Here is a 115,343-nt window from a genome sequence, read left to right on the forward strand (position 1 = left end):
GCCAACCGGAGCCTTTAACTAAAGCCACATCGGTACGATTTAACTGTGAAATAACAGGTTGTGAGGAGTGCGAAAAATTTTGCTCGTTATCTGATAACCACTGTGTTCCCTGCCCTTGGAAGGTGGTAATCAGCCGACATGGGATCCTATCAACATGAAAACGCGGGCACATTCGAGTATCCATACGCGTTAATCTAACCCCCGCTTCTTTTAAATCAAATAAACAGCAGAACATATCAACAAGCTGCTCGATATGTTGATAAAAAGCCACTAGTTGGCGCGATTCACCATAGGCTTTAGCAAGTTTTGCCACTGTGTTATCCGCACTGGCAATCTGCGTGAACGCAATCATTGGCTCACTTGCAACCCAATCACTGATACTTTGCAAAACATCTGTGCTAATGTCTCGTTGCCAAACCGCTAAATTACATTCTTCGTTGTAGATATTACCTAATACCGTTGGCTCATGCGCAAACATTGCTCTGCGCGGGGCTCTATTTTCAAACAGGGCAAGTTCTTTGCTATCTAACACCTGCATGTTTAACTCCAACTCGGGAACGGATCAGGCAGCGACAACCAGTAGGTCTGATCTTGGGTGAGCTCTTCGTCGCTAAGCAGGCAGGTATCAAGAGCTGCAATCATCTTCTCTTGCGCTAAGTTCTGACCAATAAACACTAACTCTTGGCGCATATCACCATAAGGCTCTACCCAATCATTTTTCATCATTTCTCGAAAATCCGGATCATCAGGCCAACGCTCTTTAGGGATAGCTCGCCAGAAAAAGCCCGCTAGTTCAGCGCGCGCAACTCCGCCTGCTTGGCTCCACAAACCAGCCTGTCCGGGGCGAGTCGCCAGCCAAAAATATCCTTTGGAACGGATTAAATTACCAAACTGTTGAATATCATCGATAAAATCACTAAATTTTTGCGGGTGAAAGGGACGTCTAGCAACGTAATTAAAGCTCTCAATGCCATATTCTTCTGATTCAGGAATATGCTCACCGCGAACTTCTTTTAACCAACCAGGTGCCATTTGAGCTTGTTCAAAGCTAAATCGGCCAGTTCCTAACACCTCTTTCACATCGACCTGACCATGACGAATCGGAATAAATTTCGCTTGCGTATTTAAAGCGCGCAACATGCCATAGACTTTGTTTAAGGTCTGCTCATCGACTAGATCGGTTTTACTGATTAAAATAACATCGGCGAACTCAATTTGATCCACCAGCAAATCAGCAACACTGCGATCATCTTCATCACCTAAGCTTTCGCCAGCTTCTTGAATGGGAATATCTTGCTGATAATTATCTAAAAAGTTTGCCGCATCGACCACAGTCACCATGGTATCTAGAGTGGCAACATCTGAAAGTGACAACCCATCATCATCGGTAAAGGTAAATGTTTCAGCCACCGGTAATGGCTCGGAGATCCCGGTTGACTCAATCACCAGATAGTCAAATTTCCCCGCTTTGGCTAACTGGCTTACTTCAATCAGCAAATCTTCACGCAATGTACAACAGATACAGCCATTGCTCATCTCCACCAGCTTCTCTTGCTTGTGGTTTAAAGAAACTTCCTCACGAACAATCGCAGAATCAATATTAATTTCACTCATGTCATTAACAATCACCGCCACCTTTTTACCTTGACGATTGTTAAGGATATGAGTCAAAACAGTGGTTTTACCTGCCCCTAAAAATCCAGATAAAACCGTGACAGGAAGTTTGTTTGCCACTTGAGACATACAACAGTTACCTCTAACATTCATTAAATAATTTGTAATGTTATAACATAACAATTTTGAAAAGTGATTTCCTTGGCATAAACCAAGAAGCGTTAGCCAATAGAATTTAGAATCAATAGAATTGTGATGGTTATAAAAGCTCTGTGGCACAACCGGCACCACAGTTATCTGATGGCGAAAATGCTGACTTTCCAAGTGGCAAAAGCAGTAGAATCAGAGCATTCAGTACGATGAGAAATCGTAAATATTCATGCATCGCACTGCTGCGTTTAATTTTGATAAAAGGCTAAGGCTGCGATTTAACGATTAGATAGCCGTTAACATGTGAGTATTTTCAAGCAAAATCCAAACACCAACCGCCACTAACGTAACACCGCCAATAATCTCAGCTCGATTGCCAAAGAACTTACCAACCATACGACCGACCATCACACCTAATGTCACCATAACCGTTGTCGATAGGCCAATCATCAATGCGGCCACACAGATATTCATCTTAACGAAGGCCAAACTAACGCCGACAGCCGCTGAGTCAATGCTGGTACCAATTGCGGTAAATATCAGTGCAACAATAGATGGTTTAACTACTTTTTCAACCACGTCATCACTTGGAACTTCTTCATCAGTAGACCAGCCATTGCGGATCATATTGATCCCCAAAAAGGCCAATAGGAAAAAAGCGATCCAATGGTCCCAAGCATCGATGTACCCGGCAGCAAAGTGACCGGCAAACCAACCAATAATCGGAGAAATGGCTTCGATAATGCCAAATAAGATCCCCATTTTCAGGGCATCAACAAAACGTGGCTTTTTGATAGCGGCACCTTTACCGATAGCAGCGGCAAAAGCATCTGTAGACATAGCGAGGGCAAGGACAGTAAAAGCAACTGGATTCATAATATTCTCTCTCTCGGGTACAACAACCACGAAACCTCCACGCACCCGAACAAAAAACGTGGATATTTCGATGGTCTCGCCAACCGAGAGGCATCCGTACCATGGCATGTGGCCAATTATGTTGATACGGACTCTTTCAAAAATGAAAGCAGGCTACTCCCCAACGCCGCGAAATATACCATTGAGATGAGAATTCATCAATGTTACAAATCAAAAAAAGCGTTACTTATCATGTATTTATATGATAATGAGTATTATTATCATTTATAAACAAGTGATCAAAATCGATTTCTTTTCGCTAAACCAATAAGTTAAGAAAACTTAACCACGGTTAACTTTCAAATCAAGGTGGCCGCGGGTCGCGCAGTTATTTTTTAAAAAAATCGGGCTTTCAGCTATTTTTTTGACTTTAGATGCTCATATTCAATAAATTCAGCTTTAAGAAATGACTTACTTTGATGATATCGGCGGTGACAATATGCGCCGTATTCACACAAACTAATCCCAATCACCACACATATTAGTGCCACGATATGAACCGAACCAAATACAGCTCGTTCATCAGAAAAGACACACAAAGCCATCAACGTGCTAAATAAAGGCAATAGATTCATCACCACCGAGGCTCGAACGCCACCAATGGCTATCGCTCCTTGCTGATAAAACATTTTGGAAATAATCGCGATAAACAAACCAACATAAAGAATCAATACGATAGCCTGCAGTAGTTGTGAGCTATTCGGATGAGCGCTCTCAATTAAGCGCCAGTGAGAATCATGAAAGCTATGCACCACCCAAGCGAGGGCCGCAACGAAACAAGCAGCCAAACTCATTGCCCACATCTGTGAGCTCCAGTGCACATCAGGAGCCCATCGCAAGGCAAAAGAATAAAGCGCATAGATAATGGCAGAGGCTAGAACGAGCCCATCCGCTAATGATGGATGCCAATTTAAAAGCTGTGATAAGTGCCCTGATGTTAGCAGCCATAAAACTCCGAACAAAGAACAACCAATGCCGACCCACTGCAAATAATGGCCAAATTTACGCGTGTACAAAAAGCTAAAAATAATCGTTAAGGTTGGGATCAGTGAGTGAATAATTGCAACGTTAACCGCTTTGGCATGCAGCGCATAGGCACCATAAAGCAATAGATTAAACACACAAAAAGCACTCGCCCCCCAAGTTAATAACCACCATTTATGTGCCATAAGCTTTGCCCAATCATGGCTAATCTGGCGATAGAACATAGCACTGAGGACAACAACCGCCACAAGCCAGCGATAAAATGTCAGCTGGTAAGGACTGAGTAATCCAACCGATAATTTCCCGATAATATTACTACTTGACCAGATAACAGGCGCAATCAGCAACATAATATACGGATGAGGTAAAGAGTGATGAATAATACGATGGGCAGATGATGTGTGTGGCATATCTCTTCCTTTAAATACAAAGTATGCAAAGAAGTCATCTGTCACACAGACATTTGTGGCGATTGACCACACAAACAAACTGACTTCCCTACGATGGCATGATCCATATCAGGTGATGCGGGTATTCTCTCAGCCTTACGGCACCCCGAGTCGATTGTTATTCTAATACGATGTACTCAATCACTGCCACTAAAAAATAGTGGAATTATAAAAATATCAATTATAAACAAAGAGTTAATTATTTTTTGCATCCAATCAGCGACAGCATGAAATGGCTTTGATTCACATGACCAACTAAATAGGAGTGGGAAAGAGAGGATTAATTAATATTTAATTGAGCAATTAAATATTAATTTTGATAACTAATTGAACTATAAAAAATTTCAAAAACAACACATTTTCACGCACAAAAAATAAGCTTAATTGTGCATTTTTTACTTGACCACGCTCACTATTTTCGGGTTAAATTTAATCAAAATCAGGAGCGATAGCTCATTAAAAAACCATTTTAATCTTAATTAACTATTTGATTTTTTAATATTTATGACTAATAACCTCGATGCTTATGCTGTGCGCGACTTTATTAAACGCTATCGCCGTCTGGATAAAACAGAACCACTGCGATTTAAAGATTCGGCACTTGGAATTCAGACAATTTTCCGTGATATTGACAGTTGGCATACAACCTACTGTCTACCTCACTGTGAAAAGCTAATTCGCTGGTACAAAAATGTGCCTTTTACGATTGTCACCACCGGAATGCCCTATTACATCGTACTGCATGATTTGAAAACCAATCAGATAGTACGCTGCGGGGGCGAAATTAAACAAGATTGGACCTGCATTCCAATGCTTTTTCATGATCTTGATGCCATGATTCGCCTTATTCCAGCAGGAGTCATGGCTAAATTGACCAACGCAGATAAAGCTGTTTTAGGAATGACTCGAGATTTTTCTTGCCCCCGAGCAATCGAAAATCGTTACCGAATTATTCAGGCTCAATAAGTGCTTAGTCATCGCTAAATAATGCTCGTTACACTGAGCTAACGGCTTACATTCTTCATCACCTGAAGAAAGCTTAAGCACATCCAAACGACACACTATTTGGCGAGGATAGTTTTGGCGGTTGTGTAATCAACAATCAACACGTCGATATATTTTCCTTGCAGCGCCCCTTTTATTGCCTGCGCTTTATCCTTACCTCCGGCCAAGGCAACCACTCGCGGACAACGCTTCACTAAGGCTAAATCCATGCCGATAACAGGGTCCTCTTCATCGGCTAACACCGGTAGCCCACGTTCATCAAAGTAATGCAGACAAATATCACCAACCGCACCTTTATTTGCCAACACCTGAAGCATATCGGCTTCGTAATAGTTTCCAGAGGTCTTTAAAAGATGAGATGGCTCAAGCATCCCAATACCCACTAAGGCTAAATCGACCTGCTCAAACATATCCACCACGACACCAACATCCTGAGTATTCAAAAGGCGCTGTTTGTACTCAACAGTCCGTTCAATGCTTTGTGACGGTAAAAGATAAGAATCGCAATTAAGCAGGCTAGCAAGAGAGTGCGTCAGCATCGTCGCTTGAATATTGCCATTGATGCCAACCCCACCGAGCAGTTGTACAACGCCTTTTGCTTTAATCGTCATCGGGTGTAAATGCTCGACCATAGCCCGGATGGTGCTACTCCAAGACGAGATACCGACCAGTTCATCGGCGTGCAAAGAAATCTGTAAATAATGCGCAGCAGCTGAACCAATAGATTTTTTGATTTGCTCTTCATCATCAGGATCATCGACATCCACCACAATCGCCTGGCTTAAGCCAAATTGACTCTGCAGCTGGGCCTCAAGATTCAAATAGATATTAGCTGGTTGAATCACACTAATTTTGACTAAATTTTCTTTCAAACAGCGCGATAAGGCTCGAGATACAAACGACTGCGACAGATCCAGCTGTTTTGCGATATCAGACTGTTTCTTGCCTTGTTCGTAATAAAGAGTCGCTATTTTCACTAATAGGCGCTGCTCATCTCTTTTCAGCATCCAGACCCCTTGAGCATTTATCATTAGTTAGCTGGGAAAATTTAGCATTTTTATACACATTTGCATACATACGCAACAGCTGAATATAAGTCATTGTGCGTTATTATTTATTAAATAAAACAATAACTCAGGTGCACTCACAGCGACTCGTGCACCTTTATTCCAAGCTAGAGAAACAGCTTACTGATGGAAATAACAATCGACATTCAAATATTTGTTAAACACTTCATATAGCACGTTGGCTGTGCTGGAATGGTTAAATGCAACGTGATGCTCAAAGCCATTATTACAGATATACGCCAGCAAACCTTCCAGATGAGGCACCTGAACCACGGCTCGACACCCCACCGTCTCAAGTTCATCATCAACGAGTTTGCCCTCGCCCAGATAGGCTTTTACTTTTGAGCTGAACTCATCAGTGGATAATCGAAAATAAGTCAGTGGCCCTTTTTTCATGCGCCCGTTAATCGCACCGCAAGTATTTTCACAGCCAACAGTTGTCCCGATAATATCAGCCGTGCTCATAAACGGTTCGTGCAGCTGTTCGGTTGCAAAATTTCCGCAGTGAAACAAAACACATTTATCGCGTTCATCACCAAAATTATTGTTCCAGTCAGCAATAGAGGATGGATTGCCCGAGGCAATGGATAACGCGTACATCGATATTGCCCCCATGACATCGACTTCACAGGCACTTGGCAGCAATTGCCCTGACATCACACTCATAATCGAGCAGACATTAATCCCCAACGTTTGCTGCAATGACGTCCAACATTGAATCGCACTGGCATCAATGTCGTTGTCATCTATCCACTGAGCAATCACCACAAATAGTTTGCCCATCATGACAAGCTTATCTTCAGCAATAAACTGAGTATCTGCGTTATTTTTTAGCAACTCAATTTTATCGAGGATCCGCAAGTCATCATCTTTTAATGCCTCAACCCGGGCAAAAATTTCAGAAAGATCAATCGGCTCAACCGTAATTCCCATCCGCTCTAACATTTTTTCGCTATAGCGAACGGTATTAAAACTGGCCGGTCTTGCCCCGATGGCGCCCACGCGACATCCTTTTAGCGCAGAGACCGTACGGCAGACTCGTTCAAAGTTTGCCAGATCAGCTCGAAAGACCTCACTGGTAATTTCACATACGTGTTGCGTCGTTAACGAAAACGCAATGCCATACTGACGTAAGTTATTACACAATGAAATTTTGCCGCAAAAACTATCTCGGCGAGTGGCAAGTCCCATTTTATCCAGAGAATCGGCTTCGGCTTGAATTAAAACAGGCACAGACAATCCTGAGAATCGAATCGAGTCGGCAACTGCTTTTTCATCGCCGAAGTTCGGCAATAAAACAACAATCCCATCAATTTTATCGCGGTTAGCTTTGAGCAGTTCGCTTGCCACTTTGGCATCTTGGTATGTTTGTACCCCACCATGATCGGTTTGCTCTTCGCTGAGCATGACCGTCTCAACCGACATATCAGCTAAGATAGCCTGAATATTATTTCTAGCTTCATCGACAAGATAGCTTGGGAAGAAGTTTCGATTTCCAATCAGAACACCAAGGCACGTATGGTTATGTTTATCTTTCATCATCTGCTCCTTTATTTATAGGCAAACTCGTTGTACGAGTTGTTTCCACTCGCTGTATTTTTCTTGGATTAATTGCGAGTCTTGATTAGGGGTAATCAGTTCGACACTTTTTGGTAATTTGCTAAGCGCAGCATAATCAGGCCACCAGCCCAATGAAAAACCGGCTAAATAGGCAGCCCCTAGCGCTGAGACCTCGGACACATTATTTTTAATCAACGGGACCTGAAGTAAGTCCGCCTGAAATTGCATCAGTGCTTTATTTTTCGTAGCACCGCCATCGACGGAGAGCTTTTCAAAGGGAATATTGGCGACTTCACGCATTGCAAAAAACAGATCCGCAACCTGATACGCCACCGATTCAAAAGCTGCACACGCTAAAACTTCAGGGGTTGAAGAATCGGTTAAGCCATAGATCACCCCTTTTGCTTTAGGCCGCCAATGAGGGGCGCCAAGCCCCGCTAGCGCTGGAATAAAAAACACACCCGAGTGTTTATCAAGGCAGCTTTGGCGCATTTGCTCGAGTTTATCGATGCTATTGACGCCAAGCAGCGTAGACATATATTCAATCGCAGCCCCGCTATGAGTAATATTGCCCTCTAAGGCCATATGAACTTGGCCATCATGCCAGCCAACAGTCATTGAGATACGCGAATCGCTTTGGGTTTGCGGCTCAACTAACGTCATCAAAGAACTACCGGTTCCATAGGTTGCTTTCACAACCCCTCGTTGGTAGCCACCTTGACCAAAAAAGGCCGCGTGAGAATCACCAATTTGCGAATGAATCGGCACCGCATCAGGTATTCCCGGGCAATTTTTTGTGTAACCGCGAATGCCTGTTGATGCGATAACTTCGGGCAAACAGTTCAATGGCACATGAAATAGATCCAATAAACTAAGATCCCAACGCAAGGTGTGAATATTAAAGAGCTGATAACGCGATGCATTGGAGTAGTCGGTTACAAATGACTTGCCAGCCGTTAACTTCCAGACCAGCCAAGAATCAACGGTACCGACACAAATTTCACCGCCCAGAGCTCTTTCATAGCCATTGGGCAGATGACTTAATAGCCAGACAATTTTGGTGGCAGGAAAAAGAGGATCAAATAAGGAACCCGTCGCTTGCTTAATTTTATTAGATTGCGCTTTAGCCGCAATTTGCTCACAAATCTCTACCGAGCGCCGACACTGCCAGCTCACTAAAGGCGTCAAAGCTTGCCCTGTTACTCTATCCCATGCCAACACCGACTCACGCTGGTTACTAATGGCGATGGCACGCAATTGCTCTTTGGGTAAATCTTTTAACGCCTCAGCCATCACCTTAACAACAGCTGAAAAAATCTCTTCCGGGTCTTGCTCGGCCCATCCCGGCTGCGGGTGACTCAGGCTCACATGCGCACTTGCTTTGGTTAGGAGCTGAGCATTATCATCGATAACAACCGCTTTGGCGTTAGTCGTACCTTCATCAATCGCCAATATATAGGGGTTAGACACAAGCGCCTCCTGTGAGCAACGCTTTGGCTTTTAGAGCGATATGTTCAGCATCAAAACCATGGTGGGCACGAAGTGATTTTCGATCGGCGGCCCAAGCGTATTGCCCATCAGCAATTCCCAGCCGAGTTAGCTGGCAATGGATCCCATATTCAGAGATAACTTCGGCTACTAATGAACCTATCCCACCATTCACATTGTGCTCTTCAGCACTTATCACAAAAGGTACGTCTTTGAGCAATTGTGCTAAACGATCTCGATCACAGGGTCGAATCGAAGCGATGTTAATCACCAATGGATGAATGCCCTGATTTTCTAATTGGTGAGCTGCCTCAACAATTTCATACCCAGTAGAGCCCATCGCGATCAACGCAATATCGTCGCCTTGGTGCAACACATCAATTTGTCCTGGCACGAACTGGTAGTCATCGGGATAGATTTCTGGCAGTGCTTTGCCATCTAAGCGAATGTACACCGGTCCGATTTTTTCAATGGCATAATCAATAATCTGCCGACATTGATTAGGTGAGCTAGGCGCATAGATTTCAATATTGCCAAAACCTCTGACAATGCTGATGTCATCGATACTATGATGCGTACTTGCCAGCGGCCCATAACTGGCCCCTGAATTTAAGCCAAATAGTTTGACGTTGGTGTTGTTATAGCAAACGTCTACTTTGACCTGTTCATTAGAGCGCGAAATCAGAAAAGGGGCCGCATTGCAGGTCACCGCAACTTTACCGCCAAGAGCAAGGCCTGCCGCAGTTCCAACCATGGCTTGTTCTGCAATCCCAACATTCACGAGTCTATCGGGAAACTCTTTAATAAACGGTGCGATTTTGGCCGTTGATGTTGAATCAGCCACCACTGGAACTAAATCAATACCCCGGTTCACTGCTGCAATAAATCGCTCGACCATGACATTGGCTAAATGCTCAGAGTTATCCATGATTTAACTCCTCCAAAGCTTGTGTCACTTCATCACCTTTCGGGACTCGGTGGTGCCACTCTGGGCGCCCTTGAATAAATGAGATCCCAGCGCCTTTGGTTGTATTCGCTATCACCACATTGGGTTTGCCGCACGGTTGTATCTGCTCTAAAGTTTCAACCACAGAGCGCATATCATTTCCTGAACACTGCGTAACTTGCATCCCAAACGCTCGCCATTTCTCATCGAGTGGGTCGGTATTCATAATGTCTTTAGTAAACCCAGCTAACTGCAATTTGTTTTTGTCGTTGATGATGATGAGGTTATCGAGCTTATAATGAGCAGCAACTAATGCCGCTTCCCAATTACTGCCTTCAGCAAGTTCACCATCACCAGTGACCACATAAATTTTGCGTGGCGAGCCACTTTTTTTTGCCGCAAGTGCCAATCCAACAGCAACCGGCAAACCATGACCCAGAGCGCCGGTATTAAGCTCAACCCCCGGGGTTTTATGGCGCACCGGATGGCCAGGAAGTTTAGAATTTGGATACTGATAGCTACTAAGCCATTCTTTTGGGAAATACCCCGCTTCAGCAAGACAGCAATAATAACCACCAGCGGCATGTCCTTTAGATTGAATGTAAATATCCCGCTGCGGGTCATCGAGCCTTTGGGCTGAGCAATTGAGTAATCTAAAGTACAGTGCCGTGACAATTTCGACCTGTGACAAATCAGCTCCGGTATGCCCGCCGGCCGGACTTTGTGAGTTTAAAACCACGATGTCCTTGCGAATATCTCTGGCCTTTTGTATTAGCTGTTCAATCGAAAATCGATATGGATTCATCTTTACCTCCAGACATATTCATATTTGAATATATATTCACACTAGCGACAAAAGAACACGGTTCTTTTGTCTTTCATAGGTTATTTCTGCGAAGAAATGGCTGCTTTGTATTGCAGTTTGCTCTGCATCTGATCGATGATCACAGCAACGATAATAACGATGCCTTTAATCACCATTTGCCAAAATTCGCTAATTCCCATCATGACCAAACCATCTGCTAGAATGCCGATAACAAAAGCCCCAACTAATGTGCCGGTGATGGTTCCTCGACCACCAGCGAGCGATGTCCCACCCAACACAACAGCGGCGATAGCATTCATTTCAAATGACGTCCCTGTCGCCGGGTTACTTGCAACAAGCTGAGAGGTCACGACTAATCCGGATATCGCAGCACACAATCCAGAAATGGTGTACACCCAGACTTTGACGCGATTAACTTTAACGCCGGAAAGTTCAGCGGCCCGTTCATTGTCGCCAATGGCATAGACATGCCGACCAAAGGGCAGCTTTTTAGCGATATAAGCGACAATGGCTGCGACAATAAACATCAGCCAAATTGCATAAGGGATCCCAAACAGATACCCGGCACCAATGAGCTCAAACCCGGTATTTGCTAACTGAGGATTGCCTTGGAGTCCTGGAAATGTTTCACCGTTGGACAACAGCATTGCGGCGCCGCGAATGACATACATACTGCCCAAAGTGCAGATAAACGGAGCCACGTTATAGCGCACGATAATAAATCCGTTCAGCGCACCAATCAGGCCACCAATGACTAACACAATCGGCACAATCACCCAGACACTTGGAAAAATAGCGATACCAAACATCGGCAAGACAATGCCATGATCAATCAAGTAACCAGCCACCATGCCACAAAAGCCAAGAATGGCACCAACCGATAAGTCAATCCCGGCAGTAATAATGACAAAGGTCATTCCCAAAGCTAAAAATGCATTAATCGAGATATGTTTAACCATGATGATTAAACTTTCGGTCTGTAAAAAACCATCCACTGTAATCGTAAAAAAAGCGAGGATAATAAACAGAGCAATAAAGGTCCGCATTTTTAATAACATTAAGCCGATATGACTGGCGTTAACATTAAAACTGGGATGTCCAACGTTATTATTTATCGTATTTGTTTTCATAATCAGAATCCTTGCGCGCTCGCTAAAACTAAATCAGCTTCAGTTGTTTCTTTTCTAGAAATATCTGCAGTAATCTTACCGTTTGACATCACTAACACTCGATCGGAGACTGCCATAATCTCTTTTAAATCGGATGTTGAGAAAAGAATTCCAATTCCTTGATTAGATAATCTAACCATCATTTCAAACACATCACCTTTTGCCCCTACATCAATTCCTCGAGTAGGTTCATCAAGCAATAATAATTTAGGCTCAGTTAACAATGATCGGCCAATAACAACTTTTTGCTGGTTTCCACCACTTAATGCTTGTATTTCAACATCAGCAGATGAAACTTTTATAGATAAGTCACAAATAATATGATTAACGGCTTCTTTTTCATTGTTTTCAGAGATAGTTAGGCCACTCAGTCGTTTCCAGAGGCTAGAAATAGTGAGATTATTAGCAACCGAACTTACCGGGAATATTCCAGATTGTTTGCGATCTTCTGGAACGAGCCCTATTCCCATTTTTATGCGATCAGACGTCGGTATTTTGTTATTAATTATTTTACCATTGAGATAAAATTTTCCGCTGTAGTGTTGTTCACCTAAAATGCATTCAAACAACTCCGTGCGACCGGCTCCCATTAACCCATAAATACCAACAATTTCACCTTCTCTCACATAGAAACTCGCGTCATCAACAAGCTTATGCTCAGACTCATTAATTAACGTAATATTTGCAGCTTCAAATATTTTTATACCAAATTCACGGTTTTCTGGTAGAAAATTAGTAACCGGATCGTTACCCAACATTTCTCTGACAATCCAAGGGACACTAATATCCTTAACACTTGCTTCACATTGGAATTTTCCATCACGTAAGATGGTGATGTATGTGCCAATTTCCATTAACTCTTCAAGGCGATGAGAGATGTAAATAATGGACACACCTTGCGCGGTAAGATCACGAATCACATCAAATAAAATCTCAATTTCTTTTGAGCTAAGCGCAGATGTTGGCTCATCCAGAATAAGAATATCCACTTCATAAACCAGCGACTTGGCAATTTCGACCAGTTGCTTTTGCCCAACTTTAAGGTTTGCCACCAGTTCATTGGGGTCAATATCCTGTTTCAGCCGTTTCATCACGCTAGCTGCTACTTCGTATTGAGTTTTGCGGTCAATTGGATGAATACCGCGCTGTTTTTCGCGGCCTAAAAAGATATTGTCAGCAACCGATAGATTTTCTGATAGCGCCAGCTCCTGATGAACCATGCCGATACCACATTCTGCCGCTTCCGTGATGCTATTAATCGTAATGGGCTTTTCATGTAGAAATAGTTTTCCTTGCGTTGGAGAATAAACGCCGGAAAGAATTTTCATCAATGTTGATTTGCCTGCGCCGTTTTCGCCAATAATGACATTAACCGCACCTTTATAAACATTATATGAAACATTATCTAATGCTCGAGTCCCTGGAAATACCATTGAGATATTTTCAGCTCTCATAATAACTTCGCGATTAGTCTCTAACATCATTACCCCCTATCCAGAAAAATAGGAACAGCAGCAAGGACTTTATGATTATTAATCGACATAGCTGCGATAATATGAATAGGTTGATTTACCCATGTTTGGTCCGGGTGTTTAAAGTTATGAATCGCTTTTTTATTAAGTTCTTTAGAAAATCGCGCAAACTGAACCTGATTTTTAAACTCATCAAAATTAATAATTTTAGATGCATCTCTAATAGCATTATTTAAAATGACCGGGCCCAAGTTAAGAGCAACATCACCATCAGTTGTTTTAATGACTAAAATATTTTTCAAACCATCTTTTTTTAAATCGAGAACTTGACCATCTAACACGACAAAAAAATTAACCGTCTCTTGTTTATCGCTTTGAATAGCCTGATTTAGATGAATTGATTTGGTTTTAACTTCAACTAAAATTTGTGGCCATACTTTCTGTGCAATATCTTGTGGCGACATATTTTTAAATGCGTGTTGTTCTTTTGGATCAACAGGAATTATCGGATTTCCTTTTGCATCTAATTTCACGACATCACACGCGGTTAAAGCCAGCATGGCTAGGCAGACAATTGCAATCCTATGCTTGATACTCAACATCAGCACACCTCGTTAGATAATTAACAAGAGGTAGCGAGAAATTAATATTCCCCGCTACTTTTTTAACTATTATTTCAGCGCAAACTGATCAAGTTTGCTGGCATTAGATTGATCAATCAAAACACAATCAATGAGCTGTTTTTCAGAAACACCTGTACTACCCGTTTTAATATATTTATCTGCTTCAACCACAGCGAGCTGTGCTTCATGCCACCCTGGTTGCAAAACGGTGGCTTTGATATTGCCGCCATTTAAAATCGAATCTCGGGTATAATTGCTGCCATCAAATCCAACCACGACCACATCCGGCCGACCAGCGGCTTTTAGCGCAGCTTCTGCGCCCAAAGCCATCGTGTCATTACCGACAATAATCCCTTTGATTTCAGGATGAGCCTGTAACATTGACTCGGTTCGGTTAAATGCTTCAGTCTGGCTCCAGTTTGCGGTCTGCTGGGCAACCATTTTTAACCCTTCATAATCATCCAGCACATCGTGATAGCCTTGCGAGCGAACATGGGCGTTGGTATCTGATTCACGGCCAAGCAATTCCGCATAAGCGCCTTGTCCATCCATTAACTCAACAAATTTTTGTCCGCCAAGCTGAGCGCCTTGGTAGTTGTTCGAGACAATCTGAGCAATGGCAACCCCACTTTTGTTAATTTCTCGGTCAATCAGAAAAGATGGAATACCCGCTTTTTTGGCTTTTTCCACCGCACCAATCGTTACATTGGCTCCCGCATTATCGATAATGATCGCTTTTGCTTTACGAGCAATTGCAATATTTACCAGCTGATTTTGCTTGTTGGCATCATCATCATGCGAGGAAACCAGAGTTTTATAGCCTAGTTCCTCAGCTTTTTGCTGTGCTGCTACTGCTTCTGCTTTAAAAAATGGATTGTCGTGGGAAGGAGTAATAATCGCAATCAGCCCGTTATCTGCCAGCGCCCATCCAGAAAACACCATGCTAAGAGCCAATACTCCTAACGATAGAAGTTTGTTGTTCATATCTTCACCTTTGAATATATATTCAGTTATTATTATTTATTCAATAGGAATCTAGTTTATGGTTTGAATGATGTCTATGTGAGAATGTATAAAATTCGAACAACATCACAGAAGCTTGACAAGTCTGTTACACAATCATCATATTTTTTGAGCGATCTGACATTGTTAAATCTTTAGTAAAAGCATTGGCTAGCCTCTATCTTCCATTGCTATAGGGCCTTGTTGACGAGCACGCTATAATGTCGCTTTAACGATAAGACTTTTTAAAAAGGCATCATGAAGCAAATTCCTATTACTATACTCAATGGCTTTTTAGGTGCGGGCAAAACAACGCTGATGCGTCATTTATTGGTTCAAGCCCACCAGCAAAATATTGCGATCAGCGTGATTGTGAACGATATGAGCCGCCTTGATATTGATGGCGTATTAATCGCCAATACCGAAGTGGTGGGCGAAGAACAGGATAATTTTATCTCTATCAGTGGTGAGAATATTAGCTCTGATAAAGGGTTAGCACTTTTAGATAATGCCATTGATACATTAACTCACGCAGCCAAACGACCCGATTGGATTTTGCTTGAGACCTCTGGCAGTAGCCACCCGTTGCCACTGATTAAATATCTCAAGCAACACTCGCAAGTTGAACTGCATGGCATGTTAGCCGTGGTCGATGCGCTGATGCTTAAAAATGACTATGACGGTGGCCAAGCGCTTATTCCAGCGTTAGAGCATAATTTGGCGCACAATGAACGGCATATCGAAAACCTATTATGTGAACAAATAATGTTCGCAAGTGAACTGTTGTTGAGTAAAAATGACAAATTAAGCACCGCTCAAATCCAGCAAATCGCTCAAGCGATTCATCCGCTTAACCCTTATGTAAACATCTCGGCGCTGTCATGGGGGAATCTTGACCTGGCAACTTTGCTAGATGCGCCTATTTATAACTTTCATCGCGTCGAAAAGTTGATTGAAGAACTTGAGCAAAGTGTCGCTCAAAGTTTTCATTCAGCAAGCACCGAGCAGATCGTTGCGAAAGTCATTGAGGATGATCGGCCTTTTCATCCACAACGCCTTTATGATGCCTGCCAACAACATTTAGGACGTCAAGTTTATCGCAGTAAAGGATTTTTCTGGCTACCCACTCGCGATGAGATGGCATTGCTGTGGAATCAAGCGGCTGGAAGTATCAGTTTAGAGCTGATCAGTTACTGGCGCTCAGGCGTGCTTAATGAGTTAGACCAGCGCTTAAGCAAAGAGGAAAAAGCAACGCTCAGTGCGCAAATTGCCGCCAAAGCAGGACGATTTGGCGATCGCCGCTGCCATTTAACCGTCATCGGTGTCGCCGAACAAGTGGATGCATTTACCCGCTCATTACAGCAGTGCTTTCTAAGCGAAGATGAAATTATCGATTGGCAAAATGGCGTTGAATTTGATGACCCGTGGCCGAAACGATTGGTTCGTTTAAGTTAAATCTTATCCATAAAAAAAGGCCACCGGGTTAGGGTGGCAAATAGGGATGGACCGTAATGGACCGAGGACTAAAGGAAACTAAATTGCTGCAAAATGGCCATTGCCGTAATCAGCGAACTGTTGCTCACTATTAGGCGTGCCCATTGGTTTAATTGGATCGGGGGCTTTTAGCTCCCGGTGTAAAAGTGCACTAAAATCGCGCCGATTGTTCACATCAGGCATCGGCACAGCATCAAGTAGCCGTTTGGTATAAGGGTGTTGCGGGTGATGTAACACCTGTTCTCTTGGACCAATTTCAACGATTTGGCCAAAATACATGACGGCCACCCGATGACAGATCCGCTCAATTACCGCCATATCATGCGAGATAAACAGATAGCTTAAATCGTATTGCTCGCGCAACTGCTCGAGTAACTCCAGTACCTGCGCCTGAACCGAAACATCCAACGCAGAAACTGACTCATCCGCAATAATCACTTTCGGATTAAGTGCCAAAGCTCTGGCGATACAGATCCGTTGTCGCTGGCCACCAGAGAATTGATGTGGGTAACGCTCCATTGCATCGGCGGGCAGATTCACTTTAGCCAGTAGCTCTTTGACCAATTCACGGCGAAGCTCTTCTGGCATTTTTTTATGAATCAACAGCGGCTCACCCACCAGCTCAAAAATCGTCTTTCGCGGATTTAATGCAGCATATGGGTCTTGAAAGATCATCTGAATATCTTGACGAACATTCACCAATTGTTGGCCATGCAAGTTATGTAGCGCTAAACCATCAAGATGCACGTCACCTGAATAATCGAGCATATTCATCAGCGCTTTACCGGTGGTCGATTTACCACAGCCACTTTCGCCAACAATCCCTAATGTTTCGCCGCAATAGAGCTCAAAGTTCACGCCATTAACCGCATGCACCTCTTTTTTAGCTTTAAAAAAGCCATCGCGACGCACCGGAAAACGCACCGTTAAATCACGTACGGTTAAAATCGGTTTAGGACTTTGAATCGCAGTAATTTGGGGCGCTTTACCTAACACCGGAACCGCTTCAAGAAGCTTTTGCGTATAAGGCGCTTGAGGTGACAAAAACACTGAACGGACATTATTTTGCTCCTCAACTCGCCCTTGATTCATTACCACCACGTCATCAGCGACTTCAGCAACAACCCCCATATCATGCGTAATCATGATAATGCTGGTATCGAACTCTCTTTTTAGCTCATCAAGCAGCGCCAAAATTTGCGCCTGAATCGTCACATCCAGCGCCGTTGTTGGCTCATCAGCAATTAACAACTTGGGCTGACACAGCATTGCCATCGCTATCATCACTCGCTGGCGCATACCGCCAGAGAGCTCATGAGGATACTGTTGCAGACGTTTATCAGCCTGAGACATCTTCACCGCATCTAACATCTGGCGAATTTTACCAAGTCGCTCAGACGAAGATAATTGCGTATGCTGGCGTAGATTCTCATCTAACTGCTGGCGAATCGTCATCAGCGGATTGAGCGAGGTCATCGGCTCTTGAAAAATCATCCCGATGTCATGTCCGCGAAGCCGCCGTAAAGCACTTTCGGGTTGAGTGAGCAAATCGGTATTTTCAAAAATAATGGCGCCCTGCGGAATTTGGGCAAGCTCTGGCAAAAGCCCCATAATAGCTAATGATGAAAGCGACTTACCACTACCAGATTCTCCGGCGATACATAGTGTTTTGGCTTTACCGACAGCAAAGCTGACATCATCGACGACTCGCTTCGTTCCAAACTGAATCGTCAGCTTTTCAACCGATAAAATCGTATTTTCATCATTAGAGTGACGCATAACCAAACCCTACGCTAAAACAACTTTAGGAAAGTAAAACGATACAACCCAATTGGGTGCATCTACGATTTCACTAATTCGCAGATCGCCACATACAGAACACAACATATAAGCCTTTTCAGCACTCATTTGCGTGGTTCTACAGAGCCAGTCGATCGTATGACTAAGCGCGTCTTGAGCACAGGTCATTAGATCGCTGCCAACACCGGTAAAGACTTCATAACCCAGGCGATCAAGATGAGCTGTAACAGGGCCTGGCGTTGAAAAGGCAGGAGATTTAAGACTTTGACCTTTAATGACATCAAAGGTTAAAACCGCATCCATCTGGCTTTCAATCGCGGTACCACAGACTTCACCATCACCTTGAGCGGCATGGGTGTCGCCAACCGAGAACAAAGCACCCGCAACTTCCACTGGAAGATAAAGCGTGCTCCCTGCACTTAGGTCACGAATATCTAAGTTACCACCGACTTGCCGAGGGGGAATGACCGAATGCTGGCCACTTTGCGCCGGTGCAACGCCAATGGTTCCAGCAAACGGTTTCAGTGGAACATGCGCAAAATCACCATAAGCACAGGCGCCCATTTGATGACGGTCATAGTGCCAAAGATGAAGAGCTGGATCTTTAAACTGATCTTGTAACAATCCAAAACCAGGAATAATCGCTGACCACCCAAATCCGCTCGGAATAAATTGCTCGATAGAAACTTTAAGAATATCGCCTGGCTGCGCCCCATCGACATAAACGGGCCCAGTGACAGGGTTGAGCAAATCCATTGATAGTGTTGATAAAACCGATACATCAGAATCTTTGGTGATCTGCCCGCCAGATGAATCTAAGCATTCAAAATGCACCGTTTCGCCCGGTTTAATGGTCATTACCGGTTCAATCGAATTATCCCAAACACCATGATGATTCACATCATGGATAGTTTTGCCCAAACAATGCTGGCACATAAAAACTCCTTACAGAGGCCGATAATTTATCGGCCCATTTTTTCTATTTCACTTGGATGTAGTCGTAATCAACTGGAATATGCATCGGGTCAACGTAAGCCGAATCAGGCCCGGCCATCCGTTTTGAGCGAATAACAAACCGTTTTTCGTTAAAGATTGGCACCCATGGCGCATCGGCCATGACTTGGTTGAAGATCTCTTTCCACATTTTGCCGCGAGCATCTTGCTGCGAAGGTAGGATCATCGCGTTAGCTTTATTAGCTTGTGCATCCAAGGCTTTATTACAGTAACGAGCCCAGTTCCAGCCACCATCAACCGCGCTTGAACAGCTTAAGATAGGGAAATAAAAATCGGCAGGATCTGGGAAGTCGGCCAACCAAGCCATACCGCCCGACCAAACCATCGGTGCCTGATCTTTAGAACCTGCTGCGGCAATCACGTTGGCCTGAGCAAGTGATTTAATCTGCGCTTTAATTCCAACTTGTGCCAAATCTTGTTGAATGGACTGGGCAATACGTGGTTGAGGGTCGGTATTCATTACATACAACTGAGTAGTAAAGCCATTTGGGTAACCGGCGTCCGCTAGCAATTTTTTCGCTTTAATAACATCGTGTGGATAGCCTTTGTAATCCGCATCATAGCCCAACATTCCGGGTGGCAATGGCTGGTTGGCAATCGCGGCACGACCATTAATAATGCGCTGAATACGAACTTTATTAATTGCCATATTCACCGCTTGGCGCACTTTTAACAGATTAAATGGCTTAATGGTTGTTTTCATGGTGAGATAACCAGTTTGTAGCTGGTTAGAAGATAACAACAACCCTTTATATTTTGGCGTATGGCGAACCTGCAAGAAGCGCGCAGGCGGCACACCATCACCGGCGATATCAACGCTGCCTTGATCAAGGCGCATCAGCGAAACAGATGGATCTTGACCAATCTCAAAGGTGATTTGATCAAGCGACGGGACACCCGCGCGATAGTAATTAGGGTTTTTCGCAAACACTAAATCACGGCCTAAATCCCATTTTTTAAGCGTGTAAGCACCGGTACCAACTGGGTGTTTACCAAAATCGTTGCCCCATTTTGCAACCGCTTCTTTAGGTACCACGAAGGCAAAATTAAGCGCTAAAACATTTAAGAAAGTCGCATCAGGATGGCTTAAGCTAATCTGGATTTTTGTCGGGCTTAGGACTTTAACGCCGCTTAACTCTTTGGCCTTGCCATTGGCAACTTGTTCATAACCTTCAATGCTGGCAAAAAAGCTTGAACCAGGGCTTTTAGTTTTAGGATCAACCGCTCGATTCAGTGAATATTTCACGTCTTCAGCTGTCATTTTCCGGCCATTACTAAAGGCCACATCGGAGCGCAACTCAAAGGTATAAGTCTTACCATCTTTGGAGATTTGATAAGATTTAGCCAGATCTGGCGTTAACTCTGTCGTACCGTGTTTATAATCCATCAGACCATCAAACAAACTGCGGATCATGCTCCAGTTTTGCCAGTCATAACCGATGGCAGGATCTAAGGTACTGACATCGTTTTGATAGGTAACAACTATATCTCCACCACTTTTAGCCTGCGCCGTCGCGATGCTGGTGCATAACGCAGCCGCGGCAGCCAAGGCAACCATCGTCTTTCTCATGTTTTCTTTCCTTGTTTACTTTGTGAAGTTAATTCGCGGATCAACCCACGGCAGGACTAAATCAGCGACTAAATTTCCTAATACAATGGCGACGGCAGATAAGGTTGTAACCCCAACAATGACAGGAACATCAACCTGTTGAATGGCCTGCCACGCAAGCTGGCCCACGCCAGGCCAGCCAAAGACTGACTCAACCACCACTAAGCCACCCATAAACATTCCAATATCGATACCGATCATCGGAATCAGCGGTAAGATTGCGTTGGGTAACACATGCCGAAAGATCACCCGGGCACGACTTAATCCTTTGGCCCGAGCGGTACGAATAAAGTCTTCATGTAAAACATCAATCATTGATGAGCGCAGCATCCGTGAATACCAGCCGCTACCCAAAACACCTAAAGTCAACGCAGGAAGCGCAACATGGCTGAAACCGCCATACCCACCCAGTGGGAACCAGCCAAGAATGACGGCAAAGAAGTAGAGAAATAACATCGCGGCGATAAATTGCGGCGCTGACACAGTCATAAAAGACAGCGCCATCAAAATGCGATCGCCAATGCCATTACGATTGAGCGCCGCCAGCATACCAAGGGCAATCCCAATAACGAGCTCACATAAGATGCCAGTGATCATCAATTGAATTGATGGCCATAAACGGGCCGCGATTAGTGTGCTCACCGATGTTCGCTGCACAAATGAACGACCTAAATCACCATGCAACAGTCGCACAAGATAATGGAAGTACTGTTGGTAAAATGGCAAATCGAGCCCTAGCTGATGGCGGATATTTTCAACCATCTCGGGGGAGGCACTGCGACCGGCAATTTGCCGAGCAGGGTCTGCAGGTAACATAAATAGCAATAGATAACTAATTAACGTGACCCCAAGCAAAATTAAGATAGCCTGAAAAATTCGGCGAGCCAGAAAGTACGACATCACGAACGTCCTTTTAATGTTGGGTCAAGTTTTTGCCGAAGTGCATCACCGACTAAGTTAAACGATAACGAGAGCAGGACAATCGCCGCGCCAGGGAAGAACACCAACCAAGGTGCTGCAGTAAAATAGGTTTGGCTTTCAAAAATGATATTGCCCCAACTGGCCATAGGCGGCTGGACCCCTACCCCTAAAAACGACAGCGTTGCCTCAAGCAGTACCGTGGTTGAAATGCCAAGCGTGGCCCAAACCAAAATGGTCGGTAACAAATGCGGCAGAATGTGCACCACTAACAAACGTCTGGCACTGACTCCAAGCGTGCGCTCCACTGCAACAAAATCACGAGCACTCAGAGCTGTCGTTTCGGTATAAATGACGCGAGCTATCTGTACCCAATTCACCATGGCAATCACCAGTGCCACAATCCATAAACTGGGATGGAAAATAGCAGCCAGAGCAATCGCTAAAAGCAGTGCAGGAAAGGCCATCATCAAATCGGTCAGGCGCATCAAAATACTGCCAACCCAACCTTTTAAATATCCGGCTGTTAACCCCACCACGGTGCCAATAAACACGGCAATCCCATTGGCCACAACCCCGACAATCAGTGAGGTGCGGGCACCAAAAATCAGCCGCGAGAGTAAATCTCGCCCCAACAAATCTGTTCCCAACCAAAACGAGCCATTAGGTGAAAGTGGCGCACCTTCCATCGTGAGCCCTTCGGCAAACTGTTTATCAGGGTTATAAGGGGCAAGCCAAGGAGCAAAGAGCGCAGCAACAACCATCACGATGATGTAGAAAAAGGCAAATGCTAATAGTGGTTGCTTACACACCCAAGCTAACTTCTTCATTTTTTTAAACCTTGTTGCGGTTGGCTTTTAAGCTTCAAGCAGACTGACTCAATAGATTGATTGGTTCGCATCGCTTCGGTTCTCAGCCAACGATAGGCTTCATCTTGGTCAATGTTCCAATTGACCATCATCCAAGACAAAGTGGTACACAACAGCGGAACGAGTTGGTACTTGCGGTTAAGTCGATTAATGAGCTCTAAGTTCTCATCAAATTTTTTATTCAGGCCTATCGCCATCATCAACGTGCTGTATATGGCGCGCTGAGTAATCGGCTTATGTAATAGAGCCGTCGCACCGAAACTGATAATGCGCTGAATTTCAGTGAGCCCTTCGTGAGCCGTAATCGCAATAATTGGCGTACCAAGTTGCTGATGTTTATGAATTAATGATTCGCTTTTAAAATTTTGACTATCAATAAATAAAGCGCTGAAAGTCTGCTCCGATTCACTGATTTGACTCTCGGTTTTCCAGCGCAGTCCCATCCGGGAGAGGCTTTTTTCCAGTGATGTGAGCAAATTTGGCTCACAATCAACCATCAAAAGTGGATGAACGGTGAAATCCGACGTCGTTAATTGATTCATTTGATAACCCTCAGATGATGCGTCCCTGTATGTACTCCACTGGCTAAATTAGTCGCCAATGGAGTCTGAGTTAGATATGGATCGGGCTGAATCAGGCGCGGTTCCTGATAAAATTTATCAAACCGCCCTTGAATAAATTCAGCTAAATAACACGGTAAAACAGCATGGTTGTTGGTCGATGAGATTGAAATCTTACCCAGTGATGATTCATGCAGGCAGTCAAATAGCTGCTCTTTAATAAGCTGAGTATCTTCTGATTGCGCTCTGATATAGCTTTGGACAAATAGCTGAACAGATAGCCATGCACTCGTATAAATATGTGATAGCTGGTTAAGCTTTTTATGCTTTTTCTTTTGCTGGTCACAAAACTCAGGATTGGTCGATTCGAAAAACGGCCCGGATGAGATAAATCGCAATTGATTTAGATTTTTTATTTGTGAGGCTTCGGATTCGCTCAAGTTGCTACTTAAGACAAACATCCGCTTGTTTAAGCGAGTGAGCGCTTCATTTAACTGCGCTAAAAAGACCCAAGAGCTATCACCGACCAAATTATTTAATATAAAATCAGGGGCTTGCCCCAGCACTTTTTCTACCAGATGATCCGTTTGGGTTACGCCCAACGGCAGATAATGATCGCAGCAAAGTTGCGCACCGGAGGCTTCAATCACCTCTTTTGCAATGCGATTACTTTCCCATCCCCAAACGTAGTTAGAGCCCACTAACGCACAGCGGTTTCCCAGATGCGTCAGCGCATAATGCAACATTGGAATAAGCGTCTGATTAGGACATCCGCCCAGATAAATAACCTGTTCGCAGCTTTCATACCCTTCATACGGACAGCCATACCAAAGCAGAGCCTGTTCGCGCTCGATAATAGGAATAATTTCCTTACGGCTTGATGAGGTTGAAGTGCCAAATAGGTGTTGAATACCTTGAGCGAGCAGCGTTTCAGCGCCATCCCGATAACCGGACAATTTTCCTTCTGGATTAATATGATGCGCTCTGATTCTGATTGGATAATCAGGATTGGCGTTCACTTCATCGATCGCATCACAAAGCCCTTGGTAAGAGCTCTCAGCAATGTAGCGATAAGTTCCGCTAGTTGATAACAAAATCCCGACATCAATTGACTTGCGCATCAATAAACTCCAAAAACAAAAAAGGCCTGATGCTCTTTGTAGAGCGTCAGGCCTTTTTGCCGTAATTCGATTGGTATAAGTCTTATAAGAGAGTCTTTTCTCTCTAGGCTTATTTAGACTCTATCATAAGAAAAAAATATGCCAAATATTTTTTAAGTCTTTTCAGCTAATTATATTTTTTTAACAAATAGTTTGCACCAAAAGTAATGCACCAATTTAGCCTTTTTGCACCAAAAACAATCAATCGATTCATACTAAAAGACTATTTACATTGGTAAGGCCACTTTATTAATTAAAATTTTTAGTTGATTTGTTAAAGAATTGTATAAATAACAGCTGCTAATTTGGGGCTTCATCACTTAAATTCAAAACAAGATCAAATATTTTCACTTCCACAAAGCAACTTAATTCGATTGGTTTATTCTTAATAAAGAAAGCTGTTTCAACTTACGAAAAGGAGCTTTTATGAACTGTCGATGCGCTGAAACCAACAATCACCACTTAAGTTTTTGTCTGCCGTATCATCCCAGTCCACCCTTGTAAGCTGTATATCGTGCACATCCAAATGTTGTTGTCGTAGATAAATAGTGCCGGATTGATACCCGTAATGAAGGCGACGGATACGATTAAATCAACACAGCTCAAACCACCGTTCGCCCATAAGAGTATCTATCTGAATTTTAATTTGATTCACTAAACGATTCAGGTCTGATTATGAACGAAGAGTTATTATCAGAAGGCCTTACATTGATGATGCTGGGAATGGGCTTTGTTTTTATATTTTTGCTCTTTCTGGTCTTCATGACACAACTAATGTCAAAAATAGTGGCTCGTTTGGAAAAACCACAACTTGCAACGCAGCCATCACCACCGACATCCATACCAACCGATACACCAACACATGATGAACTAATTGCTGTATTAACAGCAGCCGTTCACCACCATCGGGCAATTCATTTAAAACAAAATGCCAGAGGTTAATTGTTATGAGTTCACAAAAAAAAGCCGTCGGAATTACCGATGTTGTATTAAGAGATGCTCACCAATCCCTATTAGCCACACGCATGCGTTTGGAAGATATGCTTCCGATTGCGTCGCAGTTGGATGATGTGGGTTATTGGTCTTTGGAATGCTGGGGAGGCGCCACATTTGACAGTTGTATCCGTTTTCTAGGTGAAGATCCGTGGCAGCGATTGCGTGAGCTAAAAAAAGTCATGCCTAAAACGCCTTTGCAAATGTTGCTACGAGGACAAAATCTATTGGGCTATCGCCATTATGCTGATGATGTCGTTGATGCGTTTGTCGAGAGAGCCGTTGCCAATGGTATGGATATCTTCCGCGTGTTTGATGCGCTCAACGATGTACGCAATATGCGCCGCGCGATTGAAGCGGTGAAAAAACAAGGTGCGCATGCTCAAGGCACACTCTCTTACACTACTAGCCCCGCGCATACACTCCAAACATGGGTGGATACCGCTCAGCAACTCTCTGAAACAGGTGTTGATTCCATTGCGATTAAAGATATGTCTGGGATTTTAAGCCCGTCGGTTGCCAGTGAACTCATTAGTGTGTTGAAAAAACAAGTTGATGTGCCACTACACTTGCATTGTCATTCAACCGCGGGCCTTGCTGATATGACCATGCTTAAAGCAATCGAAGCAGGGGTAGATAGAATTGACACGGCGATTTCATCGCTAAGCGGAACCTATGGTCATCCAGCAACCGAGGCGATGGTCGCGGCCCTTAAAGACACGCCTTATGATACCGGTTTAGATATTGCTAAATTAGAAAAAATCGCCGCCTATTTTCGTGCTGTTCGTAAAAAATACGCACAATTTGAAGGCCAACTTCGTGGCGCAGACTCGCGAATTTTGGTCGCGCAAGTTCCAGGTGGCATGCTCACCAATATGGAAAATCAGCTCAAACAGCAGCATGCATTGGATAAACTCGATGCTGTTTTAGAAGAAATTCCTCGAGTGCGCAAAGATTTAGGATATCCACCACTGGTCACGCCATCTTCACAGATTGTTGGCACTCAGGCGGTGTTTAACGTCATTACCGCTGAGCGCTATAAAACGATTACCAAAGAAACAGCCGCAGTGTTGCGCGGTGAATATGGTAAAACCCCATTGCCTGTTGATGCCAAACTCCAAGCGCAAGTGACTAGCGAAAAACCAGCAATTACCGAACGTCCGGCTGACTTTATTGAACCGGAAATGGAGCATTTAAGTAAAGAGGTGAAAGAACAAGCCGTTCAAAAAGGAATAAAACTGGCCACGAATACAATTGAAGATGTGCTGATTATTGCTCTATTTAACCAAGTTGGCTGGAAATACCTAGCTAATCGCAATAATCCAGAAGCCTTCGAGCCCAAACCTCAAGTCGCTGAACTGCCAGTTGCGAAACCAGAGCCCAAAGCACCAGCCAAAACCCCAGCAAGTGATGTGTATACCATTACCGTTAATGGTCAGCAGTATGTGGTTCAAGTGGATGAAGGCGGCGAAATTCAAAATGTGAATAATCCAACGCCGAGTGCGCCCCCTGTCGCTGCGCCTAAAAAAGTTGAGCCGACACCGATTCACGCCAGCTCCGCCAATAACGCTAGCACCGGCAATATCATGCAAGCGCCTTTGTCTGGCAATATCTGGAAAATTGAGGCTAAAGTTGGCCAACATGTCAAAACGGGTGATGTTCTGCTGGTACTAGAAGCGATGAAGATGGAAACAGAGATCAAAGCGGCCTGCAGTGGCACGGTGGCGCGAATTGATATTCATGAAGGAGATGCAGTTGAAGCTGGTGAGCCATTGCTAATGATAGCTTGAATGGGAGAGAAATGATGGACAACATAATGGGTCTTATCAATAACTTTGGGATCTTCCATCTTAGTTGGGGACAAGTTGTGATGATTATCGTAGGTCTGATTCTTTTGTATCTGGCCATCGTTAAACATTTTGAGCCACTACTACTGGTTCCCATCGGATTTGGCGGCATTTTGGCAAACCTGCCCGATATCGGTTTGGCTTTATCAGCGGTGGATAATGCGCTGCACGCAGCTCAACCTGATGTGCTCAATCAATTTGCTGGCATTTTACAAATTGACCAGAGCACCGTTGGCGCAATTAAAGCCGCAATGCTAAATGCATCACCTAAACAACTAACAGAACTGCAATGGATAGCTGAAAAATTTCAATATAACAACGGAATGCTTTATCAGTTCTATGAGTTGGCTATTGCTTCGGGTTCTGGCCCACTGATTATCTTTATGGGAGTGGGAGCACTGACTGACTTTGGCCCGTTATTAGCCAATCCAAAGACCTTATTGTTAGGTGCAGCAGCCCAGTTTGGGATCTTCTCAACGGTACTTGGCGCAATTGCTTTAGACAGCCTCGGGGTGATTCACTTTAGCTTAGCTCAAGCTGCTTCCATTGGGATTATCGGTGGCGCGGATGGGCCAACAGCAATCTATGTCTCGAGCCTCTTATCGCCAGAGCTGCTCGGTGCCATCGCCGTGGCGGCTTATTCATACATGGCTCTGGTTCCACTGATTCAACCGCCAATTATGCGGGCGATGACCACTAAAGCTGAACGACAGATAAAAATGCGCCAGCTGCGTAAGGTCAGTAAAACTGAGAAGATTGTTTTCCCAATTATGCTGCTGATTTTAATTGCGCTGTTACTGCCTTCTGCGACACCACTGTTGGGGATGTTTGCCTTCGGGAATCTGATGCGAGAATGCGGTGTTGTTGAACGGTTATCCAAAACCACCCAAAATGCGCTCATTAATATTGTCACTATTTTCTTAGGGCTTGCTGTCGGTTCTAAATTAATCGCTGAGCGCTTTTTACAGCCGCAAACCATTGGCATTCTAATTTTAGGTGTACTGGCTTTTTGTGTCGGGACTGCAGCGGGAGTGCTCATGGCTAAAATTTTAAATCACTTCTTTAAAGAGAAAATGAACCCGCTTATTGGCAGTGCTGGCGTCTCTGCAGTTCCAATGGCAGCTAGGGTTTCCAATAAAATTGGGCTGGATGCAGATCCGCAAAACTTCCTGTTGATGCATGCGATGGGGCCAAACGTTGCTGGCGTTATTGGCTCGGCAGTTGCAGCCGGTGTGATGATTAAATATGTATTAGGCTAACTTACCCAAAACGGCGCACGGGCGCCGTTTTATTTTCCTTTTTTATTCACTCTTTCTTATTGTTTGCCCCATCATTAATCCCACCTAATTCACAAACTTGGGTATTTGAATCAATTATATTAATCGGTACAGTGTTTCAAATTAGAGTATGATGATGAATTATCGATGGCTTATCATTGGCTTAAGCGCACTTTTAGCCGTGGGCTGTGCCAACCAAGGAACTCACATGAAAACGGCAAACCAACCTATTCTGCTCTGGCCCGATGGGCAAATTCCTGGCGCGCTAAATGTTCAAGTTAAAGCTGAAATGATCGAACGAAGCAATATCAAGGGAGTTCATGACCGGGCTTGGATACATATTTCACAGCCTTCTTTAAGCGCATTTTTAGCCAATAAACCGAATGGTTGTGGCGTCATCATTGCCCCAGGTGGTGGCTATGAGCGCGTTGTCATCGATAAAGAAGGCGTCGATATGGTTAAGCCTCTTAACGAACGGGGCATTAGCGTTTTTATTCTTAACTATCGGCTCCCCGGCGATGGCTTTGCTAACCAAGAATGGGTGCCATTACAGGATGCGCAGCGCGCCATTCGCCTATTAAGAGCAAATGCTAAACTGTGGCAGCTAAAGCCACAATGCATCGGTGTCATGGGATTTTCAGCAGGTGGGCACGTAGCTGCAAGTCTGGCAACTCAATTTAACCTAGCAAGCTATAAACCTATTGATGTGATTGATGAGCAATCGGCTCGGCCCAATTTTGCCGCACTGCTTTATCCGGTCATCACCATGAACCATCAATATACGCATATGGGTAGCCGTGAGCATCTGTTAGGGACCAATCCATCGGCCCAACAGATCAAACAGAGCTCACTTGAAAACGCGGTCACCATCAACACCCCGCCGACTTTCATCGCTTTGGCAAATGATGACCACTCCGTACCACCGATGAACAGCATTAAGTTTTATGAGCAGCTCCACAGCCACCATGTGCTCGCAGAGATGCATATATTTGAGCGCAGTGGACACGGGTTTGGCATCCGCAAAGCGCAAGGCAACGCCAAACTGTGGCCCGAGCTATTTCTAAATTGGTTTAGCGCGCTCGATTTGCCTAAGAATCAATAGAAATCCACGCAAGTTCTTTTACGAATGAGAAGGAACTTGCTTGGCTAATTGGTCCATTTGGCTATGAATGGCCTGAATTCGTTTATTCAGTTGCTCTAACTGCTGGCGAGCTTGGTGAATATGAGAACTTTCTATAAGCTTCTCAATGTAAGCCATCTGCCCGTATACCGGTGATAGGCTTTGCGAATAACCGCTTAATGTTTTAGCCAACCGTTGGGCCTGCCAATAATTGCGTTTAGCAAACGCTTGCTCAAGATTAGCGAAATCAGTTCGAGCTTGGCGAAACTTATCCAACTGTTGACGATAAAGTGCAAGGTTATGCTGATTGAGATGCGTATATTGTTGCTTTAATTTTTCCACTTGGGAATCGTTTGGATATAACCTGGCTAATGTATCAACTAGAGCGTTTACCTGATGGCTTGCCCAATAAACTGGGCGCTGATTAAGCTGCTTAATCCGTTGATAATAAAGTGCTTTAAATTCGCTTTGATGAGCACTCAACTCTTTTCGATTAAAATGCTCGCTAATATCTTGGCCCTGTTGAAGCGTTAACGATTTTGGCTCAATATTCTGGGTACTTAACGCCGTCCATAATGGCGAAAGTTGATTGGAGTGATTATAAAGTGCAGCTGGGGCAAACAAGACCACTGCAAAAACGAGCCCAACCAATGCCCAACGCATGCGCATTGGCCAAGTGGCTTTAATGACCTCTTTCACGTTTTCGCTGGGCGTATTAAATCCGCGTTCAAGCTTATCAATCTGTTCAAAGATTTGTAGTCCTAATCCATCCCATCCTTGAATCTGCTCTTTTTGCAGCTGCTGAATCTTTTCATCCAATGCTTGGCAGGCTCGCTCACAACGGTAAAGATCACGCAATTGTTCCAAATTTGGACTCAACCGTTTAAGCTCGGGAATAACGCGGCTCGTCTGCCAGTTAAACAGTTCAATACGTCGCTGAGTAGGAAATACCGATTGTTCACCAAATTTATTGAGTACTTCAAACTCAAGCTCTAGCGCATCCGCTAAGCCACTAATTCCCTCGATTTTAAGGCTTGCCACACAATAATAGCTAGCAAGCAATAAGTCGCTACCACTTGAGCGAATCAGACTCTGGCAGTCGGTATAAACCTTTTGCCAATCACATCCTCCGCTTAATGGATTAAAGCGGCGATTCACCTCATTGCGGATCTGCTGGTATAAATCATTGTCGCGCAATTGCAGCTCATCATCGACAATTTTAAAGCGGCTCATTTGTATCATTAAAACAACTCACAAAGACCACCAGCCTTAGCTAAAAGGCTGGTTATAAATAGTTACTAATAGAGATTTTTCGAGACTTTAAAGCTTTTGAATAAAGCTTCAGTAAATGGGTTACCATCAACTTCAGAGGTTAATTTATAGGTCACATGGCCGCCATCGATATTAAACTGATAATCCACGCTGGTATTGCTCGAACTAACAATGCGTCCGTGATCTAATAATCTGAAAAATGCCCATGGCCCTTGAATAGTAATACTTCGCGGAGAAACATTGTTTAATGTCGGTACTAATGTCAGCTTAGATGATGCTGATGAACGCAAGCTGTTTGGCCACATCAGATTCACACTCTGTTTCGCCCCATGTGCATATTCAACATACTGACCATCGACATTGATAATCGAGCGCATTTTATTACCCGTTAAATCAACAGGTTCAAGAGCAAATTCCACATCCAAGGCACCTTTACGGTTAAAGAACGCATGTTGAATATCTTGAGCATGCGTAATTTCATCCATTACTTTGGCACTAATTAAACCGTTCTGCGCATCATCTGCATTGCTTAAAGAAACCCCTTCATCTTCAAACATCTTCAGCTGATTACTATAGAATTGGTCAATCACACCGCCGGGGGCAAAGAAGTCACTAAAGTCTTTAAGTGACACATCGACATCCGAGTGAGGATTAAATGGATAGCGAGATGCTAATTTCTGTTGAAATGGCAGATACACATCTTTTTGCCAACGCGTTTGCAAATAACCAATGGCCTGCTGTTTCACTGTCAACCAACTCTCATCGGCCAGTTTTTTAACCAGTTTATTCATCGGTGATGGCAAGCCAGATGCAATTCGCTCAACGGTATAAATCGGGTCAGAATCTTTAAGGCTAAGTCGCGCTTTTGTTGCCTCTAAAGCCGCTTTGCCCATGCTTGGCGCACTTTGAATCGATTTTAGATATTCATTCAGTGAACTAATGGCATCGACTACTTCGCTCATATACGCAGGTTTGCCATCAGTGCTGGCGATTAACCCATTGAGCTTGCTAAATGGGTCGGCAATTCGCGCCGCGGTGGCGTATTTACTGGTTTTCATCAGCTCCATACGCGCAGCATCATCTTTAGGCATATTCGGGAAGAGCTGCGTATTTTGCGATACGGTTGTTAGCAATCGATTATACGGTTGCATCCCGCCAACGACGTTACTAAGCACTTGAATAGCATCATTAATGTTAGTGAAGTATTTCACATCAACATGATTCACAGCTTCGCGCCAATAATGGGTGTAATCGGCCACATACAGATCGCGAATGCGCGCACGCAATACGTCTTTATCGGCCTTGCTATATTTGGCATTTTTACGCTCACCTAGCACCCAGCTGTCAATCATCGCCAGATTAGACACGGACGCTAACTGAGGTAAGAAATACTCTTTAAATCCATGGGCTGTGTATAGCTGTGGAATTTCAAGCGTCTGTTTTGGTGTATTTGATGAGTCAAATACTACGTTATAAATCGGACCAACCTGCTTAGGCAGTTCTAACGGCGCACCTAAAACCAAAGCGGCACTTTGCTGAAGGTTACGATAAACTCGCTGAGCCACCGGGATCTGACTTAATCGCAGTTGTACATCGCCAATGAGGTTATCGTATGGTTTAAGAGCCGCGATTGCTTGCGGATCGCCTTCTTTACGAAGCGATTCAAGATCGGTGTGATCCATCGCATAATCCAAATGCCCCATCAGCATCTGTTGGGTCTGAGGTTGACCCGGATATTCTTTTTGCCAATATTTACTAAAGTAATCTTCAACATAATTTTTACGCCGACCACTTTGGTCAGTCATCATTCGATAGACGCGAAGCAATGTAAGTCGCTGCTCATCTGTTTTGGCTTCGCTCATCTGCACAACAACCTGACGCAATAACACTGGCAAATATTGCAAACGCAGCGCTTCTAAGTAACTGGTCTCAACCTTCGGCCCAATGGATTTCCCCTGATAGAGTCCCATATCTGCAACCACAGGTGTGCGTTGGCGATAAAAGCCAAATTCTAGCGTAGCATCACGCAACATGTTTAATGGTGGCAGTAACGCTTTTTCTCCTTTACCACTCCAAGACACATCGGCATATTGTTTTTTATAAAGCTCAACACGCGTCAACACCTCTTTGGCTTGAGCGCTATTGATCATGTAATAACGCTGCCAACCGCCAATCAGCATCACAGACGCAATCAAACAAGCAACCGTTGAGAGCAGTAATACTCGGCGTTTGCGCTGAGCGGCGCGAAAGTTATCAGAAGCCAAGCCGGCCTCAGGATAAATGATCCGATGAAATAGATTTTTAGTGAAATAAGTTGTGGAACTGGCCGCTTCCTGAGCACTGTTAATAACCTGGCTCAAACCATAACGACGAGCCGATGCATCCACATAAGCATCCGATGGCACACCTTGCTGGTAAACCGAGGTAAAATAAACCCCACGAACCAATGCTGAGGTTGAAAACTGATCGCTTGCCAATGCATCTTTAAAGAACTGTTTGAGCACATCCAGTAATCCGGCAATCTGGCGTGCAAAGCTATAAATCGCAGTTCGGTCTTCTTCATCAGCGGCCTGTTGCAGGGCTTTGGGCAAGCACTGGTTCACCCGCTCGATAAATGCTCGATATTCTTGTTCAAATTCAGTGAGCCATTTATCTAAGTCATTCACAGAGTCGAGCGTAAAAGTGAACCCCATCACTTCATCACGCTGCTCTTTGCTGTATTCACGAAAGAACGGTTCAAAGCCATACAATAAATCCAGCTTAGTCAACGTAATATAAACAGGCATGCGAGTGGTGAGTATTTCCATCAGCTCACGTAATCTTGCTCGCAATAGTGTTGCATAAGCGCGCCGCTCAGAAACCGAGGTCGTTGCCAAGTGGGCAATATCCAGTGCAATGACTACACCATTAAGCGGACGACGACTACGAGTACTTTCGAGCCACTTAACAAAATGTAGCCATAAACGCCGTTCTAATTCACCATCATTATCAGGGTCATTATTGCGCTGGGTTAACAACTCGCCATCAGGGTCAATTAATACCGCATCATCCCCAATCCACCAATCAAATGAATAAGGATTTTCACTTTTTTTACCGGATGCGCGAAGTACATTTGAAAATACAAAATCCTGACCAGAGCGGTTAATTAAGCTCGTCTTACCAGCATTTTCCAGCCCCAACACCAGATACCAAGGCAAAGCATAGAGATAATTATGCTTATTTAAGCTTTGGCGCATCCCAGTCATCACTTTATCCAGCTCGACTTGCTGACGTTCTTCGTAGCGCTGAATTGGATCTTCTTGCAACTGCAACTGGTGGCTTTGCGATGCCTGCATTTTGTGCAGCTTATGCCACTGTGCCAGCCCCCACCAAATGATAAAGACTAAGGTACATACGGTACTTGCCAAACCTCGCGCCATTATTGAGGCTAAAGGATGGGTATCTTTGATGGTTAACCAAGGACCGGCCCACCAGATCGCTACCTGAGCCAGGATGAATACCAAGATAATCAATAATGGCAAGGATGATTGCAGTGCTCCTAACAAAGGTTTACACAGCTTTTTTAAAAATTTGCTAACTAACTGAAACATGATAAATCGATTCCTGACTTACTCTGTCCGATAAGATTCTAAATGCTGAATAAGTGATGGTTCCCACTGGCCAACACTCATCTGACTAATTTGACCGTATAACGCTTGATAGCTTTGTCCTGCCATAGCACCTAACTTGTACTCACGCATTAAATCGGCGCTTAACAGCCGCCAATAGGCTTTTTCTCGAGGTTCATTAGCGCTTTGCAGCCCATCATTTAACATGGCCAAAGCCACTGATAACCCACCTTCTTTGGCAAGTTGCATCGCTTCTGTACGACGGGCGTTCCAATCTGAACCACCCTGCTCTTGCGCCTCTTGATTGGCACTATTAATCCACTGTAATGTGGCATCGCTGGCAAACGGGAGCTTGCCTTTAAAACTCAATTTACTTAAACCCGGCAGCCGCGCTATAAATAACGCCAACTCATGGCGAATAGCCTCACTCCAATTGGGTTCAGATAACTTTTCGGCGATCTGAGCACTTAAATAGTGACCATCAAACCAGTACGGGCTGAGCGCCAAACTCTGCTCAACTTTGCGCCACAGAGCTAAACTTGCACCGCGCTGGAGTTGCTCTTGGTAATCTTGAATGCGATCAGCTGAAACGGGCATTAACTGAGTTTCACCTTGTGAATTGGCCTCAGGAAGCGATGTAATCGAAAACCACACTGCAAAACGTCGCAACCGCAAGCCAAGAACAGGGCCTTCATCCATATCCGTTAAAAAATCGGCGACTTTTAATAGCGTCTGTTTAATGGCTCGCTCACTGGAGATATCAATACTCAATGGCGTGGATTTGGTTGTCGCAGTGACTGACGCAGCTTCTTCTGATGTCGCGGCTGCGTTGTCGCTTTGCTTGCTCTCTTGAGCGGGTTCACTCACGCTTGCCATCTGCCGTTTCATTAAAACAGCTAACTCTTCAACTGCATCTGTTGGCAATTGCTGAGCTTTAGCGGCTTCTTCAAGCTGGCCAATAACCTGTTCTAGCTGGCCTTTTTGTTCAAAATCAAACCGGGCAACCTCAATTTTTTCCCCTGCCTGATAGCTGCGCTGCAAGATCTGCGAAAAGAACTTCCGCCGGGGCAATACGCCTCGTTTTCCTGGGGCGGGAAAACAACTCAGCCAGTATTTTTCAATAAAATCGACAAACAATTGCAACGATAAAATATAGCGTTCTGGCGTACTCTGATGTTGTAGACACTGCAATAAGATTGCTAATATTTTCAGATCCTTGCTTCGCTCAGCTAATAGTTTTAAAGCGCTTTGTTCAACTTCTTGCCATTTCACTTCACTGTGTGAGAGCGAACCTACTTTCATCATTTGTGATTCAACAAAATCAAGCAGCGGATCATCACGCAATCTCTGCCCAACAGCTGATTCTGCGCTGATTGGTGCTGCTAATTTAGTTCGAAACTCTTTTACATTCATACGCAATCACTAATTCCAGTCACAGGCTTTTTGTAGGGGTTTAATAGAATCTCTTAGTCCGTCAGAGGAAAACTTAAGGCCATTCACGCTAGCTACATTTGAGCGCAGCGAAATCGGCTGATTAGCCACCAGAGCTCGCATTAAATGAATCGCCGGCAAACCGCGCCCTGACTCGAGAATTAACCCTGATTCATCCACCAGCCAAGACTGGGTATTTGCAAGGTGACCACTGACAGTTATATCCACTCGCCCAATATTGAGCGGTTTTGGCAAGAGCAATCGCACCCGGCTAATTTTGTTATCGCAGCTGAGCATCAAAATTGGCTTTTTAATCGCACCCGTTACAGATGTTTGCGGATGTGGCCATTGGCTTGCGGTTGCACTCAACCAGATCCCATCAGACGGTTTTGCTGAATTGCTCATGGCTAAATGAAAACCACTCTTATCATGTTGCTGTTCATATTCGACCGCACGTTGCCAAGCGATGGGCACCTGAGTGAGGCTTTTGCCCGGCGATTTTTTACCAACAATAGGCGTTGCAAATACTTCATCAAAACATTGCAAGCGCTGTAATCGTTCCTGAACTTGTGTGCACTGCTGAGCCTTCGTCAATTTTGAGACAGGTTTAGCCACCACAGCCACAGAGCTTGTCGCTAACAGTGTTACAATCCACAACATCTTCCCTGTCATTAGCTTTCAATCTCCAGTTTTTGGCATTTATGTGCCAGTGTTCTTTTGGGCAACCCTAAACTTTGAGCCGCTTTAGCTCGATCGCCTCGATATTCCTCTAAACGAGTACGAATAATCGATGCTTCAAACTGACGCATCGCCTGTTTTAAATCGTGTACCTGCGCATAAGAGTCATCTGAGCCCTCATCAATTGGCTCATCATCGATATACGGCTGCATCCATTGATTAAGCTCACTTAACCGATCGCCAAAGCAACCCAGTGTCAGCTCGTTGCTGTCATCAACTTGGGTACAACCAAACTCCACTAAATGGCGCAATTCTCGAACATTTCCGGGGAATGGATAGCTGGCGAGTTTGTCAAAAAACTGAAAATGGACGCTTCGAACATTGAGCTGATGAGCCTGATTAAATTGCTGAACGAAATAGTAAGTCAGCGCTTGTAAATCATCCCCTCGCTCACGCAGTGCGGGCAGATGCAGTGGATACTGGCAAAGCCGGTAGTAAAGATCTTGGCGAAATTCACCCGCTTTGACCTTATCCAACAAATTCACATGGGTTGCGGCAACGAGACGAAAATCAGAGTGTTGCGATTGCGTTGCGCCTAACGCGCGAAACTGATGAGTTTCCAAAACGCGCAATAATTTGGCCTGCAATGGCAGTGGCATGTCACCAATTTCATCTAAAAACAATGTCCCTTGATGCGCTTCGGCAATGATGCCGCTTTTGGCCTTAAGCGCACCGGAAAAAGCACCTTTTTCATGGCCAAATAGTTCACTTTCAAGAAGCTGCTCGGGAATAGCCGCGCAGTTAACAGTGACAAACTTCTGTGAGCGGCGCTCTGAATATTGGTGCAACGCTCTTGCGACCAACTCTTTACCTGTCCCGGTCTCTCCTTGAACCAACACAGTTAAAGAGGACTGAGCAGCCCGAATCGTTTGTTTGCGAAGCTTCACCATCGCCGGACTATCGCCGATGAGCTGTTCTTTGAGTTGATGGGTTAAATGTTGAGCTCGCTGCTCGCTTTGCATCCGATGAATCGATTGCTTAAGCAGGTATTGTTGGCTATTGCGTTGACTAAGCTCAGAGAGCATATCCCATTGCTGAATGAAAATAGTTGTGTATTCACGCCATTGGCAATCATTTAACAAAAGCTCTAGGCGTTCATCATCGGCCACAAGAGCAACAATCGTCTGAACACTGTGACCATCTCGATTGCACGGTGAAAGCAGAATGCCACTATGGCGCTTTCTTTTTTCAAGCAATTGGGTAAATGACTGATTATCTGACCAATAAGGCAGCTCTGTGGAGCGGATCAAACGCATCTGTTGTTTTTGAATCAGATGCGAAAAAGGATGATCAAAGTCATCAACCGCCCAACTTAGATTTTGTGCATGTGTTAGGCAGACGAGTGTCCGCCCATCGTTATCAGGCACAATCAGATGTAGCGCTTGTAACGCAAGCTGCTCTGTTAAAAACTGCACATAATGATCAATCAGTTGCTGACTGTCTCGCAATGTCAGCAAATCTGCAGCAGAGCTCAGCCAAGCCGTCATATCAACATACCTCAGAATAAAATTGCCCTTCACGAACGCCCATTTCAATTGTTTGAACGGGGACGTGTTCAGCGAGTTTATTTAACAACGCCAACGAAACGCTCGGCAATAATTGCCCTTCGATAATAGCCTCAAGCATACGGGCACCATTTTCAGAGCGGGTGGCGCGCTGACGAATCAGCGCAACCAGTTCATCATCAATGGCAACCTGCGCTTGATATCGTTCTTTGAAAATTTCTTCAAGACGAGCCAGTTTGGCGCGAATAATATCTTCAAGAACATCATCAGCCAGTGGCAGATAAGGAATGACTTCCATACGAGCTAACAGCGCAGGCTTAAAAAATGCGGCTAATTCTTGATAAAGAGCATCTTCGATAAGCTCTGGCTCACTGGCATGATCAACAATAGTTTGATATCCCAAGTTAGATGTCAGGAAAAATACGATGTTCTGACAATCGATGAGTCGCCCTTCCCCATCGGCTAATTCGCCTTTATCAAATGCCTGATAAAACAGATTTAGCACTTCTGGATGGGCTTTTTCGACTTCATCAAGGAGCACGATGGAATATGGCATTTTACGAATTGCTTCAGTTAAGACGCCGCCTTCACCGTAGCCGACATAACCAGGAGGAGAACCGATTAGCCGTGAAACTGTATGTTTTTCCTGATATTCCGACATGTTAATTGTGGTTAGAAACTGCTGCCCACCGTAGAGCTGCTCTGCCAGTTGCACAACGGTTTCGGTTTTACCGACCCCACTGGGTCCCACTAACAAAAAGGCGCCTTTGGGTCGACCTGGACGGCGCAAATCAGCGCGAGCCGTTAACAGATGGCGGTGAATTCTCTCAATAGCGATATTTTGGCCTTTAACCTGTTGGCTTAAGATTTCACTTAAGTGAGTCATTTTAGAAAGTTCATCAGAGTTCATCTGATCAACAGGCACGCCAGTCCAATCAGCTATCACCTGAGCAATTTGTGCTTCATCCACCTGCGGGTGCACTAATAATTCTTTATGGGGGATTAAAGAAAGTTGCTGGTAATATTCGCTAAGCTGAGCTTTAAGCTGCGCTTCATCAAGCGGTTCTAATTCAGCCTCTTCAGCACTTTTTGCATCACTATCTAAAATAACTTCAGCGGCTTGCTCGGCGGCCTCAACTGTGGCTTCAAATTCAGGTTCATTATCATTGTGAACCTCTGCGGTTTCATCAGATTCAGGTTGAATAACAACCTCATCCAGAGCTAACAATTGACCGCGTAGCGCAATGATTTTTTCAACAAGTTGCTTTTGCGTCTGCCAAGACTGTTCTAGCTGCTGATAGAGCTGTTTATCATCAAGTTCGTTTTGCTCAAGTGATGCAATGCGCTCATCGTCAACCACCTCACCTATTTTTTCTTGGCGTTTAAGCATTGCCAGCTCTAAAGAACGCTGATAACTGCGGCTCTCAATTTGAGTGAGCTTGCGAGGTGGCGAGCTTAGATTAATAGCGATACGAGCACAGGCTGTATCTAAAACATCAATCGCTTTATCTGGCAGCTGTCGACCTGATACATAGCGATCAGATAACAACGCTGCAGCCTTAAGCGCATCATCGCTAATTAATACTTGGTGAGCAGATTCATATACGCCATGTAAACCGCGTAAGATATCAATACTCGTCTGAGCCGATGGAGCCTCTAATTTAACCAGTTGAAAACGCCGAGTCAGTGCTGGGTCTTTTTCAAAATATTTTTTATATTCTTTCCAGGTTGTCGCCGCGATAGTCGATAGCTCACCGCGAGCCAAAGCGGGTTTTAAAAGGTTTGCCGCATCACCACCGCCTTCTTGGTTACCTGCACCAATTAACGTGTGGGCTTCATCAATAAATAAAATAATTGGTTTCGGTGAATTTTTAACTTCATCAATAATACTTTTAAGGCGACGTTCAAACTCCCCTTTAACCGAAGCACCAGCCTGCAAAAGCCCTAAATCTAACGATAGTAATTCAATATCTTGAAGGTGCTCTGGCACTTGTTCTTTAACAATGCGCTGAGCCAACCCTTCAACAACCGCACTTTTACCAACCCCTGCATCGCCCACAACAATCGGATTGTTTTTACGTCTGCGACACAAAATATCGATCATCAGGTTTATTTCATCATCGCGACACAAGACTGGGTCTAACTCGCCAGCTCGGGCCATCTGCGTGAAATTACTACAGTATTTACCTAAAGCGGTTTCACCTTCACTTAGCGAATTAAGAGCAGTTGGTCGCTCTTGGGTATCATCACTACTGGGTGCTTCGGCTGAATTAGCCGTTAATTGAGCAAACTGCCGACGCAATGTTTCGCGATTAATCCCCGCTAACGCCTCGCGAACGCTAGGACTTACATAGCGCTCAGGGCGCATTAAAGCTGCGATAAAAATAGCGCCAGAGCGCAGCTGTATCTGATTAAGTTCAGCTGAACTTAATAACCAGGCATCCTGCAATAGCTCAATTAAAAGTGGTGAAAAAGCCGGATAGCTCTGCTGACCAACTTCATGTGGCTGAGCATCACCAGTAATCGTTTTTAATTTTTGCTGATCAATTCCGCAGATTTTTAAGATCTCGCGAATATCTGATAACGGGTTATCCAGCACCGTAAATAGCAGATGTTCAAAGGTAACTTCTGGATTCTGCCGAGCCATGCAATGAGCAGCGGCTTGTTCAAGCGCTAACTTTGTCTGTGAATTTAGTTTTTTTATTAATGTGGGTAATTCAATTTGAATCACAACAGTTTCCTTAATGCAGAATTTGGTTCAATTGAGCAATCACATCCATAGATTTACTGTGCAATGCCAGTGAATAACCAATAAAAATGACACCCCAAGCGATAGCGAACCCCGCGAACACAGACCAAACAGGTATCTGTTTAGATAAACGCTCTTTAGTTGCGACAACATGTTCGGTGGCACTGGTCAGCTCTTTGGGTTGTTGCTGCTGTTGACGGGCTAGAAGCTGATAGAGATTTTTCACCACCTTCTGATATTCCTGATGGCCGTTTTCCATCACCCGATAGCGCCCTTCAAAACCCAGACACAGACACAGATAGATAAATTCTAAAATTTCTTTGTAACGCGCCGGCTCACTCTGCAGGCGAGATAAAATAGTAAAGACCTTTTCCCCGCCCCAGGTTTCGTTATGAAATCGGGTTAAAAGCGAATGTTCAGCCCAGATACTGTCAGCTCCCCAGCTCGTGCTCATCACCGCTTCGTCAACAAATGAGCACAACACATAGCGATACGCCAAAATCATGGCATGCTCATAACCGGCTTCAGTGAGTTCCACTTCAATGGTTTTCACTTCATCAACGGCCTGACGGTAAACATCTGCGACCTCATCGCAATAGGATAAACGGCGAATTCGAATGGCCATTCCTAAAAGCGGAGTCGCGGCATCGACCATCAAATTCAAATTGTCGCCGCGCAGCTGAAACCAGTAATCGCGGTCATTATCAATATTGCTTACTTCATCAAACAACAGCCCATCAAAACTCTGTAACTGACCTGGCTGTGTCGTCACCATATCTGTCATGATTAACTCCGTATTGCCCAGAACTGCAGTTCAAGATCAGGGAAATCGCCGGCGACATGGAATGCAAAGCCGCTGGCATTATTGAGCATTTGCCAAGCCTGACTGGTTTTATCCAGTTGATAATAGGTATAACCCGCGTGATAAGGCAGCTGACGTGGAGCAACAGGCAAGGTAGTTAAAGGAACACCGGGTAATTGCAATGAGATCAGATCGCGAATTTTCTCAACCGAGGCCACTTTGGTTTGTGCAATGAATAAACGGCGCAATTCATCAAGTGGCATCCGCGCTTTCACTGCAACAATAAATTCAGCATTCTCAATTAATTGTCTATCTTGCAGTGGCGCAACCATTAAGCCGTATTTGCGTTTTTGTAACTGCAATGAGACCGCTTTAGGTTCGAGAACAATACTCAGAGCTTGGCGCAAGCGGGTCATCACAGCATGAAAACAATCACTAGGAAGGTCGTGATTGTAATTGGCAAACTCTGGCGCCATGCGACTTTCATCAGTAAAAGTTGCCAGTTCTGCCGACATCATGGTTAGCGCTTCATAAGCTCGTTCAGGGTGTAAACGGCCTAAACTGGCCATATGATGTAATTGCGGCTGCATACGATTTAATGCCTGTAACAGCATAAAATCAGAGACATCAGCGACACCACCTTGGTTAGGAGCGCCAAGGCGTTGTGCGATATTTTTAGCTCGTTCTCGCATTAAACTGGCAACTTCACCAATAAACCGGTGAATCTGACTCACCGCATTGATATCAAGGTGGCAAGGAATAAACTTACTATCGAGCAATAAGCTACCATCTGGACGTTTTTCTAAAATTCGGCCAATCGCAATGGAGCTATAAGCACTGCGATCTTCTTTTTCCAGCATTAATTTGAGCTTAACAGGGCTAACATCCACTCCAGCAGAAGCACCATTTTGTGATTGGACGTCATAGACCTGTGCTTTAGTTGCTTGATAGCGTCCAGTTTTGCTCTGACCTGGCCAACTAACTTCACTAATAGCATCAGAGCGAAGCGGTAGCACCAAATAGACAATCTGATTGGCAAACGAGTCATCAAGAATTTCCAGCGGTTCAGGCATAGCATCTTCTTGAGGAATATTAAACACCGAACCATCTGGCATAATGCCAACTGCCCGCTCAATGGCTATCGAGCCAAAACTTAAATACTCTGGATTCAGGCTTAACTCACTGACGCCATATAAAGAACGGCTGATCGAACGAACTCGTTCATCTACAAAATATTCAAAGTAACGTTGCTGCTGTTGAAAATGCTGAGGTTTGATAAATAACCCTTCACTCCAAACAACTCGATTTCGCGACGCCATAACTATTATTCAACCTCTTTCAAAATGACTTCATTCGTGCGAAAGAGCATCATCAAATGATATTCATGCCCAATAGGCTTAACTTTTACGACTTTCTTCCACTGGCTTTTATTTGGATCGGAGTAATTGGCAACCACCCCGATATAGCGGGTGTCTTCATCTAACTGAATTGGTTCAACAAATTTAAATTGCCCAGGCGTTAAGATGTAGTCGTAATCTTTCACATAATTACTTCCTAGAGCACTTTTGAAATTTTTCGAAAGCTCTTCATAGTCGGCAGCTTTTAGCATCGAATCATCTTCAAGCTCAAAGACTTTGAATTTAATCGGAACCCCAACCCCATCTGAATCCAGCGAGTTCACATCATTCGGGGCAACTAAGCTCAGTGTCATAGTCGATGGCAAAGAAGCATAATCAACCTTTTTGTCGCTACTCCCGCCAAAAGCACTACAGGCACTTAAACTAAGAACTAAAACTGTACTTATCAGCCATTTCATCATTAAAATTCCTGTTGTTTTTGGCGCAGCTCTCGGTCATACGCCTGATCAAAAATCTCCCAGAATAGTTTTTCAAAACCATGCTGACGACTAGATGTTAATTCTTGGTAATAGCTCTGATACATCTTCCAAGCCCACGCATCATCAGTTTCCAGTGATTCTTCGCTGGCTCGACGATAATGCTGGAAGCGGCGCAATAACACTTGTGGAGAGAACGCACTGACGATCTGATTAAGCGCTTCAGTGGTTGCTTGCTGAACCGCTTCATTATGATTTTTAATCGTTTTAAGACTTTCTTCGATGGCACTTGGTGCAGACAAATGAACCAAAGAGCGTTTGTTTTCAAAAAGGGTCTGGACGGTTTGCTCGTAACTTAGCCCCAACCGCAGAGGGTTATCTTCAATCGGCTGTAAATTACGATTCATCTGGCCATAACGGCTGTCACTCACCTGTTTGTGTAACTCCAATAAGCCTTTAATTGCTGAGCGCAAAGCAGCGCCCATCTCTTCAGAGAGCTGACTCATTTGCCCCATATCGTTGGTATCTTTGGCACTCACGCCAAGCCCTTTTAACATGGGGCCGGCAACAACGTGGCGAGTATCGCTCGGCTCATCAGTGTGATCAGAATAAATATTGGCGTACTGCTCGGATTGGTTCGGTTGAGAATCTCCAAAGTCGGCCATGCCTTTTTCAATTTCTTTTTCCAGCTCATCCAACTCATTGCTGTTCATGGGGACATTCTCCTTGGTTGTTAATTCGGTATCGTTTAATAATTCCAGCGGACTGTTGATTGGTTTTAGTGGTTGCGATTGGGATTTTTTTGACTCGCTGTGAACTGGTTTAACGGCTGATTTAAGCTCGATTGCCGCATCATCACTGCGCTGGTTATCCGCCTGATAAGTGAGCTCTTTACCCTGCCAAAGTTGGTCTTCGGCGCTCAAATATTGCTGCTGGGCTTTTTCTTCTTCATCATCTGCAGGCTTTAAAAAATCTTCTAAGCTCTGCTCTTGGGCTTGTAAATCATCCAGTGCACTAAGTGGGTCATCAACAATGGGGGTGACGATATCTTCTTCAATCTCAACGTCATCTTCACTTGGCCATTGCAGAATATCGTCTTGCTCAAAAAAGGTTTCTAACGTTTGTTGGCGATTACTTACGCTTTGACCTTCGTGCTGACCGATGCCAACCCGAATGACAAATGGCCCAATATTAATCTGATCATTCTCATTCAGGCGCGCTTGACGTCCTCTGCCTAGAGCCATCGAAGCGCCATTAACATAGGTCTGGCCACACAAATCAGTCAGACAAAATAAGTTATCAATAAAACGGATCTGACAATGTGTGGGCTGCACAGCTCTTTGTCTATCGGACAACACCCAATCGCTATGCCCTGCGCTGCCAATTAATCCGCCTTGGGGACCAAACAAATACATCGCTCTACCACCCGCTTCAAGACGGTCAGTATTAGTGACGGTTAAAGTAATGTTTGACCCGCTTTCTATCATCATAAAGTAGTTACTCACTAGCGTATGTGAATACAAACTTGGCGCTTCGCTTGACTGACGCCCATAAATGAATACCAACCCAGCGAAGAGCAGTTTTCTTGACTAAGCTGCAACAAAGGTGCTTGGCCCCAATCCAACTCAAGTTCCAAATCAAAGGCCATTTGCTCGCGCAAAATAAACTCCATTAACTTACAAAACGTCGCGTAGTCTTTGCCTGTTGGTAAAAAGTCCTGAAATCGCTCAAAGGTTAATTTTTTAAAGCAAATCACGAATTTTCCCATGCAATCGGTGATGGAATCACCGATCACAGTGTCATCCCCCAAGCACATATTGGCTTGCCCTAAGCGAAATTTTTGCTCGCGAGCAATAGCAACTTGGCGAACTTGCCACTGTTTAATGTCAACTTGTTGTAAGTCGAAATAGTGCGCAACAATCCCTGATACGACCTGCGGTGAGCGACTACGCCCCGCTAACGTGCCCGCATAAGAGAGCATTTTGCACCAGTTGATCTGAGTCTCTTTTCTCAGATCCTCATCGGCTAGCCCAACCAGAGCAAACAACTGTGCCGAAAACGCATCGGATGCCTCTTCACGAAAACGAATGTAATAGCGGTATTTACGCCAAATTTGATACACCAAGGTGATCAAGCGATGGCTAAAGAAATCTAAAAAATCTTTACGGACCCCTTGTTCATCCTCTGTTGCAATCTGTTCGAGAAAAAAACCAGGCAAAGGTGACTGCGCCCCAGACAATCCTAAAAAGGAGATCTGCAATTGATAATGCTCATCATCAAGCTCAACGAGCTGCTTAACATCACTGGCAGCAAACCCCAAACTGGGATTAGAACTAAATAACAGTTTGGAGCTTATCTGAGCATCGCTAAATGCTTCCGGATCGTCTCCAAAAAGCTGGTGTAACAATTCAACCAGTTGAAAAAAATTGTATGACTCAACATCCTTGACCAATTCAGGGGTTGAATTTTCAACCTTTAAATCAGCGGCTGTTGACCGGTTTGAGCGCCCCATGAATACCTTTCTCGATTATTAGCGTTAACCACAATCAGCTCGTGAAACGAGTTGATACTGGCGTAAAGAGAGAAGAACTGGCTTAAAATTGTGCCAAATAGATAAAGCTCGCCTTCGCTACCGAAAGCTTCCTGCTTAAGAACAATTTGTGAGCGAAGCCCCCGAATCGGCAACCCACGAAGCACTTTTTCAATAGGTTTAGATTCAATTGACTCAATCCCAGATAATCGTTGTTGCGCGATACGTTCAGCCTGACGATCAACCAATGCGCGAAAGTCATATGCTCGCAAGATTGAACACAATGCATCTTTTGATAGCAGCGACAGGTAGTTCAAAGACAAATTCGAGATAAGAGTCCACAACAAACTGCCATCTAAAACAGGCCGCAGTGGCTGAGTCGGTTCAGTTATATTGGAAAAACTTGCAAATGATGGTGATGAATCGGTTTGAACACACAGATCGCCAATTCCAAGCTCTAACGGCAATTGGCGATTGGTACAGGTCAGCTGCAGCGAGATAGCCTCGCTTAAATCCATGCATTCAATTTCATCACCTCGAACAAACGATAAGTAATAATCGAATCCATCATTACGAATACTTTCTTTGACCCGTTGGCGATAATACAAAGCATGGCGATGTTCACTACGCTCAATTTCGTGCTGAAAACTCTCAAATGGCGTATACACGCGTTCTTGACCACGCACTCGACCAGTACTGGTGCCAGACCATCCTTCAACATGATCGATACTAAACACTTCATAATGAGCTGGATAACGGCTCGAAGGAACAACTCGGTATTCCGCTTTTTTGCCATTAAGATCAATTGGATCAGCATCGTGCGGGAAAAGATTAATCGCAGGTGTGCAATACAGTTCAAAGCTCTCTTTGCGAACTCGAACATCGGTTGGAATCGTTTTACTAAAACAAAAACGTAAGACAAATTCACCAGAAAGAGGAACACCGATATGGCTGCTGATATCTTTAACGTCACAAAATAGAAAAGCCTGAGGAAAGGTCAAATATTCCTGAAGAACACGATATCCTTCATAAACATTTTTTGGATAGGGCAGAATCCCTTCATCACTGCCAAAACCAACGGCACCTAACGCATTAGCTGGAATGTGGTAAACCTGTTCACCTTGAACGACCTCAATCCTTTCCAAGTAATGATTCAGCCACAGATACAGCATTTGAGCACTGTAATTATCACCGCCAAGATAAAATCGCAGGTCATCCAGATGCATATCAAAGGTGCTTTGTTCACCGAGAATAGCCAGATTTACATCAATTTGTGAGGCGTCCCGAGTATGATGAACACTGACATCGGTGCGCTCGAGCGGATAAATATCCACCCCTCGACAAGTTGAAAAGTGACAAACCGTATTGAGTACAGCAAGTGAATCAATCTGTACACCTTCATCAATATGCTGTTTGGCACTAATCGCCTTTTCATTTGGACTAAAACGGCAAATAGTGAGGCTCGGTACTGGGCGCAAATAGTTCGGCCAGAGCATATTGATTACCGAATGGGTAAGCTCTGGAAATTCGTCATCGACCTTCTCACGCAATTTACCCGTAAGAAAAGCAAAACCTTCTAGCAATCTCTCAACATCTGGGTCCGTATTGCGACCATTGAGAAATTTCGTCAGTTGCGGATGCAGTTCAGTAAAAACACTGCCCTGCTCTTTTAAGAAGGCTAGTTCCTCCCGGAAATATTTGTCTTGAGACACTATAAAACCTTATATTTTCGGCTATTTTCGAGGACTAATTCGATCTGCACACTATGATGCAAAGCACCACGATTCACGTTGGCTGTCACATGAAAACGAAGATCAATTGGCCGGTCTGGGTCGGAGTGAACCTGCACATCCAAGTTGCAAAGACGCGGCTCGTAATGCTCCAAGGCCCGGCGAATCGCCAAGCGTAAATGCATTGATAAGTCGGAGCTTTCTAGCATCGCATCATTAAAGTCAATTAAACCAAGTTCAGGCGCACTAAGTGACTCACCCATACGGGTGTTCAATATATTCGCTACATTGTGTTTAATTGATTCGAGCACATCTTGAACGCTGGGTCCCTGAGTAATAGAGCGACTCACAGAGTCAGCTTCTAATCGTTCAAAGAAACTGACCCCATAAGCGCTCTCTTCAAGCGCTACATAACCCATGAATTACGCCTGATCTAATCGGCCAACTAATGAAAGCTCAAAGTTTGCACCCATATATTTAAAGTGCGGCCGCACAGCCAGCGAAACTTGATACCAACCTGGATCGCCTTCAACATCCATCACTTCAATTTTGGCTGCACGTAATGGACGACGGCTACGTACATCTGCGGGTGGATTTTCTTGATCGGCAATATATTGTTTAAGCCAAGTATTGAGTTCACGTTCAAGATCCTGACGTTCTTTCCAAGCACCGATCTGTTCGCGTTGGAGTACTTTAATGTAGTGCGCCAAGCGGTTGATGATCATCATATAAGGCAGCTGAGTTCCCAGTTTATAGTTGGTTTCAGCTTCTTTACCTTCTTTGGTATTCGGGAAGATTTTTGGTTTCTGAACGGAATTAGCAGAGAAGAAAGCGGCATTATCACTGCCTTTGCGCATGGTCAGAGCAATGAAGCCTTCTTCAGCGAGTTCAAATTCTTTACGGTCAGTAATTAACACTTCGGTTGGAATTTTAGCCTGCAATTCACCCATTGATTCGAACAGATGAACAGGTAAATCTTCCACTGCACCGCCGCTTTGCGGGCCGATAATGTTTGGACACCAGCGATATTTCGCGAAACTATCAGTCATTCGCGTAGCCAGTGCAAAAGCGGTATTCCCCCACAAATAGTGCTCATGAGATGCACTTACGTTTTCTTGATAATTAAAGCTGCGAGCCGGATTTTCGATTGGGTCATAAGGTGTACGCAGTAAAAATCGTGGAGCAGTTAAGCCTAAATAACGGGCATCTTCAGACTCTCTAAGCGACCGCCATTTAGTATATTTAGGACTTTCAAAAGTAGATTTCAGATCTTTGATATTTGGTAGTTCTTGGAATGAATCAATACCAAAAAACTCAGGCCCAACACTTGAAACAAACGGAGCATGTGCCATTGCGCCAACAGCACCGACATATTGCAATAGTTTCATGTCAGGAGTTGATGGAGAAAAAGAGTAGTTCCCTATCAATGCACCAATTGGCTCACCACCAAATTGACCATAACCTGAAGAATAGACGTGTTTATAAAACCCAGATTGAACTGTTTCTGGTGCAAATTCAAAATCATCAAGCAACTCTTCTTTGGTTGCATGCAAGACTTCGATTTTGTTGTTTTCACGAAAATCAGTGCGGTCAACCAGTAACTTCAGACCACGCCATGATGATTCAATCTGTTGAACTTTGTCATCATGAAGAATTTCATCCATCTGTGAACCGATTTTTTTATCCAGTTCAACCAGCATCTTATCAACTAATGCTTTATTAACTGGCTCCGCACTTTGATCACTTTCTAGAAGCTGGCTGATAAATGCTGCGACACCCTTTTTGGCAACATCATACCCATCATCACTCGGAGTCATCCGAGTTTGAGCCATAACCTCATCAAGTAGTCCAACACTACTTTGCGACTGCTCAACTGCAGCCTGTTCTTGAGTTGACATAATTGTCCCTTACGTCCCTAGAATTTTAAAAAATTGACTGACTAGTTATCTGAGTTCTCTTCGCTTGAAACCAGCTCTAACTCGGCTAGTAATTTTTCGCGCGATTCTTTAGATTCAAGTAACGACTGCAACTGCTTACGAAACTCAGGGATATTGCCAAGTGGGCCTTTAAGAGCCACAAGAGCTTCACGTAACTCAATCAATTTTTTAAGTTCTGGAACTTGATTGGCAATAGAATCGGGGGAAAAATCAGCGAGAGATTTAAATGACAACGAAACAGCCATATCTTGGTCTGGTTCATCAGTCAGTCGATTGGGAACGGATGTTGTTAATTCCAGTTCACTATCACGCATTACTGCTTCAAAGTTATTTTTGTCAATTGATACAGCTTTACGATCTTCAATCGGTGTCTCTTCGGCATGCCCTTTAAAATCTCCTACGACAAGAGTCTTAAATGGCAATTCGATTTCCGCCTGAGCATCACCAACAGCGGGAACATACTTGATATTAATGCGCTCCTTGGGAGCCACACTTCCTTCTTTAGACATAATTTCTCCGATATATCAACAGACTAATGAATCCCAGCCACATGTTATGTTTTATAGTTATCAGGACTAACTTTATGATTGGATTCCAAGCAAAATGGCATAAAAGTATTAGTAAATTTGAAGCAGATAATGAATCCTCTTCAACATATTTAATACAAATATAAAAACCACTTCAGCTAAAAAACACTGCCTATAAATTTTATAAAATAGATACTGACATAAATATTATGTTCTTTTCAACATCAATATCACTAATAGTTGTGGCTGACAATTAATCCACTAAAAGATAACAATGTCAATATTGAATTATATAAATATTACACCAAGTTAACCAATAGCTAAGCAGATAGCTAAGTATGCTAGCACTGAAACTAATAAAGAACTCATTATTTTTTATGGCTTTTTTAAAGGTCTGTTCTGATTCGTTAGGACTATGAGAAATCAGTGGTAATCACTAGGCTTATAAAGAATTCAACTAATTGATTTGTGAGATATTCCCCATTGTAATATTAGTTAAAATGAATATATAGCATTACAGACGAACAATTTTTAAACAAATTTATGGTTTTTTAACATATATATTAAATGATTTATTAATATATATATTATTATCTAAAAATGATTAACCGATACCTATATAAGTTGAAAATTTCAACTTATAAATTAAAACTCAATTAGTTTATTTAAATTTAATTAAAATAAACCAACCATTATTAACAATAATATTTAAACAATGGTTAAATTAAAAATATGGATAGTTATTAAACTTAATAATAGCTGAGTCATAAGCTATCTAATAAAAATTTAATCATTTACGCAACATAATAGTAACAATGTATTATACACATACAAGCCAATCTCTCACAAATAGAATAATCCATATTTTTCATATAGTTATAAATAAATAATTCTTATTTAAACGCAATCTTCTTTAAACCTAAAAGATATCGAAATGGGATTACCCCCACCTAATAGTATTAGTGAAAAGGAATGAACACTGGGTTCTACTCTCGTCGAAAAATCAGATACTGATAAAAGTGTAAGCTCAGTCAATATTTTGATGATTCGCTCAACTCAACCACTGCTAAGCCACTAATGACAAACTACACTTTAAAAAGAACAATCCTATAAAATAAGTGAATGGATGCACTCAAATTAATGGAACTATCATTAGCGAAATTGCAAGAAAATAAAAAATAATGTCACTAAAAAATAGCCATAGAGAATTGGTAAAATCGACATTTAAACTAAAAAATAAATAAAAATCATAACGTTATGTTTATTTATTGGGAATTTAAAGCAGAAAACAATTATTGATATGGACAGTGCTTCGCAAACCACACCAGATGAACGACAGCTCTACCAGCAAGTTTGGTTTCTTGACCAGCAACTCAACTGCTTGCCGTTCCTAAAAAATTTAAGCCCTGAGCGCATCTGTGCCTGTCAATACGAACACATGATTTTGAATATCTATCATCTTTCAAAGTTCTGGAGTAGCCGCTATCAAGCGGTCGAAAAATCCCTTGAGATCCCTTCATTTGCACTGATTAAATGGCATTTGAACGCCCTACAGGAAGAGATTGAGCACTTTGAGTCGTTTTATCTAACGTTCCAACAACCAGCTGTTCACACAACTGCGCTCACTGTTGAGGATTATTTAGGGTGCAGTTATGTCATTCATTTCTGGCAAAGCAATGCCAAAAATGTACTCAGCGCTCTAGAGAGCGCACCTTTCTTGGCAAACCACACGTTTAGCTTTGAATATCTTAGAGCCATAGACAGCACGAAAGCCTCTGTGCAATGGCAAGAATGGCGAGAAATATTCTCAGATTGGAGTTATCAACGACATTTATGTCAGGTAAAGCTAACCCAAAGCGCTACGGATCAATTTAATAGACTTGTTGAATTTTTCGCGAAAAACCAACTTCCCAGTTCATCGCGAAGATGTATTAGCTAAATTTGCTCACAGACTGTCGAATCACGAGCCGACCACGTAACAACGCGTTTTCGTGGTGCGTTTGTTTGTGCAGAATTTGAGCAAGTTTATCCAAAGCCGCATCGAATAACTCTGCAAGAGGATAATGAATACACGTTAAAGGAGGGGATAGTTGCACAGCTAAAGGAGAGTCTTCCAAACTCATGAGTGACACTTCGCCAGGTACCGCTATGTTAAATTCCCGTAGTAGCCGAATCGCAACAGCAGCATCGCCATCACGACGCACCAGCAGCGCGCTAAACGGCAAATAACGGTTTAACAGCTCTAACAAAGAATGTTCACTACCATGTTGACCATGAATGACGAGTTCTCGGTTAAACGGCAATGACTGATTTTGCAGCGCTTGGCGATACCCCGTTAATAGCTCGTCACTGATTTGAGCTTCATCATCATCTAACCAAATAGCCACTTGGCGATGACCTTGACTGAGTAAATAACGCAGTGCGCTTTCACAGGCGAAAGTATAATCATAACGAATCGCTTGCTCACCAATACCAATGACTATCGTTCGCGGCCCGAGCATCTGCTGCGGACACGCCCCTAACACAATCGTTGCGACTGGATTGAGCTGACTAAAACGGTCTAATTGCTGTGAGAGTTCATCCGACTGACTGGCAAAACCAAGCACTAACTCCAAGCCCATGGCTTGAATGGCCCGAGTAAACTGAGGTAAATAAGCGGATAACTGACTCGCATCAGCATCACGAACTAGCACCGCAACCTGATTAGAATGTTCTCGAGCCAGGCTTTGAGCAAAAATATTTGGCCGATAATTGAGTGATTCTACTGCTTTTAGAACCGCCTCACGACTTTCCTCACGAACGCCTCGACTACCGGTTAAAACCCGCGAGACGGTCGCTTTGGATACTTTCGCCAAACGAGAAACATCGGTAATTGTAGCCATCGTCGATTTACTCCTTCTATGGTTCAGTCATCATAGCATAAGTTCTTTTGACCATGGTTAGCCAATACCGTAATCACCCTCTAACTTTTCACTTTTAGCGCTCATCCATCTTTTTATACAGTGCAATTAATTCAACGATCAACTCACCAGCGAGCATCGCCGTCATGATATGATCCTGAGCATGCACCATAATCAGTGTCATCGGAACTTTGCCCTCGCCCTGATCATCACCAATCAGCTGAGTTTGAACTTTGTGCGCCTCGCTAATAAATGATTGAGCCTGTTTGACGCATTCTTGAGCCTTACCAAAATCGCCACTTTTAGCGCATTTAAGCCCTTCATAATACAAACTGCGAGCTTGGCCTGCGTTGACAATAATGCCCATTACAACCTGTTCTAAATCCATTAGTTATCTCCACTGTCAAAGCCATTGTCTCTAGCGACTTGCGCAATCCAATTGCCACTTTTTTTAATCGTGCGCTGTTGGGTTTTTAAATCTAACGCCACAAAACCGTAGCGATTTTTATACGCATTTGCCCATGACCAGCAGTCAATAAAGGTCCACAGATGATAGCCCCGACAGTTTGCCCCCTCCGTCATCGCTTTATTAACCCAGATCAGATGGTTACGAATAAACTCAATTCGATAATCGTCTTGTACTTGTCCGTTGACGATAAACCGCTGTTCATCTTCGACCCCCATTCCATTTTCAGAAATGTAACAGGGAATATTGCCGTAGTTTTCTTTAAGATTAAGAAGAATGTCGTAAACCCCTTTTTCGTATATTTCCCAACCTCGATAACGATTCATCTTACGCACTGGCATCTCATAAGGTTCAAAAAACCATTCAGGCAGCATTGGGCCATCGGGGTTAATCGCATTAAGACGGGCTTTCACTCGCCGCGGCTGATAATAATTCACGCCAAGCATATCGACCTTGCCCAAGCGAAGTAATTCACTATCACCAGGCTCTGTTTTCGGAGCAACATTATAATCAGCCATGAGCTGTACTAACTCTTGTGGATATTGACCAAGAACAGCGGGGTCTAAAAAGCTTCGATTAAACAAAAGATCGGCCATTCGCGCGGCTTTTTCATCACTTGGGTGCGATGAACGCGGATACGATGGCGTTAGATTTAACACAATGCCAATCTGCCCATGCTCATGACTATGATGGTATGCACTGACGGCTTTAGCATGAGCCAGCATCGTATGATAGGCCACCTGAACAGCGCGTTTAAAATCAACCACATTTGGGTAATGGGCATCATACAAATAGCCCTGCTCAACAGGGACAATCGGCTCATTAAACGTAAACCAGTAGCGAACATCCTTACCAAATAGATCAAAGCAAGTTTTGGTATATTCAACATATGCATCAACGACTTCTCGGTTTTCCCATCCTCCTTTTTCTTGCATCACTAATGGCATATCAAAGTGAAACAGGCAGATAAATGGTTCGATGCCAGCATTTTTTAGCTCCTGAATCATATTGGTGTAGAACTCAACCGCTTTTGGGTTAACAGCGCCCACGCCATCAGGAATCAACCTTGCCCACGAAATCGAGGTTCGAAAACTATTATGGCCAAGTTGTTTCATTAACTGGATATCGCTTTTATAGTTCTGATAAAAAGTCGATGTATCTGCAGGCCCTACTCCATCGAAAAAGCGCCACGGTTGTTGCTCAAACCAATGATCCCAAATCGTCGGGGCTTTGCCTTCGGCTAAACTGGCACCTTCACTTTGCGCAGCAGAAGATGCACTTCCCCACCAAAAATCATTCGGAAACTTATAGAAACTCATAATGACTCCTTTTATTAAACCGCTGCTGGGTGAGTACCATGACCGTGGTGAGCATCATCTTTTTGCTGTGCTTTTTTCTCAGCCATTTTTTGCTGTTCTTGTTTGAGTAGCTGTTTTTCGTATGCTTTTAAAAATGGCCAGTACATCAACGCAGCTGAACACATACAGAACAAACACATAAATATTGGCGAAATAGCCCAGTTTGCAGCCCATGAGGCACCGATTGGCCCAGGAGTCGTCCAAGCGGTTAGAGAAACCACTCGAGGGAGGAAACCTAAAGCAGTAACGGTGTATGCGATCACCGCATTAATCATTGGAATAAAGATAAAAGGTAGGAAGAAGATAGGGTTCATTATCACTGGCGCACCAAACAAAATAGGCTCGTTAATGTTAAATAGCCCCGGAATAACCCCCAGCTTACCGATAGTGCGCAAGTGCGCTTCTTTACTTCGTATCAATAAAAAGGCAAGTGGCAATGTTGAACCAACGCCTCCAATAAGCAGGTAATGGTCCCAAAATCCTTGGGTATAGATATGCGGAATTGCTTGGCCTGCCGCCAACGCAACCTGGTTTGCAGACAAATTAGCCATCCAGAATGGGTTCATAATACCTGTCACAATTAATGCCCCGTGCACCCCACAGAACCATAAAATCTGACAGATAAAGACCGACAAGAGTATTGCAGGCAAACTATCCGATGCTGAAACCAAGGGTTTTAACGCAGACATAATCGCTTCAGGCAAAATCATTCCGGTAAAATGCTGTAACAGTAAATTCAGCGGATATAAGGTAAAAATAATCGCCAGCACTGGGATTAAAATTTCAAATGAGCGGGCAACTCCGGCAGGAACTTGTTCTGGCAGACGAATCGTTACATTATGGCGTTTTAAAAAGCCGTAAACCTCGGTTGCGTATATCGCCACAATCAGTGCCGTAAAAATGCCTTCGCCAGCAAAGTATTGCGTTGAAATCTGCCCATCTTTAAACGGTGCTGCCACCAGTAAAAATGACATCAGCGATAATAGACCTGTGGTTATCGGGTCCAACTTATAGTGGCGAGCTAAACTTGATGCCACCCCCACCGATATAAATAGCGTCATCACCCCCATACTCAGGTGATAAGGCAACATCAACATCTCCCGATGCGCCGCCGAAAAATCGAGCCAAGCTCTGGCAAAGCCCCAGGTTGTATCTTTGGAAAATGGCGGAAAAATAAACACCAGCATAAAAGAACCAACAATCATGAACGGCAAAGCGGCAATAAAGCCGTCACGAATCGAGGTAATATATTTTTGTTGGCCAATTCTTCCGGCAACAGGCGTGAGCTTTTGCTCAATCGTTGTTGACATTTTTTCAAGTAGATTGCTCATGGCTGTCTCCTTGCAATCAAGCGACGGTTTCGATTAGTTCAAGGGCCTGAGCGAGCACATGTTCCCCGTTTTGCATGCCGTAATCACTCATACCGATAACAGCAACCGGAACATCATAAGGTTGCGCTCTTTGGGTTAAATCATCATTGAGATATTTCACCTGCGGACCTAACAAAACCACCTGATATTGACCCACCTGTTCATCAAACTCACTTACGCTAAACGCATCAATTTGCGCATCAATCTCTTGTTCTTGAGCAGCTTGGCGCATTTTATTGACCAATAAGCTGGTCGACATACCAGCCGAGCAGCACAACATAATCTGATACATAACCTTCTCCCGAATTAGAATCTCACAATCAAAATAGAACTTAAGGAAACATTTGGAAACCGGTTTCCATTAATTTTCCTTGGTTATGTGTATCGGATCACGAGATCCAATTAATGAGTAAATATAAATGTGATGGTTGACGAATAAATCACTTAGGTCACAGCATATCGGCTCCACAACCGTTACTATGGGCCGGGTAAAATGACAAACTTCTCAATGGTGAATTAGACGTGATCAATGAAGCCTGGCTACGATTGTTTGCCAATGCGGTTGAAGAATATATTGCACCGATTGCCAAAGTGCTATCGCAGAGCAACCACATCACCGCAATGCGAGATAGCTTTCAGTTATCGATGCCTTTTATTATTGTGGGCAGCCTATTTATTCCTTTTTTATACCCCCCGGTCACCGCTAACTCGACAGATGGTTGGATGCAAATTTGGTATCAGTTTTCCCAAAATTACCGTCCGTTATTACTTCCGCCATATCAAATAACATTTGGAGTGATTAGCCTAACCATTGCATTCGGTGCTTCAGCCAGCTTAGCCAAGCAATATCAGATGCCACAACGATTATGTGGGCTCACCAGCTGCATGGCTTTTTTACTGCTAATTGGGCTTTTTAACCACAGCTCGCAAGCCTATCAATACTTGGGCTCAACCGGGATGTTTACCGCACTATTTGCCAGCTTTTATAGTGTCGAAATGATTCGTCTGTGCCAACGCTTAGGCTGGATTATCCAACTTCCCGAAGAGGTGCCACAAATTACCCAACGTGGTTTTGCGCTGATCATCCCACTGTTGCTGATTATGGTTTCACTGACCATCTTCAATGAACTGATCTTTCAATATACCGGTGCTATTTTCCCAAAACTGGTTGAGCAAGTTTTTCAGCCATTGGTGATTGCCTCTGATTCGCTTCCGGCCATTATTATTTCGTTGATGGTTTGTAGTTTATTATGGTTTATTGGCATTCACGGAGCCCTTTTGGTGACAGGGATTATGAATCCATTTTGGATGACAAATCTATCGACCAACCAATTAGCGTTAGCCGCTGGGCAAGTTCCGCCGCATATTTTTCTCCAAGCGTTTTGGGATTATTATTTGCTCATTGGCGGAGTTGGTTCAACACTGCCGCTGGTATTTATGGCCCTGCGCAGTCGCTCTCGTCAGCTTCGCTCAGTTGGAAAAGTTGGGGTAATTCCCTCTTTATTTAATATTAATGAGCCCATTCTGTTCGGATTTCCCATCATTATGAACCCGCTATTTTTCCTTCCTTTTTTGTTTGTGCCTGTGATCAACGCATGCATTGCATGGTATCTCACTCAGATTGGCTGGTTAAGCCGCTTTGTTGCCATGCTTCCATGGTCAACTCCTGGGCCAATCGGAGCGGCATGGGCCGCTAACGGCAGCTTAAATAATGCCTGTATGAGCCTGTTAGCAATCGTTCTATCTTGGTTAATTTATCGCCCTTTTTTTAAAGTGCACGAAAAACTATTGCTTGAACAAGAGAGCAACAGAAGTCTCTCGCAAAATCAGTCGGAAAATACCCAGCATCTCTAAAGAAAAATATTATCTATAAATTTCATATTGTTATAAACAAAACCTGCGAAATTTTACTTGAAACAACAGCGGTTTATAAATTCAATCCACCATTACTACTTTTTCAGTAATATTTAAATAAATGTTTAAATATCGCGACCCAGATCAAAGACTTTGTTCTCAATAAAATCTACTTTCATAAACAATTAACCAACATGTTATTAACTTTTGCAGTGCAATCGAGTGTTCATCGCCTCACAAAGCTGATTTTCCTTGCCTTGTATTAAAACACCGAAAATCGGTTATCTGAGCAATTGAAGAGCATTACTGATTAAAATGTTAACAATAAGTTCTTAACACGTTAAGCCCAGGCGAGTAGTCGCTCGCATTTATTCATGAAGTGAAGGAGAACAGCATGGCTTACGCAACAACCAATCCTTATACAGCAGAAGTCGTTAAAACTTTTGCTGATGCAACCGATGAACAAGTTCAACACGCTTTAGAAACAGGCCATAGTGCATTTTTAGCTTGGAAAGAAACCCCCTTTGCCACTCGCGGGGAAATTCTGCAAAAAGCAGCCGACCTATTGCGCAAAAATTGCGATCAATACGCACAATTACTCACTCTAGAAATGGGTAAATTACTGAGCGAAGCGAAAGGTGAAGTTGAACTTTCTGCCCAAATTATCGAATATTATGTGCACAATGCAGAGCGTCTTTTAGCGCCACGCAATCTTGAAGTTGCTGACCCATCTGAAGGCAAAGCGATGATTGTAAATGATCCATTAGGGATCATTCTGGCCATTGAACCTTGGAACTTCCCATTTTATCAAATCGCTCGTATTTTGGCTCCACAGCTCTCAGCTGGGAACGTCGTTATCTTAAAACACGCATCGAACGTTCCTCAATGTGCAGCTGCCTTTGAACAACTCATGCGTGATGCCGGTCTTCCTGATGGTTGTTTTACCAATCTATACGCAACCCGCAGTCAAATTGAAATGATCCTTAACAGTAAATATGTACAAGGGGTTGCATTAACAGGTTCTGAAGCAGCAGGGGCTCAAGTTGCAGCAACTGCAGCCAAAGCACTTAAAAAATCGACGATGGAATTAGGTGGTGCCGATGCTTTTGTTGTTTTAAAAGATGCAGATTTAGCGAAAACAGTGAAATGGGCAGTCTTTGGCCGACATTGGAATGGCGGTCAAGTTTGTGTTTCTTCAAAACGAATGATCGTTGTTGCTGATGTCTACGATGAATTCTTACGCCAGTATCAACAAGGTGTCAGTGAACTTAAAGCTGGCGACCCAATGGATAGCGCGACCACTTTGGCACCACTGTCATCGCAAGGTGCGGCTGATGATGTCAAAGAACAAATCCGTCAAGCTGTTAGCCATGGCGCAACAGCCACCGAAATTGGCCCTGAAGTTCCACAACATGGCGCGTTTGTGCAACCCACTATTTTGACGAATGTCACAAGTGATAATCCTGCTTACTACTGGGAATTTTTCGGCCCAGTCTCGATGATCATCAAAGCTAAAGATGAAGCACAAGCAATTGCCATCGCCAACGATTCACCCTTTGGTTTAGGTGGCAGCGTCTTTACGCAAAATGAAGCGCATGGACTTGAAGTTGCCAAACAGATTTCAACCGGCATGGTATTTGTAAACCACCCAACCATGGTCAAAGCAGACTTGCCATTTGGTGGTGTCCGTCGCTCCGGATATGGCCGTGAACTACTTGATTTAGGCCTTAAAGAATTCGTCAATCATAAACTAATTGACGTTGTTGATATTGATGCACCGTTCTAAGTATTAAGCTCATCAATCTCCATCTCTTTCATAGCGGGCTCATAGCCCGCTTTTTTACTGATTAAGGCCTTTAAAGTCAGTTTAAAAATCGCTGATAAGTCGTTGTATAAAGAGCGAATCAGCGTAAAATATCCGCCCATATCGGAGAGGTGCCAGAGTGGCCGAATGGGACGGTCTCGAAAACCGTTGTGGGAGTAATCTCACCGAGGGTTCGAATCCCTCCCTCTCCGCCAACTAGAAAACTACCACCAATATAAAAATAAATAGGTTTCGATGGTAGATTGATTTCAAACCACTTCAAATACCCATCTTTTTGACGCCCAAATGATACGTTTGCATCACGTAAATTTTCGCCTACCTTCTAGCTTCAACTTAAATTCAATTTATATATGTCTCGTTTTAATTTGGTGTACCGTGATCAACTGTAATATGCATGGTCATACCAGTTGACATCACATCATTCTGGCAAGCCATCGTAATATCTAAGGCATCACTCCCAGCCTTCACCGTTTTAGTTCGGGCATTGGCAGCGGCTTCCGCTCTGCTATTTTGTTGGGAGAGAAAGTAAAAACAGAGACAACCGTCAGCTGTTATCTCGAAGTCTATATGGAAAGTTGTCAGCTCAGAGGCTTATCACCATCAACGCTGATTGGTTATCGCAAGTGCATCACAGCACTCAAGCCACTGCATGATGTTTACATCAGTGAAGTAACACCTGCTCTGATTAAACGATTTATCACACAAGCATCATGTAGCCTCAAAACAATGCGCAACATTCTATCTGTTTTACGTTCATCATTGGATGAAGGCATCACAGATGGCATCATCAAAATTAATCCATGTGTCGGTGTAAATCCTGGTCGATATATTCTCAAAGAGAACAAACTATCAACTCGGGGGCAAAACAAAGATGTGGATCCATTCACACCTGCAGAAGAAAAAGCAATTATCAAAGCTGCAGAGAGCCATCCCCAATGGCAAAATCTGTTTCGATTTTGGCTGCACAGTGGGTTAAGGACTTCCGAACTTATCGCATTAAAATGGGATGATGTAGACTGGATCAATCACAAAGTGTCTGTAGTTGAGGCGCTTGTTTCTGGCATCACCAAATCAACAAAAACTCGAGCAGGCAGACGAATGATCGAGTTAGACAGTGAAGCAATGCATGCCCTCCACCAGCAAAAAGAACACACCTTTTTACATAGTGGCTATATCTTCCATGACCCGCGACTAAAGACGCACTGGCAAACCAGTGACTCAGTGCGCAAAAAGGCATGGCAACCCACACTCAAAAAAGCAGGCGTTCGCTACCGCCGACCATACAATTGCCGACACACCTTCGCCTGTCGTCATATCTCATCTGGAGCAAATCTCTGGTGGCTAGCCGAACAAATGGGCCACGCCTCACCAGAAATGCTGTTTAGACATTATGGCAGTTACATGCGGGAGTATGATCGCTCCGAAAAACAACGCCATAACATCAACAGCTAACCAACGCCTTTTATATCACTAAGCTGCCTATGCGGCAGTGAACTCGAGACTGTTTTTAGAGTGCTTGGTCTATATTTTCTAAGCTGCCTGTGCGGCAGTGAACGAAAATAAAAAATGTGATCTAATGGTTGTTAATTTCTAAGCTGCCTATGCGGCAGTGAACTTTGCGCTTGACGAGTCAGCGATTAAGGTTCTTTTCTAAGCTGCCTGTGCGGCAGTGAACAATACATGATGAAAAAAGGCATACTGTGTCGTTTTCTAAGCTGCCTGTGCGGCAGTGAACAAACGGGACCCAATGCTATGACCGTATTGCTATTTCTAAGCTGCCTGTGCGGCAGTGAACGAAGCTGCTTTCAAATCGGCCCAAAAAGCACATTTCTAAGCTGCCTGTGCGGCAGTGAACGGTGAGTTATACGGCGGTGGCATCCGGTCGATTTTCTAAGCTGCCTGTGCGGCAGTGAACGATGATTATTATCTGAATCTTCAACTTGCAGATTTCTAAGCTGCCTGTGCGGCAGTGAACTGTACCGATGCGCTGGCTCTGTGCTACGCACTTTTCTAAGCTGCCTGTGCGGCAGTGAACCCTCGGCATTGGAAGTCTAAAGAGGGCGCTCATTTCTAAGCTGCCTGTGCGGCAGTGAACTACAGGGAGGCCACGCCAGAAGAAATCCAACATTTCTAAGCTGCCTGTGCGGCAGTGAACAATAAAATTATCACGAAAAAACAAGCTACAGCAGGGTGTTAGCAAAAAAAGAGCTTTTTTACCTTATTAAAACCACCAATTTGTAACTTATTGTTTTACATATATTTTTTTAAAGAGCAAAAAATAAAGGTTAAAACCACGGCACAAATGTTCTAGAACTTTCTGAAGTTGAGCTCAATCCATAGCAAGTAAAGGTACCGCTATTTCCGATTTCGATACTAGATTTTTCACATTGAATAAACAGCATGAATTTATGATGTGGAGCTCTATCAGAAGAAGTCGATAAACTCTGAACATTAATATACGGTAACTTGCATTCAGTTGAGCTTTTCTCAATAGACGATAAAAGCTGAGCGCGCATATCACTCTCATCCACAGAGTGTCTTTGTGACAACAAAGTAACTCGTTGATCAAGCTGTTTGATCCGCCGTTGTTGCGATTTTATATTGAGTCGAGAAAAACAGGCATATTCACTCACATCACCTGGCACAGCTTTAATTGATTTTATATGGACGTAGTCACTTAAACGCTGTAACCACTGTGGGGCATTAATATTTGTCAGTAGTTCTTCAGTTTCAGCCAATAAGCGCAATTGATTTCCCAAGGGAAACGCTTTATTACCATACGCGGGAAAAGATAGTCCAACCAAAGAAGCATTATCGCCGACCTTATGTTCCACCAGCATAATATGGATCTGCTGATAGACTTTCTCCCACACCAATCCGAGAGACATCTCAGGATCTGGCAACAAGGTAATATCTTGGTAGTAATTCATAGTATCCTTATTCCCATTGTTCATTATTGTCGTTCTTTCAGCAGCTAGCGGTAAATTTTGTCATTTCATCCTCGGTGCATTGGAGCACTAATTTTTGATCACCTTTACTCTGTTGAATCACCCGTATTTGTTCAGCAATTTCTTTGAATCTATCAGGATTCATATCAAAATTTCCTTGGCCTACTGTCATACCGATATATCCCATAACTTCCGACCGAGTAAAGTCTTTCCTACTCATTGGAGGACAGTCTATTGTATCTTTAGGTGATTTAAGAATGATGGTTATCTGATCATCCGTTGCTATAAGTTCTTTCAATCTATTATCTATAAATAAGTAAATAAGACCCGATGAAAATAAGCTCGTAGATATAGAAATTATGACTGTGTTCCAGAATTCACTATTCACATGAACATATAAATGGATGTAATCCCCTTTAGCCAACGACAGTCCCCCTATTGGTAACAGGAAAAAAAAGATTAATGCTGGCCAAGTTCTTTCAAAGAACTTTTTCATTATTTTCAATAATTTACTCATTTTTACCTTTTAAAAACTGATAGGCTTTATAGCGATTTTTAGAACTGTTTTTGGTCTCATTTTTCCATGATTCAATAATTTTATGGTGAACAACTTTCACTTTTTCTACTAACTCATCAAAATCATCACGTTTTTTTGTTTTATTTAGCTCCTTACTAAACATCAGCATTATTTGCTCCTCAGAGAGTTGCCTTATTTCATATTCTTTTTTTTCTTCTGGGGTCATCATTCGTTCATAAGATAATTTTTTCAATATAGGAAGCAACTCCAAAGACCCTTTAAAGTATCCATACCCTGCCGATGTCTTCGCCCCAATTCCATTATCAGCTAATGCACAGTTCAACATGGTTTGACATAAAGCGATATGTTCTGGCTTGCCTTCAATAACAAACAGAAAACTTCCCTGCACAGCCAGTTGATGATTGGGGATGGGGCTGTCTTTATCCGATGGTTCGGCCTGCCCACCGTTGTAATAAGCTTGGTGATGTGTGGTCACTACATCCAATACAAACGGCTTTGACTCAGTATTCCCTTTCCCAAAAGGAATCCACCACGCATCATGAAAGATGACCAGCCCAGAAACCCTATTTAACTCATCGCTATCGCGAGTACCAAATAGCTCAGCTATCTCTTGCGGATAATCCGCTGTTAAATTTTGCTCGGCCCAAGCACGCACTACACCTTTAACACTGGAACCCGGGATATATGGCATGCCGTAGTTACGACTTAAACTACAGCCGGTTTCTAACGCACCATTACCTGTTAAGCTAATCAACAAACGCTGTTCCAGAGTCATCACGGTTTGAGAAAAGCGAGCCGAATCCGTAGTTAAGTCGAACCAGCGGTTAAAAGCACTCAAGTAAAGCGGCGAAGCCGTGTATTTAGAAATGGCCGTAAGATGGTCAGTTTTTGCCGTACTATTCCCTGTAGGTGGTTCTGGTAATCCTTTCTGTAGCCATAAACTGGGATTAATAGAATCACTACCTTGTTCACGGAGTAAATCAGTAATCACTTGTCGACGCAAAGGAGTCATAACTTAGCTCCTTCTTTTACGTTAGTTTCACCCTCATTTTCACCTGTAGCATCAAGCTTCAAAACACCTTGCACATAACGGCGTAGCCAGCCAGCAATCTCAAGCGATTCACGGGTATAACGCATAACCTGAGTAAGATTAGAATCAATTATTTTTTGATGGAAATCTTCTATTTTTTGAATATTTTTAAAGTCATCATCAATGTTTCTAAATACTGTGATCAAATGCTCTAGCAATATTTGATGTGCATGCTCTGAGGACGATTTAGCAAGTAAAAAGCCAGTAGCTTGCGGTAAACCATTTTGCAAAATCATCGCAGGCAGTTTGTGGGCAAGGGTGGCATAATTTTTATTAAGAGCTTTTCCTTCTTTAGAACTTTCATCCGCTTTGAGAGCCACTATCAACGGATAAGCTGTTTGCGCTATCACCTGGTTTCTTGGGGTCATACCTTAGTCTCCCTGAGTAAGCAATTGCACTAAACCATTACCAACACCAGCATTACCACCCATTTGCAATAGCGCTAAATGAGCATGTTTTTGGAACTGAGCTGTATATTCGGCTGAATATCCTTTTGTATGCTCATTAAAGCTATAGCTTCCCCACAAGACGCTTTCTGCTGGTAGGCTTTCTTCTGTCCAGAGGGCCCCCTCGGCTACCACACCAGTCTCTTGATCCATTCGAATACGCGTGCGTACTTCCGTTGCCGTTTCGGCTAAATAAGAAAAGACATCATCAGGTAAAATAACAAAATGCTTTTTAAAATCCTGCTGAGCTTCAGTGTCACTGGCATAAATAACTTGTGATAGCTGTTCTGCCCATTCTTGCGCCGACTCATCTGACTGCGCATCAATATCTAACTCTTCGAGAACCACCTTCTTATTAACAAGAATTTGGCTATCACTCGAGCAAATCGCTTGCCCTAATTTTGATATGGATAGTTTTAACACCATTTCCTTTTTATACCGGCGCAAAATAAATGGGCAGGTCGCATAAGCGACAATGCCATACACGCTGCGAACTGGCAGTACTAAAAGGTGCGCATCGGTTACTGACAGCGCACCAGCAAAATTATCAGTGCCATCCACCTGACCAAACAATGATCGCGTCAATTCTGATGCTGAATCATCTGTAGATAAATGAGCCCGTAATACACCACGAATAGTTGCTCCAGGAACAATCGGTAAATTGGTTGCTCGTTCACGAATAATAGGTTGATCGACAATCCCGACTGATTGCCCGGAACCACAGTGCAAAATCGTTTGACTGATGAGATGATATGTATGAAAAGACATTACGAGTTCCTTACTTAATCCTGTGTTTCATGCCATGAATATGCCATAGGTAATGCGAGTCCAAAGCCATTTGAGTTGTGTTGAGTACCATCACACAGATGCGCCATCCACAAACGTGCTAATTCTTGTTTTGTTGCTGTACCAGGAACAATTTCAAACCAGTAAGTAGCACCTGCAGGGATCATCAGTTCAGTTGCCCGTGGTTTATTAATTGCCAAATCCCACCCAGATTGAGGTGTCCAACGTTCTAGTGCGGCGGCCTTAAGTTTCAACTGCAAGGTCTGACAACCAGGAGGCGTTCCAATCAAAGAATCTTCGTTTATCCATTTAGGCCGCCACCCTTGTGCAAATATGGTTGGAGTTAAAAATGTCAGTGTTAATCCACCAGCTTTGATCATATCTTGGCCATGATCTGAAGGACACGTTGGCCACAGTTCGCATGGTTGGATCTCAGCTAACCGGCGCTCCCCACCTAAGTTCATCGCTTTTAACGTCACATCACCATCAATGCCCGCAAGAATGGAAACCTTCTCATTCGGGAAACTAGCTGCACAATCTGGCTGTTGCCACATAGTCAGCCCCGCTGTTTGAAAAATCTGTCCCTCTACAGAATTAAGCGTTTTATTATCCCGTTCAATATGTGTGCGAACATCCGGTTCGGTTGGTGTCCAGCCATTTTTCACGACATCTTTAAATGAAGGAACGTTACCGGTTCGCCAAGCAAGCAAATCTTTCAATGCCCACCAGCGGGGACCTTTCACGGGCTTACCGTTGATGTTTTGTGATAAAAAGAGAGGCAACAATCCCTTGGGTAGATCGCAGCCATCCTCTTCGCCAAGCTCTAAAGGCTGCATTCCAACAATAATGGTTTCACCCTCAAAGCGAAAATATTGCGCATCTGTTGGTTTAGGTACCAAAATATTCGCTTCGCTTAACTCGTTAACGGATGTATCTTTCGGAATTTTTACCGCTAAAGGTCCAGTCACTGAACATTCAAAAAGTTGCTTGATATGCGCCTTATTATCGAAGTTCATTCCTTGGCTTCGGGCATAGACATTACGCAAGGCCCCGGCAATCGTTGATGGGGGTGGAAATTTTGCAGCATCAGCATCAGAGATTGCTTCGAATGGCCGACTAGAGCGGATAATCAGGGGATCGCGAGGACTCAATAAAAAATAATTCATAAGGTATCTCCTTCCCCCAAATCCGCAGTGGTTGTCGCCGATAACCAACGCGCAATACGCAGCATATTTGCCAGTTCATCCAGCGGCTGAGACTGTGCTTGCTCATGTAATTGTTGTTTGAGCGATTCGACTTGTTGTATATATGTGCGGCCCTCTTTGTCGTTCACATCAATACTGTTAAGATTTTCTTCAGAGTATTGATGAGCAAATGAGGCACGCGCAAGCATGCGCTCAAGTTCACTGAGGCGAATGCCCGCTCCGACATTTTCATCCACTTTTTCTTTATCATTTGTCCAACTAAGGCGCTGCGCCATAGTCAATACATCCTGCATAATGCGCGTCGGCAATAAACCGTTTCTGAATCCAGCCACAAAATTATTCAAAGCAGCCATAGTATTGGCATCATCCCAACAACAACGCCAAGACACTTCAAAACCGGAACGGATCCCCAATACGATTGCTAATGCATTTCTGGGCTTCACTAATCCATCACCTTTCGCTAATTTTTCAGCTTGAATTGCTCGGTGACGAAGCTGCCGCATCGGTTGGACAAAATGGCCAATCGCCAGCCCAACCGATAACGTTGGAGGAGACACGACTTTGAGATCTAGCTTAGAAATCACAGCAGTCATCTTTTCGTCAAACATCTTCGCCAGCTCTTGAGCACAAACTAAAGATGAGTTCAGTGGGACAAAGGCTAAAATATCATCGCCTCCGGTATAAATTGCATGACCACCATGATCTCTTATGACTGTTCGCACTTCAGTTGCAAATTGATGTAACGCCTTGGATATTTGGATGGAATGCTCTTTACTATCAGCCTTTGAAAGTAGCTCCCCCATACGGTCGCCATCGGCTTTAAGTAATACCCCGTAAGGCACTGGGGAACCTGACTCTTTACCAATATTAGACAAGCAGTTGAGAAGATTTTGTCTAACCTCTTGATCTAAATCTTTCTCCTGTTCAATACGACTAGAAAAGAGATATTCGCCATCATAAGAGAAATTTATATAACAGTCGTTATTGCCAACAACTCGCGTTGCCACGCCCGCCTTAATACAAGGTTGATAACATTGTTTAAGGGAGCCGATTTGCTGATCACTTAAAGTGGCTAACCAAGGTTCTGCAACTACGCGTGAAAACGGCGTAAATTGCTCAAAGTGCCCCGCTTTGCGCTTAATCAGGCCTAAAATATCCAGCTCTTCACGCTCACTCAAGCGTAGTTGATGCCTTAGCCCCTGCTGCTTCACCTTATCAGTCAGAGTATTATTTGCCCCATCCAATGTAGATTTGAAAAAGCCACTTTTCGTATCTTGAATAGGCAAGAAATTTTTAGTTTGCTTGCGTGCTGCGAGCAGCTTACCCAAACGTTTAGAGGCGTCGCCGTACTTGTTTGGCTCAAGTTTTACCCAGGCAGCGTAGGTTTCGAGAATATCGTGCTTTTGCTGCTCAAAACGTTCATTATCAATGGCGAATTCTGAAAGCTTACTTTTTACGGTATTAATAAGGTCGTCTAGACGCTGAGCTGCCGCATGTTTCGCATCGTCAACAATACAACGTACCTGCTCAGCATTGTCGGCTTGAATCACTACTCGAATCACATTGGCGATATTGGCTTCGATAACTATCTTAGGATCCGAAGAATCAGGATCTTGAGGTTTTAACTCTTCATCTGGGCTTGGAAAAACCAGACAACCATTTTGCGCTTGATGTAATTTCAGTGCCACTGCCCGAGAAACTTCTGATAACAACCACGACCCACACCATAGATCTTGGCTGCGCCGCCCTGCTTCGATAAAGCTTTGTACCGGACCAATGCTAATGGCCACTAAATAGTCCATGGTTAATGTCCTTTTTCAAAATAGTCAAGAAAAGCGGAAAGAGGATCTGGCCCATTTTCTGGATCATCGGCGCGAAGCTTATCCCCATATGCCATTGGGCGAATGGCTGTAGCCGCTTTTTGTCTGGCCACTCTGTCAACTGGCCAAATTTGAAGTGATGCTTTTTGTTTTTCTGGCTTCGGAGTGAGTTCTAGCTCTTCTGTTAACGCTTCTTGCCATTTTGGTAGTAACAGCGCCACGGCTTTCCATTCGGTATCGTGCCCATAAGGTCTCAAAATCAGAGGACTAGCCATTCGCTTACTATTAATAGGTTTTAAATCTGTTTTTACTGGTTCACCATTCCCTACCAGCTTCAACGTAATAGGCAAACCAAATGCAGCACGAGCAAATATATTACCCGCCTTATGCCTTGGAACATGGCCCCCATTTGCATCTTTTCCCGTCAACCTTCGAAGTGCATCTGGTTCCGGCCAAAAACTTCGCCCGGCTTTTCCCGATGAATTATTTCGACCCGAGCCAGCCTTTTGACGAAATTCAAATATTCTTTCTGAAGAATATTTCCAAGATTCCTGAGCGCTCCTATGTATTTCATTAGACAATACAAAGCGAAGTGCCTTAGTATCTACACGTTTAAATACACTATGCTCGGCAGTAATAAGTTCTACATTTTCAATACTAATCGCACCAAACCCTCTGCGAGTTCGTCCTCCAATACCTCCAAAAGAAGCCCACCAGCTTACGGCTTCTTTAACTTCTTTTTTTACAGTCTCACCGCAGCGAACTTGTAAGGTAAACTTAAAACCATCCTTCAACCAATCTACAGGGCCATTAATGCTGGCAGAGCCAAAAATATATTTAATACCGCCAGTATAGGAATCTGATTTTACGAGATCATTATCCACTACTGATTTAGTTTGAACCTTAATCTCTACCTGGCTCGCTTTAGCGCCTTCATCCCCAATCCCACCCCAAATCGCGGTTTCTCTATCGAACATCTCTTTGGGGCTATTAAAAGGGCCACAGGCGATACGCCACCAAAAACGAAGTTGCCCTCGAATCGAGCTAGCGCGGATTGGCATTTCCTTATCAACTTCGCCAGCCTTCACGCCACCACCATACATGGGGGTAACCAATGTACACTGGTATGTCTGCCAGCTTTGATCATCTGGTAAATCATCCAGTGCTTTTTTCAAATCATCAAATTCGTCAGTTGTCTTTTGCCTTCTCATCATCAATTCCTTTTTGATTAAAACCAAGGGACACGGGAAGTCTGGCTCAGGCCATATTTTGAAAAGGTCGGGTTATTAGTCATCGCCTCACATAGCGTCTGTCGAATAAACAGCCGAAATCGCTGGCCGGTCGAGTGGCTATTCAGTTGAATACTGGGTAAACAAAGCCACTGTAGCGCAGACCGTTCACCATGAATACGCAGCATATCCCCGGGGTGTTGCGCAGATAAATGTGGAAAGCTGACCCCAATATTTCCCGTTGATGAAGCGACCAGTGCTCGATGCAATTTACTAAATAGCGCACTCATCAATTGCAAGGCTGAAGACTCTGGATCGGGTAATAATGTTATCTCCAGATAATGATCCATCACACATCTCCATCCGTCATCAAATCGCTGTATTTAAAATTAACGAAGGATGATGATACATCAGTTAGTTTCTTTTTTGCTGACTTTTGATTTTTTTGTGAGTAAAAGCATCACCCTTTGATTTTTCCCACAAAAAGTATGAATCATAAAAAAATAAGCTGCCTGTGCGGCAGTGAACAAGCCATTGAATTGTCGCAGTATAAAACCAGATTTCTAAGCTGCCTGTGCGGCAGTGAACATACAGGGTTGGCAGAAATTCTGGAAATGAACTTTCTAAGCTGCCTGTGCGGCAGTGAACAGAAAAAAGAGCCAGTGTCAGTCGAACTCGGCTTTCTAAGCTGCCTGTGCGGCAGTGAACACCCGAACAATTCTAATATAAATGCTTCGGAGTTTCTAAGCTGCCTGTGCGGCAGTGAACAATAAAAATATCATATAAAGCTGAACAATTGCAGGAAGTTACTAATAAAAATCCCTTTTTACCTTGTTTAAAAGTGGAAAATGCAACTATATGTTTTTGCTATATTTTTAAAGAACGAAAAAATAAAGGGTCAAAACTTGGTTCTTTGGCTCAACAATCCGATCTATACCACTATGAAAATAACCTGTCGATGATGATAGGAACTAATCCCATGATCAGTATCTGAATAGCTTGGGAAATGCTGTTTATCTCATTTGAGTTTTGCCTACCCAAAACAGTAACTCAAAATGGCACATTGACGTCACGAAAAGCACAGTTCAAAAATAAAAACTATAAAAAATTAATTGGTTATAGATGAATCGTGGCGGGTTCAACTCCCCCAGCTCCACCATTATTTAGTAATACCCCTACTTTTTATTATTACCTACCAACAGTTCCTAGTTTAAACGACGTCAAAATTTATCCCATCACTCAAAAAATTAAATGATAATAATTTTCATTTGCATTTTTATTAACATTTATGCAAACTACCTCTTTACATATCTTTACGTTACCAAACACAAGCTAACTTTCTAAACCTCGTAACAAGGACATTGTGAGACGATTATGTTTTATTCATTAAACCGCCTTCGAATGCCATGGATCCACTGCATTTCGCTAGCAACATTATTACCTGTCAGCTCGATATTTGCCGCTGATAACACATCACAAGTAACTCTAAATCAGGTTGAGGTAACAGCGCAGAGCTCAAATCCAATGAGTGAAGGCTCTGATGACTATTCTCTGGCGCGTAGTAACACAGCGACCGGATTGTCGTTATCACCTCGGCATACACCGCAAACGTTAACGACGATTAGCCAAGCACAAATGGATGACTTTCAGCTCACCAGCACCACGGACATGCTTGAGCAAGGTGGTGGCGTTACAGTTTTACGAGTTGAAACAGACCGGAACTATTACATTTCACGGGGCTTTGAAATTAGCAATTTTCAAATTGATGGTGTCGGTATGCCATTTGCCACAGGCGATCAGATGGGGGATATTGACACGGCACTCTATGACCATATTGATGTTATAAAAGGAGCAAATGGCTTAACCTCAAACCCAGGGAATCCATCTGCCACCGTCAATTTTGTACGCAAACGCCCAACTCGCGACCCACACGCTAGTGTTGATTTGCGCTATGGTTCATGGAATACCAAACGAGCAGTAGTTGACGTATCAGGACCATTAACCCAATCGGGGAACTGGCGAGGCCGTTTAATTGGTGCTTTTCAAGATGGCGACTCTTATTTAGACCGCTATTCGCTGCGTAAAAATGCTTATTCCGCCATCATTGCCGGGGATCTCAGCGATGATATTACGCTTACCTTAGGCCATTTAGAACAACACAACCGCCCCATGGGAACCATGTGGGGAGCATTGCCGCTTTATTATACCAATGGGCAAGCAATCGATTGGGATCGCTCAGCGAGTACCGCTACTGATTGGTCTTACTGGAATACCAATGATAAACAATCGTTTGCTGAGCTAAGCTATCAGCTCAATCCCAACTGGGAAAGTTTAACCACGCTCACTTATCGTAAAATGAGTAGTGATGCTAAATTGTTCTATGTCACAGGCCATCCAGACCCTGACACAGGTCTTGGGGTTAACAGTTATCCATCGATTTACAACCATCAAGAGCGCCAATTGATGCTTAGCTCTAAACTAACGGGTACATTTGACTTAGCCGGTTTCACCCATCAAGCCAGTATTGGCATCAACTGGTCGCGAAGCCGCAGTCACTTAGCATCTATTTATGATGACATTGGGATAAGTGTCGGTGACATTCGTGATTTCGATGGTGACTTTCCAGAGCCGGATTGGCAAGACACTACGAGTAACGACGCACATTTTTCTGTTTACCGTCGCAGTTTATTTGCCTCGACCAAGCTAACTCTACCTGCGAATTTCTCACTATTACTCGGTGCAAACTTCTCTAATTTACAAAGTGATGGCGACCAGTACGGCGTAGCTCACCAATATGACCGCAATCATATCTCGCCCTACATTGGCGTCATGTATGACATCAATGATCACCACACCTTGTATGCCAGCTATACCGATATTTTCAATCCTCAATACAAAATTGACGCAAATATGCAGGTGCTTGACCCTATCACTGGCAAAAGCTACGAAATGGGCTGGAAAGGTGCATGGCGAGAGAACAGTTTAAATGCGAGCGTGTCACTATTTAAAACGCAGCAGAATAACACTGCTGAATCAGCCGGGTTCGATCAGAGCATCGGAGCCACGGTGTACCAAGGCGTCGATATTGAAAGTACTGGTTTTGAAGCCACTTTATCCGGCCGCTTGATGCGTGGTTGGCAAGTAAACGCAGCTTATACGCACATGTTCCATTTACAAGATAACGACCATGAAGCCGCTCTGACATATGTTCCGCGCGAAACACTCATGCTCGGCAGCGTCATTGATATCCCTTGGGTCCATGGGCTAAAAACTGGTTTGAATGTGCGTTGGCAAAGTAAAACCTATCGAAATCAAGGAACAACTGATGGCGGAGATACCATTATCTCAACACAAAGCGCTTATGCCGTGACCAACTGGATGGCCAGTTATCAGATTAATAAACAAACCCGTGTGTCCTTGAACGTTAACAATATCTTTGATGAGAAATATCTAACCAGCTTGTACGCCTCCCAAAGCTTTTATGGGGCCCCTCGCAATGCTTCGGTTAATCTTCACTGGAGCTATTAATAGAATAAGCGCCACCGCTCTGGTGGCGCTTGTTACACTCAAAAATTATTAGCTGAATTACTGGTTGTAAATCGTACGATTCACCAGATTTTCCAGATATTCCTGCTGACCCGATGCAGGCTGCGGGTCTAAATTGTTATTTAACGCATAATCAGCCAAATCAGATAAAGAGCAGTTTGAGCTTAAAATTTTCTGCCCCAACTGAGAATTCCACCCGGCATAGCGTTTTTCAACGCACTGGCTTAACTCTTGTTTTTCAAACAATGCAGCAGCTTTTAACAGCGCCAAAGCCATTGTATCCATGCCACCAATATGCCCGTAAAAGAGATCTTCTGGTGCAATGGAAGGCCGACGAACTTTCGCATCAAAGTTCAAACCACCAGTGGTAAAACCACCATTTTTCAGTAGTTCATACATCATTAATGTATTTTCTTCGACACTATTGGGGAATTGATCCGTATCCCAGCCAGATTGTGGGTCGCCGCGGTTGGCATCAATAGACCCCATAATGCCTAGCGCATTGGCAGTTGCAACTTCGTGCTGGAAGGTATGACCTGCTAAAGTGGCATGGTTAGCTTCAATATTCACTTTGATTTCGTTTTCTAAACCAAACTGTTTTAGGAATCCATAAACCGTCGCAACATCATAATCATATTGGTGTTTAGTTGGTTCTTGAGGTTTTGGCTCAATTAAAATTGTACCTTTAAAGCCAATTTTATGTTTGTGCTCAACAACCATCTGCATCAATCGACCAAGCTGCTCGCGTTCTTTTTTAAGGTCAGTATTAAGAAGCGTTTCATACCCTTCTCGTCCGCCCCACAGCACATAGTTTTGCCCACCTAATTCTAAGGTGGCATTCATGGCATTAAAAATTTGCATTGCAGCATAAGCAAAAACTTGTGGATCTGGGTTTGAACCGGCGCCATGCATAAAGCGTCGATGGGTAAAGACATTCGCTGTCCCCCATAATAATTTCACCCCAGTTTGCTGCTGTTTAGCGGCTAGCGTTTCAACCATCTGGTGGAAATTATGGTTAAACTCTTTGATGTTCGCACCTTGAGGCGCCACATCAACATCATGAAAACAATAAAAAGGAGCCCCTAGTTTTTGGAAAAACTCAAATGCGACATCCGCTTTAAGCTGTGCTAATTCCAGTTCATTACCGGGTTGCTGCCAAGGGCGCTCAAATGATGGAGCCCCAAACATATCAGTCCCTGGCCAGGCAAAAGTGTGCCAATAGCAAACTGCAAAACGCAGATGATCGCGCATCGATTTACCTAGGATTTGCCGTTCTGGTTGGTAATAACGAAATGCTAACGGGTTAGAGCTTTCGACGCCCTCATATTTAATCGCTTCGATACCTTTAAAAAAATCACTCATCTGAATTACCTCACAATACTTGGTTGATTCATTTTGAAAAAAAACTGCAATTCTGAGCAATGACGATATTTCATAACTTCATTGCGATATTTCGTCTTCGCGCGCTGGCTCACAAAGTTCACACGAAGAGCTGACTCATCAATGCGCTATTGGATGATGATGCTCAGATGCGCCCTGGGATGGTTGTTCTTTGCGATGCCAAAGTGCTTCAAGCTGTTCAAGTGAACGACCTTTGGTTTCGGGAACAAATCGATAGATGAAGTAAACGGTGACAAACCCTAAAATGCCATACAACCAGAATGGGAAGCCGCCATTAAATTGCTGATAGATCCAGCTTGATTTAGCGTTCATCATTGGGAATGTCTGCGAGACTAAGAAGTTGGCAAGCCACTGCGCTAATACGGCAATCGATAGCGCTTTAGAGCGGACGTTATTAGGAAATATTTCAGCCAGTAAAACCCAAGTAACGGGCCCCAAAGACAATGCAAACGCAGCAATGTAAGCCAAAACGAAAATCAGTAAATAACCACCAATAGCGTTAAGGTAAGCAGCCGTGCCGATGACGATAATACTAACCGACATAATGGCAGCCCCTACCATCATCAGCGGACGACGACCAAATTTATCAACGGTAAGAATTGCCAGCACGGTAAAGCTTAAATTCACAACGCCGACTAAGACCGTCTGCAACAGAGCGATATCAATCGATGAATTACTAAAGCCTTTTAAAATGGTTGGGGCGTAATATAAGAAGACGTTAATCCCCGTCACCTGCTGAAACACACTCAGTAAAATACCGATGATTAAAAGTCCAGTAAGCCCCTGCTCTTTGATACTCACTGATTTATGGTGTAAAGATGCTTTGATGTCATCCCATAATGGTTCAATGCTCAGAGCCGGATTTAACCCTTTTAGAAGCTGTCTTGCTTCGTCGTCACGGCCTTGCATCGCCAGCCAACGCGGGGTTTCTGGAACACTAAACAGCAAGACTAAAAATAATGCAGCAGGAATGGTTTCTGAGCCAAACATATAACGCCAACCAATCTGATTCAGCCAGCTTTCAGGCCCCATCAGCGCAATGCCATAATTGACAAAATAGACCACCAGCATTCCAAAAATAATGGCAAACTGGTTACAAGCAACTAAGCCACCACGTTTTTCAGCGGGTGAAATCTCAGCGATATACATCGGCGAAACCATTGATGCAATCCCAACACCGACGCCGCCGATAATGCGATAAATAATAAAAACTGCATCGCTCCCGGCAATGGCAGACCCCACTGCGGAAATTAAAAATAGTACCGCCGCTATAATCAACGCCCCTCGGCGCCCATAGCGACTACTTAAAACCCCGGCCACGGCAGCTCCGAGCACACAACCAATTAATGCCGAAGCTGCGGCGAATCCCCATTGCGCCGGAGACAGCGAAAAATAGACTTGCAACGCCTGCGTTGCGCCAGAAATCACTGCGGTATCATATCCAAACAACAAACCGCCGAGCGCTACGACAAGAGTCAGTCTGAGCACGTTAATTTGTTTCATATCGTTCTCCATGGACTAATGATCCATTTGATCTTAGTGCGGGCCTGAAGAATAAAAATTACGATAATCCACATGGCTATTACGTGATTTCACAAATGTGACAAAAGGCCAACATTGACTCACATCTGCTTAAAATCAATCGTAATAGACTGAAAAATAAAAATAAAAAAGGGCTGCAAGAGCAGCCCAAAGGGTCATAGAAAGACGATTTAAAACAATTCTTTAACAGCTGGATATAGCGCTTTAAAAGTTTTACGACGCTCGTTGAGCTGCTGATGATGACTTAGATTAGGCGTGTATGTCGCTAGCAATTCAGGTTTAGGACAGCACTTGTCAAGCGATGCACCAGCTTTACAGCCGAGCATTGCCAGGCGAGCTGCGCCAAGTGCCGGACCAATATCTCCACCAGCGCGATAGGTCAGCGGCAAGTTCAACACATCAGCGAGTAACTGCCGCCAATAAGCACTTTTAGCCCCTCCACCAATCAAGGTGATTTCATCGCTTTGATAGCCGCTTTCATGCATGGCCTCAATACCATCGGCCATTGCAAAAGAAACACCTTCTAGCACAGCTTGAACCAAAGATAATCGGTCAGTTTGATGCGTCAATCCAAAAAAGACACCCGTTGCATTAGGATTATTGTGTGGCGTGCGCTCGCCACTTAAATAGGGTAAGAAAACCACCTGTTGCGATTCAGGCGAGGATTGCTCAAGCTCACCGAGCATAGTTGCAACATCGCTGTAATGGGTAATTTTTGCCACCCAATCCAAACAAGATGCCGCACTTAAAATCACTGACATTAAATGCCAACGATTGGGCAAGGCGTGACAAAAGCTATGTAAAGCGGCTTCTGGATTGCTATAAACGCCATCAGTGACAGCAAAGTAAACGCCAGATGTTCCAAGCGACAACATCGCCTGGCCAGGTTTGGTAATCCCAACACCTAATGCACCGGCGGCATTATCACCACCACCGGCCACCACGGGCACAGCCTTCATTCCCCAAGCCTTGGCAATCTCTTCACGCAGCGTCCCCGTAACCTCGGGGCCTTCGTAAAGTTTTGGCATCTGCTCACGAGTTAAACCTGTCGCAGCTAACAACGTATCATCCCAATCCCTATTTTTTAGATTGAGCCACATGGTTCCGGCAGCATCAGACATATCACTGGCAAATTGCCCTGTCATTTTATAACGCAGGTAATCTTTGGGCAGTAAAACCTTCGCAACCTGCTTAAAAATTTCCGGTTCATGCTGGCGTACCCACAGTAATTTTGAGGCAGTAAAACCTGGCATCATCAAATTACCGGTACGAATCCGGCTATCAGGAACTTCAGCTTCAAGCTGGCGACATTGCAAGGCACTGCGGCCATCGTTCCATAAAATAGCAGGACGTAGCACATTCCCAGAGCTATCTAATAAAGTCGCACCATGCATTTGTCCAGATAAACCAATGCCATCAACAGCGCCTAGCTCAACCTTATCACTGAGAGCGCGAATAGCCTGATCCGTTGCCTGCCACCACTGATGAGGATCTTGCTCGCTAAATAATGGCTGTGGATTCTGCACACTTAGCGCAGCACTTTGTTGCGCCAGTAACTGGCCATTGTCATCGATAACAATCACTTTTACTGCGGATGTTCCCAAATCAATCCCCAGATACATGGGTTACTCCTTCATATCTATGGTTATTAGTTGATGGTGGACACAGTAACGCGCAATCGCAATTACGATTTTTTTATTCACTATTATCAATTTTAGTTTTTGTGAACTCTGTGTGGAACAGTTCACAGCACTATCACAAAATCTTCCGTACAATCTATTTAAGACATTTTCGAGAACGGAAATATACTGTGAAACCAAGACGTTATATTCGCCTGCTTTTTAATGCCAACAAAACCTATGACCGCCAAGTCATCGAAGGTGTTGGCCGTTACCTAAACACCACACAGTGTAATTGGGATCTTTTTATCGAAGATGATTTTCGCACCCAACAAGCAAGCCTTGGCCAATGGCATGGGGACGGCGTAATTGCTGATTTAGATGATCCAAACATCGAATATAAACTCAATCAGCTGCAATTACCGGTCGTTGGCGTTGGCGGCTCATATAACGATCCGGCGCTTTATCCACAAATTCCCTATGTTGCGACCGACAACTATCAGGTGATGAAACTGGCGTTTGATCATCTAAAATCTTTAGGGCTGACGCATTTTGCTTTTTATGGGTTGCCTCGCGATCCGCGTTATCGTTGGTCAGAACAGCGCGAAATAGCTTTTCGCCAGCTCACTCATAATGAGGGGTTTGCCTGCGATGTTTTTCATGGCCATTTAACCAGCTCAGAAAATTGGCAGCAGGCGCAGCAAAGTCTGTGTGACTGGCTGCAAAGTTTGCCGCAACCGGTAGGCATTATTGCCGTAACCGACTCCCGCGCCAGATACCTTTTACAAGCGTGTGAGCAATTAGGATTTATGGTGCCAGAGCGTATTGCCGTCGTTGGTATTGATAACGAAGAAGTAGCTCGATATCTGACTCGAACTTCACTGAGTTCGATTGAGCAAGGATGTCAGCAGATGGGGTATCAGGCTGCACAAATTCTCGACCAACTGCTCACCGAGCAACTGCCTGCCAACGCAACACCGCGGTTATTAATTCCACCGGTACAAATACATCCACGTCAAAGCAGTGATTTTCATGCGCTGCACGACCCCTATGTGATTCAGGCAATGCATTTTATTCGTCGCCACGCGTGTCAGGGCATAAAAGTAGAGCAGGTTCTTGATTACGTGGGGGTTTCTCGCTCCAATTTAGAAGCTCGCTTTAAAATCGAACGCAACCATTCCATTCACCAAGAGATCCACTACTTTAAATTAGAACAGGCTTGTGAACTGTTGCGAGCAACCGAGTTACCCATTGCCCAGATTTCTCACTATTGTGGCTATCCATCACTGCAATATATGTACGCGGTATTTAAAAAGAACTTTCAGCAAACCCCTAAAGAGTTTAGAGGTCTGCGTAAACAATCAATGGTTCCCAATCTAGAGTCACCTTTTAAACCAATTAAAATGGCGGTTGGGAATTAGCTAATTGCTGGGCAATGTTATCAATCGTTTGCCCCCACAAATCACTTAAAGCCTGGCTCATGGCTAAATAGCCCGATTGGGTCAGTGGCTGTTTTTTAGCAAAGGAGCCGCTTAAAACTGGCTTGCGCTCGCTATCAAGCAATTGCCAATATCCTTTGAGATGCGCAATACCTTGGCTGTCAGCGCTAAAAGTATCGGCATGAATAATCAAGCGATAACCACTATCGACCCATTGAATCTGGGGCAGTCTCTGCTTAAGGCGCAGCTTGCCCAGTCGCTGCATTTGTGAGCTTAAATCTTCAGCCCACAAATGATGACTAGCTTGATAGACTCCACCATCGGCATCAACCATCGTCATCCGTGTGGAATCTAAATAGGCAGGGAGTCGAATCGGCTCAAGCGTTAACGCTAACGGTTGTTTTGCTTTGGCGTAACCATCCACAACGGGCAGTTCCGGCAACAAATATTGATGCATCACAACCTGTTTAGAACTGCTGCAACCCACCAGAGCAAGCAGCATAAAAGCGATGGCCAAACCTATCTTTTTATTCATTGCTAACTCCTGTTTTTACGCCTGCAGGAGGTTGCTTATCTCCCGGTGCCGGATGGTTAAAAATAAGCGAATTTGGCTGGGCTCGTAGTTGGCGCAACAAAGGCTGCAATTCATTTAAAGCCTGTTGTAATGACTGCAAGTTTTTCGCAACCGACTGCCCCACTTCACCCTGACGCTGATAATCAGCTAACGTCTGATTGATCTGAATTAGAGTCTGTTTGAGTTTATCCGGTAACTGTTGTGAATTAGCATCTTTAATCAGTTCATTTAACTGCGCACTTGTCTTATTCATGCTAACAAATGTCTGCTTAGCCTGCTCAATCGTCTGTTGCAGCTGCACGAATGTGGCACCGACAGGGGCACTGGCTAAATGATCGAGCACCATAGCCAATTTATTTTCCATCTGATCAAATTTACCAGCAACGGTTGGAAATGATGGATAACCAGAAAATTGGTGCATCTGGGTCGGCTTAGGATTGGCTACAAAATCAAGATCAATCACTTTAGCGCCAGTTAATAAATTACTGGTTTCTAATGATGCCCGAAGTCCCTGATTAATATGCTTAGCAAGCAGTTCTTTCCAGCTTTTTAACGTCATTTTGCCTTGATCAAAATCGGCATCAATACGCTGCGGTTCAATGCGTGCTAACACTGGAATCGCTGGATGTTTAAGAGCATCGAGTTTTTCAATCGAACTACCATGAAAAGGAACCTGAGTAACCGTTCCAATGCGAATGCCACGAAATTCAACCGGCGCGCCCTCTTCTAATCCGCTGATATTGGAATTAAATAAGAACACGTAACGAATAAATTTATCGTAGCGATGGTTTTCAGCTTGATCGCGCGAGCCATAAAGATGGAACTGAGTAAAATCAGCAACGGCTTCTCCCGCTGAACCTTTAGTTACCCCAAAGCTGATGCCACCAGAGATGAGTGTCTCTAGCGAGTCCATCTTCACTTGTACCCCACGCGCAGAACTTTCCACAGCAAGCCCTGGAGTCAGCCAAAACTGTACCGCACTATTAACCAGTGCATCATATGGCGCTCGAATAAAGACCCGATAAGTGATATCGCCGGTTTTAATATCAAAACCGACTTTCTCGATATAACCCACTTCAAACCCATGAAAATGCACCGGCGTTCCAACATCCATTTTCGACAAGCCAGAGCTTGTTAAACGCAGTCGAATGCCTTTATCTTCAGAGGTTGTTAAGGGCGGTTGCGAGAGCATTTCAAAATGACTTTGAGCGTTATCACCATGGCCCGGTTCCATTTCAATAAACGCACCAGATAATAAAGTTCCAAGGCCACTAATGCCTTCTCGACCAATGCGCGGTTTAATTACCCAAAATTTAGTATCATCACGCAACATCTGTGACGTGCCGCTATTCATCTGCACAGTAATAACAGCATGATTATAATCATCACTTAAATGAATATCGCTCACCTCGCCGACATCCACATTGCGCGCTTTAACTTTGGTTTTACCAGCACTAATGCCCTCAGCATTGGGCGCAATAATTTCGATAGTTGGCCCTTGGCTGGCCCAGTTTTGATACAACATCCACCCAGCAACCACCAGAGCAACCAATGGCACCAGCCAAATCGAATTAAAGTGTAACCGTTTGGTGGTCTGAATTTTTGGTTTCAAATCACTCAAGAACCTGCTCCTCTTTCGCTACTACATTGCGCCACAACAATTTAGGGTCAAATGTTTTGGCCGCAAGCATCGTTAAAACCACAACACTGGCAAATGGAATTACCGCAGGTCCCGGCGTCACATTCATCAACGAGCCAAGTTGCACTAAAGATGCTAGCAATGCAACTACAAACACATCAATCATCGACCAACGGCCCACAAATTCAGTTAATAAATAAAGCTTTTGGCGAGTTTGAACTGAACATGAATCAATATCTCGACACTGCCAGCACAACCATAACAACGATAAAATTTTTGCCGATGGCACAAACACACTGGCGATAAGGATTACCAACGCTACCGGATAAGAGCCCATCTGCCAGAGCAATAAAACACCGCCCATAATGGTTGAATCTTTGGCTTGACCTAAAAAAGTGGTCGTCATAATCGGAAAATAATTCGCCGGGATATACATCAGAGCCGCCGCCAATAACAACGCCAAAGTCTGTGCTAATGGGCTATGACGAGCTTGTTTAAAATGCTGATGGCAACGAGGGCAAACCTGGCAATCTTTCTCTAAACTTAACCCACAAAGATGACAAGATTTAATCGCTAAATCCTGTTCATCAGCACAAATTGCAACATGTTTGCCCTTCACATCAGAGCAATAAGACCAAAGTAGATGGTTATCAAACAATGCTAATAATTTCACAAATAAAACAGCAAAAACACAATAGGCCCAAAAAGAAGAGCCCAGCTCAATATAGGCAAGAGAATGCAACTTAATCAGCGACACTAAAAGAGCGATTAAAAAGACATCTACCATTAACCAAGGCTGCACGACGGTGCACCAGTGAGCAGCCCACTTGGTAAATGGCCACGGCCGTTTAAAGACCCAGCCACTCGATAAATACCCCAGCGAGATTAAAAAACTCAGCGGCAATACAATCAATAACAACAAGCCTATCGTGGCTAGTGCCAAATATTGCTGGTGGAACAAGACCGTGACCAAGTCGGTTAAAGTGATGGTTTGCACCACCCCTTTGGCAGAAAAGCCAATCAAAGGAAAGCTAAGCGACGCCAAAAACATACACAGACAAGCCACGGATAACGCTAACATCCTTTGCGGCCAATACTCATGGTTGCGGGCCAGCGTATGACCACACCGGCCACAGCTTGCCGATTGTTCAGCTTTGAGCTTGGGCAGTGGATTAACCCATCCACAACAAGGGCAGACCACAGAATGCTCACATTCATCACCATGATAGTGTTCATCATTAAGCTGCGGCGTGTGGGGCTGGGCCATGTTTAATTTCCTTGAAATTAAGAACAATCACTAGCGTAACAAGTGGTTATATAACTTTTTACACTATCTTTGAACATAAATTACCATTATTGAGCTATTTATAAAAAACTCTTTAGAACATATAACTATTATTGGTATGCTGTATTAAGGTCTGTTGATCTTTGGTGGTTTAATTTTGTTCAAATCAACGCATATTGAACGCGGCGCTGCCTGCATAGCTTAATGAGTTAGCAAGCAGGACAAAGTTCAGGATGCGTTTAAATGAACCTGCCGCAGATGGCTGTAAAAATAATCACAAAAGGTCAATAGCCCCTCGCAATAATTATAAACTAACGACGCTATAGTGAATAATCAACTGAATATTAGGATGACCATGAAACAGAAAAGACGATTTTTTCGACCTTTAGGGATATCTCTTTTGCTCAGCCTCATTCCTTTATCGAATGCTTTGGCCGCACCAGAAAATGGACTAAAAATCGGTGTGGGGATTATGAGTGCACCGCGCTACTCTGGTGCGGATGATAATCATCTAACCGCAGTGCCCATTGTGAATGCAAAATATAACCAGTTCTTCTTTGATATGCGCCGCGGTCTTGGGATCCATTGGGATTTATCCAACCAGTTTTTCTTTGAGCAGTCAATCGGCTATCGAGCAGGACGCAAAGACAGCGATCAAACCTGGGGAAGCGGTAGTGACGATTTAAAAGGCATGGGAGACATTGACTCCGCTTGGATAACTACCAGCAGAGTAGGCGTTCAATTCAATCCACTCATAACACTAAGCTTTGAAGCAACTACTGCACTTAACCACGATCAAGGAATGAACTATGGTCCAACGCTGGCCGGACGATTGCCTATCGATGATTCTTGGGGCCTAGGCTTAAGCGCACACTGGTTAATGGGCACCGATGACTACACACAAACCTATTATGGGGTTGACTCAGCTCAGAGCGTGCGCAGTGGATTTGCTCGTTACCACAGTGCTGGTGGTGGCTTTGGGCACACAATAAACTTTACGCTGGTCAAACATTTCAGCCCACAGCTCTCGGCGAATATTTTAGTGGGGTACACCCACTTAAGCTCAAAAGTTGCTGACAGTGGCGTGGTTAAAGATGACAACAACCTGACCTCTGGCATATCAGTTGGCTACCAGTTTTAATAAAATAACTACTTAATCATAAACTTAGCCATAACAAAGGCTGACAATAGGTCAGCCTTTGTTGATTTAATTAAGCGTAACTAAAGTGCTTTAACCAATTGTGCAACGGCGCCTTTGGCTCCTAATTCAAGCAAGTTCTGATAGGCCATCTCAATTGCGCTCACAAACGTTTTATTTGTCGCGAGCTCTTTCGGGAAGATGGCATCAACACTGAGCAATTGGCTGACAACCGCGACATTTAATCCAGCTTTATCGCAAATTGCTCGAAGCTCAGCCGCCATTGGGTCTGCCACTTCAATCGGTTGGTCTTTTTCATCAACCCCAGCGACATAGCGCATCCAACCTGCGATAGCCAAAGCTAAACAAGGGAAAGCTTGACCTTTAGCTAAATGAAATTGAGCAGATTTAAGCATCCGTTGTGGCAGTTTTTTACTGCCGTCCATAGCAATCTGCCAAGTCCGATGATGCAGGTTCGGGTTTTCAAAACGCTCTAACAAAGAATCGGCATAGGCATTTAAATCAACGCTTTGAACACTAAGTGTTGGCACCTGTTCATTCAGCATCAGTGCTTTTGCAGCTTTGCGATAATCATCATTCGCAACGCTTTGGGCAATAGTTTCGTAACCGCCTAAATAACCCAGATACGCCAAGAATGAGTGGCTACCATTAAGCATTCGAAGTTTCATCTCTTCAAATGGCACCACATCCTCAACCAACTGTGCACCAACATTTTCCCATGCCGGGCGACCCGCCACAAAATGATCTTCTACCACCCACTGACGAAATGGTTCGCAGACAATGCTACATGGATCATTGAGGCCATCTAAAAGATCGGTCACTTGTTGATATGAATCATCTGTCATTGCAGGCACAATGCGATCGACCATCGTGCATGGGAAAGTGACATTTTTCTCAATCCAAGTTGCCAAGTCAGCATCAATCACTTTGGCATAATCCAATACGACCTGCGCGACCACTTCACCATTGCCTTGAATGTTATCGCAAGACATCACAGTAAATGGTTTGAGACCAGCATCTTTGCGCATTTTAAGCGCTTTAACGATATAACCAATCGCTGATTGAGGTTGATCAGGCGTTGCTAAATCGTGAGCAATCAAACTATTGTTCTGATCAAGATGGCCACTGGCATCGGCGCAATAACCTTTTTCAGTAATCGTCATTGAAACAATAGCGACTTCTTCGCTGGCTAATTTATTTAATACCGCATCAATGCCATCCAGGGATGGGTGCAGCGATTCACAAACCGAACCACTGATGCGAGCTTGCGTTTCATGGGCGCCTTTTTCAACCACAGTGTAAAGATGGTCTTGAGCGCGCAACTTTTTAATCTGGTCTTCGCCACCAATCAGGTTAATTTCACATAATCCCCAATCAGTAGTTTCTTGATTGGCTAAATCACTCATGAACAGTCCCTGATGGGCACGGTGAAAAGCACCAAAGCCAAGGTGAACCCATTTAGGTTTTAACTGAGAGCGATCATAACTTGGGCGTTTCACGCCATCGGGTAATTCCGCATTTGCAATGGTTTCTTGCATTAATTTAGCTCCTGTTGAAGAGATGACAACGCGATTGCATCATCAACATGGTAAAGAGATTGGTTGATATAAACAGGGCGATGTTCCCCTGCTGGCAACATCAGTTCAATCGATTGGTAAGCAGGTTTAAACTGCCCAGTAGTTTTAATTGTAAGTTCAATTTTATCGAGGCTACTTTGCATATCGATGTGCAATTCAAGAAAATCGCCATCTTGGTAAGCAAAGCTTTGCCCATCATCATCAAATATCTCGCTCTGAGATTGGCCGCATCCTTGGTGAGGGAACACAGCCAACACACGCCGATTTTCTAACTCACTCGCAAATCGGTGGCTTTCAGGGCTTTGTGCAATGACCGAGCCGGCGCGAGCTAAAAGCGGTAATGTTTCAAGCGGTGCAGCAACGCTAATACTCTGGCCACCGCTGTACCATTGGCCAGTATAAAAGTCATACCAACCATCGGCATCAGCTGGCAAATAAACACTGCGCTGGCGCTGATTTGGCTCAACCACAGAGGCCACTAACAAAGAGCTGCCCAGCAGAAAGTCGTCATTTTCAGCAAAAGTGTGTTCATCAAATTCATAATTATAGAAAGTCGGACGGATCATCGGTTCATCATAACGATGTGCCCGCCAGAGCAAATTATAAAAGTACGGAGCTAAACGATATCGCAGCTCAATCGCACGGCGGATAATCGGAGTCACTTCTGGATACATCCAAGGTTCATTCACAGTGCCATCATCATTCCAAGAATGGATGGTAAAGCGCGGGTGCATCACACCATTTTGTACCCAACGAGCAAACAGTTCTGGGTCTGGTTTATCGCCAGCGAAACCGCCAACATCATGGCCGATGTTATAAAGGCCTGACAAGCTCATGCCCAGTCCCATTTTGATGTTATAACGCAGTGATTCCCAGTGAGTTAAGTTATCGCCACTCCAAGTTTGCACATAGCGGTTCATCCCAGGACAACCAGAGCGAGAAATCAAATAGGGGCGCAGTTTTGGATTAAACTGCTGCTGCGCTTCATAAGAAGAGCGCATCATTAAAAGTGGCAGCAAAGGCCGAATTAAACCGATCGGCAACGATTTGCCAAAGCCATAACAACGCGCCCCACTATCCCAAATTTCAAACTCGTTATTATCGTTCCAAGTTGAATCAATCCCCTTCTCTAAAAGCTGCTGCGTCACCTGTTGCTGCCACCAGCTCACGGTAGCTGGATTGGTAAAATCAAGGTGCGAGCCAAACGCATCCCAGAACATTGACTGTTCCGGCTCATCGCTTTCAGAGTCTTGAATAAACAACCCCTGCTCTTTTACCTGCTGGTACATGGGGTGGTCATTAAGCAGGCATGGCTTAATATTGGCAGCCAATTGCATATGCGCTTTGTGAAAATGTGCTGACATGCCTTCAGGGTCCGGCACTTTGTCGTAGTTCCAGTTAAACACATAACGTTTGTCGCCAATGGAAGTGTAACCAGAGGACAATTGAAATGAGTCGCATGGAATTTGATAATCGCGGCAATGATCAATAAAACCTTCGAGCTGTTCTTGCGCATTATCAGCATCGGTATAACGCATCGTTGAGCCGCTATAACCCAAACTCCATTTCGGACCAAATGCCGTTCCACCAGTCATGTGAGTGTATTGTTCGGTAACACTGGCAATGGTTGGGCCATATATAAAGTAGTAATCAAGCTCACCATCTTCAGCACGATAGCCGGAGAATTGGGCATGATAATTGTCTTTTTCATTGCCTAAATCGAACCAGCAACTAGCTAAGTTATCGTAAAATAATCCGAAACTTTGTCCCGCAGGCGTGCGAGTAATATAAAACGGAATATGTTTGTATAACGGGTCGGTCGTTTTAGCGCTATAACCCATCGCATCAAGGTTACGCATTTCAAAGCGACGGCCACAGCGGTTGAGCTCGCCGGCTTTTTCACCCAAGCCATAATAGCGAACATCTTTTTCGCGGTTGACGAAATGAGCCACTTGATGACTGCTCACGCCCAGCTGATACGCACTCGTTTTGCGATCACATAATAGTGGTTGCCACTGGCCAGTTGCCTCATCTTTACTTTCCCAGTTGAGATAAAGTGGCTGATGAACGCTTAAACGCAGGCAGCTAGTTTGAATAACTAACGTATCTTCCTGCATTTGGCAGCTAAAATCAGGCAGCGAAAAGCCTTCACAATCAAACCGGTCTCGCCCAGAAAATGGGACATCCTGATTCGGTGCAATACTCCAAGTCGAAGGCATCTGAATTTCATTATTTTTAGTCAGCCAGACTCGAATAATATTTTCTTCTAACACGAACAGGTGCATGACATGTTTGCCATCACAGACCAGTTGAATATGATTATCTTGTTGTTGGCTCAACTGCCAGTTTTTAATTGTTTTCATCAAAAATCCCCGAAATTAATAACCTAATAACTCATGCGGTAAAAACAGACTGATTTGCGGTATAAACGTTACTAACATCAATGCCACCACTAACACCGCATAAAAAGGCAACATCGGTTTAATGACTTTATCAATGGCAACTTTACTAACAGAACAACCGATGAACAGCGCACTGCCAACTGGAGGAGTACAGATACCGATACATAGGTTAAATGTCATGATAATGCCAAAGTGAACCGGATCGATACCAATGTCACTGGCAATTGGTAAGAAAATAGGCGTAAAGATTAATAGCGCTGGAGTCATATCCATAAAGACGCCCACAACTAACAAGATGATGTTAATCATGAACATAATAACCAATGGGTTTTGCGAAACTGCATTTAAAGCATCGCTAATCATGTATGGGATATCGCCATTAGCCATCGCCCAAGACATCCCCATCGAGGTACCAACCAGCAACAATACGATTGAAGTGGTGACCGCTGACTCAAGGATAATTTTAGGCAAGTCGCAAATTTTCACTTCCCGATAGATCCCCACCGCCAAAATTAAGGTGTAAACCACAGCAACTGCCGATGCTTCTGTTGCGGTAAAAATCCCAGCAATAATCCCACCAATAATGATGAAAATTAAAAACAGCGAAGGCACAGCATCCAATGTGCAATGGATAAACATCGCAACGGTTGGCTTTTCAGAAACTGGATAACCACGGCGTTTGGCGAGGTAACCTGCCATGAGCATCAAACTGCCACCCATTAAAATCCCTGGCAGATAGCCGGCTAAAAACAGCGCAGCAATCGAAGTCCCGCCGGAGACCAGTGAATACACAATAAATGTATTACTAGGTGGGATCAGCAACCCAGTTGGGCAAGAAGCAATATTAACCGCCGCTGAAAACGACTCATCATAGCCTTCCTTTTTCTGAATTGGAGCCATCGTGCCGCCCACAGCAGCAGCTGCCGCAACTGCCGAGCCAGAAATAGAACCAAACATCATATTGGCCAATACATTGCAATGAGCCAGAGAGCCAGGTAAGCGCCCTCCTAAAACCTTGGCAAAGTTAATCAGCCGCAGCGCAATTCCTCCTTGGTTCATAATGTTGCCAGCCAAAATGAAAAACGGAATTGCGAGCAAAGAGAAGCTGTCTAATCCGGAAGCCATTTTTTGGGAAACCACCGTAATGGCCGGATCGAGTGGAAGAGATAATAAAATTGTCGCCAAAGATGACAACCCGATTGCATAAGAGACTGGAATACCAATCACCAGCATCACAGCAAAACTGCCGAATAATGTTAAAATAACCTGCCAATCCATGAGCGCCACCTTTAGTTTTTATCGAGAACGTTTGAATGATGTTTTGTACTTTCAATGTTCTTTGCCGGAGCGAACAACACTTGAAGTTTTTCGTAACCAAAAACAATGCTGTAAAAAATCATCATGACGCCACTAAATGGAATAGCCAGATAGACATATCCCATCTGAACTCCCAGAGCAGGAGATACCTGTCCAGTCTGCAATGTTCTTAGCATTAAACCACCACCGCCATAGACCATGACCAGCGCACAAAAAACTGCAATAGCAATTTGGATGACCAATTGCGAAAAAGCTTTACGCCGTCCTTGCAACTTCATCGTTAATAAATCAATCGCCAGATGACGCTGTTTACCTGTGGTATAGGCCGCTCCAATTAAGCCAACCCATATGAAAAGAAAACGTGCTAATTCGTCCGTAAACGTGCTTGGCGTTCCCAAAACATATCGAGAGAAAACCTGCCAGCACACGCACACCACTAATAAACACGAAATGAGTACTGTCAAAAATGCCAACAATTTATCGACAGTTTTGACTAATCTATCTTTCAACATATCTCAACCCACTCGCCCAAAAAGGTTAACCAAATCTGATAAAAAATAATCAGATACTTCTTTCGAGCTAGACGGTATGAAATTGTTCAACAGATTTAAGTGATTGAAGTCACAATTACTTTCATATTGGTTTAACGATTTCTCAATAATGAGCTGTAGATCCAACTATACAATAATATTGGTTGACTGGTTAACCAATTTCTACATAGCATTTGCTTGCGGTCAATAAAAGAGATGATACTCACGCGGCTAGCCGAATCGGATGTCGGCTTAGTACAAGTGATGATATGGCTAAGGCCATGGTCGAACTTAAAAATTACAAAGATAGGATACCTGTATGACTACGCAAAAACTGATGTTTAAACTGCTCACAGCGACAGCACTCATTGGATTATCAACCTCCAGCTATGCCATTACTCTCAAGCTCAGTCATAACCAAAACCGAACCCATCCAGTGCATAAAGCAATGCTGTATATGGCCAAAGAAGCGGCTAAATATTCCGATGGAGACTTAAAAATTCGCGTTTATCCTAATGCTCAACTGGGCACTCAGCGTGAATCATTAGAACTGGTACAAAACGGCGCGTTAGCCATGGCTAAATCAAATGCAGCGGAGCTTGAGTCATTTGATAAAGAATATAAAGCATTCAGTATGCCGTATCTGTTTAAAAACCGAGAACAGTTCTATAAAGTGCTACAGAGTGAAATTGGTCAGCAGATTTTGCAGTCATCTAAAGCGCAAGGATTTATCGGGCTTACTTATTATGATGCAGGTTCACGTAGTTTTTATGCGAAAAAACCAATTAACAGCCCAGCGGATCTGAAAGGCATGAAAATTCGCGTTCAGCCAAGTCCAACCGCAGTAAGGATGATTCAGCTGTTAGGCGGCAATCCAACCCCACTAGCCTTTGGTGAGCTCTATACCGCACTGCAACAAGGGGTTGTCGATGCGGCAGAAAACAACGTAACGGCATTGACGATTAGCCGTCATGGCGAAGTTGCTAAATACTATAGTATGGATCAACACGCGATGATTCCAGATGTGTTAGTTATCTCAACGAAAGTGTGGAATAAGCTGCCCCCTAAAGATCAAAAAGCACTGAAAAAAGCGGCGGATGAATCCATGCTAAAAATGAAAGACTTATGGGCAAAAGAAGCGCAGAAAGCCATCGACAAAGCAAAAAGTTCAATGGGTGTTAAATTTATCAAAGTTGATAAAGCCCCGTTTAAACAGGCAGTTCAACCAATGTACCAAGAACTTAAACAAAATGATCCACAGCTGTATAAATTGGTTGACCAAATAGAGCAATCTCAGCAATAATTATTCTTAATGTATGTTGTGCAGCCATTTTGTCCGTATGGGTTTCGCACAAACCAACAGGATAGAAGACAGGTTAATATGTTACCCAAAGAACCAAAACGACAATATCAGACAATTGGTCTGAAACTGCACAGCTTAATTGCACAAGGAACCTACGAGGTAGGCGAGCGCCTACCTCCAGAGCGGGAAATAGCGCTCTTATACGGCGTCAATCGGGCGGTTGTTCGTGAAGCTCTGATTATGCTAGAGCTTGAAGAATTAATTGAAATTCGCAAGGGTTCAGGAATTTATGTTATCGCCAAACCAGAACCTCAAGATCAACAGCAAGACAGTTTAGACAATCAATCAAAAACAGATGATATCGGGCCTTTTGAATATCTTCAGGCTCGTCAGTTATTTGAAAGTCAACTGGCTGAACTGGCAGCTCTGCAGGTCACCAAAAACGATATCAAAGCGATGAATCAGGCTCTGATAAGCGAACAACAGGCTCTTGCCAGTGGTGATAGTAGTTATGATGGCGATAAAAGTTTCCATCTAGCCATTGCCAAAGCCACACAGAATAGTCTTCTTGAAGATATGCTTGAAGCTTTATGGGTACGCCGGGTTAATAGTCCAATGTGGAAGAAATTACATAGCCACATTATTAACCAAAGTTATCGACAAGAATGGCTGGGCGATCATCAGAAAATTTTAACAGCTATCAAGATGAAGAACCCGCAGGAAGCCAAAGAAGCGATGTGGCAGCATATAGAAAACGTCAAACAACGGTTATTTGAACTGTCCGATGTCAATGACCCCGAATTTGACGGCTACTTGTTTGATTCCGCCCCATTAAAAGTGCAGCAGTAAAAAATAACCAACAGAGAGATTTTTATGGAACATACATGGCGCTGGTACGGGCCTAACGACCCAGTAACTTTAAGCGATATTAAACAGACAGGAGCCACCGGGATCGTGAATGCATTGCACCATATTCCCAATGGTGAAGTATGGAGCGTTGAAGAGATTGAAAAACGCAAAGCCCTGATAGAAGAAGCAGGTTTAACTTGGTCTGTGGTTGAAAGTGTCCCGGTACACGAAGAAATTAAAACCCATACAGGCAACTATCAAACTTGGATTGATAACTATAAACAAAGCCTTGTTAACTTAGCCAAATGTGGCATCGATACCGTTTGCTATAACTTTATGCCAGTGCTGGACTGGACTCGTACTGATTTGGCTTACCGTCTGCCAGATGGCTCTTGTGCTCTGCGTTTTGATCAGATTGCTTTCGCTGCATTTGAAATGCATATCTTAAAACGCCCAGGTGCCCAAGCTGATTACAGCGAATCAGAACAAGCTCAGGCCAAAACCTATTTTGAAAACATGAGCCAAGCGGACATCGATAAACTCACCGCGAATATTATCGCTGGTTTACCGGGCGCAGAAGAAGGCTATACGCTTGAAGAGTTTCAAAAACAACTAGACCGCTATAAAGATATCGATAAACAGGCGCTTCGCGAAAACATGCGCGACTTTTTATCCCAACTAATGCCTGTGTGTGAACAATATGGTTTGAAACTGGCCGTTCACCCAGACGATCCACCACGCCCTATTTTAGGCTTGCCGCGCATCGTCTCTACTATCGAAGATATGCAGTGGCTAACTGAAGCGGTTCCAAGTTTAAGCAATGGCTTTACCATGTGTACCGGTTCATACGGCGTGCGTGCTGATAATGATTTAGTAAATATGATCAATAAATTTTCTGATCGCATCTACTTTATTCATTTACGCTCAACCCAACGCGAAGAAAATCCGAAAAGCTTCCATGAAGCATCGCATTTAGAAGGTGACGTCAACATGATTGGTGTCATGAGCGCGCTGCTCAAAGAGGAAAAACGTCGCGATCAAACCGGTGATACTCGACTGATTCCAATGCGCCCAGATCATGGCCATCAAATGCTTGATGACCTAAATAAACAAACAAACCCTGGTTATTCATGTATTGGTCGCATGAAAGGGCTTGCAGAGCTCAGCGGTATGGAACTGGCTCTTAAACAGTTAATGGATTAATAGCAGTATTTGTAAAGGTAAAAGCGCGGCCTATTGCATCACAATAGGCCGCTTTTTTATCTATTTAGCGAGTGTTTCAACCATATCTAACTGCGCGTGTTGCGGGTCTTTTTGCGCATGACTTTTTAGAGCGCCATCAGGGGAAAACCACATCAGCTCATCAGATTTAGCTTTATATTTAGGCCAATTAGCTAACGACTGACCATTCGGATTCCCTGTTTTAGCAAAATTCACCCAATATTGATGAATCAAATCTGCCATTTTCTGATCGCGTTGTGTCACATTGTGGCCGTATGTTGCGCTCAGCGTTTTAAACACATACGGGACTTCTGAGGCGTGTTTGGCCCCTTGCCATTGCCCTTTTCGAGCATCCGCGACATAACCAAAACGATATTCCCACACCGGCACATTTTGGCGAGCAAATTCGCGAGCCACAAATCGAGCTGGCTCAATCATTTTCTTTTGCCGGGCGATTAATGATGCAAGCGCTGCAGTACCTTTAACATCACGATAGGCTTTTGCAGCAGCAGGTTGATGTTGACCAAACATTGCCAGTAATTCATCGCGATTTTGATAGTGATATCGGTCAAAGCCAAAATCATCGTCATTTGCACCAACAAGCAGTGGCACATGTGCAAAATCACCACTTTGATAAGCCTGTTCAGGGTTTTCGCTAATCACATGGCCATCCATCATTGGCCCTGAATAAGTTTGACGTTGCGCGCCCATATTCCACAAATTAAGACTGCCAGCAATCTCTTTACCTGGCAGTGCGCGAAGTTTTGCCAGCGCTTTGTCACCGGTTAAATCAATCCCGAGCTCTTTAGCAAATTGGACGCCGGTTTGCTGCGCCTTATCCCAAGGATAATCGCCGTTCATTTGGTAGCGCCCGCCACCGGATTCAATAATGGCTTTATTAAATAAATTACGGCTGTAGTGGCTGGTTAGAAGCGCATGAATCGAATAGCCACCTGCAGACTCTCCGACCACAGTGACATTATTTGGATCGCCGCCAAAGGAGATAATATTATCTTGGATCCAGCGCAGCGCTTTAATCTGATCCATTAGTCCATAGTTTCCGCGAAACAAGTTTTTCGACAACCCCGGATGGGCAAAAAAGCCCAACCGCCCGAGCCGATAATTAAAGCTCACAAAAATAACACCACTTTTAGCAAATGCTTGGCCTTTATAAACTGGTGATGCGCTACCGCCATTGACAAAACCACCACCATGGATCCAAACCATCACTGGCAAACGGCCATTACCACGACTCGGTCGCCAAACATTCAGTGTCAGACAATTTTCGCTGTAATCATTCGGCAATGGTGCTGCACTTGCCTTAATCGGCGTTTGCAAACAACTCGGACCAAACGCAGTGGCTTTTTTAATTCCTTGCCAAGATTTAGCAGACAATGGCCGCTGCCAACGCAGTTGACCAAGAGGAGGCTTGGCATAAGGTATGCCCAAAAATGAATCGATGCCGTTATCTTGAAGGCCTTCAACTCGCCCAGAATGTAGCTGAACAATCGGAGCAGCTATCACCCGACATCCCAAGCTAAGAGTGACTAACGAAAAAGTAAGCAACCACTTACATGGTTTCATAAAAACTCCTCTGATGACAGGATAGAGTCAAATCATCATGGTTAACTAAAAAATAACACGCTCTTTTACAACTCATTCTATTGCACCAAACCTAAAGTTTTAGTGAATCAAACGGTCACGCTCACAAAGCCAATTAAGCAATTGTGAATAAAACAAGCAGATTGAAAGATATCAACTATATTTCTAATTGATTAATGATTAATCATAAAAAGCAATGATTAAAACCGGTCGAGGCTGTGAAAAAACTAAAGCCCTAGTTTGAGTCTGGAGTATACCGATGCAAGTACCCTATATAACAGCAATAAAAAAGCAACTAATCGCAAGTTTATGTCTGGCGCTATTATGGTCTGTTTCAACAACCAGTTGGGCAAGATTCATTGCCGTAGCGGGCAACTATAATGATACCTTTCAGAACATAATCTTATCAAACTTGGAACATAAAGCCGACTCGCAAGGCGATGATACTTACATCGATTTTGCTGGGAACGACCCAGCTCGCCAGCTGGAGCAAATCAAGCTTTATATGAAACAAAAACCGGATGCACTGATTGTTATCCCGGCCACCAGCAACGAAGAACACAATAAAGCAATTCTACAACTGGCTGGCAATATTCCGGTTGTCTTTATTAACTCAGAACCATTTGCTGACCTGAATAAATTGCCACAAAACTCCGTCTATGTTGGCTCAAATGAGCTTGAATCCGGCACCATGGAGATGGAAGAGCTCGCGCGTTTAGCCGGCTATAAAGGCAAAGTAGCACTGCTTATCGGAGCTACCTCCCATCCTGCGGCTCAAAAGAGAACTCAGGATGTCAAAGACGTGCTGGCAAAATATCCAAATATGAAACTTGTTGCCAGCCAAGTCGCTAACTGGTCACGCAATGAAGCATACAGCGTCACCAAAAAATGGCTTTCAGAAAAGCTCGATTTTAACATTCTCGTGGCGAATAACGACGAGATGATTATCGGTGCAATTTTAGCGTTTCAAGATGCCGGAATTGACCCCAAACCGTATCTATTAGGTGGCATTGACGCCACCCCTGATGCTTTGCAACAAATGCAAGAAGGTAATTTAGACGTCACTGTTTTACAAGATGCTAAAGGCCAAGGAACAGCAGCGCTGGATGTTGCAGACCAATTATTAAAGGGGCAAAAATTGCCGCCCGTACACTGGGTTGCATTTAAATTAATCACCCCCGAAAACTATCAACAGTTGATGAGTAAATAATATCAGGATAAAAGGAACAGGAGCCAGACTATGTCATTTACCTTAGTACAGCGCATTATCGGCGGCTTTATTTTATTACTGATAGCATTACTCGTATCAGTGGTAGTCAACTATAGCTCAGTCAACCAAATCGCTGGAAATTTCAGCGAAATTTCAAATAAAACGATTCCGCTGTCAAATATCGCCAATGACACGAAAATCACCTTATTGCAGCAAAACCAAAATTTGCTGATGGTATTTAATGCTGAAAAACCAGACGCAATCGATGTCTTTCAAAAAGACTTTGAACAATCAGATCAAAAAGTCAGCGACTTACTTAGCAAAATTCCGCAACCTATCATTGATGCCAATAAAGAGTTATCAGAAAAAGTCTCGGCAATTAAAACAACCCGAAAAGACTATGCGGATATCGGCAAACAATTAATGGCAATTCATAAACAAGGGCTGACTAATCAAGAAACCATTAATATCCAGTTAAACCGTATGAGCCGCTTAGAACGGCGCTTAAACTATTATTTGGCTAAATATACTGAAGCTCGTTACTCCGACACTAATTTTCAAATCATAATCAAAGGGTTAGATAGAGAAACCAAAGGCGTTATCAATGCATTTAATAACTACTTGGTTGATAAAAACTTTACCACCTTACAAAAAGCGCTTTCAGGGATGGATGCGATTATTCCAAAACGCTTAGCTTCAATTCAAGAGTTTGACGTTAACCGTGGCAAAGTGTTCAGCATTATGCTCAATCCACTGATTGAGCAACTCACTGCTAAAGATGGCCTCTATCAGCTATATATGGCAAACGACAAATTGGATCAACAAGAAGACCAACTGTTACAAAAATCCAATACTTTGGTTACGGCACTACTTGCTGATGCCAATGCCTTTGTTGAGCAAGCCAACCAGATGGTATTAAGTGCCCAAAACAACACGAATGCCCGAATTAGTTTAATTAAACAATCAATTATCATCATCAGTGCCATATCCTTGGCGATCGCAATTATTGTCCCGCTTTGGATCTCAGGTACGATTCGCAGCTCCATTAAGAAATTCCGCCAAGCACTTTTAACCATGACCGAAGGTGATTTGCGTGTGCAATTTGACCAATCAGGACGTGATGAATTTGCCGAATTGGGCGGCTATCTGAATCAGTTAACGCAGAACCTGCGGAAAACCTTTATCGAATTAAGTCGCGGCTCAGATAAGCTCAGCGAAGTATCCAATCGCAACGCCAGTATCAGTGATGAGACCACGCAAGCGGTTGACCATCAGCGTTACCTACTCTCTTCTACTGCATCAGCGATGACTGAGATGGAAAGCTCTGTTGCAGAAGTTGCTCAGCGAGCTCAAGACACCATGATGGCAGCTGAACAAGCTGGCAACCAGATGGAAGATGTGAGTAAACGAATCAAACAAGCGATTAGTAATATTCGAGCACAAGCTGCAGATATTGAGAACGCATCGAAAACAACTCTTGAGCTTAATGATTACGGCAAAAAAATCGATTCAATTATTGAAACGATTCAAAACATCGCCGAACAAACGAACTTGCTGGCATTGAACGCTGCCATTGAAGCGGCGCGTGCTGGTGAACAAGGCCGTGGTTTTGCGGTAGTTGCCGATGAAGTCCGCTCACTTGCAAGCCGAACCAAAAATTCAACTGAAGAAATTCAGAATATGATTGAGCTGATGCAAAAACTCATTCAAGCCGTGGTAGATGTCATTGAAGTCAACGTTAGTAAAAATGCATCGAATATTGAGGTGGCAGAATCAGCGGACCAAGGCTTGAATTCAATGAATGATTCAATTCGCCAGATTGTTGAGATGAATATTCAGATTGCCACCGCAACTGAAGAGCAAAGCACTACCGCCAAAGATATTAGTGCCAGTGTGGTTAACATTAGTGATGCGGCTGAGCAAACAGCCAAAGGAGCTGAAGATAATGCCCAAACGAGCCAATCACTAAGCCAGCAGGCGGACCAACAACGAAAACTTGTCAACCGCTTCCAACTTTAAGCAAAACTATCGGCCTCGGTGTGCAAAGCACCGGGGCATTTAGGCTCGCTCGTTAATAATTAGGGTTAAATCGCCACAGCGAAAAATCAGGCATAATCTCGACATGACGCGGCTCAGCTTGAGCACTGTTCGGCCAGTCAGACTCCAATATTCCCTCTTGCACATATTGATGAAAGCTCGAATACTGCCAGCTTTTAACATCATTCACTAACCCTAAGCGCACGGGGGCATAATGAAGTTGATCAATACAGTGCTGCCACTGGAGCGAATCATTCATTAACGAACATTCAAACCCATCTTGCCAAACACTTTGTAACTGCTTGGGGTTAAAACTTCGAATCGCGCAAATATTGCTGAGATGATTACTAAATTGACGCTTAAGCATCCGCACAAAAGAGCTATGACGATCATCATCGAAAGGAAATAGAATCATCATCTGTAACTGATTCGGCAAAACGACCATCGCTTGCATGATCCCAGGATGGCGACATAACGAATCAGTAACCGATTTTTCGAGTAGTTTAATATTGTCCAAAAAATAACTGCGAGAACAATCGACTTGCCTTAAAGATAACCAATAGCAACCATTAGGCTGATAAGCGCGCCGATAAGAAACCATAACAACTGTCCTTGTTCTTTTACAACAGACCTCAAAAGAATATCGAGTAAATACGAATTCTAACGAATGGATTAAAAATCTCTGTAGATACGGCTAGTTATATTAACAAGTTTATCACTAACGTAAAATAGCCCGAAATAACTAACCCTTTAAGCTTAATGCGCAATTGATAATACCCTTTTCAAGCAACAAACGCGACTCTACTTATGGACAAAAACCACACGACCCCAAGTATAACAATATAGCTCAGGTTGCAGGGGCTGTTGAGCTTTTGTGATTATTTTTGCAGCCATCTGCGGCGGGATTTAGGCAAGGCAAACGTTTTGCAGTGTAGTTATTCTCCATAAAGAGAACGTTTAACGCTGAATAAATCAGCCTCAGATGCTGCCCTTCGGGTTCATTTAAACGCATCCTGAACTTTGTTGCACCCTACTTGCTTAACTCATTAAGCGACGCAGGTCGCGCCTCGTTCAATATGCGTTTAATTTGAACAAAACTCAACCACCAAAGATCAACAGCCCCTGAATTAAAAGCCCTCATTCATTAAAATTTATCCAGTTAACTAAACGAGTTCATCCCAAGACTACCCGTTCATAATTGTCGCTGGTATGCTTAGGGCAACTTAAAGGAGCTTTTTTTATGAATCAATCAGATGTCATCATGTATGGTATCCCTAACTGCGATACAATCAAAAAGGCCCGCCGTTGGCTTGATGAGCACCACATAACTTATCAATTTCATGATTATCGTAAAGATGGTTTGAGCCGCGAGATGCTTGAGCAATTCGAACAGCAATTAGGCTGGCAAGCACTGGTGAATAAACGCGGAACAACCTATCGAAAACTCAGTGATGAGCAAAAAAATACCCTTGATAAAGAATCAGCCATCACATTGTTACTTGAACAACCAGCTATGATTAAACGGCCATTACTGATAAGTAACGACCAATATTTATTAGGCTTTAAAGACACCAGTTACACAGAATTTTTTTCAAAGAATTAAGGATAATTGCATGACTGAACCCAACGTGGTCGAACTGGCATTTGATCTCATTAGTCGCCAATCGGTTACCCCTGAAGATTGCGGCTGCCAAACGATGATGGCAGAGCGACTTCAAGCGCATGATTTTCATATTGAACCGATGATCTTTGCCGACACCACCAACTTATGGGCTCGTCGCGGTAGCGAAGGACCGTTATTTTGTTTTGCTGGGCACACCGATGTCGTCCCTAGCGGCCCCGTAGATGCTTGGCACACGCCACCATTTGAACCAACCATCATTGATGGTTATCTACATGGTCGGGGAGCTGCCGATATGAAAGGCTCACTGGCAGCAATGCTTAGCGCAACGCAGCGGTTTGTCAGTGATTATCCAAATCATCGTGGCTCAATCGCTTTTTTAATCACCTCTGATGAAGAAGGCCCGTTTATCAATGGCACCACCAAAGTGGTTGATACTTTGATGGCTCGTAACGAGCTCATCGACTACTGTTTAGTGGGTGAGCCCTCTTCCACCCAAAAGGTTGGAGATGTCGTTAAAAATGGTCGGCGCGGCTCACTTACCGGAGATCTTCGCGTTCAAGGAATTCAAGGACACGTTGCCTATCCGCACTTAGGCGAAAACCCAGTGCATAAAGCCGCCCCAGCGCTGGCTGAGCTCACCCAAATAGAATGGGATAAAGGCAATGAGTTTTTCCCGCCAACGAGCTTTCAGATTGCCAATATTCAAGCCGGCACCGGAGCATCAAATGTCATCCCTGGCGAGCTTTATGTGCAATTTAACTTTCGTTATTCAACTGAAGTGACCGCCGAAGAGCTGGTTAAACGAGTCCATCATCTGCTCGATGCTCACGGCTTAAATTATCAATTAGATTGGACCTATAACGGCCAACCTTTTTTAACCGATAGTGGCTCACTGGTTAGCGCGGTAAGTAAAGCAATTTCAACAGTAGCAGGCATTGAACCGGCGCTATTAACTACTGGCGGAACATCAGATGGTCGCTTTATTGCCAAAATGGGTGGCGAAGTCATTGAGCTTGGGCCAGTTAACGCAACCATTCATAAGGTGAATGAATGCGTTAAAGTACATGACCTACAACAGCTTGAACAAATGTACTATCACACACTCAAAGAACTGCTGGCATGAACCAGTACCCGCTGCTGTACGGACAAGGTTATTTTGAACTCGAGCAAATCAGTCCCGGGCAGCGGCTCCATCCAGAAGCTGCTCAGGCATTTTTAACTATGTGTGCAACAGCCAAGCGAGATGGCATCTCGCTGACGGCATACAGTAGCTTTCGCAGCTTCCACACTCAATGCGTGATATGGAACGACAAATGGCAAGGCAAGCGAGCGATATTAGATTCAGCCAGTCAGCCGCTAGATATTACCAAGCTTAGTGATGAGCAAAAACTTTGGGCTATTTTGCGCTGGAGTGCGTTGCCTGGTACAAGCCGCCACCATTGGGGAAGTGATCTGGACTTTTTCTGTCCCGATTTGATTCAACAAGCTGAAAACTTTGCACTCGTTCCTGCTACTTATTTGCCGGGCGGCAGTCACTTTAGCGCTTATCAGTGGGTCGAAGAGCATGCTCTCGAGTTTGGCTTTTTCTTTCCCTATCGTGATGACTTAGGTGCAACGGCCCCTGAACCTTGGCATATTAGTTACCGGCCATTATCAGAACAGTTGCAAAATAAACATCAGCTCCATGAACTTACCCAAGTGATTCAAGATGCCCAAATAGCAGGCAAAACCACTATACTGAGTCATTTAGCTGATATTTATCAGCATTACTTCAAGCAGATAAATTATCTATGAGTACTTTATACCAATCTCTTGCCATCATTCTTGCGCCAACGGCTGCTTACAGTTTTTTATTACTCATGCTGGTGCACTACAAAGGGCAAATTTGCGCCGGACAACGCAGCCGCTTAAGTCAGCAATTTGCAACGTTATGGAGTTTATCGTCACTTGGATTAGTGAGTACACTCGTTGCCGAGCGTCATGCTTGGGTAATTATTACACTGCTTGGGTTAAGCGTCGTCATCGGCTGGATTTTAAGTATCCGCCAGCTGCGCTTAGCTGGCAAACGCACACTTGACTCCCGCATCTGGTGGCTAAGTGGCGCGCCTTTAATCCTTGCTTCACTGATTATCAGCATCACCCACCCTTATAGTATTTTGGCAATGCTATTAGCCGCTCTGGCCGTAACTCACTGGGTTATGGTAAAAGCCAAACATCGCTTGAGTGCTTTTGACAGAATTCTGCCAATCTGTGCCATCGCTGTATTAGCTTTGACAGTTTGTCTATGCGCGCTGCAAATTTACCAATATGGTGAGCAACCCCTGCTTGGCGAACTCACTCGTAAATTTATTCATTTGGTTGGTTTTTCCTTAGCTGGTATGCTGATCTGGTTATTACCGCTGTTAAAAGATATGGAACCGACAGCAGGGCAACTGGGCGCTACAAGCTTGAGCTTGATCATTGCCGGGATAGCCGTAACCGAATTACAGTTTCTATTACAATGACGTACAATGGTTCGTCGCCTCATCAGTTCGGGAGTAAGGCATGAAATTCTGGTGGATTATTGCCATCATTGTCTTTGTGATCGGGGTCTTTTTAAACACGATCAAAGATATGCGTCGAAGTACTGACGCTTATGCAAAACGACGAGCCAAGGAGTTGGCCGATTTAGAAGCAAAAGCCAAACAACATGATGATGACAATTCATCACCGAAGGAGTGACCCTTGAGTGAAACAGAATTGCTAATAAAAAAAGTTGGGCTGAAAGTCACCTCGGCCCGAGTTAAAATTTTAACGATGCTCGAATACGCAGAACCTCGCCATTTAAGTGCTGAAGATATCTATAAACAGCTCTTGGATGAAGGTGAAACACTAGGCTTGGCAACGGTATATCGCGTGTTGAACCAGTTTGCCGATTCAGGATTGGTAACTCGACATAACTTTGAAGGCAATAGTGCGATTTTTGAGCGTGCATCCAATCGCCATGATCATTTAATTTGTCAACGTTGCGGAAAAATCATTGAGTTTAATGACCCTGTCATTGATAAACGTCTTGAAGAGATAGCTCTGCAATATCACCTTAAACTCACCACCAAAGATCTTACATTATTTGGCATATGCCAATGTAAAGATAATGAATCCTCAGATATAAATTAATCGATAGAATCTATTCCGACCAAGGTTTTGCTCTTCTGGCAAAACCTGAATAAAAAATTCTTTTCCAAAAATCAAAAAAAATCAATTTAAATCATTAAGTTATATCTATTTTATAAAAATATTAGTTTATTTAAGAAAGTTTGCTTAGGCAACTAGTTGCTTTTTACCGACAATCTCAGTATATTTGTCAACAATATAGTTGCCCAGGCAAATATTGCTATGACATATTTCACATTAGACGACATCATGACGGGAGATTATCTTTCGATTGGACACTTAGTCCATCTGTTAAATCAGCTTAAAGATAGACTTCTCAACAAACACTTAGCACCTCTAGATATCACCTCGCAGCAATTTAAAGTGATGCTGTTGGTATATCGAGAGAAAATCCAACTTTGTAAAAATTTAAGCCAGGCATTGTGTATTGATGCTGGCGCTACAACGCGAATTTGTGATCGCTTGGAGAAAAAAGGATTACTGATCCGCGAAAGAGATGAACACGACCGCCGTCAGGTTCAACTCAAAATGACAGACAAAGGGCTCAATCTTTGTCAGGAATTTCCACAGCTTATCGTTAATGCGTTAAATGAGTTTACACAAGGACTAAGTGAAGACGAAATTACCACGCTGATGATGCTGATGACTAAATTACTTAAGGCCAATGGCGCGTTACCCAACTAATTAGGCAACGCATTGTTATCTCTTTGATATTTTAACGGTCACCGAATTATGGCTAACTCGACTGAACAAGAAAACGCAGTTGCACCGCACCCATCCAATCGCTCTAGAAAACGCAAACGCCTGTTACTCATGTTGTTAACTGTCGTCATCATCGTAGCTGCAGGCGCTTTTGGTTATTACGAAGTTTATGGTCGTTATTACGAATCGACTGATGATGCCTATGTGAATGGCAATCTAAATGATATTTCACCACGAATCAGTGGCACAGTTACTCAGGTTTATGCTGAAGATGGCGACTTGGTTAAAAAAGGCCAGCCATTAGTCACGCTAGATGATAACCAAACAACTATTGCATTAAATAATGCTGAAGCGAATTTAGCCAATGTTGTTCGACAGACCCGCGGCCTATACAGCGACATCACCAACTATCGAGCTCAGGTTAAAGTCAAAGAAGTTAGCTACCAACAAGCATTAGCTGATTACAAACGCCGGCAAAAACTAGCTCATAAAGGCGCTATCTCTGTTGAAGAGCTTAACCATTACCGCGATGCACTCACGTCGGCACAAAATGAGCTTATTGCCATTAAACAGACGTTAAAATCGAAACTGGCAATGACAGAAGGCGTGCCGATTGCCAAACATCCGGCGATAAAAAGCGCAATTGCTGCGGTTCAGCAAGCTTATTTAAATCAAATTCACACCTCGATTAAAGCACCTGTTGATGGTTATATTGCCCAACGTGAAGCACAGGTCGGTGAACAGGTTACATCATCTACAAAATTGATGGTGGTTGTGCCGCTGCACCAAGTATGGATTGATGCCAACTTTAAAGAAAATCAGCTCAGAGAGATGCGCCTTGGACAAAGCGTTGATGTCACCACCGATCTCTATGGCGATGATGTGCACTACAGTGGCCATATCGAAAGCCTTGGTATTGGTACAGGCAGCGCCTTTGCTCTGTTACCTGCGCAAAATGCGACCGGTAACTGGATTAAAATTGTCCAGCGTCTACCTGTTCGCATTGCGCTAGATAGCCAAAATTTAGATAAATATCCGCTTCGAATTGGTCTGTCGAGTTATGTCAGCGTGCATCTAACAGATAACAGCGGCCCACTGCTCTCAGAACAACCGTTAAGCAAACCGCGCTTTAGTACCGACATTTATAACAACCAGTTGGAATCAGCCCATCATTTGATTGCCAAAATTCTGACCACTAACGGTATTGATGCAGAACAGGCTCTTACCGCAGTCACGGATACCAATCATTATGAATAATGACCAATTTCGCCCACAGAACCTAGTTCTGGCGACAATTGGTCTATGTTTGGCAACATTCATGCAGGTATTGGACACCACCATTGCGAATGTTGCCTTGCCAACGATTGCCGGAAACATGGGGGTTTCATCCGATCAAGGTAACTGGGTGATTACCTCATTTGCCGTCTGCAATGCTATCGCCCTGCCCTTAACCGGATGGGTCGCCAGAACCGTTGGCGAAACAAAGCTGTTTTTAGGCTCTGTGGTATTGTTCGCGGTCAGCTCATTTATGTGTGGGACTGCACACTCGATGAGTGAGCTTATCTTTTATCGAGCTGTACAAGGTTTTTGCTCAGGGCCATTGTTCCCTATGGCACAAACCTTAATGATGGCGATATTCCCAAGGGATAAACGAACCATCGCTCTGGCCATTATCTCGATGGTTACCGTGGTAGCTCCTATTGTTGGGCCAATTACCGGCGGCTGGATCACTGATAATTACTCTTGGCGCTGGATTTTTTACATCAACGTCCCTATTGCCGTTATCGCCACAATGGCCGTTTATGTGCAGCTTAAAGATCGCCCCGAAAAGACCGTAAAAACACCAGTGGATTATGTGGGACTTGGCCTATTAGTGGTTGGGGTTGGTGCTTTGCAAGTGATGCTGGATAAAGGGAATAACCTCGACTGGTTTGCTTCGCACTTTATTGTAGCCTTGACCGCTATTGCAATTATCGCCCTCGTCGCCTTTGTGATCTGGGAGATTACCGCCGAGCACCCCATCGTTAATTTGGGGCTGTTTAAAGACAGAAACTTTGCGGTAGGAACGATCGCGCTGGTATTTGGATATTCCGCCTTTTTTGCCATCAACCTTATTTTGCCTCAATGGCTTGAACAAAATATGGGCTACACAGCTGTTTGGGCAGGACTTGCCGCAGCACCGATGGGAATTATTCCGCTTTTAACATCGGCAGCAGTAGGCAAATATGCACCTAAATTTGATATGCGCATGTTAGTGACTATCTCATTTATTGCGATTAGTTCATCGTGCTTCATACGAGCAAGCTTTAATACCGATGTCAGCTTTTTCTACGTTGCGTTAGTGCAAGGCTATATGGGCGTTGGTGTGGTGCTCTTCTTTATGCCACTGACAACGATTTTATTGTCTAACTTAAAAAATAGTGATTTGGCTGAAGGGGCTGGATTAGCAACCTTTTTAAGGGTATTAGGCAGTGGCTTTGCATCATCATTAAGCGTCTGGATTTGGGATCGCCGCGAGGTATTTCATTATGCACAGCTAAATGAACATGTGAGCGCGTATAACCCCAATACTCAAAGCTTTTTAGGTCAGCTCGGCGGTTTTACGCACAGCGCTATGGCACAGGTCAGTAGTTTAATTGAAACCCAGGCAATGATGATGTCAACCATCGATTATTTCACCTTTTTAGGGTGGTTGTTCATTGCCTTGTTAGCCATCATCTGGTTTACCAAGCCACCATTTTTCAGAGCTCATTAATAAAAAGCCCGGCATATGCTCAGCCGGGCTATATCCATTCAATAACAATCGTAGCCTGGATGAAGCGCAGCGCAATCCGGGAACATTTTCTAAACAACCACCAATCCTCTGGATTTACTTACTCGATAATCGCGCCAGCAATATCGTCAAATAAGCTCGGACCAACGGGCTGCCAATGCAATTTGTCTTTGCTCCACTGACCATCAAGCGTTAAATCGCTTTTAAAAAGCTCGCTCATCGGACCAAAAAACTGGCTCACTTCTTCATCGGCAATTTGTTCCACAGGTAAATCAAGCCGCTTGCCAATAGCTTGGGCGATGTCATAAAAAGGGAGATCATTTTCCGCCACCGCCATATATTTATAACCGCGTTGACCATTTTCTAATGCCAATCGATAGGCTCTTGCAACATCAGAGCGATGAGTTGCGGCCCAGAAATTTTGCCCATCACCAATAAAACCGACTTTGCCCTTTTGCTGAGCAATATTAATCAACCAGCTAATCAGCCCAAATCGATGTGTATCGTGAATTTGAGGAAGGCCAACAATCGTACTGTTTACACCATCTTTAGCGATGGCTAGCGCTGATTTATCAGATGCAACTCGAGGGTTATGAGCAACGGCGCCATTTTTAGGGAAATTAGTCTCTTCACCACTGTAAAAACATCCTGAAGTGACAATCAAACGTTTTTCTGTACCTTTTAAGGCCTGACCAAAATATTGAATCAGCTGATTATCATCTTCACAATTTTGCAAAAAGGTCGAAAAATCATGGTTAAATGCCAGGTGAATGACTGCATCCGCCTGTTGGGCAGCCTCAACAAGTTGCGCTCTTTGCTGTAAATCGCCCCAAATCGGTGTTGCCCCCATTTTTTTAAGGAGCTGCTCACCTTGCTCGGAGCGAGTTAACCCTAGGACCTCATAGTCATGCTCAATTAACTCTTTAACCACACTCTGGCCAATAAACCCGGTGGCGCCCGTTACAAATACTTGTGTCATCACATTCCCCTTTGAGTTAAATCGAAGTGCTCTGCGTTGGTGACATGCAGTTATTTCATTGTATTCGGCCTATCGGTTGGTTAAAGTAGTGAACGTATCAGGGTATAAGCACTAATAGGATAAGAATGAAGTCAAAAGCTGCAACTCATCTTGGCACGTTCTTAAAAGAGGCCCGAGAGCGGTTAGATCCTCAAATGTTGGGTTATTCCATGACTCGCCGCCGAACGCCAGGGCTGCGCCGTGAAGAAATAGCGCAACGCGCCAATATCAGTGTGACATGGTATACATGGCTAGAACAAGGCCGTGGAGGCACACCTTCCGCCGAGGTATTAAATCGTATAGCCAAGGCGTTAGAGCTTTCAGCCCAGCAAACCGAATATCTATTTTTAACCACATTGGGGCGATCGCCACAAATTCAGTATCAATTAAAAGAAGAAGTCACACCGCGCCTGCAGCATATTTTGGATGGATTAAATCCCAATATTGCGCTAATCCGTAATCTCACTTGGGATGTCTTGGCTTGGAACCGAGCGGCTGCGATGATCTTAACCGACTATTCGCTGTTACCTGAGCATGAGCGCAATGTGATGCGGCTGTTTTTTATGTCGCCTGAAACCCGCCAACACAATCTAGAATGGCAAAATAACGCTCAATTATTAATTAGCTCCTTTCGTGCTGACATTGCCAGAATTGGAGATAATGCAAAAACGACCGAGCTCATTAACGAGCTGTACGCCAATAGCGAAGTCTTTGCTTATTATTGGGATAACCATGAGATAAGTGACAATCAGATTGATATCAAACGATTGCAAAAGCCAGGGGCTGATGAATTTCGTCTTGCCTATTCATCGTTTAATGTTTCTGACAGCCCTGAGCTTAATTTAATGGTATTCACCCCAGTCGATGAACATGACAAAGAAGTAATAGAACAATTAATGTCATTTTGATTGGCTCTCATCTATGACAATGAAATACCAACAAATCCCGGCATCCGCTTCGCTCCTACCGGGCCACATAAAACAACCAACCGTAGCCCGGATGCAGCGCAGCGTAATCCGGGATCATCTTATTCAGTAATCTCTAATTTAACCTGCGTACTATCGGTTTTTAACTCCGCTTTACTATTGCGTAAGAATATCCGCTCAGGGTCAATTTTATCTTTATTGACTAAATACGCTTTCACCTGCTGAGCACGCATCTGTGCTAAGTTTTGCAACTGACTTTTTTCTATCTGCTGCGCCTTAATTAATTGGTTATACATACTAATGTGCACTGCCGTGGTTAACTGTTCAGCCGATGGTTCTTTGCCATTTTGCTGAGCTTTTAACTGCGTAGCCATAGTCTCGCGAGCTTGTTTAACCGATTGTTTTAATTGCGAGACATAAAGCTTATCCAATGCATCGACCAATGGACCTTGTAACGGGAATTGGCTGGCACTTAAATCTTCAGGTAATTTTTCTTGACCACTTATTTTAAGCAACTGCTGTTTGAGCTTAAATTCACTCATTGCATTTGCATCTTGAGCCAAATTAACACTGCCACGGACATTCACTTTTAATTTAGGTCGTTTATTTAATGCCTGAGCTAACTTATCCAGACGTTGCTGCTCGCTTTTTTCAAGCGTTGCCAGCCCCGGTTCAAAGGCCACATAGTTTAGCTGTTGATCGCTGCCCACTAATTTCGCCAACAGAGAAAACGGCGACATAACCGCTTTGGTAATTACATTTTTTATCGCGGCCCAAATAATGCTTCCCACACCAAAAGATGGATCGTTAACGTCTCCTGAAACCTGCACACCTAAATCGATGACACCATGACGGTCTTGGAGCAACGCAATTGCCAGCTTGATTGGCAAATTCAGTGCTTGCGAGGAGTTGCTCGCTTTACCAAGCTGCAGCTGATTAATCACAATATGGTTTTTACCTAATAACTGGCTGTCTTTGAGCTGATAATTTAGCCCTAAATTCAACTGCCCTTTATCAATGTAATATCCGGCATAGGTCCCTGAATAAGGGCTTACCGAAACCAGTTCGACATTTTTAAAGTTCAAATCAAGGTTCAGATAAGGTTGAGACAAAAGAGGGTTTACTTCACCACGCAAAGTCACCGGAGCATATTGGTCAATAGCACCTTTTAGATTAACCTTTGCAACCGTGCCAGGTTTTGACGATAGATGCGAAATATCACCATTTAGCGATTCAATCCCCGATGCAAAATTTGGTGTAATCGACTGATCAGCGAAAAATGCACTGCCCTGATTGAGGCTAATCTTTCCAATATTGATTTTAAGTGGATTTGCCGCAGGTTTCGCTGCTGCAGTTTGTTTAGGTTTTTGCGCTTTACTCGCCTCTTGTTTAGTCGCTTGAGAACTCACCATAAGATGGCTTAGATTCGTTTGCCGTTTAGGCGTGACAATCACGCGAAAGAATGGCTTGGTGAATTGAATCTGTTTAATATCTAGCAAATTCTGAATTTGAGAAAAATGAATCGAGTGAATCGCCATTTTTTGCCATTTTAAAAGAGGCTGATTGGTGACATCATCTTTCACATTCAGTTGGTTAAGCGCGATATTTCCTCGATAATCCAATTGCTGTTTCGGGCTAAAGCTAATCTTAGCATTACTTGATAACTTGCCACTATTAAGCTCAATATTCACATAAGGTGCTAGATAGGCGCGAAGTGATGTCAAATCAAAATCACTTACGTTTAATTTAGCGCTAACATTTTGGCTCCCCGGGATAATTTCGCCAGTGCTCGTTAACTGCCCGGCACTTTTATTCGTTTTGCCCATAATAGCTAAACTGAGCTGGTAGGAAATACTCTGACTGAGATCGCTTGATAACTGCCCAGTTTTAAGCGCAATTTGATTTATATTCCACCGAGTCCCATTGCCAAAATCATCATCAATAAACTGAACAGAACCATCATCTAGCCCAAATTCACCAATAGATGCCTGCCAAGGCGACTGTGATTTGCCTTGAGTCGGAGTGGTTGAGGAAGAAGCAGATGCTGGAAATTTTGGCGTAAACAAACTGGCCAAATCAACACTGCTATTTTTAAGCGTCGCCTCTATGTGAGGTTTGCTTAAAATAACTTTGCCAATACTTGCACTTTTATCAGCGCTGGTGGCATTCATCTGTGAAAGCTTAAGATGCGCTACAGACACTTTGGGCTGAGAGTTATCGAGCCATTGCAAATCATTTAAAGCAAACGAGCCATCGTTAAGCTGCCATTGCAGGCCATCTTTTTTAAGCGCTAGAGCAAAAGGAAGTTTTGTGGTTAACGTTCCTTTGGCAAGTTTTGCCTGAATGTAGGGTTGAATCAGTTGCCAAAGCGGGGTTAGAGCTAAGTTTTGCACACTAAACTGGCCCGAGGTTTTAAAAGGCAATAATTGCAATTGCCCGGTTAGGCGCACTTTTCCTTGTTGTTGGCCAGTAAAGTTAAAATCGAATCCATTTTGCGGTTTATCCGCTTTATTCGATTTGATTAAAGCCCGTGTGTCAAAATGATTTAACTTAAAATGAAGCTTTTGATAATCCAAATGAGCGCCAGTGACTAAATCACTAAAAGCAAGCTGACCATTCAATAGGCTGATTTGACCAATGCGCAAAGCAACCATTTGAGCATTATCAGCTTTTGCTTCAGGTTGTTTTTGTGAAGCACTTTGAGCAAACTGCGCAAGAATGTCCTGAAAACTCAGTGAACCATCTTTGTGCCGAGAGAACATCACATCCGGCGAATCGATACTGATATGAGAAAGGGTTGGGGTAAAGGTAAACAGGCTTTGCCAAAAATTGATCTCAACTTCTAGCCGTTTTAAGGCAAACAGCTGCTTTGAGTTATCCGCTTTAGCGATATTTAAATTATCAACTCGAGCACGCAGTAAAAATGGGTTAATGCTAACCTTTTCAACAGTCACCTTTCGCCCCAACATCGTTTTCAGCGATGTTGGCAATTTAGATTGAATGACATAGGGAGCCACCAGCCCGACGAGGATCAGATACAACACATACAACGTAACAACATACAATGAGATTTTTAGCCAGGTGGGGAAACTTTTAAAGTTTTTATACGCTGATTTAAACATGCCATACCATCCCTGCTCGATGAATATAATAATTTTATCAAAAAATTAGCAGGTTAATCGGTCATGATAGAACTTTTTGCTGGTGGATTTTATCCCCTAATGGATTACGACATAGGCTTGGGGAAATTAGCAATCTTCCGGATACAACACACATAAACCATCGTAGCCCGGATGAAGCACAGCGTAATCCGGGAAATTCTTAAATCAACACACAAATCCCGGCATCCACTTTGCTCCTGCCAGGCTACATAAAACAACCATCCGTAGCCCGTGTGAAATGAAATGGAACCTGGGGAATTCTCAAACCAACGCACCATCCCCGGCATCCGCTTCGTTTCTACCAGGCTACAAAAACAAATCCCTCGTAGCCCGGGTGGAATGCAATGGAACCCGGGGATTCTCAAACCGACGCACTATCCCGACATCCACTTCGCTCCTACCGGGCTACCTAAACAAATAACATCCGTAGCCTGGGTGAAATGAAATGGAACCCGGGAATTCTTAAACCAAACGCACCTTCCCGGCATCCGCTTCGCTCCTGCCGGGCTACCTAAACAAATAACATCCGTAGCCTGGGTGAAATGAAATGGAACCCGGGGAATCCTTAAACTAACGCACTATCCTGGCATCCACTTCGCTCCTGCCAGGCTACAAAAACAAATAATTCGTAGCCTGGGTGAAATGAAATGGAACCCGGGAATTCTTAAACCAAACGCACCATCCCGGCATCCGCTTCGCGCCTACCGGACTACATAAAACAACCATCCGTAGCCCGGGTGAAATGAAATGGAACCCGGGAAATTATCAAACCGATGCGCTATCCCGGCATCCGCTTCGCTTCTACCGGGCTACAAATTTAAAATCTATGGTCTCGAAAAACAAAAAAGGCCGCATAAGCGACCTTTTTAATATTGCAATCAATAAACTTACCGCAGCCAGTTGGTTTTACCCAACTCAACTAATTCACTGCCATCGCCATTAAGCACTGCTTTCATCATATAGATGCTAAAGCCTTTAGCGTGCTCAAATTTCACTTTAGGTGGCATTGCCAATTCTTGTTTAGCGGTACGAACAGCTAATAAGAATGGACCTTTACTACTCATCATCTGATCGACTGCCGCAGGCAAATCACTTGGATCAGTAACTGAAGCACTTTCGATATTCAATGATTTAGCAATATCACCAAAATCGGGGTTATCAAGGTCAGTATGACGAGAATAAAAGCCGCTTGCTTTCATTTCCATCGCCACAAAACCCAGTGAATGGTTATCATAAACCACAATTTTAATTGGCAGGTTCAGCTGTTTAACGGTGAGCAGATCACCCATCAACATGCTTAAACCACCGTCGCCACACATCGCGATAACTTGGCGGTTACGATCCATCCCCTGTGCACCAATTGATTGTGCCAGTGAGTTTGCCATTGAACCGTGGTTGAATGAGCCAAGAATGCGACGTTTACCATTCATTTCAAGATAACGAGCCGCCCAAACGGTTGGCGTACCAACATCACAGGTAAATACGGCATCATCGCTGGCTTTTTCACTTAACAGACGAGTTAAGTACTGCGGATGAATCACACCTTTTTTGGTAGTTTCATTAGCCAGTTTATCAAGGCCTTTACGTGCTTCATGATAATGAGCCAGTGCTTTATCTAAGAAACGGCGATCTTCGCGAACCTGTAGCATTGGAGTCAGTTTATTAAGGGTCTCTTTAACGTCCCCAACTAATCCATAATCAATCTGAGTATGAGCACCCAAAGCACCCGATTTAATATCGAGCTGAATGACAGTTGCGTCATCTGGGTAGAAATTACGATATGGGAAGGCACTTCCTAAAATAACCAAGGTTGACGCATTTTCCATCGCGTGATAACCCGATGAGAAACCAATCAACCCAGTCATACCGACATCATATGGGTTATCGTATTCAATAAACTCTTTACCGCGCATTGCATGCACAATAGGCGCTTTTAAAGTTTCAGCAAATTTAACCACTTCATCATGTGCGCCTTTACAGCCAGCCCCGCACAACAAAGTGATATTGTTAGCGCTATTTAAAACATCGGCTACTTCTTTTAAAGAGTCATCAGATGGCGTTAAAACAGGTAATTTAGGAGTACGCCATTTAACTTTAGCTGTTTCAGGAATAGGTTGCAGAGCGACATCACCTGGGAGCACAATCACAGCGACATCTTGTTCTAAGATGGCTTTGCGCATCGCGATTTCCAAAACATATGGCATCTGTTCTGGAGTGCTAATCAGCTCACAGTAAACGCTGCACTCTTTGAAAAGTTCTTGTGGATGAGTTTCCTGAAAATAATTGGAACCAATTTCCGGAGATGGAATATGGCTGGCGATAGCAAGCGTTGGCACATGGCTACGATGGCAGTCAAACAGACCATTCATCAAATGCATGTTACCTGGCCCACAAGAGCCTGCACACACTACTAAATTGCCGTCTAATTGTCCTTCAGCACCCGATGCAAAGGCCGCGACTTCTTCGTGGCGAGTTGGCATCCATTCAATTTCTTTACGGCGCTGTAAACTGTCACTTAGACCATTTAATGAGTCTCCAGTGACCCCCCAAATCCGTTTAATGCCTGCTTGTGTAAGCACTTCGGCGATGTAATCGGCAATACTTTGTTTCATTGCGATCCTCTTTGTCGATGTATAGGGAAAACTATGTCACACCAGTCGGGAGAGAACCCTCAATCGCAGAACGCTGACGATAGTATCGATACTATCTTTAGAGCATGTTGACTTAAAAATTAGTAAACTGAATAAATTGAATCAGTTAGCGTAAACACGCTCTAACGTTAAGCCCTGGCCAATCGCGCAGGATTAGGTCGCATCTCAGTAGTAACCTACTGAATGCTGGCCCAATTCACAGGAGTCAGGTAGACGCCAGTGTACTGTGCCGGTGTTGATGCGCTAATCATATCATTAGTGTGATCTAGATCAAACTATTAATTACTCTAACTAAATAGTAATCACTTGAATCTAGTGACAGTTTAGGTATTTTTGATAGAAATGACAGATTCAGCCACATCAGTCGATTATACTCCCCAATACTTTAGATGTGGGCTATCATCGTTGATGATTTTAAATAAGTACAATCAATAACAAGAGTTTATTTATGAAAATTGCGATTGCGGGAACCGGTTACGTCGGTTTATCCAATGCCATGCTATTGGCACAGCATCATCAGGTTGTTGCAGTTGATATTATTAAAGAAAAAGTAGAACTGCTCAATCAGGGCAAATCACCCATTGTTGATAAAGAAATTTCAGAATTTTTAACCAATAAAGAGTTGAACTTCACCGCGACACTTGATGCCAACGA

At 43.7% G+C, this 115,343-nt stretch carries 92 protein-coding genes, 1 tRNA gene, 2 pseudogenes, 2 CRISPR repeat arrays and 2 riboswitches (2 of these 99 only partly in view); of the genes and pseudogenes, 30 read left to right on the plus strand and 65 right to left on the minus strand.

Annotated elements, in window-relative coordinates:
• From ABTQ23_RS04175 to ABTQ23_RS04190, 4 genes are all read right to left on the minus strand, one after another.
• On the minus strand, window positions 1-538 hold the 5' portion of the coding sequence (locus ABTQ23_RS04175; protein ID WP_408614378.1) for a DUF1826 domain-containing protein. It extends 89 nt beyond the left edge of the window; only the first 538 of its 627 coding nucleotides appear in the window; its start codon is at window positions 536-538; the stop codon falls past the left edge of the window.
• A gap of 2 nt (window positions 539-540) precedes the next feature.
• Window positions 541-1,743: a zinc metallochaperone GTPase ZigA gene (gene zigA, locus ABTQ23_RS04180; protein ID WP_408614379.1), complete on the minus strand. Its 1,203-nt coding sequence runs from the start codon at window positions 1,741-1,743 to the stop codon at window positions 541-543.
• 306 nt (window positions 1,744-2,049) lie between these two features.
• On the minus strand, window positions 2,050-2,640 hold the full coding sequence (locus ABTQ23_RS04185; protein ID WP_408614380.1) for a manganese efflux pump MntP: 591 nt from the start codon (window positions 2,638-2,640) through the stop codon (window positions 2,050-2,052).
• Window positions 2,641-2,645: 5 nt separating this feature from the next.
• Window positions 2,646-2,814: riboswitch (yybP-ykoY riboswitch) on the minus strand.
• A 221-nt stretch (window positions 2,815-3,035) separates the two neighbouring features.
• A complete protein-coding gene (locus ABTQ23_RS04190) occupies window positions 3,036-4,073 on the minus strand; it encodes a DMT family transporter (protein WP_408614381.1) in 1,038 nt (345 codons plus the stop codon).
• A gap of 68 nt (window positions 4,074-4,141) precedes the next feature.
• Window positions 4,142-4,231: riboswitch (TPP riboswitch) on the minus strand.
• Between the two features lie 385 nt (window positions 4,232-4,616).
• On the opposite strand from ABTQ23_RS04190, the gene ABTQ23_RS04195 reads away from it, so the two are divergent.
• Window positions 4,617-5,078: a hypothetical protein gene (locus ABTQ23_RS04195; RefSeq protein ID WP_408614382.1), complete on the plus strand. Its 462-nt coding sequence runs from the start codon at window positions 4,617-4,619 to the stop codon at window positions 5,076-5,078.
• 95 nt (window positions 5,079-5,173) lie between these two features.
• Here the strand turns inward: ABTQ23_RS04195 and ABTQ23_RS04200 are convergent, their stop codons facing one another.
• The 9 genes and pseudogenes from ABTQ23_RS04200 to ABTQ23_RS04240 form a co-directional block, all read right to left on the minus strand.
• Complete coding sequence (locus ABTQ23_RS04200) at window positions 5,174-6,124, minus strand: sugar-binding transcriptional regulator (RefSeq protein WP_408614383.1); 951 nt, start codon at window positions 6,122-6,124, stop codon at window positions 5,174-5,176.
• Window positions 6,125-6,304: 180 nt separating this feature from the next.
• Complete coding sequence (locus ABTQ23_RS04205) at window positions 6,305-7,723, minus strand: L-fucose/L-arabinose isomerase family protein (protein ID WP_408614503.1); 1,419 nt, start codon at window positions 7,721-7,723, stop codon at window positions 6,305-6,307.
• A 15-nt stretch (window positions 7,724-7,738) separates the two neighbouring features.
• Window positions 7,739-9,214, minus strand: coding sequence for an FGGY family carbohydrate kinase (locus ABTQ23_RS04210; RefSeq protein WP_408614384.1), 1,476 nt, complete (start codon window positions 9,212-9,214; stop codon window positions 7,739-7,741).
• Window positions 9,207-10,160, minus strand: a complete 954-nt coding sequence (locus ABTQ23_RS04215; RefSeq protein ID WP_408614385.1) for a transketolase family protein — start codon at window positions 10,158-10,160, stop codon at window positions 9,207-9,209. Before ABTQ23_RS04215 ends, ABTQ23_RS04210 begins: the two co-directional genes overlap by 8 nt.
• Complete coding sequence (locus ABTQ23_RS04220; protein WP_408614386.1) at window positions 10,153-10,983, minus strand: transketolase; 831 nt, start codon at window positions 10,981-10,983, stop codon at window positions 10,153-10,155. The genes ABTQ23_RS04215 and ABTQ23_RS04220 overlap by 8 nt, the downstream gene beginning before the upstream one ends.
• Window positions 10,984-11,063: 80 nt before the next feature.
• Window positions 11,064-12,065: pseudogene (locus tag ABTQ23_RS04225) on the minus strand (ABC transporter permease); the annotation flags it as partial.
• Between the two features lie 71 nt (window positions 12,066-12,136).
• Complete coding sequence (locus ABTQ23_RS04230; RefSeq protein WP_408614504.1) at window positions 12,137-13,654, minus strand: sugar ABC transporter ATP-binding protein; 1,518 nt, start codon at window positions 13,652-13,654, stop codon at window positions 12,137-12,139.
• A 2-nt stretch (window positions 13,655-13,656) separates the two neighbouring features.
• On the minus strand, window positions 13,657-14,247 hold the full coding sequence (locus ABTQ23_RS04235; protein WP_408614387.1) for a DUF2291 family protein: 591 nt from the start codon (window positions 14,245-14,247) through the stop codon (window positions 13,657-13,659).
• A gap of 69 nt (window positions 14,248-14,316) precedes the next feature.
• On the minus strand, window positions 14,317-15,252 hold the full coding sequence (locus ABTQ23_RS04240) for a D-ribose ABC transporter substrate-binding protein (RefSeq protein WP_408614388.1): 936 nt from the start codon (window positions 15,250-15,252) through the stop codon (window positions 14,317-14,319).
• Between the two features lie 276 nt (window positions 15,253-15,528).
• On the opposite strand from ABTQ23_RS04240, the gene ABTQ23_RS04245 reads away from it, so the two are divergent.
• Window positions 15,529-16,725, plus strand: coding sequence for a CobW family GTP-binding protein (locus ABTQ23_RS04245; RefSeq protein WP_408614389.1), 1,197 nt, complete (start codon window positions 15,529-15,531; stop codon window positions 16,723-16,725).
• 78 nt (window positions 16,726-16,803) lie between these two features.
• Here the strand turns inward: ABTQ23_RS04245 and ABTQ23_RS04250 are convergent, their stop codons facing one another.
• Genes ABTQ23_RS04250 through ABTQ23_RS04280 form a run of 7 tightly spaced genes read right to left on the minus strand, consistent with a single transcriptional unit; the run spans window position 16,804 to window position 24,655 of the window.
• Complete coding sequence (locus ABTQ23_RS04250; protein WP_408614390.1) at window positions 16,804-18,543, minus strand: ABC transporter ATP-binding protein; 1,740 nt, start codon at window positions 18,541-18,543, stop codon at window positions 16,804-16,806.
• Between the two features lie 9 nt (window positions 18,544-18,552).
• The gene (locus tag ABTQ23_RS04255) at window positions 18,553-19,500 is read right to left on the minus strand and encodes an acetamidase/formamidase family protein (RefSeq protein ID WP_408614391.1); all 948 of its coding nucleotides are present in this window, start codon (window positions 19,498-19,500) and stop codon (window positions 18,553-18,555) included.
• A 43-nt stretch (window positions 19,501-19,543) separates the two neighbouring features.
• Window positions 19,544-21,148, minus strand: coding sequence for an ABC transporter substrate-binding protein (locus tag ABTQ23_RS04260; protein ID WP_408614392.1), 1,605 nt, complete (start codon window positions 21,146-21,148; stop codon window positions 19,544-19,546).
• Between the two features lie 15 nt (window positions 21,149-21,163).
• The gene (locus tag ABTQ23_RS04265) at window positions 21,164-22,087 is read right to left on the minus strand and encodes an ABC transporter permease (RefSeq protein ID WP_408614393.1); all 924 of its coding nucleotides are present in this window, start codon (window positions 22,085-22,087) and stop codon (window positions 21,164-21,166) included.
• On the minus strand, window positions 22,087-22,935 hold the full coding sequence (locus ABTQ23_RS04270; protein WP_408614394.1) for an ABC transporter permease: 849 nt from the start codon (window positions 22,933-22,935) through the stop codon (window positions 22,087-22,089). The genes ABTQ23_RS04265 and ABTQ23_RS04270 overlap by 1 nt, the downstream gene beginning before the upstream one ends.
• On the minus strand, window positions 22,932-23,516 hold the full coding sequence (locus ABTQ23_RS04275; RefSeq protein ID WP_408614395.1) for a hypothetical protein: 585 nt from the start codon (window positions 23,514-23,516) through the stop codon (window positions 22,932-22,934). The genes ABTQ23_RS04270 and ABTQ23_RS04275 overlap by 4 nt, the downstream gene beginning before the upstream one ends.
• Window positions 23,513-24,655 (minus strand): transporter substrate-binding protein, encoded by a 1,143-nt coding sequence (locus tag ABTQ23_RS04280; protein ID WP_408614396.1) that lies wholly within the window; start codon window positions 24,653-24,655, stop codon window positions 23,513-23,515. Before ABTQ23_RS04280 ends, ABTQ23_RS04275 begins: the two co-directional genes overlap by 4 nt.
• Window positions 24,656-25,381: 726 nt before the next feature.
• On the opposite strand from ABTQ23_RS04280, the pseudogene ABTQ23_RS04285 reads away from it, so the two are divergent.
• The 4 genes and pseudogenes from ABTQ23_RS04285 to ABTQ23_RS04300 form a co-directional block, all read left to right on the plus strand.
• Window positions 25,382-25,636: pseudogene (locus ABTQ23_RS04285) on the plus strand (OadG family protein); the annotation flags it as partial.
• Window positions 25,637-25,641: 5 nt separating this feature from the next.
• Window positions 25,642-27,477 (plus strand): sodium-extruding oxaloacetate decarboxylase subunit alpha, encoded by a 1,836-nt coding sequence (oadA, locus tag ABTQ23_RS04290; protein WP_408614397.1) that lies wholly within the window; start codon window positions 25,642-25,644, stop codon window positions 27,475-27,477.
• Window positions 27,478-27,491: 14 nt separating this feature from the next.
• Window positions 27,492-28,793, plus strand: a complete 1,302-nt coding sequence (locus tag ABTQ23_RS04295; protein ID WP_408614505.1) for a sodium ion-translocating decarboxylase subunit beta — start codon at window positions 27,492-27,494, stop codon at window positions 28,791-28,793.
• Between the two features lie 226 nt (window positions 28,794-29,019).
• Window positions 29,020-29,913, plus strand: a complete 894-nt coding sequence (locus tag ABTQ23_RS04300; RefSeq protein WP_408614398.1) for an alpha/beta hydrolase — start codon at window positions 29,020-29,022, stop codon at window positions 29,911-29,913.
• An 18-nt stretch (window positions 29,914-29,931) separates the two neighbouring features.
• On the opposite strand, the gene ABTQ23_RS04305 is transcribed toward ABTQ23_RS04300, so the two are convergent.
• From ABTQ23_RS04305 to tssB, 15 genes are all read right to left on the minus strand, one after another.
• The gene (locus ABTQ23_RS04305; protein ID WP_408614399.1) at window positions 29,932-31,164 is read right to left on the minus strand and encodes a type VI secretion system ImpA family N-terminal domain-containing protein; all 1,233 of its coding nucleotides are present in this window, start codon (window positions 31,162-31,164) and stop codon (window positions 29,932-29,934) included.
• 65 nt (window positions 31,165-31,229) lie between these two features.
• Window positions 31,230-34,793 (minus strand): type VI secretion system membrane subunit TssM, encoded by a 3,564-nt coding sequence (gene tssM / locus ABTQ23_RS04310; protein WP_498038932.1) that lies wholly within the window; start codon window positions 34,791-34,793, stop codon window positions 31,230-31,232.
• Between the two features lie 18 nt (window positions 34,794-34,811).
• On the minus strand, window positions 34,812-36,224 hold the full coding sequence (gene tssA, locus ABTQ23_RS04315) for a type VI secretion system protein TssA (RefSeq protein WP_408614400.1): 1,413 nt from the start codon (window positions 36,222-36,224) through the stop codon (window positions 34,812-34,814).
• 9 nt (window positions 36,225-36,233) lie between these two features.
• Window positions 36,234-36,914 (minus strand): type VI secretion system-associated protein VasI, encoded by a 681-nt coding sequence (gene vasI, locus ABTQ23_RS04320; protein ID WP_408614401.1) that lies wholly within the window; start codon window positions 36,912-36,914, stop codon window positions 36,234-36,236.
• Entirely contained in the window at window positions 36,914-38,467 is a 1,554-nt protein-coding gene (locus ABTQ23_RS04325; RefSeq protein ID WP_408614402.1) for a sigma-54 interaction domain-containing protein, read from the minus strand. Before ABTQ23_RS04325 ends, vasI begins: the two co-directional genes overlap by 1 nt.
• Window position 38,468: 1 nt before the next feature.
• Window positions 38,469-41,216: a type VI secretion system ATPase TssH gene (gene tssH, locus ABTQ23_RS04330; protein ID WP_408614403.1), complete on the minus strand. Its 2,748-nt coding sequence runs from the start codon at window positions 41,214-41,216 to the stop codon at window positions 38,469-38,471.
• Window positions 41,217-41,226: 10 nt separating this feature from the next.
• On the minus strand, window positions 41,227-42,018 hold the full coding sequence (icmH, locus tag ABTQ23_RS04335) for a type IVB secretion system protein IcmH/DotU (RefSeq protein ID WP_408614404.1): 792 nt from the start codon (window positions 42,016-42,018) through the stop codon (window positions 41,227-41,229).
• Between the two features lie 2 nt (window positions 42,019-42,020).
• Entirely contained in the window at window positions 42,021-43,355 is a 1,335-nt protein-coding gene (tssK, locus tag ABTQ23_RS04340; RefSeq protein WP_408614405.1) for a type VI secretion system baseplate subunit TssK, read from the minus strand.
• 5 nt (window positions 43,356-43,360) lie between these two features.
• Window positions 43,361-43,855: a type VI secretion system lipoprotein TssJ gene (tssJ, locus tag ABTQ23_RS04345; RefSeq protein ID WP_408614406.1), complete on the minus strand. Its 495-nt coding sequence runs from the start codon at window positions 43,853-43,855 to the stop codon at window positions 43,361-43,363.
• Window positions 43,855-45,360 (minus strand): type VI secretion system-associated FHA domain protein TagH, encoded by a 1,506-nt coding sequence (tagH, locus tag ABTQ23_RS04350; RefSeq protein WP_408614407.1) that lies wholly within the window; start codon window positions 45,358-45,360, stop codon window positions 43,855-43,857. Before tagH ends, tssJ begins: the two co-directional genes overlap by 1 nt.
• Window positions 45,361-45,374: 14 nt before the next feature.
• Window positions 45,375-46,382, minus strand: a complete 1,008-nt coding sequence (gene tssG / locus ABTQ23_RS04355; RefSeq protein ID WP_408614408.1) for a type VI secretion system baseplate subunit TssG — start codon at window positions 46,380-46,382, stop codon at window positions 45,375-45,377.
• The gene (tssF, locus tag ABTQ23_RS04360; protein WP_408614409.1) at window positions 46,346-48,112 is read right to left on the minus strand and encodes a type VI secretion system baseplate subunit TssF; all 1,767 of its coding nucleotides are present in this window, start codon (window positions 48,110-48,112) and stop codon (window positions 46,346-46,348) included. The genes tssG and tssF overlap by 37 nt, the downstream gene beginning before the upstream one ends.
• Window positions 48,112-48,549, minus strand: a complete 438-nt coding sequence (tssE, locus tag ABTQ23_RS04365; RefSeq protein ID WP_408614410.1) for a type VI secretion system baseplate subunit TssE — start codon at window positions 48,547-48,549, stop codon at window positions 48,112-48,114. Before tssE ends, tssF begins: the two co-directional genes overlap by 1 nt.
• Before the next feature lie 3 nt (window positions 48,550-48,552).
• Entirely contained in the window at window positions 48,553-50,028 is a 1,476-nt protein-coding gene (tssC, locus tag ABTQ23_RS04370) for a type VI secretion system contractile sheath large subunit (RefSeq protein ID WP_408614411.1), read from the minus strand.
• A gap of 41 nt (window positions 50,029-50,069) precedes the next feature.
• On the minus strand, window positions 50,070-50,576 hold the full coding sequence (tssB, locus tag ABTQ23_RS04375; RefSeq protein ID WP_408614412.1) for a type VI secretion system contractile sheath small subunit: 507 nt from the start codon (window positions 50,574-50,576) through the stop codon (window positions 50,070-50,072).
• A 1,318-nt stretch (window positions 50,577-51,894) separates the two neighbouring features.
• On the opposite strand from tssB, the gene ABTQ23_RS04380 reads away from it, so the two are divergent.
• Window positions 51,895-52,533: a hypothetical protein gene (locus tag ABTQ23_RS04380; RefSeq protein WP_408614413.1), complete on the plus strand. Its 639-nt coding sequence runs from the start codon at window positions 51,895-51,897 to the stop codon at window positions 52,531-52,533.
• On the opposite strand, the gene ABTQ23_RS04385 is transcribed toward ABTQ23_RS04380, so the two are convergent.
• The 5 genes from ABTQ23_RS04385 to ABTQ23_RS04405 all read right to left on the minus strand — a co-directional run bounded on the left by ABTQ23_RS04385 (window position 52,526) and on the right by ABTQ23_RS04405 (window position 56,980).
• Complete coding sequence (locus tag ABTQ23_RS04385) at window positions 52,526-53,476, minus strand: LacI family DNA-binding transcriptional regulator (RefSeq protein ID WP_408614414.1); 951 nt, start codon at window positions 53,474-53,476, stop codon at window positions 52,526-52,528. The genes ABTQ23_RS04380 and ABTQ23_RS04385 overlap by 8 nt on opposite strands.
• Window positions 53,477-53,570: 94 nt before the next feature.
• On the minus strand, window positions 53,571-53,882 hold the full coding sequence (locus ABTQ23_RS04390; RefSeq protein ID WP_408614415.1) for a PTS lactose/cellobiose transporter subunit IIA: 312 nt from the start codon (window positions 53,880-53,882) through the stop codon (window positions 53,571-53,573).
• The gene (locus ABTQ23_RS04395; RefSeq protein WP_408614416.1) at window positions 53,882-55,279 is read right to left on the minus strand and encodes a glycoside hydrolase family 1 protein; all 1,398 of its coding nucleotides are present in this window, start codon (window positions 55,277-55,279) and stop codon (window positions 53,882-53,884) included. The genes ABTQ23_RS04390 and ABTQ23_RS04395 overlap by 1 nt, the downstream gene beginning before the upstream one ends.
• A gap of 14 nt (window positions 55,280-55,293) precedes the next feature.
• The gene (locus tag ABTQ23_RS04400) at window positions 55,294-56,649 is read right to left on the minus strand and encodes a PTS sugar transporter subunit IIC (RefSeq protein ID WP_408614417.1); all 1,356 of its coding nucleotides are present in this window, start codon (window positions 56,647-56,649) and stop codon (window positions 55,294-55,296) included.
• A 16-nt stretch (window positions 56,650-56,665) separates the two neighbouring features.
• Window positions 56,666-56,980 carry a PTS sugar transporter subunit IIB gene (locus tag ABTQ23_RS04405; protein WP_408614418.1) on the minus strand — a complete coding sequence of 105 codons (315 nt, stop codon included), beginning with the start codon at window positions 56,978-56,980 and terminating at the stop codon, window positions 56,666-56,668.
• A gap of 233 nt (window positions 56,981-57,213) precedes the next feature.
• Here ABTQ23_RS04405 and ABTQ23_RS04410 point away from each other — a divergent pair, with 233 nt between their 5' ends.
• A complete protein-coding gene (locus ABTQ23_RS04410) occupies window positions 57,214-58,542 on the plus strand; it encodes a PTS sugar transporter subunit IIC (protein ID WP_408614507.1) in 1,329 nt (442 codons plus the stop codon).
• Window positions 58,543-58,936: 394 nt separating this feature from the next.
• Window positions 58,937-60,328, plus strand: a complete 1,392-nt coding sequence (locus ABTQ23_RS04415; protein WP_408614419.1) for an NAD-dependent succinate-semialdehyde dehydrogenase — start codon at window positions 58,937-58,939, stop codon at window positions 60,326-60,328.
• Here the strand turns inward: ABTQ23_RS04415 and ABTQ23_RS04420 are convergent.
• Window positions 60,325-60,468 (minus strand): hypothetical protein, encoded by a 144-nt coding sequence (locus ABTQ23_RS04420; protein WP_408614420.1) that lies wholly within the window; start codon window positions 60,466-60,468, stop codon window positions 60,325-60,327. The genes ABTQ23_RS04415 and ABTQ23_RS04420 overlap by 4 nt on opposite strands.
• 3 nt (window positions 60,469-60,471) lie before the next feature.
• On the opposite strand from ABTQ23_RS04420, the gene ABTQ23_RS04425 reads away from it, so the two are divergent.
• Window positions 60,472-60,561 (plus strand) — tRNA-Ser (locus tag ABTQ23_RS04425).
• A 319-nt stretch (window positions 60,562-60,880) separates the two neighbouring features.
• A complete protein-coding gene (locus ABTQ23_RS04430) occupies window positions 60,881-61,819 on the plus strand; it encodes a site-specific integrase (protein ID WP_408614421.1) in 939 nt (312 codons plus the stop codon).
• A gap of 15 nt (window positions 61,820-61,834) precedes the next feature.
• A CRISPR array of direct repeats spans window positions 61,835-62,522; the repeat unit is 28 nt; unit sequence TTTCTAAGCTGCCTGTGCGGCAGTGAAC.
• A gap of 130 nt (window positions 62,523-62,652) precedes the next feature.
• Here the strand turns inward: ABTQ23_RS04430 and cas6f (ABTQ23_RS04435) are convergent.
• Genes cas6f (ABTQ23_RS04435) through cas6f (ABTQ23_RS04475) form a run of 9 tightly spaced genes read right to left on the minus strand, consistent with a single transcriptional unit; the run spans window position 62,653 to window position 70,779 of the window.
• The gene (gene cas6f, locus ABTQ23_RS04435; RefSeq protein WP_408614422.1) at window positions 62,653-63,297 is read right to left on the minus strand and encodes a type I-F CRISPR-associated endoribonuclease Cas6/Csy4; all 645 of its coding nucleotides are present in this window, start codon (window positions 63,295-63,297) and stop codon (window positions 62,653-62,655) included.
• Window positions 63,298-63,334: 37 nt separating this feature from the next.
• Window positions 63,335-63,832 (minus strand): hypothetical protein, encoded by a 498-nt coding sequence (locus tag ABTQ23_RS04440; RefSeq protein ID WP_408614423.1) that lies wholly within the window; start codon window positions 63,830-63,832, stop codon window positions 63,335-63,337.
• Window positions 63,825-64,865 carry a type III-B CRISPR module RAMP protein Cmr6 gene (gene cmr6 / locus ABTQ23_RS04445; RefSeq protein WP_408614424.1) on the minus strand — a complete coding sequence of 347 codons (1,041 nt, stop codon included), beginning with the start codon at window positions 64,863-64,865 and terminating at the stop codon, window positions 63,825-63,827. The genes ABTQ23_RS04440 and cmr6 overlap by 8 nt, the downstream gene beginning before the upstream one ends.
• Window positions 64,862-65,311 carry a type III-B CRISPR module-associated protein Cmr5 gene (cmr5, locus tag ABTQ23_RS04450; protein ID WP_408614425.1) on the minus strand — a complete coding sequence of 150 codons (450 nt, stop codon included), beginning with the start codon at window positions 65,309-65,311 and terminating at the stop codon, window positions 64,862-64,864. Before cmr5 ends, cmr6 begins: the two co-directional genes overlap by 4 nt.
• Before the next feature lie 3 nt (window positions 65,312-65,314).
• Entirely contained in the window at window positions 65,315-66,157 is an 843-nt protein-coding gene (cmr4, locus tag ABTQ23_RS04455; RefSeq protein ID WP_408614426.1) for a type III-B CRISPR module RAMP protein Cmr4, read from the minus strand.
• A 14-nt stretch (window positions 66,158-66,171) separates the two neighbouring features.
• Window positions 66,172-67,341, minus strand: coding sequence for a type III-B CRISPR module-associated Cmr3 family protein (locus ABTQ23_RS04460; RefSeq protein WP_408614427.1), 1,170 nt, complete (start codon window positions 67,339-67,341; stop codon window positions 66,172-66,174).
• A complete protein-coding gene (gene cas10 / locus ABTQ23_RS04465; RefSeq protein WP_408614428.1) occupies window positions 67,338-69,182 on the minus strand; it encodes a type III-B CRISPR-associated protein Cas10/Cmr2 in 1,845 nt (614 codons plus the stop codon). The genes ABTQ23_RS04460 and cas10 overlap by 4 nt, the downstream gene beginning before the upstream one ends.
• A gap of 2 nt (window positions 69,183-69,184) precedes the next feature.
• A complete protein-coding gene (gene cmr1 / locus ABTQ23_RS04470; RefSeq protein WP_408614429.1) occupies window positions 69,185-70,414 on the minus strand; it encodes a type III-B CRISPR module RAMP protein Cmr1 in 1,230 nt (409 codons plus the stop codon).
• A gap of 14 nt (window positions 70,415-70,428) precedes the next feature.
• Window positions 70,429-70,779, minus strand: coding sequence for a type I-F CRISPR-associated endoribonuclease Cas6/Csy4 (cas6f, locus tag ABTQ23_RS04475; RefSeq protein WP_408614430.1), 351 nt, complete (start codon window positions 70,777-70,779; stop codon window positions 70,429-70,431).
• A gap of 150 nt (window positions 70,780-70,929) precedes the next feature.
• Window positions 70,930-71,198: a CRISPR direct-repeat array (repeat unit 29 nt; unit sequence TTTCTAAGCTGCCTGTGCGGCAGTGAACA).
• Window positions 71,199-71,803: 605 nt separating this feature from the next.
• Here cas6f (ABTQ23_RS04475) and ABTQ23_RS04480 point away from each other — a divergent pair.
• Window positions 71,804-73,957 carry a TonB-dependent siderophore receptor gene (locus ABTQ23_RS04480; protein WP_408614431.1) on the plus strand — a complete coding sequence of 718 codons (2,154 nt, stop codon included), beginning with the start codon at window positions 71,804-71,806 and terminating at the stop codon, window positions 73,955-73,957.
• A 57-nt stretch (window positions 73,958-74,014) separates the two neighbouring features.
• Here the strand turns inward: ABTQ23_RS04480 and xylA are convergent, their stop codons facing one another.
• From xylA to xylB, 3 genes are all read right to left on the minus strand, one after another.
• Window positions 74,015-75,337: a xylose isomerase gene (gene xylA, locus ABTQ23_RS04485; RefSeq protein WP_408614432.1), complete on the minus strand. Its 1,323-nt coding sequence runs from the start codon at window positions 75,335-75,337 to the stop codon at window positions 74,015-74,017.
• A 138-nt stretch (window positions 75,338-75,475) separates the two neighbouring features.
• Window positions 75,476-76,891 carry a sugar porter family MFS transporter gene (locus ABTQ23_RS04490; RefSeq protein WP_408614433.1) on the minus strand — a complete coding sequence of 472 codons (1,416 nt, stop codon included), beginning with the start codon at window positions 76,889-76,891 and terminating at the stop codon, window positions 75,476-75,478.
• A gap of 197 nt (window positions 76,892-77,088) precedes the next feature.
• Complete coding sequence (gene xylB, locus ABTQ23_RS04495) at window positions 77,089-78,540, minus strand: xylulokinase (RefSeq protein ID WP_408614434.1); 1,452 nt, start codon at window positions 78,538-78,540, stop codon at window positions 77,089-77,091.
• Between the two features lie 188 nt (window positions 78,541-78,728).
• Here xylB and ABTQ23_RS04500 point away from each other — a divergent pair, with 188 nt between their 5' ends.
• Window positions 78,729-79,958 (plus strand): XylR family transcriptional regulator, encoded by a 1,230-nt coding sequence (locus ABTQ23_RS04500; RefSeq protein WP_408614435.1) that lies wholly within the window; start codon window positions 78,729-78,731, stop codon window positions 79,956-79,958.
• On the opposite strand, the gene ABTQ23_RS04505 is transcribed toward ABTQ23_RS04500, so the two are convergent.
• Genes ABTQ23_RS04505 through ABTQ23_RS04515 form a run of 3 tightly spaced genes read right to left on the minus strand, consistent with a single transcriptional unit; the run spans window position 79,936 to window position 83,456 of the window.
• Window positions 79,936-80,511, minus strand: a complete 576-nt coding sequence (locus ABTQ23_RS04505) for a PqiC family protein (protein ID WP_408614436.1) — start codon at window positions 80,509-80,511, stop codon at window positions 79,936-79,938. The genes ABTQ23_RS04500 and ABTQ23_RS04505 overlap by 23 nt on opposite strands.
• A complete protein-coding gene (gene pqiB, locus ABTQ23_RS04510; protein WP_408614437.1) occupies window positions 80,504-82,171 on the minus strand; it encodes an intermembrane transport protein PqiB in 1,668 nt (555 codons plus the stop codon). Before pqiB ends, ABTQ23_RS04505 begins: the two co-directional genes overlap by 8 nt.
• A complete protein-coding gene (locus ABTQ23_RS04515) occupies window positions 82,164-83,456 on the minus strand; it encodes a PqiA/YebS family transporter subunit (protein ID WP_408614438.1) in 1,293 nt (430 codons plus the stop codon). Before ABTQ23_RS04515 ends, pqiB begins: the two co-directional genes overlap by 8 nt.
• Window positions 83,457-83,829: 373 nt before the next feature.
• On the opposite strand from ABTQ23_RS04515, the gene ABTQ23_RS04520 reads away from it, so the two are divergent.
• Window positions 83,830-84,615, plus strand: a complete 786-nt coding sequence (locus ABTQ23_RS04520) for a MipA/OmpV family protein (protein ID WP_408614439.1) — start codon at window positions 83,830-83,832, stop codon at window positions 84,613-84,615.
• Between the two features lie 80 nt (window positions 84,616-84,695).
• Here ABTQ23_RS04520 and ABTQ23_RS04525 read toward each other — a convergent pair whose 3' ends face one another.
• From ABTQ23_RS04525 to ABTQ23_RS04540, 4 genes are read right to left on the minus strand one after another with little or no spacing between them, the layout of a single operon-like run.
• Window positions 84,696-86,171, minus strand: coding sequence for a mannitol dehydrogenase family protein (locus tag ABTQ23_RS04525; protein ID WP_408614440.1), 1,476 nt, complete (start codon window positions 86,169-86,171; stop codon window positions 84,696-84,698).
• Window positions 86,171-88,573, minus strand: coding sequence for a glycoside hydrolase family 31 protein (locus tag ABTQ23_RS04530; protein ID WP_408614441.1), 2,403 nt, complete (start codon window positions 88,571-88,573; stop codon window positions 86,171-86,173). The genes ABTQ23_RS04525 and ABTQ23_RS04530 overlap by 1 nt, the downstream gene beginning before the upstream one ends.
• Before the next feature lie 15 nt (window positions 88,574-88,588).
• The gene (locus ABTQ23_RS04535) at window positions 88,589-89,890 is read right to left on the minus strand and encodes a TRAP transporter large permease (RefSeq protein ID WP_408614442.1); all 1,302 of its coding nucleotides are present in this window, start codon (window positions 89,888-89,890) and stop codon (window positions 88,589-88,591) included.
• An 11-nt stretch (window positions 89,891-89,901) separates the two neighbouring features.
• Window positions 89,902-90,441 carry a TRAP transporter small permease gene (locus ABTQ23_RS04540; RefSeq protein ID WP_408614443.1) on the minus strand — a complete coding sequence of 180 codons (540 nt, stop codon included), beginning with the start codon at window positions 90,439-90,441 and terminating at the stop codon, window positions 89,902-89,904.
• A gap of 337 nt (window positions 90,442-90,778) precedes the next feature.
• On the opposite strand from ABTQ23_RS04540, the gene ABTQ23_RS04545 reads away from it, so the two are divergent.
• The 3 genes from ABTQ23_RS04545 (at window position 90,779) to uxuA (ending at window position 93,814) form a co-directional block, all read left to right on the plus strand.
• On the plus strand, window positions 90,779-91,762 hold the full coding sequence (locus tag ABTQ23_RS04545; protein ID WP_408614444.1) for a TRAP transporter substrate-binding protein: 984 nt from the start codon (window positions 90,779-90,781) through the stop codon (window positions 91,760-91,762).
• Window positions 91,763-91,840: 78 nt separating this feature from the next.
• The gene (locus ABTQ23_RS04550) at window positions 91,841-92,611 is read left to right on the plus strand and encodes an FCD domain-containing protein (RefSeq protein ID WP_408614445.1); all 771 of its coding nucleotides are present in this window, start codon (window positions 91,841-91,843) and stop codon (window positions 92,609-92,611) included.
• A 24-nt stretch (window positions 92,612-92,635) separates the two neighbouring features.
• Window positions 92,636-93,814 (plus strand): mannonate dehydratase, encoded by a 1,179-nt coding sequence (gene uxuA, locus ABTQ23_RS04555; RefSeq protein ID WP_408614446.1) that lies wholly within the window; start codon window positions 92,636-92,638, stop codon window positions 93,812-93,814.
• Window positions 93,815-93,874: 60 nt separating this feature from the next.
• Here uxuA and ABTQ23_RS04560 read toward each other — a convergent pair whose 3' ends face one another.
• A complete protein-coding gene (locus tag ABTQ23_RS04560) occupies window positions 93,875-95,416 on the minus strand; it encodes a carboxylesterase/lipase family protein (RefSeq protein WP_408614447.1) in 1,542 nt (513 codons plus the stop codon).
• Between the two features lie 277 nt (window positions 95,417-95,693).
• Between ABTQ23_RS04560 and ABTQ23_RS04565 the strand changes: the two genes are divergently transcribed.
• The gene (locus tag ABTQ23_RS04565; RefSeq protein ID WP_408614448.1) at window positions 95,694-96,644 is read left to right on the plus strand and encodes a substrate-binding domain-containing protein; all 951 of its coding nucleotides are present in this window, start codon (window positions 95,694-95,696) and stop codon (window positions 96,642-96,644) included.
• A 30-nt stretch (window positions 96,645-96,674) separates the two neighbouring features.
• Window positions 96,675-98,663, plus strand: coding sequence for a HAMP domain-containing methyl-accepting chemotaxis protein (locus tag ABTQ23_RS04570; RefSeq protein ID WP_408614449.1), 1,989 nt, complete (start codon window positions 96,675-96,677; stop codon window positions 98,661-98,663).
• A gap of 52 nt (window positions 98,664-98,715) precedes the next feature.
• On the opposite strand, the gene ABTQ23_RS04575 is transcribed toward ABTQ23_RS04570, so the two are convergent.
• A complete protein-coding gene (locus ABTQ23_RS04575) occupies window positions 98,716-99,282 on the minus strand; it encodes an REP-associated tyrosine transposase (protein WP_408614450.1) in 567 nt (188 codons plus the stop codon).
• A 639-nt stretch (window positions 99,283-99,921) separates the two neighbouring features.
• Here ABTQ23_RS04575 and ABTQ23_RS04580 point away from each other — a divergent pair.
• The 9 genes from ABTQ23_RS04580 (at window position 99,922) to ABTQ23_RS04620 (ending at window position 106,915) form a co-directional block, all read left to right on the plus strand.
• Window positions 99,922-100,284 carry an ArsC family reductase gene (locus ABTQ23_RS04580; protein WP_408614451.1) on the plus strand — a complete coding sequence of 121 codons (363 nt, stop codon included), beginning with the start codon at window positions 99,922-99,924 and terminating at the stop codon, window positions 100,282-100,284.
• A 10-nt stretch (window positions 100,285-100,294) separates the two neighbouring features.
• Window positions 100,295-101,428, plus strand: coding sequence for a succinyl-diaminopimelate desuccinylase (gene dapE, locus ABTQ23_RS04585; protein WP_408614452.1), 1,134 nt, complete (start codon window positions 100,295-100,297; stop codon window positions 101,426-101,428).
• Window positions 101,425-102,099: a M15 family metallopeptidase gene (locus tag ABTQ23_RS04590; RefSeq protein ID WP_408614453.1), complete on the plus strand. Its 675-nt coding sequence runs from the start codon at window positions 101,425-101,427 to the stop codon at window positions 102,097-102,099. Before dapE ends, ABTQ23_RS04590 begins: the two co-directional genes overlap by 4 nt.
• Complete coding sequence (locus tag ABTQ23_RS04595; protein WP_408614454.1) at window positions 102,096-102,809, plus strand: HI_1241 family integral membrane domain; 714 nt, start codon at window positions 102,096-102,098, stop codon at window positions 102,807-102,809. Before ABTQ23_RS04590 ends, ABTQ23_RS04595 begins: the two co-directional genes overlap by 4 nt.
• Window positions 102,810-102,849: 40 nt before the next feature.
• Window positions 102,850-103,026, plus strand: coding sequence for a hypothetical protein (locus tag ABTQ23_RS04600; protein ID WP_408614455.1), 177 nt, complete (start codon window positions 102,850-102,852; stop codon window positions 103,024-103,026).
• 3 nt (window positions 103,027-103,029) lie between these two features.
• The gene (gene fur, locus ABTQ23_RS04605) at window positions 103,030-103,461 is read left to right on the plus strand and encodes a ferric iron uptake transcriptional regulator (RefSeq protein WP_408614456.1); all 432 of its coding nucleotides are present in this window, start codon (window positions 103,030-103,032) and stop codon (window positions 103,459-103,461) included.
• A gap of 219 nt (window positions 103,462-103,680) precedes the next feature.
• The gene (locus ABTQ23_RS04610; RefSeq protein WP_408614457.1) at window positions 103,681-104,142 is read left to right on the plus strand and encodes a MarR family winged helix-turn-helix transcriptional regulator; all 462 of its coding nucleotides are present in this window, start codon (window positions 103,681-103,683) and stop codon (window positions 104,140-104,142) included.
• 48 nt (window positions 104,143-104,190) lie between these two features.
• Complete coding sequence (locus ABTQ23_RS04615; RefSeq protein ID WP_408614458.1) at window positions 104,191-105,417, plus strand: HlyD family secretion protein; 1,227 nt, start codon at window positions 104,191-104,193, stop codon at window positions 105,415-105,417.
• Complete coding sequence (locus ABTQ23_RS04620; protein ID WP_408614459.1) at window positions 105,410-106,915, plus strand: DHA2 family efflux MFS transporter permease subunit; 1,506 nt, start codon at window positions 105,410-105,412, stop codon at window positions 106,913-106,915. Before ABTQ23_RS04615 ends, ABTQ23_RS04620 begins: the two co-directional genes overlap by 8 nt.
• Window positions 106,916-107,033: 118 nt before the next feature.
• Here ABTQ23_RS04620 and ABTQ23_RS04625 read toward each other — a convergent pair whose 3' ends face one another.
• Window positions 107,034-107,912, minus strand: a complete 879-nt coding sequence (locus ABTQ23_RS04625) for an SDR family oxidoreductase (protein WP_408614460.1) — start codon at window positions 107,910-107,912, stop codon at window positions 107,034-107,036.
• A gap of 125 nt (window positions 107,913-108,037) precedes the next feature.
• Between ABTQ23_RS04625 and ABTQ23_RS04630 the strand changes: the two genes are divergently transcribed.
• Window positions 108,038-108,859 (plus strand): helix-turn-helix transcriptional regulator, encoded by an 822-nt coding sequence (locus ABTQ23_RS04630; protein WP_408614461.1) that lies wholly within the window; start codon window positions 108,038-108,040, stop codon window positions 108,857-108,859.
• Between the two features lie 119 nt (window positions 108,860-108,978).
• Here the strand turns inward: ABTQ23_RS04630 and ABTQ23_RS04635 are convergent, their stop codons facing one another.
• Window positions 108,979-111,999: a DUF748 domain-containing protein gene (locus ABTQ23_RS04635; RefSeq protein ID WP_408614462.1), complete on the minus strand. Its 3,021-nt coding sequence runs from the start codon at window positions 111,997-111,999 to the stop codon at window positions 108,979-108,981.
• A 926-nt stretch (window positions 112,000-112,925) separates the two neighbouring features.
• On the minus strand, window positions 112,926-114,650 hold the full coding sequence (gene poxB / locus ABTQ23_RS04640) for a ubiquinone-dependent pyruvate dehydrogenase (RefSeq protein WP_408614463.1): 1,725 nt from the start codon (window positions 114,648-114,650) through the stop codon (window positions 112,926-112,928).
• 487 nt (window positions 114,651-115,137) lie between these two features.
• Between poxB and ABTQ23_RS04645 the strand changes: the two genes are divergently transcribed.
• Window positions 115,138-115,343, plus strand: the start of a protein-coding gene (locus tag ABTQ23_RS04645; protein WP_408614464.1) for a nucleotide sugar dehydrogenase. 961 nt of this gene lie beyond the right edge of the window; the window shows 206 of its 1,167 coding nt (coding positions 1-206); the start codon lies at window positions 115,138-115,140; its stop codon lies off the right edge, out of view.

It is taken from the genome of Celerinatantimonas sediminis, from assembly GCF_046054195.1.
In the GTDB taxonomy this organism is placed as follows: Bacteria; Pseudomonadota; Gammaproteobacteria; order Enterobacterales; family Celerinatantimonadaceae; genus Celerinatantimonas.

Excerpts from the sequence above, each read along its gene's own strand:
- zigA (WP_408614379.1), bottom strand. The coding sequence starts at position 1,743 with ATGTCTCAAGTGGCAAACAAACTTCCTGTCACGGTTTTATCTGGATTT.
- ABTQ23_RS04185 (WP_408614380.1), bottom strand. The coding sequence starts at position 2,640 with ATGAATCCAGTTGCTTTTACTGTCCTTGCCCTCGCTATGTCTACAGAT.
- ABTQ23_RS04190 (WP_408614381.1), bottom strand. The coding sequence starts at position 4,073 with ATGCCACACACATCATCTGCCCATCGTATTATTCATCACTCTTTACCT.
- ABTQ23_RS04195 (WP_408614382.1), top strand. The coding sequence starts at position 4,617 with ATGACTAATAACCTCGATGCTTATGCTGTGCGCGACTTTATTAAACGC.
- ABTQ23_RS04200 (WP_408614383.1), bottom strand. The coding sequence starts at position 6,124 with ATGCTGAAAAGAGATGAGCAGCGCCTATTAGTGAAAATAGCGACTCTT.
- ABTQ23_RS04205 (WP_408614503.1), bottom strand. The coding sequence starts at position 7,723 with ATGAAAGATAAACATAACCATACGTGCCTTGGTGTTCTGATTGGAAAT.
- ABTQ23_RS04215 (WP_408614385.1), bottom strand. The coding sequence starts at position 10,160 with ATGGATAACTCTGAGCATTTAGCCAATGTCATGGTCGAGCGATTTATT.
- ABTQ23_RS04220 (WP_408614386.1), bottom strand. The coding sequence starts at position 10,983 with ATGAATCCATATCGATTTTCGATTGAACAGCTAATACAAAAGGCCAGA.
- ABTQ23_RS04230 (WP_408614504.1), bottom strand. The coding sequence starts at position 13,654 with ATGTTAGAGACTAATCGCGAAGTTATTATGAGAGCTGAAAATATCTCA.
- ABTQ23_RS04235 (WP_408614387.1), bottom strand. The coding sequence starts at position 14,247 with ATGTTGAGTATCAAGCATAGGATTGCAATTGTCTGCCTAGCCATGCTG.
- ABTQ23_RS04240 (WP_408614388.1), bottom strand. The coding sequence starts at position 15,252 with ATGAACAACAAACTTCTATCGTTAGGAGTATTGGCTCTTAGCATGGTG.
- ABTQ23_RS04245 (WP_408614389.1), top strand. The coding sequence starts at position 15,529 with ATGAAGCAAATTCCTATTACTATACTCAATGGCTTTTTAGGTGCGGGC.
- ABTQ23_RS04250 (WP_408614390.1), bottom strand. The coding sequence starts at position 18,543 with ATGCGTCACTCTAATGATGAAAATACGATTTTATCGGTTGAAAAGCTG.
- ABTQ23_RS04255 (WP_408614391.1), bottom strand. The coding sequence starts at position 19,500 with ATGTGCCAGCATTGTTTGGGCAAAACTATCCATGATGTGAATCATCAT.
- ABTQ23_RS04260 (WP_408614392.1), bottom strand. The coding sequence starts at position 21,148 with ATGAGAAAGACGATGGTTGCCTTGGCTGCCGCGGCTGCGTTATGCACC.
- ABTQ23_RS04265 (WP_408614393.1), bottom strand. The coding sequence starts at position 22,087 with ATGTCGTACTTTCTGGCTCGCCGAATTTTTCAGGCTATCTTAATTTTG.
- ABTQ23_RS04270 (WP_408614394.1), bottom strand. The coding sequence starts at position 22,935 with ATGAAGAAGTTAGCTTGGGTGTGTAAGCAACCACTATTAGCATTTGCC.
- ABTQ23_RS04275 (WP_408614395.1), bottom strand. The coding sequence starts at position 23,516 with ATGAATCAATTAACGACGTCGGATTTCACCGTTCATCCACTTTTGATG.
- ABTQ23_RS04280 (WP_408614396.1), bottom strand. The coding sequence starts at position 24,655 with ATGCGCAAGTCAATTGATGTCGGGATTTTGTTATCAACTAGCGGAACT.
- oadA (WP_408614397.1), top strand. The coding sequence starts at position 25,642 with ATGAGTTCACAAAAAAAAGCCGTCGGAATTACCGATGTTGTATTAAGA.
- ABTQ23_RS04295 (WP_408614505.1), top strand. The coding sequence starts at position 27,492 with ATGGACAACATAATGGGTCTTATCAATAACTTTGGGATCTTCCATCTT.
- ABTQ23_RS04300 (WP_408614398.1), top strand. The coding sequence starts at position 29,020 with ATGAAAACGGCAAACCAACCTATTCTGCTCTGGCCCGATGGGCAAATT.
- ABTQ23_RS04305 (WP_408614399.1), bottom strand. The coding sequence starts at position 31,164 with ATGAGCCGCTTTAAAATTGTCGATGATGAGCTGCAATTGCGCGACAAT.
- tssM (WP_498038932.1), bottom strand. The coding sequence starts at position 34,793 with ATGTTTCAGTTAGTTAGCAAATTTTTAAAAAAGCTGTGTAAACCTTTG.
- tssA (WP_408614400.1), bottom strand. The coding sequence starts at position 36,224 with ATGAATGTAAAAGAGTTTCGAACTAAATTAGCAGCACCAATCAGCGCA.
- vasI (WP_408614401.1), bottom strand. The coding sequence starts at position 36,914 with ATGACAGGGAAGATGTTGTGGATTGTAACACTGTTAGCGACAAGCTCT.
- ABTQ23_RS04325 (WP_408614402.1), bottom strand. The coding sequence starts at position 38,467 with ATGACGGCTTGGCTGAGCTCTGCTGCAGATTTGCTGACATTGCGAGAC.
- icmH (WP_408614404.1), bottom strand. The coding sequence starts at position 42,018 with ATGACAGATATGGTGACGACACAGCCAGGTCAGTTACAGAGTTTTGAT.
- tssK (WP_408614405.1), bottom strand. The coding sequence starts at position 43,355 with ATGGCGTCGCGAAATCGAGTTGTTTGGAGTGAAGGGTTATTTATCAAA.
- tssJ (WP_408614406.1), bottom strand. The coding sequence starts at position 43,855 with ATGATGAAATGGCTGATAAGTACAGTTTTAGTTCTTAGTTTAAGTGCC.
- tagH (WP_408614407.1), bottom strand. The coding sequence starts at position 45,360 with ATGATGATAGAAAGCGGGTCAAACATTACTTTAACCGTCACTAATACT.
- tssG (WP_408614408.1), bottom strand. The coding sequence starts at position 46,382 with ATGGGGCGCTCAAACCGGTCAACAGCCGCTGATTTAAAGGTTGAAAAT.
- tssE (WP_408614410.1), bottom strand. The coding sequence starts at position 48,549 with ATGGGTTATGTAGCGCTTGAAGAGAGCGCTTATGGGGTCAGTTTCTTT.
- tssC (WP_408614411.1), bottom strand. The coding sequence starts at position 50,028 with ATGTCAACTCAAGAACAGGCTGCAGTTGAGCAGTCGCAAAGTAGTGTT.
- tssB (WP_408614412.1), bottom strand. The coding sequence starts at position 50,576 with ATGTCTAAAGAAGGAAGTGTGGCTCCCAAGGAGCGCATTAATATCAAG.
- ABTQ23_RS04380 (WP_408614413.1), top strand. The coding sequence starts at position 51,895 with ATGGACAGTGCTTCGCAAACCACACCAGATGAACGACAGCTCTACCAG.
- ABTQ23_RS04385 (WP_408614414.1), bottom strand. The coding sequence starts at position 53,476 with ATGGCTACAATTACCGATGTTTCTCGTTTGGCGAAAGTATCCAAAGCG.
- ABTQ23_RS04390 (WP_408614415.1), bottom strand. The coding sequence starts at position 53,882 with ATGGATTTAGAACAGGTTGTAATGGGCATTATTGTCAACGCAGGCCAA.
- ABTQ23_RS04395 (WP_408614416.1), bottom strand. The coding sequence starts at position 55,279 with ATGAGTTTCTATAAGTTTCCGAATGATTTTTGGTGGGGAAGTGCATCT.
- ABTQ23_RS04400 (WP_408614417.1), bottom strand. The coding sequence starts at position 56,649 with ATGAGCAATCTACTTGAAAAAATGTCAACAACGATTGAGCAAAAGCTC.
- ABTQ23_RS04405 (WP_408614418.1), bottom strand. The coding sequence starts at position 56,980 with ATGTATCAGATTATGTTGTGCTGCTCGGCTGGTATGTCGACCAGCTTA.
- ABTQ23_RS04415 (WP_408614419.1), top strand. The coding sequence starts at position 58,937 with ATGGCTTACGCAACAACCAATCCTTATACAGCAGAAGTCGTTAAAACT.
- ABTQ23_RS04420 (WP_408614420.1), bottom strand. The coding sequence starts at position 60,468 with ATGGGCGGATATTTTACGCTGATTCGCTCTTTATACAACGACTTATCA.
- cas6f (WP_408614422.1), bottom strand. The coding sequence starts at position 63,297 with ATGAATTACTACCAAGATATTACCTTGTTGCCAGATCCTGAGATGTCT.
- ABTQ23_RS04440 (WP_408614423.1), bottom strand. The coding sequence starts at position 63,832 with ATGAGTAAATTATTGAAAATAATGAAAAAGTTCTTTGAAAGAACTTGG.
- cmr6 (WP_408614424.1), bottom strand. The coding sequence starts at position 64,865 with ATGACTCCTTTGCGTCGACAAGTGATTACTGATTTACTCCGTGAACAA.
- cmr5 (WP_408614425.1), bottom strand. The coding sequence starts at position 65,311 with ATGACCCCAAGAAACCAGGTGATAGCGCAAACAGCTTATCCGTTGATA.
- cmr4 (WP_408614426.1), bottom strand. The coding sequence starts at position 66,157 with ATGTCTTTTCATACATATCATCTCATCAGTCAAACGATTTTGCACTGT.
- ABTQ23_RS04460 (WP_408614427.1), bottom strand. The coding sequence starts at position 67,341 with ATGAATTATTTTTTATTGAGTCCTCGCGATCCCCTGATTATCCGCTCT.
- cas10 (WP_408614428.1), bottom strand. The coding sequence starts at position 69,182 with ATGGACTATTTAGTGGCCATTAGCATTGGTCCGGTACAAAGCTTTATC.
- cmr1 (WP_408614429.1), bottom strand. The coding sequence starts at position 70,414 with ATGATGAGAAGGCAAAAGACAACTGACGAATTTGATGATTTGAAAAAA.
- cas6f (WP_408614430.1), bottom strand. The coding sequence starts at position 70,779 with ATGGATCATTATCTGGAGATAACATTATTACCCGATCCAGAGTCTTCA.
- ABTQ23_RS04480 (WP_408614431.1), top strand. The coding sequence starts at position 71,804 with ATGTTTTATTCATTAAACCGCCTTCGAATGCCATGGATCCACTGCATT.
- xylA (WP_408614432.1), bottom strand. The coding sequence starts at position 75,337 with ATGAGTGATTTTTTTAAAGGTATCGAAGCGATTAAATATGAGGGCGTC.
- ABTQ23_RS04490 (WP_408614433.1), bottom strand. The coding sequence starts at position 76,891 with ATGGAGAACGATATGAAACAAATTAACGTGCTCAGACTGACTCTTGTC.
- xylB (WP_408614434.1), bottom strand. The coding sequence starts at position 78,540 with ATGTATCTGGGGATTGATTTGGGAACATCCGCAGTAAAAGTGATTGTT.
- ABTQ23_RS04505 (WP_408614436.1), bottom strand. The coding sequence starts at position 80,511 with ATGAATAAAAAGATAGGTTTGGCCATCGCTTTTATGCTGCTTGCTCTG.
- ABTQ23_RS04515 (WP_408614438.1), bottom strand. The coding sequence starts at position 83,456 with ATGGCCCAGCCCCACACGCCGCAGCTTAATGATGAACACTATCATGGT.
- ABTQ23_RS04520 (WP_408614439.1), top strand. The coding sequence starts at position 83,830 with ATGAAACAGAAAAGACGATTTTTTCGACCTTTAGGGATATCTCTTTTG.
- ABTQ23_RS04525 (WP_408614440.1), bottom strand. The coding sequence starts at position 86,171 with ATGCAAGAAACCATTGCAAATGCGGAATTACCCGATGGCGTGAAACGC.
- ABTQ23_RS04530 (WP_408614441.1), bottom strand. The coding sequence starts at position 88,573 with ATGAAAACAATTAAAAACTGGCAGTTGAGCCAACAACAAGATAATCAT.
- ABTQ23_RS04535 (WP_408614442.1), bottom strand. The coding sequence starts at position 89,890 with ATGGATTGGCAGGTTATTTTAACATTATTCGGCAGTTTTGCTGTGATG.
- ABTQ23_RS04540 (WP_408614443.1), bottom strand. The coding sequence starts at position 90,441 with ATGTTGAAAGATAGATTAGTCAAAACTGTCGATAAATTGTTGGCATTT.
- ABTQ23_RS04545 (WP_408614444.1), top strand. The coding sequence starts at position 90,779 with ATGACTACGCAAAAACTGATGTTTAAACTGCTCACAGCGACAGCACTC.
- ABTQ23_RS04550 (WP_408614445.1), top strand. The coding sequence starts at position 91,841 with ATGTTACCCAAAGAACCAAAACGACAATATCAGACAATTGGTCTGAAA.
- uxuA (WP_408614446.1), top strand. The coding sequence starts at position 92,636 with ATGGAACATACATGGCGCTGGTACGGGCCTAACGACCCAGTAACTTTA.
- ABTQ23_RS04560 (WP_408614447.1), bottom strand. The coding sequence starts at position 95,416 with ATGAAACCATGTAAGTGGTTGCTTACTTTTTCGTTAGTCACTCTTAGC.
- ABTQ23_RS04565 (WP_408614448.1), top strand. The coding sequence starts at position 95,694 with ATGCAAGTACCCTATATAACAGCAATAAAAAAGCAACTAATCGCAAGT.
- ABTQ23_RS04570 (WP_408614449.1), top strand. The coding sequence starts at position 96,675 with ATGTCATTTACCTTAGTACAGCGCATTATCGGCGGCTTTATTTTATTA.
- ABTQ23_RS04575 (WP_408614450.1), bottom strand. The coding sequence starts at position 99,282 with ATGGTTTCTTATCGGCGCGCTTATCAGCCTAATGGTTGCTATTGGTTA.
- ABTQ23_RS04580 (WP_408614451.1), top strand. The coding sequence starts at position 99,922 with ATGAATCAATCAGATGTCATCATGTATGGTATCCCTAACTGCGATACA.
- dapE (WP_408614452.1), top strand. The coding sequence starts at position 100,295 with ATGACTGAACCCAACGTGGTCGAACTGGCATTTGATCTCATTAGTCGC.
- ABTQ23_RS04590 (WP_408614453.1), top strand. The coding sequence starts at position 101,425 with ATGAACCAGTACCCGCTGCTGTACGGACAAGGTTATTTTGAACTCGAG.
- ABTQ23_RS04595 (WP_408614454.1), top strand. The coding sequence starts at position 102,096 with ATGAGTACTTTATACCAATCTCTTGCCATCATTCTTGCGCCAACGGCT.
- ABTQ23_RS04600 (WP_408614455.1), top strand. The coding sequence starts at position 102,850 with ATGAAATTCTGGTGGATTATTGCCATCATTGTCTTTGTGATCGGGGTC.
- ABTQ23_RS04610 (WP_408614457.1), top strand. The coding sequence starts at position 103,681 with ATGACATATTTCACATTAGACGACATCATGACGGGAGATTATCTTTCG.
- ABTQ23_RS04615 (WP_408614458.1), top strand. The coding sequence starts at position 104,191 with ATGGCTAACTCGACTGAACAAGAAAACGCAGTTGCACCGCACCCATCC.
- ABTQ23_RS04620 (WP_408614459.1), top strand. The coding sequence starts at position 105,410 with ATGAATAATGACCAATTTCGCCCACAGAACCTAGTTCTGGCGACAATT.
- ABTQ23_RS04625 (WP_408614460.1), bottom strand. The coding sequence starts at position 107,912 with ATGACACAAGTATTTGTAACGGGCGCCACCGGGTTTATTGGCCAGAGT.
- ABTQ23_RS04630 (WP_408614461.1), top strand. The coding sequence starts at position 108,038 with ATGAAGTCAAAAGCTGCAACTCATCTTGGCACGTTCTTAAAAGAGGCC.
- ABTQ23_RS04635 (WP_408614462.1), bottom strand. The coding sequence starts at position 111,999 with ATGTTTAAATCAGCGTATAAAAACTTTAAAAGTTTCCCCACCTGGCTA.
- poxB (WP_408614463.1), bottom strand. The coding sequence starts at position 114,650 with ATGAAACAAAGTATTGCCGATTACATCGCCGAAGTGCTTACACAAGCA.